The following is a 115343-nucleotide window of genomic DNA, read 5'->3' as shown; positions in this document are numbered from 1 at the left end:
CCCTGCCGGGCAATTAATTTATCGAAATCTGCATCAGGATCGCCAAAAGCTTCGTTAATCTCATCGAACTCTTTCAGTAAATTGACCACTTCCTGAACGCCTTCCTCTACAACTTCCCGAACGGTTTTTCCCGCTGTAAACTGAGGTTCCTGTTCAAGCAGACCAACCGAATAGCCAGGGGAAAAAACCACTTCGCCGGTGAAGTTCTTATCGATACCGGCAATGATGCGCAACAAGGTCGATTTACCGGAACCGTTCAGGCCTAAAACACCAATTTTGGCACCATAAAAAAAGGAAAGGTAGATGTTCTTTAGGATTTGTCGGTTAGGCGGAATATTTTTACTCACGCCCGCCATCGAGAAAATTATGGTTTCCTGACTCATTAATTTCTAATAGATTTGTGTTGGCAATAGTCCTCAAAATTAACCCACAGCGCAGCCTTAACCAAGTATAGGAATGGAAAACGCTTCACTGGTAGATGAATACGGTTACGTCAAAGACGGAAAGGTATTTTTGAAAGGCTACCTGAATTATGAAGATCGCCAGATCGGCGAAGTCAAACGCACCGAGCAGGAAGCGCTCGATTATTTTAAAAATCGCTTCATCATCGCTGAAAACAAAGTCAGCCAGTTAGAGAAAGATATTGAAGAAGCCCAGAACAAAGGCTCTTATCTGACCAAGCTGGTTCAACTTCGTAAAAAGCTCATCAATTTCGACGCTCTGGGCGATTTTCCGCCCCTGCTGGATCGGCTGGATGCCGAAGAAAAGCGTCTGTCAGAGTTGATTACGGTCAATCAGCTTAAGAATCTTGACATCAAGCGGGCCCTCATTGCCGAAGCGGAAGCCATTGTACACAGCACCGACTGGCGGCCAACAGCCGATGCGTTGCAGGAAATCAAGACGAAATGGATTAAGACCGGCCCCGTCGACAAAGCCACCGACGCTGAGATCGAGGATCGGTTTCAGGCATTGCTGGATGGGTTCTTTCAGCGCCGACGCGAGTTTTTTAACGAGCAGAACAAGGTTATTCAGGAACGGCTGGATAAATACGATGAACTGATCCGACTGGCTTTCCGGGCGAACCGGCTGGGCGATCTGGATGCGGCTTTTCAGGAGGTCCGACGGCTCAATAATGCCTGGAAACAGGTAGGCGAGGTACCCATTAAGAAGAGTGGTAAGCTGTATAAGCAGTTTAAAAAAGCCACCACCATGTTCTACGCTAAGTATAACGAAGCGAAGGGCATCGTGATCGAGAAAAAAGTGGACCCGCGTATTGAAGCGCAAATGAAAATGGCCGACGAAGCCGAACGGCTTGCTAAACAATCGGACATTTTTGCCGCAGCCGAACGGGCCAAGGTGTTGCTCAATAGCTGGAAGGAGATCCGGGTTCCGTTCAAGATGCAGGATAAAGTGATCAACGAACGTTTCCGGGCTGCCTGCGACAAGATATTTGAATTGAGTTACCTGGGCCGTGTTCTGTCGCGGAAATATCCGGCTTTTGAACTTAAAAGCAAGCCAGAGCAGATTCGTACGAAGATCCGGGAGATGGAATATCTGGTGAAACGGGAAAAGAATGATCTGCAGTTTGCGCTACAGGATGCCGACGGGCTCGATCCCAACAACGATGCCGACAAACAGGTACTGAACAAGATCAATACGCAGAAGCGTAAAATTGCCATGAAAGAAACCATCCTGAAGGAATTGCAGAAGCAGTTGGAAACGGTAGGTTATTAAGGGTTATAAACAGTAAAGTGAAACGTGCCCTGGCTACAAGCCAGGGCACGTTTCACTTTTAGACGTTGTTACGAAGGTATGGAAACGAAACTGAGTCAACCCGATTTTTTTGTATCCGACACGGCTTTTCGAGCAGCCATTGTTCCTGGTAAATTTGTTCGGCTCGAGTACCTGACGGATTTAAACGAGTTTATCAAAACCGACGTGACGATCCGGCAACTTGTCCATGAAAATGGTGCAGAGCGGCTCGAACTAGCCAACGGTGATGTTATTCCGCTCGATCGTGTCATTAGCGTTTCTGGCAGGTTATCGCCCCGCTATCCTGGCTACGGCAATTACTCCTGCGACTGTTAGTCGATTATATCGAACCCGCAGTAAGGTACCAGGACCTTTGGAATCCGGATGCCTTCCGGCGTTTGATTATTTTCCAGAATAGAAGCCAGAATCCTCGGAAGCGCTAGCGCAGACCCGTTCAGGGTATGCAGCAGCTGCATTTTTGCCGGTCCGTCGCCCCGGTCGAGTTTCGCACGTAGTTTGAGCCGGTTTGCCTGATAAGTTTCGAAATTCGACACCGAGCTTACTTCCAGCCAGCGCTGCTGAGCCGCCGACCACACTTCCATATCGTAGGTCAGGGCCGACGTAAAGCCCATATCCCCTCCCGACAGACGTAGTACCCGGTAGGGAAGTTCCAGCTTTTGCAGAAGCCCTTGCACGTGCTGGCTCATTTCTTCCAGTGCTGCATACGAGTTTTCCGGCTTCTCGATTCGGACAATCTCGACTTTATCGAATTGGTGCAACCGGTTCAGACCCCGTACGTGAGCGCCCCAGGAACCCGCTTCCCTACGAAAACAGGGAGTATATCCCACATTTTTTACAGGCAACTGGTTCTCCGAAAGAATAACATCGCGGTAAAGATTCGTGATTGGTACTTCGGCCGTGGGAATCAGATATAGCTTGTCTTCCGTCACGTAATACATCTGCCCTTCTTTGTCCGGCAGTTGGCCCGTTCCGAAACCCGAATCTTCATTCACAACGATCGGCGGTTGAACTTCGAGATAACCTGCTTTCAGTGCTTCGTCGAGGAAGAAGTTGATCATTGCCCGCTGGATCCGGGCTCCTTTCCCTTTGTACACCGGAAATCCCGCCCCCGAAATCTTAACGCCCAGTTCAAAATCGATGATGTCGTATTTTTTGATCAGCTCCCAGTGGGGTTGCGCTTTATCATGAAGCGTCGGTTTTTCGCCTTGTTCGAGCACCACTTCGTTATCCTCCGCCGTACGACCTTCCGGAACGCTGCTGTGAGGAATGTTCGGAATGGTTACTAAAACCGCCTGCAAATCGCTGTCGAGTTGCCGGAACGTATCGGCTAATTCTTTTGATCGTGCTTTCAGAACCGCTGTTTCGGCTTTAGCCGCTTCGGCCGCTGCCTTATCACCCGCTTTCATCAGCGCACCGATCTGGCCCGCTTTAGCGTTGGATTGGGCCAACGTATCATCCAGTTCGCGTTGTGTATCCCGCCGTTGCTGATCGAGCGTGAGCGCCTGCTCTATAATGGTTTCAGCATCAGGGAAATGCCGCTTACGCAGACCGGCTAGTGTGATTTCTTTGTTATCGCGGATAAATGGAATCTGAAGCATCAGTTTGTATCGATTAGACGTTTAGTAACGTCAATAAATTCTTCGGTTAGTGGCAAAAGAGGAACGACATCTTCTTCAGTGAATATCGCGAAATCTTCATAGTCGCTTTGAAGTAACGATTTACTTCTAGATCCGTCAGCCCAAAAAATCCCAGTCAGAATCCTCGCGGGCATCTCCCCGCGCCCGTGACCCAAACAGCCATACCTCAGCGTTCGGATCAATCGCCATGACGCTCCGTTTTACTTCCTGTAAGAACTGTTCGTTTGTCATGGCTGAGACGTTAGTGATCAGACAACTACAAAGTTATAGTGAAAACAACCCGTCGTTCAGTGCATTTAGCGCTTCTGCCTTGTATCGACCATGTATCAGCAGCGACAGATTGCTCTCAGTGCCACCATAGGACACCATACGGATCGGAATATTCTTCATGGCGTTGAACACCCGAACAGCAACGCCTTCGTTATCAGCGCTGAAATTACCGACGATACAAATAATCGTCTGCTCATAATCGGGTTCTTCCAGCGTGCAGAATGCGCTTAGTTCGGCTTTGATATCGTCGATACGCTCAGTATTGTCGATTGTCACCGAAACCGAAACCTCCGACGTGGCAATCATGTCGACCGGAGTTTTATACTTTTCAAAAATCTCGAAAATACGGCGCAGAAAACCGTAGGCATTCAGCATCCGGGTCGAATGAATGTACAGGGCTGTAATGCCATCTTTAGCTGCAATGGCTTTAAAGACCTCACTTGACGTGCGGTCGGCAATCAGCGTTCCGGGAGCACTGGGCTCCATCGTGTTTTTCAAGCGCACGGGTACCCCAAACATACGTGCCGGTGTGATGGTCGATGGGTGCAGAATTTTCGCACCGAAATACGCCAGCTCGGCCGCTTCATCGAACGTTAGTTCGCGAACGGGAAACGTGTTTTTAACAATCCGGGGATCGTTGTTGTGCATCCCGTCGATATCGGTCCAGATCTGAATTTCCTCGGCTCGGATGGCACCTCCAATCAGCGACGCGGTATAATCGGAGCCACCCCGTTTGAGGTTGTCTACTTCGCCACGCGGATTCCGGCAAATAAAGCCCTGCGTAACAATAATCTGCTTTTCATCGTGCCGGGGCAGCATTTCAGCCAGTTTCTGTTCCGTAAACTTGATTTCAGGTTCATTATCCGCATCAATCCGCATGAATTCCAGTGCGGGCAACAAGGTCGATGCCACGCCTTCTTCTTCCAGATAGGCCTGAAACAACTGCGTACTTAATAACTCACCTTCGGCTACCAGTTCTTTTTCCTGCTTCAGGGTGAAGGGCTTTATACCCATCAGGGAGCTAATAAAAGAAAACTCTTTGTTTACGATGGTCTGTCCGGCGGCTCTACCATCCGATGTTTTGTAGAGTTCGGCAATAAACGCATCATAATGCGTTTTCAGCCCATCAATTTTAGCTGCGGCATCCGCGTCGTTATTGGCTTTCAGCGATTCGCCGATGGCCAACAGGGCATTGGTAGTGCCAGACAAAGCCGATAAAACGACGACCTTACGGGTATCGTCGGCAGTGATTAAGGTACGGATCGACTGCATACGTTCGGGTTTACCGACCGACGTGCCGCCAAATTTCCAGACGTGCATAGTTATTTGTGAATGAGCGAATGAGTGAATGTGTGAATAGCGTAACAGAAATTATTTGCTCATTCTATCATTCACTCATTCAGAATTAGAACTTACTATAAACCTGTTGTTGCAAGCCAATCATCTTAATTGCAGTAATAGCCGCTTCGTCGCCTTTATTGCCATGTATCCCGCCTGCCCGGTCGAGCGCCTGTTGCTGATCATTTGGGGTTAGCACTCCGAAAATAATCGGCTTTCCGGTTTTCAGCCCCACGTTGGTCAATCCCTGAGCGACGGCGTGGTTAATGTAGTCGTTGTGTTTGGTTTCGCCCTGAATGACACATCCCAGGGCAATAACGGCATCGATATCGTCGCGCTGGGCAAACCACTGAGCGCCTAAGGTTAACTCGTAGCTACCTGGTACATTACCCCGGATGATATTTTCGGCTACGGCCCCATGCTGAAGCAGGGTCTGATAGGCACCCATGAAGAGGGCCTCGGTCACTTCCGCATTCCATTCCGAGACAAGAATGGCAAATCGGCGATGGCTTACATCGGGTAGAGCGTCTGTCGAGAAGACACTGAGATTTTTTAAATCAGATGCCATTGGTCTGAACTGTACCGGTAGCCCGGTAGGTTTATGTGGTTTGACTTATTTCTGGCGGGCTAGTCAATAAAAAAGGACAAAACTTGGTCGGTTTTGTCCTTTGTGTGTTCGAGTGCTATACACTTATGACTGACCGACCATCGTTTCGAGTACGGATTTGTACTTCTTGGCGTTGACAGCCTCAGCCGATTGTGGGTATTTTTCGATCAGTGAACCGTAGGTTTCGATAGCCTTATCATTTTGCTTGGCCTGCTCCTGCGCAATAGCCAGTTTCAGCAAATAACCGGGCGTGAAGAATTTGTTCGGCTTGTAATCGGCCGCTTTCTGGTAGTATTCGCTGGCTTCGTCGAAGCTCTTTTTTTCCATGTAGGCATCGCCGATGAGCGCATAGGCACGACCCTGCACCAGCAGATCCGAGGAACTGAAGCTCTTCAAATGCTCGATCGCTTCGTCGAATTTGCCTTCCTTCAGCAAGCCCGCTCCAGCATAATATTCAGCCAAATTTCCTGCAGGTGTCGAACCGTAATTATCCGCAATCGACAATAAACCGGCACTTCTGCCATCGCCATTGAGTGCTTTTTTTACCGAATCGGCTTCCATTTTATAGACCGACGGAAACATTTCCGACTGTGCCGTTTCATCCTGAGTGCCTACGTAATACCGGTAGCCGACATAGCCAACCACCAGCAAAAGGATTCCACCCAGCACACCTAAAACAATGTTTCGGTTCTGCTCGAAAAAATCTTCAGCCCGCTCAAACTGACCAGCCAGCGCGTCCGGGTCTTCTAAAAACTCCATTCCGGTGTTCTTCTTACTCATGCTTTTGCAATTTGGACTGCAAAATTAGGAATATTTAGCATAGCGGAAAAGCGTAAGCCTCAAAAGTTTACGAATCATTTAATTCCTGCACGGCAGTATCGCGCACAGACAGAACCTCGGATGGGCGCACCGGGCGAATCTGGTGCGGAAGCAAGATTTCAACGGCAAGAGCTTCGCCCGTCAAGGTAACAAACTCAACCTCGAATGCTTTCCCTTCAGGATATACGGTTAGAATGGTGCCCAAGTCGCCTGCTTTCAGGCGTCCGTCGGCAACGTCTTCCTGCAACACAACTAAATCAAACTCATTCATACGTGACTACATGGGTTTTAAAGAAGAAACGTATGACGGAAACTCTTGTTTTGTTAAATTTAAATTAACTTTGCGCCCGCTAATCTTAAATAAGGGGTGCCCTAATACAACGGGCTGAGATTATACCCATTGAACCTGCGCAGGTAATGCTACGAAGGGAACTGGATTTCTTTACTTTATACACTAACTAACAAAAGGTAGGATTGGCCCCTTGCCTATCGTCACGCTTTTTCGTCATGAAAAAACCGACGACCTATCTTCTTACCCTGATAGTGCTGTTTGCATTGTCAGGCCTGCCCGCCTGGGCACAATTTACCATCTCCGGGACCATCAACGATGCCGATGGAGGGCCATTACCGGGTGCCGCTGTTGTTCTGGACGGCACTTATAAGGGCACATTTACCGATGCTGGCGGCAACTTTCGGCTGACAAATGTAAAGCCGGGGCCAGTAATCCTGCGGACTTCATTGCTGGGTTTTCAGACGCAGACGAAAACACTCGATCTGACGCAGAACGCGACGGTTACGTTTATACTGGAAAAAGCGGCTATTGCTGTGGACGAAGTGGTGGTCAGTGCTACGCGCGCCAATCAGAAATCGGCGATCGCTTACACCGACGTAACACGCCGGGACCTAGACAAGCTGAATCTGGGTCAGGACATTCCGCAACTGCTCAATTTTACCCCATCCATCGTTACCACCTCAGATGCGGGTGCTGGCGTAGGGTATACGGGTATTCGCATTCGGGGCTCTGATGCGACACGGGTCAACATAACTCTGAATGGAATTCCTTACAACGACGCCGAGTCGCAGGGTACGTACTTTGTCGACATGCCCGACTTTGCTTCGTCGGTCAGCACCATTCAGATTCAGCGGGGCGTTGGTACGTCGACCAACGGGGCGGGCGCATTTGGGGCGTCGGTCAATATTCAGACAAACAAGCTGGAGGAAAAGCCTTATGCCGAAGTCAATCTTTCGGGTGGCTCTTTTGGCACGCGTAAGGTAACGGTACTGGCCGGAACGGGGTTGCTGAACAAGCATTTCGTATTGGATGCCCGGCTCTCTAAAATTCATTCGGATGGCTATGTCGACCGGGCTTTTTCCAATCTGGGATCGTTCTACATCTCCGGCGGTTATTATACCAAAAAAAGTTTCTTTCGGCTAAATGTCTTTTCGGGTCAGGAACAAACGTATCAGTCGTGGGGCGGAGTACCGGAAGACCTCCTGAAGACAGACCGGACCTACAATGTGTATACGTACGACAATGAAACGGACAATTACCAGCAGGATAACTATCAGCTTATTACGTCGCACGAACTAAGCCGGAACTGGCGGCTGAACGTATCCGGATTTTATACCCGCGGGAAAGGGTATTATGAACAATACCGGCCGAACGACTCATTCAGCAGTTACGGCTTACCCAACGTCTTGATTGGTGATTCGACCATCAGCCGAACCGACATCATCCGTCGGCGCTGGCTAGCCAACAATTTCTATGGTACCGTCTTTTCACTGGATTACAATAGCTTCGGCAAGTTGACGGCTAACATTGGCGGGGGCTGGAACAAATACGATGGCGGCCACTACGGTGAGATTATCTGGGCACGCGTGGCTGGCAATACCGACATCCGGCACCGGTATTATAACGACGATGCCACTAAAACCGATTTTAACCTGTACTCAAAAGCGTTCTATCAACTGAGCAAATCCCTGAATGGGTTTGTCGATGTGCAAATCCGGCGGGTAGATTATTCATTTCTGGGCTTCAACAGCCAGCTACAGAATGTACAGCAGGAGGCCAGTCTTACCTTTTTTAACCCCAAAGCGGGGTTAACGTATTCCATCAACGACCGCAGTACAGCATACGCATCGGTCGGCGTCGGTCAGCGCGAACCCAACCGCGACGATTATACCCAATCGACTCCGCAAAGCCGCCCGAAATCCGAGAAGTTGATCGATTATGAAGTGGGGTATAAAATTCAGAATACGCACCTGGCCTTTACCCTCAATGGTTACTACATGAATTACCGCAACCAACTGGTGCTGTCGGGCCAGTTGAACGACGTAGGTGCCTACAACCGGGTTAATATCCCGGCTAGTTACCGGGCCGGGATAGAACTGGAACTCGGTGCTCAGCTAATGAAACAGCTTCGCTGGAATGCGAATGCAACCTTTAGCCATAACAAGATCAAAAACTTTACGGAATACCTCGATAATTTCGATAATGGTCAACAGGACGCCCGTCGATACAGCGAGACCGATATTTCTTTTTCGCCGAATGTAATTGCCGGATCGCAGCTGATGTTTACAGCCGCAAAAGGGCTGGAGTTGAGCTTACTGTCGAAATATGTCGGGAAGCAATACCTGGACAATACGTCAAACGATAGCCGTAAACTAAATTCCTACTTTACGAACGACGTCCGGCTGATTTACACCTTGAAACCTAAATTTGCTCAGGAAATTGCCTTTACGCTATTGCTGAACAATGTTCTGAATGAACTGTATGAGTCGAACGGCTACACCTACGCTTATGTTTCGGAAGGCCAGGTAAGGGCGGATAACGGTTACTATCCGCAGGCCGGTCGCAATTTTCTGGCCGGAGTACGGGTCCGCTTCTAAACCGAGATTTGTATGATTTAGGTGACCGTATTTTATGGAGAATCAAAGTCGGTCACCTAAATCATACAAATCCTGCCGGGCCGCCGATGCGGTTCTGACTAGCCAATCGCCTGTTCCAGGTCCTGAATCAGGTCTTCGACGTCCTCGATACCGACGCTGAGCCGAATGAGTGTGTCTTTCAGGCCGTTTCTGATGCGCTCTTCTCGGGGAATACTGGCGTGCGTCATGCTGGCCGGATGGGTACACAATGACTCCACCCCACCCAATGATTCGCCAAGCGAAAATACCTCGAAACTCTCCATAACACGAACCGCTTCGGGCATCGAATCGCCTTTCAACTCAAAAGATACCATACCCCCAAAGCCACGCATTTGCTGCTTTGCCAGTTCGTGTCCCACGTGTGAAGTCAAACCAGGATAATACACCTGACCCACTTTCGGATGCCGCTGCAGGTATTCGGCTACTTTCATCGCATTCTCGCAATGCCGCTGCATGCGGACGTGCAGGGTTTTGATTCCCCGCAATACCAGAAAACAATCCTGCGGTCCCGGAACTGCCCCGCAGGCATTTTGAATAAACGCCAGTCGCTGGGCGGTTTCATCATCGTTCAGGATAATAGCGCCCATGACCGTATCGGAATGTCCTCCCAGGTATTTGGTTACCGAGTGCATGACGATATCGGCACCCAGATCGAGCGGGTTTTGCAGATAGGGTGAGGCAAATGTGTTATCGACCACCAGTTGAATGTTACGCGATTTGGTAATGGAGGCAATAGCCGCAATATCGACCAGGCGCAACAGCGGATTCGTTGGGGTTTCAATCCAGACCATTCGGGTTTCGGGCGTAATGGCCGCTTCCAGATTGGCCGGGTTATCCAAACCGACAAATTTGAACCGCAGGCCAAACTCCTGAAACACGCGAACCATAATCCGGTATGTTCCTCCATACAGGTCATTGCTGGCAATAATTTCATCGCCGGGTTTGAAAAGTTTCAGGATGGCATCTGTAGCGCCTAAACCTGACGAATAGCAAATTCCGTGTTTACCGTTTTCGAGCGCAGCCAGATTATTTTGCAGGACTGTTCGCGTTGGGTTTTGCGTACGGGCATATTCGTATCCTTTGTGCTTTCCCGGCGACTCCTGCACATAGGTAGAGGTTTGGTAGATAGGCGTCATGATGGCGCCTGTCGTTGGGTCCGGCGCAATACCGGCATGGATGGCTTTGGTTCCAAATTTCATGCTCAAATGTAAGGAAAGTAGACTGGAGATATGCTTTGTCGGCCAGCGTCTTAAGAGTAAGCAGCCCAGGCGGAGCGTAAAGTTTATGTTGTCTAAAACCACGGCCTCGGTTTGCCGGTTTGGTAATCGTGAAGAAAACCTTTCTTAAAAATATCACTGGCCCTGCCATCGCAGGCATCATATTATCCGCCACGCCGATCGTTTTTACGTCTTTACTAACGTATTACGCCATCGTTTATGAGCGTATAATTGCGGGCTTTACAAGCTGGCAATGGGTACTCATTACGCTTATCTGCACGCTCACCTCGGCGGGTCTGACTCCACCTACCATGCTGGCGCTGATCTTTGGATATTTTCTGGGCTGGCAGGCCGTTCTGCCTCTTTTCGTAATTAATTTGGGAGGGATTCTTTTCATCAACCTACTGGTTCGCTGGTTCGATCATGATCGGTTTCTGGCCTTTATTCAGCAAAACCCCAAGGCTCAGTCGGTACTGGGTCGTATCCTGAACAACGAACTGGAAGTGATTTTTTACGCCAAGCTCTCCCCTATTCTACCGTTTGGCCTGACAAATCTGGTCTTTGCTTTATCGGGAGCAAAACTCCGGAATATTTTACTGGGCGGTTTTCTGGGTATGACTCCGCGCACGTTGCTGGCGATCTGGTCGGGCCACGAAGCCCATGCCATCAAAACGCTGCTAGAAAACCCAAACCAGAGTGCCTGGACGCAAATCATTGTGATCGGCTTGGTGGTCGTTTCTATCGTGGGGTTATGGCATGTTATCCAGAAATCCTTGAAGTAGGTCAGACGATCAAAACTCATTTACGCTAGCTGTTGGGCGGTCAACTCAATCAGCCGATTATGGCCTGTCTGCAGAATCGTCAGTTTATATCGCTTAAGCCGATTCACTAAGGGAAGAACATAAGCCCCCGGTACGATCCGATCAAAAGCACCGGTGAAAAGATGTACGGTTAGCCCGCTGTTATTTAAGACCCGGCTGATATGGTTCAGATCAGGCCGGATGCATCGGAACTGGGTCCAGCTCTGGTACACTCGTTGGCGCTGGTCGGGCGTACTGAGCGAAACGTCGATGAAACGCAGGATCGTCCGATTCAGTAAACCGAGACGAGCCAGAAAATAGCCGAGCGCATACAGGATCGGTAAATGCCGTAAGACGTATCGGAATAACTGCCGCCCTAAAGCCGACCCGGTTGCTAACTCATACCATACGTTTCGGGTAATGCCATCTGGGGCAATCAACCAAAGCTGATCAAGCCGGTCGGCAAATCCTTCTGCTGTCGCCAGGGCAAATCGCCCGCCCAAACTAAAGCCTACGAGTGCGAACCGGTCGACATGCTGCGTTTCTAAAAAAGTACGTATCAGCCGCTCCCAGTCCATTTTAGCCAGTGGCCTTACGCCAGCATACTGGCTGTTTCCATGAAAGAATAAATCGATGGCAAAAACGGTAAACCGCTCACCGAGGTACTTTTCCAGACAGGAATAAGCCTGACCAGTTTGCCCAAATCCATGAAACGCCAACAGCACAGCCGAACCTTGTCCAAACTTTCGGTAAGCGATTGAATTACCTTCGTAATGAAACTGATAAACGTCGGTTGCAGTCATACCCTTAAAGTTGCATAAACCCTGATAACGATGCTAACGTTTACGAACCTTACCGAATTCGCGGCCTATTCAGGTCAATCGCTCGGCGAAACAGCGTATTTACCCATCACCCAGGAAATGGTCGATCAGTTTGCTCTGGCCACCGGCGATTATCAGTGGATTCACACCGACCCGGAGCGCGCTTCGCGCGAATCGCCGTATAGAACCACCATTGCACATGGCTTTCTGACGCTATCGCTGGCCCCAAAACTTCTGGCCGAATTATATAAAGTTGATTCGGTAAAGATGGGCATCAATTATGGCGCTAACAAAATACGATTCACAAACGCCGTGTCTGTCGGCAGTCAGTTGCGGCTGAAGGCCTTTTTACAGGAGGTAGAGCCGCAGGGAAACGGGATCAGAACTATTATCAACTGTATTTTCGAGATCGAAGGGCAGTCGAAACCAGCCTGTGTTGCCGAATTGATTACCCTAATGTTCGAATAGAGTTATTTTCAACTGCTGGCCTAACCGTATGCATGCATACGGTTAGGTAACTTTTTCTTAATTTTACTTACCCGCGAAATTTTACTCAAGGCCAGTTATAAATTTTGACGTCCAATGGCAACGGTAACACAGGAATTACAGGGATTGAATTTTAATTTATCGGAAGAACACCTCGCCGTGCAGGAAGCCGCTCGCGATTTTGCCCGGAATGAGCTATTGCCAGGCATTGTCGAACGGGATAATGAAGCCCGGTTTCCGGCGGAGCAAGTTAAACGCATGAGCGAACTTGGCTTTATGGGCATGATGGTTTCAGCTGAATATGGTGGCGGAGGCATGGATACCGTCTCTTACGTACTTGCGATGGAGGAGCTTTCCAAAATCGATGCCTCGGCTTCAGTAGTGATGTCGGTGAATAACTCGCTGGTCTGTTACGGGCTGGAAGCTTATGGAACCGAGGAGCAAAAACAGAAATACCTCACCAGACTCGCAACCGGACAAATTATTGGTGCCTTTTGTCTTTCGGAGCCCGAAGCTGGTTCGGATGCCACTTCGCAAACAACGACTGCAGAAGACAAAGGCGATTATTACTTGCTGAACGGCACCAAAAACTGGATTACAAACGGTAATTCGTCGAGCGTTTGTCTGGTCATTGCGCAAACTGACCGCGAAAAAAAACACCGGGGCATCAATTGCCTGATTGTTGAAAAAGGAACACCCGGCTTTGTGGTGGGTAAAAAAGAAGACAAAATGGGAATCCGGGCCTCTGACACACATTCGCTACTTTTCACCGACGTTAAAGTACCCAAGGAAAACCGAATTGGACCCGATGGGTTTGGCTTTAAATTCGCCATGTCGACGCTCAACGGTGGTCGGATCGGTATTGCCGCTCAGGCATTAGGCATCGCGGCTGGAGCTTACGAGCTGGCGTTGAAATACAGTCAGGAACGAAAAACATTCGGAAAACAAATCTTTGAACATCAGGCAATTCAATTTAAGCTGGCCGAAATGGCGACTAAGATCGAAGCCGCGCGGTTACTGGTATACAAAGCGGCCAGGCTTAAAGATGAGCAGAAAGATTATGTTCAGGCAGCTGCCATGGCTAAATTATTTGCTTCAGAAGTAGCCATGTGGGCCACTACGGAAGCCGTGCAGATCCACGGAGGCTACGGTTACGTGAAAGAATTCCATGTAGAGCGGCTAATGCGGGATGCGAAAATCACTCAGATTTACGAGGGTACGTCGGAAATCCAAAAATTGGTTATTGCCCGCGAGCTCATCCACTGAGTATTTTCCTGGCAAAATAGAATTTTTCTGCAACGATAGTGCGTATGCAATGTGTATACGCACTATTTTTTTTATTTTTTGGAAACTTTTATACTTTTATTAGTTTTGTACAAATTATTAGTTTTGTGCAACTTTGCCCGAGGGCAGGCTTCTAGAAATTTCCCTTTCAGCTATGGAAGATTACAATAAAATAATCGAATCGTTGGGCGTAAAGTTTATCAAGGCCCGCAATATTCGGATTTTACAGCCGATCACCATCAAAAATTTCTATGACGTTGAGAATACGTTACTGATTTTATACAATGGCGAAGTATCGATCGGTGATGAAAAAATAAAAGTTGATGTAGGTGATATGCTGTTTATTCCGGGAGGTAAGCATGTTACCGTTACCTACGGCGACCCATCCAATCCGAAAACCGTCTCGAATGAAGAATTCATGACGCACCGCGAATCGTACTGGGAAGGAAATCACGATCCTAAATTAATCGGTCATTTGCCTAATTCCTTTGGGTACGTGTCGTTCGAAGCTAAAGTATTCGATTCGGTTAATTTCTTCAATTCGCTGGACGTCCCCCCGTTCATCATCAAGCGGGAAGAGCATCTGGCCACCACCATCGACCAGATTCTGGCCGAAGATATGACCGATCTGGCGGGTAAAGGCCGAATCATCAAGATCAAAACTGAGGAGATCGTCATTGAGGTCGTTCGTTATATCCTTAAAAATCACCTGTTTGTCGAGCAATTAGTTACAAACAGCACATACTTTAAAGATCCACGTCTGATCGACATTTTCGCCTATATTAAAGAAAATCTGGGCGGAGATCTGTCGAACAAGGTGCTGGCGAACGTGGCCAACGTTTCCGAAGATTACGTTGGGCAGTATTTCAAGATGTTGACCGGCATCAATCCGCAGGATTACATTGAATATCAACGCATGGAAGCGGCTGTAGGGTTGTTGCGTACGAGTAAGAAGAGCATCCGCGCCATTGGTGCGGAGGTGGGTTACAAGGATACTGCTTATTTCTGCCGTCGCTTTAAGATGATGTTCGGAATACCGGCCGGTAAGATGCGCCGGCGTGAATCGCTGATGAATGTATAGAACCCATAAAATAAAAAAACGGCAGAAGTGACAACTACACTTCTGCCGTTTTTTTATTGCCTGACTCAGTATCAATAAGGCATGTGTACTTCAATAGGAAGCGTATAAAAAACCGATACGGGCTTACCACCCACTTCACCCGGCCGCCAGCGGGGCATTTTCTCGACGGCCGAAATAATCGATGTCATGTATTTGTGCATGCCTTTTTCCAGGCTTTTCTCAATGGGTTTTGTCACTACCCGCGCATCATGCACATACCCTAACTCGTCAACGATAAACTTGGCCGATACAGCGCCGATGGAAGGCCCATTCCGTACTAGTGCACTTGGGACTTTTATCGTTTCAGCCAGATATACACCCAACGCTTTGCCTCCCCCCGGAAACTCAGGCTGGCGCTCAGCAACCGTATAAACTTTTGAACCAGTGGATTGCCCTATAGCTTTTGCGCAGAAAACGAGATTGCCGCAGACCAGGCTGATTCCACACCATAAAATGAAAACTAGGCGATTCATAACTTAAGCTTGGAAAACCGATTGATTAAACTCCCGAACAATAGTCGATAATTCCGGTAGTAGCTCTGGGTTCTGCTCGATACCGTTGCCCACTACGACCACATCGGCCCCGGCTTTCAGCGCTTCGTAGGCTCTTTCGCCCGAATTGATTCCTCCACCCACAATGACAGGCAAGTCGACAACCGCGCATACGGCCTCGATCATAGCGGGCGATACGGGTCGTCGTGCTCCGCTACCCGCATCCAGATACATGAGTTTTAAGCCAAGCATTTCACCCGCCATAGCTGTGCAGGCAGCTACACTCGGTTTATCGTGTGGCAAAGGCATGGTTCCGCTAACATACGATACCGTCGTTTGCGTGCCGCTGTCGACGAGCATATATCCCGTTGGTAGAATCTCTAAACCGCTTTTTTTAAGCAAGGGAGCTGCTATGACGTGCTGACCGATTAAAAATTCTGGGTTTCGGCCGGAAATAAGGGAGAGAAAAAGAATAGCGTCGGCCGACGGCTCAATATGGAGTGGGTTAGCCGGAAATAAAATAATGGGCGTCTGACAGTGCCGACGAATAGCAGCAACTACTTCTTTATGAACGTAATCAGTTACCAGGCTACCGCCCACGAAAAAAAAGTCGACAGGAAAAGTGCTGGTTCTGCGTAGCAGGTCAGAAAGCGCGTCTTGCTCGATCTTATCCGGATCGAGCAAGACGGCAAGGGCCTTGCGGCCGGAAAGTTTATACTCACGAAGTATAGTCAACAGGTTCGGTCGAGGCCTGTTGATGGTAGTCTGTTGGTTCGGCAGTTGGATTGATGGCATTATTAGAACGGATGCGGGCTAAAAATCCGGTAAGCTGCTCGCGGGCAATATTGGTTAAAACAGAGGTTAATATACCACCAATTAACCCACTTGCGGCTGCCGACTTTTGTACTTTATTCGCATTCTGCTTTACTGCTTTATACTTTGACGGCAAACCATCAGCTTCGTCATCGTCGGTTTCGTCCTCATCATAGTCAACGTCGTCGGGCTCACCGTATTTTTCGGCATACCGATACTCGTCTGACTTAGGCAGAATGGCATTAACGACCAAATATACGGCGAAAGCGGCACCTGCAACAAACGCAGCCGTCTTACCAACGTCGACAGCATCCTCTTTAATCGACTCAACGCCATCATTAATTGAGGTTTTGAACCGTTCCGTGGCAGCCATCAATTGAGCCCGTCGGGCTGTAGTATCCGCAAATGGCACTTTTGGATCTTCCATTGTACTTGTTTTGAATTCGTGTAAAGTGAATACGTAAAATATGTTTAGGCCGCTGTTTATCAACAACAAATGTACGGTTTACCCGTAGCCTAACGCCCGGTATTACTCATGGAAGCTCGTGTCTGAGCCATCAGTTCTTCAACAGCTTCCGACTTTTCTTCCTGTTTCTTTTCCTGACTCTTCTTGATAGCGCTATAGGCCATTACCCGGATTTTCGATTTAAAGAAATCTTTAGCGCCCATCCATAAAATACTTAACAACAGAAAAAAAGCAGCTACTATTAAAAAACCCATATACCGGCTCTCCGTTACCTCGTTTAAATAAGCAGCCAGCAGAATAAATAAAAATATGATTGTCATCGTGCCCAGCAGCGCCAATACAATGCCATGAATACCAACCACGACACCTTCTTCGAGCTTCGCCCGGCTTTCGAGGGTGAAAAGTTCAATGCGGGCTTCCAGGTAACGGAATATATTCTCACGAACTTCTTCCAGACGTTCCAGCATAATTGTAAACAGTTAAATTTCTCTCTAGGCTATCTACAAAAAAAGTACTGATTTGTTTTAAGAAACCCGTAAAAATAAGAATAGCTTCACAGCCTAATGCTATGAAGCTATTCTTCAGATATTGAGTGTATAATCTATCGAGCCTGACGTAGTTTGGCCTCAATAGTCTGTTGTGTGTGCGGAACGGCGCGCAGGCGCTCTTTAGGAATCAGCTTACCAGTATCTTTGCAGATGCCATAGGTTCCGTTTTTAATGCGCACCATGGCTGCGTCCAGTTGCTGAATAAATTTCTGAAGGCGAGCCGCCAGTTGGCTCAAATTTTCCCGTTCGCTGGTGTCGGCACCATCTTCCAGCAGTTTGGAGTTGCCGGATGTATTATCAGTGCCGCTATCGTTTCGTTTGCTAAGCGTTTCTTTGATGTAGTTCAGCTCACTACGAGTGGCATCGAGCTTCTGACTGATCAGTTCCTCAAATTCCTTTAAGTCTTCTTCCGAATAACGCTTTTTCTCTTCCTGAACCATACCAAGTACGTACGTTAGATGGGGTACTTTGTTTAAGCCACAAAATTAATAGTTTATAATCGTTATTTCAATGCATTTCTTAAGCAGAAGTACTTTTTTCTAAATCTTATCGAATTGTTCATTACCCATTTCACGAATGATTATTCGGAGCAGAGTATACTTTATAAAAAACTGTTTGGTAATCATAATCAGAATAGACAAATCATATGGTTTGTTAATTTTATATTAATCTTAGAAAAAATATACCTTTCATAATATTATGATCGATTTAGTAAGTTTGCGCGACACTTCACAGCAAAATTTGTTTTAATAACGAAGTTAAAGTAAGATCATGGCCTATATTGAACCTGCTCCAATAAACGATAAAGAAAATCCTTTGGAGTCTATGATGTCGCGTTTCGATGCGGCTGCCAAACTGTTAGGCATTTCAGACGAAATGTACGATATCCTGAAAGTACCCGCCCGACAGGTTATCGTTGGCTTACCGGTTACCATGGATAACGGCACCATCAAAGTATTTGAAGGATACCGGGTCATTCATTCCAATATTCTTGGTCCGGCTAAAGGAGGCATTCGACTCGATCCGGCCGTCAACCTCGACGAAGTTCGGGCCTTGGCGGCCTGGATGACCTGGAAATGTGCCGTTGTCGATATTCCGTACGGCGGAGCCAAAGGCGGAATTGCCTGTAATCCAAGAGAAATGTCGGCCGGAGAAATCGAACGACTCATTCGACAGTATACGGTTGCTATGCTTGATGTAATTGGCCCCGACCGCGATATACCGGCTCCCGATATGGGTACTGGGCCACGCGAAATGGCCTGGATCGTAGACGAATATTCCAAATCGAAAGGGATAACGGTAAATGGCGTAGTGACGGGTAAACCGCTCGTGTTGGGTGGCTCGCTGGGTCGTACGGAAGCAACTGGCCGTGGGGTAACCGTAGCTGCCCTGGCTGCCATGGATAAGCTGCGCATGAATCCCTACCGCACAACGGCGGCTGTCCAGGGATTTGGCAACGTTGGCTCGTTTGCGGCTGAACTTCTTCATGAACGCGGGGTTACGGTTGTGGCCGTCAGTGACATTTCGGGCGGTTATTACAACAAAAACGGTATCGATATAACGGCGGCCGTTGCTTACCGAAATTCAAACAAAGGCACGCTGGCCGGGTTTACTGGTGCAGAACCCATATCGAATGACGAACTGCTGGCGCTGGCGGTAGACGTGTTGGTGCCTGCTGCCAAAGAAGACGTCATTACAGAAGACAATGCCGCTTCGATTCAGGCTAAAATGATTGTAGAAGGAGCCAACGGTCCTACATCGGCCAGTGCCGACGAAATCATCAATAGCAAAGGCATACTGGTTGTACCCGATATTCTGGCCAATGCAGGCGGGGTCACAGTTTCTTACTTCGAATGGGTTCAGAACCGGATTGGGTATAAGTGGACACTGGATCGGGTCAACCGACGCGCCGACCGGGTAATGAAAGATGCCTTCGACCGGGTCTTCGAAACATCGCAACGCTACCAGGTTCCTCTGCGATTAGCCGCTTACATTGTTGCGATCGATAAGGTGGCCAGTACTTATAAATACCGGGGAGGTTATTAGAGCTTAAGTTTGTAGTTTGTAGTTTGTGGTTGTTCTTTTGCGGCTAGACTACAAACTATAAACTACAAACTGCGTATTGAAATGCGTTTACACCGAGAGGGAACTACCATAATGATTACGACAGGGCTGGTACTGCTGGCTCTGAATTTACTTGCTTACTATTATCTATTTTCCGATAATTCAACGGCCATTATCCTGCTGGCCATTGTCAGTCTGATTCTGTTTATCCTGATCGTTCAGTTCTTCCGCATTCCTACCCGGCAACTGACAACCGGCGACTTACAGGTTATTGCTCCTGCTGATGGCAAAGTAGTGGTCATCGAAGAAACGACCGAAAGCGAGTACTTTCAGGACCGGCGCCGACAAGTGTCTATTTTTATGTCTCCGCTAAACGTACACGTCAACCGCAATCCGGTGTCGGGTATTGTGCGGTATTTCAAATACTTCCCGGGTAAATACCTGGTTGCGTGGCATCCTAAATCAAGCACGGAGAACGAACGTACCACAGTAGTCATTCAGATGGCCAACGGTGCCGAGGTGCTGCTGCGGCAAATAGCCGGCGCAGTGGCCCGGCGCATTATCTGGTACGTAAAAGAAGGACAGCCGGTGAAACAGGGCGACGAATTCGGTTTTATTAAATTCGGTTCGCGCGTCGACGTGTTCCTACCACTCGACGCCGAAATTAATGTAAAGATCGGTGACGTAACCAGAGGGGGTGTCACCGTTCTGGCGCATTTGAAAGGCTAGCTGCTGACGGGCTTTAATGGGGCTGATGGTCGTTCGAACGGATCAGATCGGGATGCTTAGCAGTTCGCCACGTTCGGTTTCCGTTACGATCAGCCCTAATTCGCCCGACGGATCGAACGTACAATTGGAAGGGTTTTGCCCCGGCAGCCGAATATCACGTACAAACTCACCCTCGGCCGAAAATACCCGAACGAGACCGGCTCCGTATACAGCCACGTACAGATTTCCATCTGGCCCAACCGCCATGCCATCCGGACCGGGTACAGGGCCAGCCGTTGGGTTTTCGATCACATTTGTCCAAACCCGAATGGCTTCCCAACTGAGCCCCTCGGCATCCCAATAACCGCTCCAGATTCGCTGCTGATGGGTTTCCGCAATTAACAGCGTCTGTCGATCAGGAAATAACGCCAGGCCATTCGGGTATTGCAATCCATCGGCGATCACTTCGACGGAGCCCGCCGGGGAATAAACCACTACATAGCCGTGTTCACTGCCATCGGGCGGACCGGGGCAAGTTACGATCAGGTTGTTATCGTCGTCAAAAAGTAGATCGTTTGGACAGTTGAGCGGCTGCCCACTGACTTGACTGATTACGGTTTCTATGGATTCGGTTTTAATGTCCATACGCCGAATCGAGTTGTACCCCGAGTCGCAGAACCAGATAAAACCCTGATGGCAAATCAAACCGTTTGGCTTTCCGCCGGTATAAACCTTTTTAGTAGTGCCATCAGCTTTTCGACAAAATATGCCTTCGCCTTCCTGCTCTACGCACCACAGATTTCCGAAGGCATCAAATTCGGGGCCTTCCGGGAAACGAAGGCCCTTTACCAGTATACGTACTTCATCCATGACTCTTAAGCGTTGAGTTGCTAACCATTACCACAAAATATACCATACAGCATAACTGACTTACGGTATAAAATCGACCATTCACGGCAACCACCATCAATAAAAGAAAAGCTACATATTTTTGTTTATAAAATTTAATTTTTTCGCCACAAAAGACTCAAAATCAAATGCTTAACATTACCTCATAAATTAATTTATTAGTTAGCATATAGGCATGCCAAACTGGTAAACAAGGTATCAATCCGCCGGTGACAAGACTGGTCATGAAGACTTGCAAAGCAGGTTAGAACGTTGCCAGCCTATCAATATTCCGCTCTACCACCTCGATAACGACAATGTCCGGCCGTTCGGCCTGCAGCAGAGCAGTATCCATTTTACTGTCGCGAATAAAAAATGACTCCCGAAAATAACTGGGCAGAAACTGCATCATACTGTGGCTAAAGGAATCGCCGATGAATAACAGGCGATCAGACCCCGAGCCGGAAAAGCGCGTGGATGGAAAGTCGAATTTAGGGTCTTTGATTATTGCCGTCTGTTTGGCGGTCCGCTCGGTAGATGGCGTAATCAGGTAATATACAGGGTCTTTCATTTCCTGTTGCAGGGTAAGCATCGTTGTCAGATCTCCACCCAGGCCGCGCTGCTTTTCGATATGGTAATCTGCGATGCGAACGGGGGGCAGTTCGGGTCGATCGCGTCGGATACGATTCAGCAATGCTGCGCAGCCGATCAGGGTTCCGTAATCGTTCCAGTGTGTATCCGTCTGATAATAGACAATGTGATCGCGTTTGGCAGTCCAGAGCGTATCCCGAATGTCGACGAAGGGCACTTTAGTTTTCCGCATCGCCTGCTGAAGCACATCCAGACGGGAAGGTTCGGGGCTCACGGATAAATGATCAGGTAAGTTCTCGGGATAGATTGTCTGAGAGTCGGGCGCAATAAATACATACAGCCGGATACCCCGTCGTGCTAATTCCTGCTGACGGAGGGCAAGATGATTCGCGATCAGCCGAGCCGAATCAGCCGATAGCGGCACTAACCCCCGGTGCTGGTTCATAATGTTGTTGTAGCTGTTACCAAGGTAAAACCAGCCTTTTTTACCAACGATCACTTTTTCGGGTAAGGGCGACTCCCCCAGAATGTTAAACTTCCAGCGGCTGTAGGCATAAAATAGCGCATTTCGCCAACCGAAGTTTTCTTTATAGTAACGGTCAAACTGGCGAGCAAAACTCCGGACATGTGGAAAATTGACCGGCGGCATTTCGCTTAGCTGTCGGTTTTCGGTACTACTGAACCGCGATGAAAGCCCCAACAGTTGATCGAGCGTTGGTAATAACAGCAGTACAGCGAAAACAAAAGCCAGTATACGGGTATGGAATTGCATAGTTTATTCGGTCCGGTCAACCTGATTCATCGATCAAGTTAAAACCGAAAATAAATAAATGGATTATAGGTATCGGCAGCCAGGTAGGCCACCGCCATGACAAATAAACCCACCAGCCCTAACACGTACGCGGTATCAAGCGTCAGCCGGGCGGGCGTGGTTACGACGCGGGCCAATAGGCGGTGCCAGAAGGTCTGAAACCGGTGGTAAACTGGAGTGGCTAACACGAAACCAACGGCCAACGACACCAGCACTTCGGTATTCATAAAATAAGAAACCGGAAAAGCCGCCCGACCAACCGTACCGAAACCTGCCATTTTCTGCAGGTAACCAACAGCCGATGCCAGATCGACAGCCCGAAAAAATACCCAGCCGATCAGTACGACAATCAGGGTATACCCATGCGCGATGGGAGGCCATATACGCTCCAGCCGTTTACCCAGACCCGCCCGCTCGATCAGCAGAAACAGACCGTGGTATAACCCCCAAAGGATGAAATTCCAGCTGGCGCCGTGCCAGAGCCCCGTCACAAAAAACACGATCAGCAGGTTCCGATAGGTTCGTATTTTACTTCCCCGGTTCCCCCCCAGTGGGATGTACACATAATCGCGAAACCAGCTCGATAGGGAGATGTGCCAGCGTCGCCAGAAGTCCTGTATTGACCGAGCAATGTAGGGATAGTTGAAATTTTCTTTAAAATCGAAGCCTACCATCTTACCCAGCCCGATAGCCATGTCTGAATAGCCCGAAAAATCGAAGTAAATCTGGAGCGAGTAAGCCACAATGCCCAACCAGGCCGTAGCCGCCGGATAGCTGCTGGGAGGAGCATTGAAAATAGTATCGGCAACCCCGGCGAATGTGTTGGCCAGTAGTACTTTCTTGGCCAGGCCAATGATAAACCGTTCGGCCCCGATGCCGAATTTTTCGATGGTCACCGTTCTGTCGGCAAGCTCCGGCGCGATGTCGGCATACCGCACGATAGGTCCCGCAATCTGGTGCGGAAACATAGCTACGTAGGTGCCATAATCCAGAAAGCTCCGGTTGGCTTTAATACGTCCCCAGTAAATATCGAGCGTATAAGAAATCCCCTGGAACGTGTAAAAGCTAATACCGATCGGTAGCGCAATCTGCGAAATGACCAGATTATCGGCAACCGGAAGCATAAAAGCTTCGGCAAATCCGCGTACCGAATCGACCAGGAAATTGGTATATTTATAATAAAACAGCAGAGATAAACTTCCGACTAATGACAGCCAAAGTCCGGCCTGTCGCCGGCCGGACTCAACCAGCCGTCCCGCCATAAAGTTGATCAACGCCGACAGCAACAGAACCAGTACGACCGGTCCTTCGCCCCAGGCATAAAACAACAAACTGGCCCCGAACAGAAAGGCATTATGCCACCGCCGGGGCAGTAAGTAATAGAGAATCAGGAAAAAAGGTAAGTACAGAAATAAAAAAATGGCCGAACTAAACAGCATATCGACAAGCAATAGGTCGGGCCAAAGTTACTACAAAACGTAAACTCATTGCACCACCCGCAACTTTGCGAAGCTCAGCAGCAGGACTTTCTCGCCCGCCTGCTCAAACTGAATGGTCGCCTTTCGCTCGGTACCGTTCACGTCGACCTGCTTTACGGTGCCAAAACCAAATTTGGCATGCTCGACCCGCTGACCAGCGGCCAGATTGGCTGTACTGGTCGGAGCAAAATCGCTGGATGGCGTATGCGCGACGGTCGGCTGAGGAGCCTGCGAACGTGCGGTTCGTTGCGCCAGCGACCGGACAAAAGCCATGGACCCCGTCGAGGTGCTCTCACTTCGGTCGCGTTCGGGTCGGTCGAAATCCAGCCGGCTCGGCGCCGACCGCAACTTCGACAGCTTCATGTATTTCTGATCGATTTCCATCAGGAACCGGCTGGGTTCACACATTTTCAGGCGGCCATAGTGATAGCGTGTCTCGGCATACGACACCGACAGCCGCTTTTCGGCCCGGGTAATGGCAACGTAGAACAGGCGACGCTCTTCCTCCAGATCGTTCCGGCTTTCGAGCATCATCTGACTCGGAAACAGGTCTTCTTCCAGCCCAACGATATGTACGTTCTTAAACTCCAGTCCTTTAGCCGCGTGAATGGTCATCAGCGTCACTTTATCGTTGTCGCCGTCATCTTCTTTTTCGTCGGCCGTGGTCAGCAGGGAAACCGACTGAAGAAATGCGCCCAGGCTTTTATCGTCGTTATCCGGATTATCGACGAATTCCTTGATGGCGTTTAGCAATTCCTGCACGTTTTCGTAGCGTGCCAGCCCTTCGACAGTCTTGTCGTCGTAAAGCTCCTTGAGCAACCCCGACGCTTTGGCAATATGTGAAGCTACCTCAAACGCATCTTTTTTGTCGAGCAGGAGTTTAAAGCTTTTGATCAGATCGGCAAATCCTTCAATGGCAATCCCGGCCCGGCCAGCCACGTGCTTGCTGATTTCGGATACAATCTCCCAGACGGAATCCTGTTTCTCAGCCGCTATCACACTGATCTTCGCCACGGTCGTGTCGCCGATCCCCCGCTTGGGCAGATTGATGATCCGCTTGAAGGCTTCTTCGTCCTGCTGATTGACTGTATAGCGCAGATACGCAATCAGGTCTTTAATTTCTTTCCGCTGGTAGAAGGACAAACCACCGATGATCCGGTATTTAATACTGACTTTGCGCAACGCTTCTTCAAACGCCCGCGACTGCGCGTTAGTCCGGTACAAAATTGCGAAGTCGTTGTTTGTCAGCGATTCGTTCATCTTGGCCTCGAAAATAGCCGAAGCGACCAGACGTCCTTCTTCGTTATCCGACGATGCTTTGATGACGTCGATCAACGGCCCTTCTTCATTATCGGTAAAGACGTGTTTTTCCAGCTGGTGCTTGTTTCGGGCAATAATGGAATTGGCAGCCTCGACGATGGTTTTTGTCGAGCGGTAATTCTGCTCCAGCTTCACGATCTTGACGTTTTCTTTGCCATAGTCGCGCTGGAAATTCAGAATATTTTCGATGTTGGCCCCCCGGAAGGCATAAATGCTCTGCGCATCGTCGCCTACAACGCAGATATTCTCGTGCACAGCCGCTAGTTTACGGGTAATGAGGTACTGAGATACGTTGGTATCCTGAAACTCATCGACCATCACGTGCTGAAACTTATGCTGGTATTTGTTCAGGATGTCCAGATGATCGCGGAACAGCACGTTCGTATTGAACAGCAGATCATCGAAGTCCATCGCATTGGCCTGAAAACAGCGCAGGGCGTACTGCTTATAAATCCGGCCGATGTGCGGCATCCGGGCCGATTCGTCGTCGGCCTGAATGACGGAGTTGTTCAGGTAATCGTCCGGGCCGATAAGCCGGTTTTTAGCGCCCGAGATCCGCCCGAAAACGCTGTTGACACGGTACACCTTATCATCCAGCCCCATTTCCTTGACGATGCTCCGCAGCAGTGACTTCGAATCGTCGGTGTCGTAGATGGAGAAGTTACTGGTATAGCCAATGGCTTTGGCTTCGATACGCAGAATTTTCGCAAAGACGGAGTGGAACGTGCCCATCCAGATATTACGGGCTTCCGTACCGACTACCTTTTCGATCCGGTTGCGCATTTCGCCGGCAGCTTTGTTGGTAAACGTCAGCGACAGGATTCGGAACGGATCGACGCCGTTTTCGATCAGGTAAGCAATGCGGTAAGTCAGTACGCGCGTCTTACCCGAACCAGCCCCCGCTATAATCATCAGCGGACCGTTGCCGTGCATGACAGCCTCCCGCTGGGGTTCATTTAAACCAGAAATATAATCAACCATTTAGCTCGTCTCTATCCCTCTACAACAATCAAAACTACGAAATAATTTGGTTGAGGACATCCCCCAAAGCGGTAACTTTGACCAGGAACCGACTTGTGTAGCGCCGGACTTACAACGCCATCTTTAGTATTTCCAACTCACCCAAAAACTGTCGATACGCTTCCGGTGAAGTCCATGTGTAAAGGAATCGATTCCGTTTCAACCGCACTGGCTATATCCGACTTTCAATTTTGTAGTGATGGATCTGTTTGCCCAAACTAGCCGCTCTCCTATTCACCAAAACGTCTTTTTTATTTGACTATAACGAAGATAGAACCTCGTTTACGTATCCTTACTCATTCGCGGACAACCTCAGGAACCCTACAAATCAGGCATTTAAGACCCGTATAGACAGGGGTTAAGAAAAAACCCCAAAGAAACGCGCACTTTTTCTGAATTATTGTGCAACATTCTCAATTTTCCCGCATCTTTCTCTCGATAACAACCTAGACATTACCGAATCTGAACCTGTTGGAACCGAAACAGTACCCAGACCGCCATGCAGACTTGGTCAAACGCTGCCAACAGGGTGAGCGACGGGCTCAATATGACCTTTATCAGCAATACGTAAAGGCAATGTATAACGTCTGCCTGCGGATTGTGAACCACGAAGCCGAAGCCGAAGATGTATTGCAGGAAGCGTTTATCGATGCGTTTAGCCATATCAATTCGTTTCGCGGACAAAGTACGTTTGGGGCCTGGCTGAAGCAGATTGTGGTCAATCGGGCAATCAACCATTTGCGCAGCCGACGGTTGGAACTGGTAGATATGGAATCGCACCGATTTGGCGAAGACGATGGTCCAGATTATGCCGACTCGGAGCCCTACGATGAAGACGGGGTTCAGCTGGAAGTAGAACGAGTTCGGCGCGCCATGCAGTTGTTGCCGGAAGGCTACCGGGTTGTGTTATCGCTGTATTTGTTCGAAGGATACGACCACGAAGAGATCGGCAACGTTTTGAATATCAGTGAAACAACATCAAGAACACAATATTTACGGGGAAAAAAACGTCTACTTGAGTTATTAAATTAATGATGAATGGCCAACCAGATGACCGCGTACAATACGGTCTTCAGGGTTTCACCCGCCTGGTCGCTTTTGGCTCGTTCGCTCATCCGATATGAAAAAGAACAATCTTGAACGCTTCATCCGCGACAACCGCGAGGATTTTGACGACAAAGAACCGTCGGCAAGCCTGTGGCAACGAATAGAAGCCGGGCTTGATGGACAGGAACTGGGTAAAGATACGTCCAACGTGAGCCCGCTGACCGGCCCACAACTGGATCCATCTGCCCCGTTCCGCCAGATTCACCGGAACCAGGCGCAGGCGGGTAGCCGACAGATTGGCTGGCCACGGCTGGACTGGCGCGTAGCCGCTTCTGTAGCGCTGCTTTTGCTGGCGGGTAGCTTTCTGTACATGAATCGGAAATACGACGTTGCCCGACAACCCGAAGTTGTGGCCGCCAGTCCGACTTATGCCAAAGAAGTAGCCCAGTACACCCGGCTGATCGATACCAAACGAGCGGAACTGAAGCAAATGACGGAAGATAACCCCGCTCTATACCAGGAGTTTGCTACAGATCTCGACCGCCTGGAGAAATCGTACCAGTCGTTGAAATCAGATTTGCCCCAGAACCCGAATCAGGAAGTCCTGATTCAGGCAATGATTCAGAATCTGCAATTGCAGATAAACCTGCTTAATGAACAGTTGCGCGTCATCCAGCGCATTAAACAACAAACACATGAAAGTACTCCTGTATAGCGCCCTGCTTTGTCTTTGTCCGTTGCTCATGCGGGCCGAGGATCCGGTTGCCCTCGGGGCAATTGAGAAAAAGAAAACCATTATTAAACTATTCGATGTTGATGCCAGCGATAACCTGGTCGTGGACAACCAGTTCGGGCAGGTGTCCGTCGGCCTATGGGAAAAAAAGGAAATTCGTGTTCAGATTACGATCGTTGCGAACTCCGATTCCGACGAACGGGTACAGAAGTATTTAGACGCAGTAACGATCGAAGAGAAGCGTTCGGGAAATCAGATTCTGGTTCGTACAAATTTTAGTCAGAATAACCTTTCGAACTGGAGCTTCGGCAAATGGAAAGACGGGGGTGAGCGGAACTTCGTCAAGATTAACTATGAAGTGATGATGCCCCGGCAGAATGCGCTCACGGTCCGCAACAAGTTTGGCAATACCAGCATTCCGGCTTTCCAGGCTCCGCTTACGGTACATAACCGCTACGGAAATTTTAGTACAGAAGAGCTGACAGGGCGGCAGAACGACATCGATGTCGCGTACGGCAAAGCGAACATCGGTACGATTGGTCAGGGAAAACTGGATATCGCTTACGGCAACCTGGAATTGTCTAAGGCAAACGTACTGGTTCTGACTAACAAGTTTGGCAAAATGACGATCGGTGACGTGGGCAAGTTAGACGCCGACATCAGTTACTCCGGCGCTAAGATCGGAACCTTACGTGAATCCGGGAAAATCAAGCTCGACTTTTCGGGTGGTTTTCAGATCGATCAATTGCCCAAAACGGTGGATAATGTCGAGATTCAGGCGTCGTATTCATCGGTGGCCCTTCCGATGGACAGCGATAACGATTGTGATTTCGACGTAACGGTCAGCTACGGGAATTTCAATTACGGTTCAGGCTCTACCATGCACTTTAAGTCCCAGCCCAGCGACGACAATAATCGGGGGCCGCGCTTAACCAAACAGTACATCGGTAAAGTAGGTAATGGCTCGGGGACCAAGCTCCGGGTAGTGTCGAAATTCGGCAATGTGAACTTTAAGTAGTTAGCCTGTCGATTACAGCGCGATGCTGCGGAAACTGGCTCAGTACTGTGTCCCGGTCTGCCAGCTCAAAATCGGCGAAGTCGAAACCAGGTGCCACCGTACAGCCCACCAGCGAAAAAGCTGATCCGCTGGCCGGTGTCGAGCCAAACCAGCAACCTGCCGGAACAACCGCCTGAAATACCTCGCCCCGCTCCGGATTATTTCCTAACCGGATTACGCTTAGTTCGCCGGCTGGCCGGATGACAAACACCTCCAGCGCTCCTCCCGCATAGAAATGCCAGATCTCATCTGCCTGAATTCGGTGCAGGGCAGAAACCTGTTGCTGTTCGAGCAGAAAGTAAATGGCGGTGCAGAAGGCACGGTTGCCCACAAAACGCTGGGGCAGAGCCGATTGAGCGATCGACTCCGCCGAGCGGTACGTCTCTGCAAAGTAACCTCCTTCGGGGTGAGGCTGCAGCTTGAAAGCGTGAACGTAATCGGTAGCTGTCATGACTGTTGAACCGTTCCCCGTTGGGCTGGCGTGAAAAATAAAACTTACATTGATCACGCTAACCCAACGGGGGCCGGTTCCAGGATTATTGAGCGGCTTTGACAACAGTCATGAAATCACGGGATTTGAGCGAGGCCCCGCCGATCAGCCCGCCGTCGACGTCTGGCTGAGCGAACAGTTCGGCTGCGTTCTGAGCGTTGGCACTCCCCCCGTATAGAATCGTGGTATCCATAGCTACCGAATCGCCGTATTGATCGGCAATGTGCCGACGCAACTCAAAATGCATATCCTGTGCCTGCGCCGACGAAGCAGTCAAACCCGTGCCGATGGCCCAGATGGGCTCATAGGCAATTACGACGTTGGCAAACGATTCGGCCGCCAGGTGAAACAGACTTTCCGTAATCTGATCTTTGACGAACCCAATGTAATCGCCGTTTTCACGCAGATCGCGCGATTCACCACAGCAGAAAATAGGCTTTAGGCCGTTGGCGAGTGCACTATCCACTTTTTCGGCTAACTGCCCGTTGGTTTCGCCGAAATACTGGCGCCGTTCGCTATGCCCCAGAATTACATAATCGACACCAATCGACTGTAACATAGGGGCCGAAATTTCGCCCGTATAAGCGCCGGACGCTTTCTCATGGCAGTTTTGTGCACCCAGCGAGATTTTACCGCCGGACGTGATGTACTGGCGCGCGGTGGACAGATACAAGGCGGGTGGGCAGACAACCACCTCTACGTCGCCTGTCACTTCGTCTTTAACCATATTGACCACCTCCGACAGCAGGCTAATCGCTTCCTCGGCAGTCTTGTTCATTTTCCAGTTACCAGCCACAATTTTTTTGCGCATAATATTCGATAATCTAATGAAAATCAGATTTTTTAGAAAAAAGTAAAAGTCGATTTGTTCGCTTTTTCGGGGCGAAATTAGAACTTTTAGCCAGAACGGTTCGGTGGCAACGTACTAAATTTTGCAGAAATGACCAGCAGCAGGTAAACCCGCTTACTCAGTAAAAAACCATTCATTAAATTTTTGTGTTATTCGGATAAAAAATAAGTAATTTCAATGTCTTATATAGAAACAACATTTACAGCACATGAAAACGTTGGTAGTATTGATCGGGCTGATCGGTGTATGCCTGGCTGCACGTGGAGATGACAACCAGCGAACCCCCGATAAAGACCATTACGGCTTTTTTATCGCCGGCAACCGCTCCTGGGCACGTATCCCTTTCCAGCTCCATTCCAACCTGATCATCGTACCGGTCAGAGTCAACGACTCCGATACGTTGCACTTCATTCTGGATACCGGTGTCAGCAATACGATCATTACCGACCCGGATGCGTTCCACAAAAAACCGCTGCTGCTGAGCCGTAAGGTCAAACTGAATGGTGCGGGTGAAGGCAATAACCTGACCGCTTCAATTGCTATCAACAATACGCTCAACCTGGGCGGTTTACGGGCGGCTCACCATAATCTGGTCATTCTGGATGAAGACATTCTAAAGCTGTCCGAGTATGTAGGTACGCCCGTTCATGGTATTTTCGGCTATGAGATCTTTGCCAATTTTGTTGTAAACGTCGATTTCCAGCGCCATGAAATTATGATTACCAAGCCGGATAAATACCACTATCGCAAGCGGCATGGAGATCGGTACCCCATCACGATTCAGGATACGAAAGCGTACACGGATGCGCTGTCCGTTTTCGACGGTGAGAAAACCACGCCATTGCGGGTCGTTCTGGATACGGGCGCTGGTCATGCTCTTTTACTCGATCGCTCGCGCAGCACGCCGTCAATGCGCATTCCGGAGAAAAACATTCGGGCACAGTTGGGTCGGGGCCTGAATGGGGTTATCAATGGGTCGCTGGGCCGCATTCAGAAAATTCGCTTTGGCCGTTATGAACTCGACAATATACTGGCTTCCTTTCCAGACAGTATGGCGTATGGAATGAAATTGGTGAACATGCCCGAACGGCAGGGAAATGTGGGTTGTGAGATCCTGCGCCGATTCAACGTCACGTTCAACTACCCGGATCAATACATTGTCATGAAGCCGGTCAAACGACTCATCCGCGAAACTTTCGAGCATGACATGAGTGGGCTGGAGCTTCGGGCGCGGGGAGCTAGTTTTCGTAATTATTACGTCGATAAAATTGTCGAAGGCTCACCGGCCGCAATGGCGGGCCTGGCCGAGGGCGACGAAGTTATGTTTGTCAATAGTAGCTCCGTTCAGGATTTGACCATCAGCGATATCTACAAAATACTACAGAAAGGCGAAGGCAAGGAAGTGTCGATGCTGGTTCGGCGCAATGGACAGATCATCATCACCCATTTTGCGCTGAAACGGCTGATTTGATAGCGGATAAATTAACCTATACATCCATCCGCTCGAGTTTGAACCGGAAGGTAGTGCCTTTCTCGACTTTGCTCATCACGGTTACTTTCGTTTTGTGCGCACTCAGGATGTGCTTCACAATGGCCAGCCCTAAACCCGTTCCGCCCCGATCTTTCGAACGACTTTTCTCAACCCGGTAAAATCGCTCGAAGATCCGGCTCAGGTGTTCAGGCGGAATGCCCGGCCCATTGTCGCGGACAGACACGAGAATGTGTTTTTTGTCTTCTTCCAGCAAGACAGACACTCGTCCATGTTCATTCCCGTACTTGACTGCGTTCTCGATCAGATTGGTCATGACCTGAGTAATCCGTTGTGGGTCAGCTTTTACCCAAATCGGCCCCGACTGGGGCGTATTCAGCGTCAATGACGTTCCTTTGGCTTGTGTGACTTTTTCTAACTGCTCGAAAACCTCCTGAACAATCTCGGCGAAATCGACCCGTTCAAAGCTCATTTTTACTTCGCCGGTTTCTAACTGAGAGAGCACGACCAAATCTTTCACCAGTGCATCCAGCCCATCCAGACTTTTGGCCGCTTTCGACAGGAATTTATCCCGCACATTTTCATCGTCAACCGCCCCATCGATCAGGGTATGAATAAAGCCCTGAGCCGCAAAAATGGGCGTTTTCAACTCATGTGATACGTCGGCCAGAAATTCGCGCCGAAACGCTTCCAGACGCTTTAGTTCATCGATCTCCTTTTGCTTTTTGGCGACGTAAACGAAAATCTCATCATTCAGCTTCTTAAAGGGGTTCGAGTTCTGAATGATAGACTTGCGGGAAATGCTGAAGTCCCGAATTTTCAGCTGGTGAATGGTTTTGTACATCTTGTTGACCTCCCGGAACACCAGAAGCTCAATAGCGTAGTAGACCAGAAAAAACGAAATGATGAATGAGGAAATACCCACGACGAACAGCATCGCGCTGGTGACTCCCTCCACAAAGGCCAGAAATGTAAGCGTCAGGGCCGAGATCAGCGAGGCCAGCAACAGCGCAATGACACGGGGACTAAGAGACATACAGTAAAGTTAACTAGTTTACAGTTCGTAGTTTACGACTGACCGCGGCCACACAGCTACGAATTAGCAGACGATAAACTCTACACTGCAAGCTCTAAACTTTATACGGGCTGATCGGTAAACATATACCCAACTCCTTTCAGGGTGCGGATGTGGGTATCGCCAATTTTTTCGCGGAGTTTCCGAATATGAACGTCTACTGTCCGTTCGAGGACATAAATGTCGGCCCCCCATATTTTCTGAAGCAACTCTTCCCGACTGCACACTTTATTCGGATGCTGCGCCAGGAAAAAAAGCAGTTCAAACTCTTTTTTGGGCAGGATAATCGATTTGTCGTTCTGGCTCACCGAATAATTTTTTCGATTGATCAGCAAATCGGCAATCGTAATCTGTTCACCCGGATCTGATTTCTGCGCTTCACGCCGGAACAGCGCGTGGATACGACTCATCAGCGCGCGCGGCTTTATGGGCTTGGTGATGTAGTCGTCGGCACCGATGTCAAAAGCGGCTACCTCCGAATATTCTTCCGAGCGGGCCGTAAGGTAGATGATGTAGGTCTGGCGCAGTTCGGCCGTATCACGCAGTTGGCGGCCCGTTTCGATGCCATCCATGTGTGGCATCATGATATCCAGGAGAACCAGTTCGGGTAAGTACGTCTTCGCTACTTCGATGGCTTTTCGACCATCGGTTGCCGTGCGTACATCGTATCCCTCTTTGGTAAGATTGTATTCGAGCATCTCAACGATGTCGGCGTCGTCGTCTACGACTAAAACGCGGTGTATGGGTTGAGCAGCTTTAGCAGCACTCATACAGAGTTATGTTGTTAAAATGACCCACGCTTATCTGTAGGCTGGCGGAATTTGATGCCCCGAAGTTACGGGGCTTATCCTTAACGTTACCAATCAGAAACGCATCCTTAACAAAAACTTAACACCTTAGGAATGAGTTCCTTCAGGTTTACCGCTTGAGGCTGAGTTTCTTATTTCAGGATTAAGATTCATATTGGCTGAACAAAGCCTATAACAGATAGTTGGTTAGTTAGAAAATTTCTGTCGAACGCTAAAAACAAGACAAAAAGGCCCTTGAGCCCGCACTATTATGGATACCCGTTCGCCAGAGGTGGAATTGCCTTCATATGCTAAGATTACGTTCGTATTAATCTCACTGGTCATTATTGTCTACGGCCTGGAAGCATTGAAAGGCGTGCTGATCCCGCTGGTGTTCGCCATTCTTTTTTCGGTACTGCTCTTTCCATTAGTCCAACGGCTCGAAAAATGGCGTGTACCCCGGGTGGCAGCCATCCTGGTCTGTCTGATACTGGCCCTGGCAATTATCAGCGGTTTATTTTATGCCATTTCGGTGCAACTCAGCAGTTTTGCCGAGGTCATTCCCCAGTTTGTCAAGCGGGGCAACGAATATATCAACAGCATCCGGACCTTCGCTGATGAGCAATTGAACATTGATCGACAACGGCAGGTTGCCGAAATTCGTAAATACCTGAATCAGGCTCTGGCCGAAATGGGTACGATCGTTACAACGACCCTGTTGACCACCACCAACATCATTACGACCCTGTTTCTGGTACTACTATTCGCCTTTTTCTTCCTGCTTTACCGCGATTTTTTTCGGTCATTTTTCTACAAAGTTTTCAAAAACACCCACCGTTCCAAGATCGATAGCGTCATGGCGGGTATTTATGAAGTTGTAAAAGATTACCTCGCCGGACTGGTGCTGGTCATTCTGGTGATCGGTACGCTCATGACGGTCGGACTGATCATTCTTGGTGTCGATTATGCAGTATTCTTTGGCTTTTTCGGGGCCTGTCTGGTCCTGATTCCGTACTTCGGGATTTCATTAGGATCGCTGCTGCCAGCCGCCTACACGCTTTTTACGCAGGATAACCCGGTGAAAGCCTTGGGTGTAATCGGTGTTTTTCTGTTCGTCCAGGCCCTGGAGGGCAACTTCATCACGCCTTATATCGTCGGTTCTAAGGTAAGTATCAACCCCCTGGCCGCCATTATCGTGCTGATTCTCTGGGAAAGCATTTGGGGCCTGCCCGGTCTGGTGCTGGCCCTGCCCCTCACGGCCATTTTGAAAGTTATTTTCGACGCGGTCGATGCGCTGAAGCCGTACGGTTTCCTGATCGGTGAAGCCGAAAAGCCCCGCCCGCCCATAAAGAATTTTCAGGAGCTGGCGGATCAACTCCCCAAACGAGCCAAAAAAATCGGGAAAGTCGAAGAAAAAGAGTAAGTTCAACTGGGCCAAGTTAACCAGGGTATCTCACTCCGGTAGGCATCAGAAATTCAGCGGATCTAGGTTTTTAAAGTGGCCGTTCATGCGGATTCGCTGCTTGGTGCGCTCCAGATCCAACACAACCGGCAATACATTGTTCAGGTGCTGAATCAGAAAGAGCTGCCGCTCAGCTTCGGTTTCCAGAGTCAGCAGGTCGTATTCCTGCTCGGCTGACAGGCCAACTTTATGCGCCACTTTGTACGAAAGGTTTTCCATTGTCGATGCGTAGTCCGTTTCGATCTGCATAAGGCTATATAGCTGTTCAAGACGCTCGGTCAGGGCGGATGCGTGCGCACTGAATTTGTCGCCCGGCTCAATCAGTTCGACCTCACCACCCGCGTAGAGCTTTCCTGGCACCGGATTTTCGAAATTGACCAGCCGAAACACGCCCAGCCCTTTCGATTTAATATCCATTCGCCCGTCCGGGTATCGCTTATGCAGGGTCGTCACATGCATCTCTGTTCCATAGCCCGGCAACTTATTATTGATGAATACCGGAATACCGAAGGTTTTTTCTTCTTCCAGGCATTCGCTGATAAGCTGTCGATACCGAGGCTCGAAGATATGCAGATTCAGATCTTCGCCGGGATAAACAATTAGGTTGAGCGGAAACAGAGACAGCGTCTTTTGCATAACATTGAAAATCTACGGTTTTTTACCGGAAAATAGCGTCCGATTCTATAAAACGGACGTTTCGTTCACTTGCCAGCGCATAAATTGGATCAGCAAGATAACCCAAGCCCGTTACATCGGACATACAATCGGTAACGACAACAAGTTTTGGCACCAGCGTCGGAGCGTAGTCCAGAATTTGCTTCAAACTGTTGGCTACACAATGCGATTTTGCTTCACCCATCAGATAGACCGTCTCATAACGCGCCAAATCTGCAATCAGAGTGGTATTGAGCTGGGTCTCGGGTATCGCCGGATCGGGAACCTGAGCCCGAAAAATACCGAAATGTTCTGATAATGGGTACAATCCCTTCTGCACGGCCACGTAATCGAGGTCCCGTATGCGCGACCACTCTTTAAGAGCATCGAGTAATGTATCGTGCAGAGCCGCCCCCCGCGAACCGATCAGGCAGTGTTCGGGCCAGATAAAATGAGTAAACTGGCCGTCTGCTTCCAGATCGTGAATGTATTGGCGGGCTTTCTCAGCGGAAAAACGCGGAATCCAGGTTCCGGTGTCGACGTCTTCAGCCGTGATGCGTGTAAAAGGCGCGGGATGGTTTCCGGCAGCATCGTTCCAGAAAAGTGGATGGGCAATATCCAGCACCTGGTGGGTGTCGAGCGTAACAACGATATGGTCGATCCGGTCTGCATGTCTACGAATCAGACCAGACATGCGGCTAATGTCCTGCTCAGCGCCGGGTACGAACAGCGACCCTTCCGGATGGCAGAAATCGAACTGAGCGTCGATAATCAAAAAGGCATTTTCCATATAAATAAAACGAATGAACGCTGATAAGTGGGTAAAGCGCTTGGTCAGAAACAGCTAAAACCGGCGATAAGTAATAATAGCTGGAAAATAAGCGCTTATCCTGAAGCTGAAACCCTATTGATTTGGCTCTAGCATTTTTCTAATTTTCCCGACCATTCCCGAATTGACAACGTATGAAATCGATCCGTTTCCTATCCTGCTTCCTGCCTTTCTTTATAACAGGTTTCCTACACGCGCAAGGTATTGTTTTTGAGCAAGGCACCTGGGCCGACGCGGTAAAAAAAGCCAAAAAACAGAAGAAATTGCTGTTCCTCCACTTCGACACGCCAAAGTGCGGAGGGTGCGCAGCTGTTGCATCGGTAGCTTTCAACAGTCCGCTCATGCATGATAAATTCTCGTTAAACTTTATCAGTTGGCGAGTGGATGGGAGTACCGGTATGGGCAAACAACTGGCCGACCAACTGGAAGTCGAATGCATGCCGTCCTCCATCTATCTAGACACCGATGAGAACCCGCTGGCCCGCTACTGTGGCACTACCAGCTTTGACCGCGCTTACCTGGAAAAAGCGGAAGAAGCCATTGTTAGAAATCGGGAGCGTCCCCTGAAAGTTATGACAGAAGCGTATACAAAAGGCGACCGGTCGTCGGCATTCATGCGTAGTTACATTGAAAGACGTCGGGAAATGGGCTTGTCGGTTGGTGAGTTGCTGGATGAATACGTCGGGCATTTACCGACCGATTCGTTGCAATCGGCGAACCTGTTACGGTTTATTTTCGAGCAGGGACCAGTGGTGAGCAGCAAAGCCGACTTGGTGTTTCGGTCGAACTATTCCCTCGTAGACAGCCTGTACAAAGCGGTTGGCTGGAACAAAGCGGTCGAACTCAATAACCGAATCGTCAACAACTCGTTACGGAAGGCCATCAAGGAAAAGAACATGCCGTTGGCAAGACTTACGGCCATTTTCCGGCAACGCACGTATCAAAATGATTACAAAGCAGGAATGGCGGCCAGTGAATGGGTACTTATGCGCTATTATCGGGGTATCGAAGATACGCTTCAGTACCTACGATCGGCATCCCATTACTACGATACTCAGTTTATGGCAGCACGGGTCGACTCGATTCAGAAGCTGGACGAACTGGACAACCAGCGCCGGATGCGGGGTGAGATGCCCGTTCCTACCGGTACCCATAACGGAAAGCCGAATCTGCGATCGGGAACGTTCACGTTCGTACCGAATCCTAATACACAACGGTATGTCTCTGCCCTGAACCAGGCCGCCTGGGATTTTCAGGATATGACCCGCGATTCGGTTTACCTTAACAAAGCCCTAAGCTGGTCGAAGCGGTCGCTCGAATACCGGAAAGATGGCAGTTTGCTGGATACGTATGCGCATATTCTGTATAGGCTGGGGCGTAAACAGGAAGCCCTCGAATGGCAGGAAAAAGCCGTCAGGAAAGAGAAGGAACGCAATACACCTTTGGTTACTTCGCTCGAAGAGTCGCTCAAAAAAATGCGAAACGGGACACTTTAAATAAGCCACAATAATTACTTTCTGCTATGGGTAAGCCTATTGGCTTACCCTTTTTCGTTACTTTGAGGTATGAATTATATTGAGTTACAACTGCGCCTGTCGCCCGATTACACCGATATTCTTACCGCCGAACTAGCCGAAGTAGGCTTCGACTCCTTTATTGAAACTGACGAGGGATTGAATGCCTACATAGTCGAGTCAGATTTCAATGAAGAAACCCTGCAACAAATCATTGCTAAATACGCCGACCAGACCGCAATAGCCTACGAAGTCAGTTCGTTAGAAAAACGGAACTGGAACGCCGAGTGGGAGCGGAATTATGAGCCGATTGAAGTGGCAAACCAGGTCCGGGTCCGGGCGTCCTTCCATACAATGGACCGCCCGGGCGACCCGGGCCCGTTTCGTTACGACATCGTCATCGATCCTAAAATGTCGTTTGGAACCGGCCACCACGAAACCACGGCCATGATGCTGGAGCAGCAGCTCGGTCTTGATTTCGCCGGAAAAAATGTACTCGATGTGGGCAGTGGAACGGGTATCCTGGCCATACTGGCAGCCAAAATGGGAGCAAAAGCGGTGCTGGCGTTCGATATTGAGGAGTGGGCTGTTGAGAATGCCCGCGAAAACGCCGAACTGAACAATTGCCCGCAGATTACACTGTTTCAGGGAACCATCGACGATCTGAATCCACCAACTGCAACGTTCGATTGGACACCTGCCATTTTCGACATCGTGCTGGCGAATATCAACCGCAACGTACTCATGCGGGAAATCCCGATTTATACGGATTTGCTGAGTACAGACGGTTACCTGGTCGTTAGCGGTTTCTATCAACAGGACGCGCCGGATATTCAACAGAAAGCGGTCGACGCGGGGCTCACGCCCATACAAGGCATGTCTGTTCACGAGTGGACATCGCTCGTGTTCCAGAAATCAGCCGATGGCACAACGCCAACCGCGCTGACAACACTTTTCGCAACAAATACGTAATGAAACGCATCTACAATACCCTCTTACTCTGTTTGCTGACCCTTCCAGCAACGTTTGGGCAGGCAGTCCGGATTTCCGATAAACCGGATCAGTTCATGGCTGACGTGCAGAAATTAATGGCAACGGGCGGGCCGGGGGCTATTCGGGCCGGTACGAATCTGCAAACGGTCTGGTCTGAAAACCGGCTGTCGGCTCAGCAACAAGAGCGGGTAATGTCGATTAGCCGGAAGATGAACCAAAAGCGACTTCAGGCGGCTACCTATTTTGCGCCTTTCTATGAAGCGCTTTACAATACCACGCAGCAACAGCCGGCTGCTCCGGCCAACATCGACGGGCTGTTGACCATTGCCGAAAAACTCTTCGAGGCCAATGACCCGAAAGGGCTGGCCCGGAGTATGGAGATTGCCCGTCGGTTTACGGAACGACACGAACTATACGCCAGCAATTATAACAAGCTGTATGCGGCAGGGGGCACTTTTCAGTTTCGATACGTAGAAGGAACACAGCCCATGAGCCAGTCTGGCACTGCGCAATCGACGGCCGACTCCGTGGCGTCGGCGAAGGCATCGGCCGAACGCTCCCGTTTCGATGGCTGGGATACACCCGCGGCCGATTCGACCCAGGCCCGCCCGCTCGGAGTTCAGTATGTCCCGCAGCGTCGGCCGCTCCCATCGGTCGCTGGTGCCGTTATTACCCTGAAAGATGCGTCGCTAGCGATCGTTGCCAACGGCGATTCGGCGATTCTGGAGAATACCAGCGGGGATTTAATGCTAAAAGACGGGTTTTTTGTGGGGAACGGAGGCAAGTTTACCTGGGCAACGGCCGGGCGGCCCGATATTTTCGTGACCCTGAGCGAGTACGCCCTAACAACCATGAGTCCACGGCTACAGGCCGATGACGTAATCCTGACCTACACCAACCCGACAGGAGCGGCTGCAAAACCCATCAAAGGCGTATTCGAATATGTCAGCAAGAAAAAAGGTGGCCCCATTACGTATCCACGCTTTATGTCGTGGCAAAACGACGTGAAGCTACCCGATCTGGGGCCAGACGTTGAGTACCGGGGCGGCCTGGCGCTGTCAGGAACGCAAATGGTCGGCGCTTCGGCCAGCGGACAACCGGCGCAATTGATCGTTAAATACAACGGCAAGCCCGCTTTCAAAGCCAGCAGCCGCCGATTCGATTTCAGTAATGGCAACATCGCTACGGACTCGACGGGCTTACAGCAAACCGGCGGTTTCAATTCCGGGAATTCGGCCAAGTCGGTTATTTCTGCCAGTTCAGCCGCGTTTGTGGGGTATGTCGACACCGATTCGGTAACTCACCCATCCGTCAAGTTCCGGTATGACAAGAATCAGCACGTTGCCTGGCTCGATCGCGAGCTGCGAACCGATTACGCCCGAGTGCCCTACGCCGATTCGTACCATAAATTTTATATTCTTCCTGAAGTTGTTCGCTGGGACCTTCCACGCCGAAAGGTCGATTTTTATCAGGTGGGTGCCAAGCAGGAAGTACCGGTTCGCTTCGAGTCGTTCGATTATTTCCACCCGCAACGGTACACCGACCTAACCGTCGATTACGGCTTTCACCCGCTGCAGATTGTGGCCAATTACGTAGCTACGAAAAAGCAGCCGACTTTTCTCGACGACGACATCATCGACTTTGCCAAAGTCAATAAAGTAAGCCCAGTGGCGTTGCGTGGGGCCCTGAACCGAATGGTGCTGGAAGGTTATCTCGATCGGGACCAGAATACGAAAATGCTGCGCCTGAGCCGCAAAGGGACGCTCTACGTGCTGGCTAACGTGCAGAAGCGCGACTACGACAATTTCCAGGTGCAATCGATTTTCCCCTCGACAGACAGCGTAAAGAACGCAACCATCAACCTGGAGGATAAACTGTTGACGATTCGGGGCGTCGAGCGATTTACGCTTTCCGATTCGCTGAAGATTTTTGCCATTCCGTCCGACAAAACCCTGCGTGTTGGCAAAGGACGGGCTTTTACACTGAATGGCCAGCTCAAAGCCGGTACGCTTCGGTACGCGGGCCGCGACCTCAAATTCGATTACGACAAGTTCGCGATGAGCCTCAACAAGATCGACTCGATTACGTTCTCGTCGCAGAAACTGGCCGCTCAGGGACAAGAGGCTGAAATGGGGGGCGACATCAAGTACGAAAATCCGGGGACGGTCTACCTCAGCAGTTCGGATAACAAATCGGGGCGAATCGCGGGTAAGAAATCGACCCAGCGCCTGGTTATGCCGGAGGGGATGACGGTTTATTTCAACCAGCCCAGCCGGGGTGATAAAATTTACAACCAGAAAGTGTACTTCAAAATCCCAGCTGTCGATAACGATAGCCTGGGGAAAGGCGATATCGCGTTTGTGGGCACCTTCCATTCCGACGGTATTTTCCCGCCGTTCAAAGCCGAACTCAAAACCATGCCCGACAATACCCTGGGCTTTGTTCATAAGGCTCCGGCAACGGGTTATCCGATCTATGGCAATCAGAAAGGGGCATCGCCCTCCAACGTTAAATTCGTCGGCGATCTGGTCATGGACAAGAGCGGTCTGCACGCCGATGGGGTACTGAACCACCTGACGGCGAGCCTGAATGCAAAAGGCATGCTGTTCATGACCGATTCACTCGTTGCAACGGGCGAGAAAGGCGAAATCAGAGAGGGATTGACGGGCAAGCCGGGCGCTTCGCAGGTGTATTTCCCGCAGGTTCAGTTGAACAATTATGCGCTGAAATGGTGGCCTAAAGCCGATAGCATGCTCATTACCACCCAAAAGAAGACGTTCAATTTTTACGGAGCCACAACTAACCTCGATGGCGATTTGGTCCTGCGGTCGTCGGGTCTGTTCGGGAATGGTACGTTACGCCGGAAAGACGCCGAGGTTATTTCAGCCAGCATTAAATTCAACAAAGAGGGTTTTATGGCCGACAATGCTCAGTTTAAGGTATTGTCCGACAAAGTGGTAAACGGAACCGCTGCAGTTGCAAAGCCTATGCTGCTGGGAACGGCCATCGACGTCGATTTCAACCAGGTCAAAGGACTCGTTGGTTTGTCGATCAATAAAAATACCAGCCTTACCGACACGGTTCAGTCGAGTCTGGAGTTTCCTTCGGCGGCCTACAAAACCAGCATCAGCAAGGCACAGTGGAATATCAACGCTAAAACCATCGCGATGAAGGGCGACGTAAAAACGTCTACGTTCACCGCCACGGCCGAAGAGCAGGAAGGGCTGACTTTCAATGGTTCTGGAGCCTTATACGACGTCGAGAAAATGACGCTCAACATCAGCGGTGTTCCTTACGTGACCTCGGCCGATGCCCGGATTTATCCGGATAAGGGTCTGGTGAGCATCAAGCGAAACGGCGAAATGATGGCGCTGAAAAACGCAAAGCTGGAACTGGACACGATCAGTCTGTTTCACCGGCTTAAAAACGGAAACATTCAGGTGCTGTCGAGAACACGGTTTACCGGCGACGCTACCTACCAGTTTGCAACAGCCAAAGGCGACACCGCCAGCATCAAAATGGGTAGCTTCGAGCTGAAAGAAGCGCCAGCACCGGCATCCAGTGTCCTGACGGCCGACACGAAAAAACCGGGCCGCAGTCGGAAGAGCGCTTCGCAACCCGCAATGACCTATTTTACGGTGGCCCGCGCGGAGGTCGACGAAAACGACAACCTTCAGCTGGCTCCAAAAATGCTGTATAAGGGTACGGTTACCATGCAGGCGCCCCAGCCCGATCTGGCGATGGATGGCTTCATAAAACCCGCTCTGAAAAAACGACCAGATCTGGTAGGCGGCTGGATTCCATTTAAAGAAAAAGTAGCCGAGCGGCTGGAGATTAAAGTCGATAAAAACCTGAAGAACGAAGGTGGGCAACCGCTGGTAGCCGGTATTCATTTCCGACTAGGCAACGCTGGGCTCTACCCGACCTTTCTGTCGCCTAAAGAAGATCCGAAAGACGACGACCTGTTTACGGCAACAGGCATTATGCGCTACGACGAAAAAGACAAGGTGTATCGCATTGCCTCATCGGCTAGTGATCTGGCTTCCAGCCAGTCGGAAGAAACGCCTGCCACTCCAGCCACTACGGCTACCGACAGCGTTAAGGCAACCAGTGTAGCCAAAATAGACAGTACGGCTGGAGTAACCAGCGTGGCCAGCACCGACAGCGTGGCCAAAGTAGACAGCGCGGCCCGGATCGCTGCGGTGGCCAATGCGGCTATCGTCGAAGAGGTCGAAAATGCATTTACCTTCAACGATGCCCGCGGGCTGATGACTTTCAAAGGGAAAATGAATCTGATGCGGGCCGCTCCGAACGAGTACCTGTTGTCGGCCGGATCGGCGCGGATCAACATCGACAGCACGCAGTACCGATTCAATACCCTGCTGGCGTTCGCCTTCCCGGTACCCGAGCCGATCGTCAAAAGCATCGGCGACAAAGTTGTGAAGGCAAACCAGGAGGAGAAAAACGACGAACCGGCCGATGATGACCTGAACCGGCTATCGGATAAGCTGACACCGCTGATCGGCGCGCAGGCCGTAGACGCTTACCGGCTGAAAGCGCAGAATCAGCACGTATCGTTAAGTCAGGCTTCACCAAAGCTCAATGCCATGCTGGTGCTGTCCAATGCCAACCTGCGCTGGTCTACGAAGTTCAATACCTTCTACAGCACTGGCCAGTTGGGCGTGTCGAACATGACTGGTACCGATATCAATGCCCAGATGGACGGCTTTGTGGAAATTCGGAAGACCGACAACGGCGATGAGGTCAGCATTTATCTGGAATCGTCACCCGAGATGTGGGTATTTTATGATTATAAGCCGGGCAGTACACCAACCTCAACCGGTCAGCTGGCGATTATCAGTTCCGAGCAGGATATCAACGATCAGTTAGTGGCGGTCAAGAATTCGGGGAAAGCCACCATTGATATCGTACCGGCTACCGTTGACGAAAAAACGTTGTTTGTCGACCGATACCTGGATCAGTACAAAACCAAAGCGAAACCGGCACCCAAGCCCAAATTACAACCGGGGCAGAAGGTTGTCAAAGAAGAGAAAAAGAAAGAGGAGAAGAAAAAAGACAAGGAAGCGGAGAAAGAAGGGTTCTGATTTCTGTTTATTTTGTCATAACAAATGCACAATCAGATGGATATTTTGGTAAGAGTACCAGATAATAAAGTTGATTTCTTTCTGGAACTGGTACATAATCTGAAATTTAAAGCTGAGCCATCCGACAGGCCAAATAAGAGCCCGTTCACGCTTGAGCAACAGGAATGGATAGACGACTTAAAACAATCGTTAGAACAGGTCGAACTTCATCAGGAAGGCAAAATAAAGTTGAAATCCTTCGACCAGTTACTGGATGAGTTACAAGATTGAGGTTACTGATAAATTTGAGCGAGATGTTCGTAAACTAGCCAAGAAACATAAATCATTATTGGCCGACTTAATCCTGTTCAGAGATCAATTAAAAAGTAATCCGACTCAGGGTACACCATTAGGCAAAGACTGTTACAAAATTCGCTTGGCTATTTCGTCAAAGGGAAAAGGCAAGCGAGGTGGTGGACGGGTAATTACGTGCGTCAAAATTATAAATCAGACAATTTACTTGTTGGCGCTTTATGACAAAGCCCAACGTGATACCATTTCTGATAACGAATTAGACGACATGCTGAATGAAGCAGGAATTGGACAGTAAGCTTTTCTCTCACACTAGCACATATTTTTAGTGAAAGCCTTCTGGCACGACCTGCGCGCCCATTTCCGTACCGATTTCCGCCTGGACCTTTACCTCGCGACTGCGCTTTGGGCCGCTTTTCTGCTTGCTATCAACTTCTCGCTCGACCTCGAAGATGCGTACATCGATGCCTTTCGGCAACAGCCGGTCTGGGCCGTACTTTATTTCGGTTTATACGCTACCGCTTACTATGTGAGCGTCTGGCTCTGGACTTATTTTCACCACCGGTCAGACATCTGGCGAAGTCGTGAATTCTGGCTGCGAAGTGGCCTGGCCCTGGTTTGTTACTCGCTTTACGCCGGGTTCTATGCAGACTACGAATGGAGTCTAAACCTTTTTGATGGTCAGATTTATGCCTTTGTGTATTACTGTCTGCACAATCTGCAATCAGTGCTGACCATTGTAGTCCCGCTGTATCTTTTCTATAAATTCATCGACCCGTATCCGAGTCATTTTTACGGCATGGCTCCCAAACGCAAAGGCCTCGCTCTTTATGCTCTGCTGCTGGCGCTTATGATACCGCTGATTACGCTGGCCTCCTTTCAGCCCGATTTTCTCGCATCGTACCCAACCTATCGGGATACCAACGCAAATGAGTTCTTCGGCGTACCCGAGTGGATAACGGCCTTGGTTTATGAACTCTGTTATGGCTGGGATTTCGTACCAACGGAGTTATTGTTTCGGGGCTTTCTGGTAATCGGAATGAGTCGTGTACTGGGTCCGGGCGCGGTATTGCCTATGGTTGTCTGGTACTGCTCGATTCATTTCGGCCGGCCGCTGGGCGAAGCCGTTTCGTCGCTGGCCGGAGGCTATCTGCTGGGTGTACTTGCTTTAAGTACGCGGAGTATCTGGGGCGGTTTGCTCATTCACATCGGCATTGCCTGGGGCATGGAAATTGCTGCTTTTCTGCAAAGTGCGAGCCGATGAAGTATCGTTTTCGTTCTGCGCATTATAGACAGAATTCGATGCAGACCAGCTCAATATCATCAGTTTTAAGCCCGCTTCAAAATTGACTCAAAACGGGTCGAAACCATAATACCTTTCGTGAGTAAGAGTTTGACGAAGCACTCTTTTGATGTTAGCTAAACTCTTGTTTATGAAACGTCAATTCTGGCTACCGGGACTCCTTGCCTTCTCTGCGCTGGTTGTTACCTGTAAAGTCGTTCCAACGCCTAGCTCGACATCCGACCGTACTGCTACCCGACAGATGGGTAGTGATACGGTTCCTGCATTTACTGACAACCCATCCCCTGCCCAACTGACGCCCGAACAGAGCCTGCGTTCGTTCAGAGTACCTAAGGGGTATCATATGGAGCTGGTCGCCAGCGATCCAATGATCAAAGAGCCTGTAGCGATTGCCTGGGACGGTAATGCAAAAATGTACGTCGCCGAAATGGACACCTATATGCAGGATGTCGATGGCTCGCACGAACACGATCCCGTGAGCCGAATCATGCTGCTTGAAGACACCGACAACGACGGTCGGATGGACAAGAGCTCGGTGTTTATCGACAAGCTGCTTTTGCCCCGGATGATCCTCTGCGTCGATCATGAGCTATTGGTTAATGAAACCGATACGTACGACATCTGGAGCTATAAGGATACCAATGGCGATGGAGTGGCCGACGCTAAAAAGCCACTTTATCAACTCGGCAAGAAAGCACCCGGCAATCTGGAACACCAGCGGAGCGGACTGGACTGGAACCTCGACAACTGGATTTACGTAACGGTCGACCCGGTCCGGTTTCGGTACAGCAAAGGCACGCTGAAAGTGGATTCATTGACCAGCGGCTCGAACGGCCAGTGGGGACTGACCCACGACAACTACGGACGACTATTTTTTTCAAGAGCCGGTGGCGAAATACCGGCGTCGGGCTTCCAGATCAATCCCGTATACGGAGCCCTGGAATTTCCGGATCAGTACAGTGAAGAGTTTAGCGCGGTCTGGCCTATTATCCGGACGCCTGATATTCAGGGTGGTTTACGCCGGCTGCGGCTTCCCGACAGCACACTCAATCATTTCACGGCCAGCAACGGTCAGTCTATTTTTCGGGGCGATAAACTCCCGGCCGATCTGGTCGGTGATTATCTCATCGGTGAGCCCGTGGCCCGGATCATCCGCCGGGCTAAGGTGATCAATACGAACGGCAAGCTTACCCTCGAAAACGCTTATAAACAGCAGGAATTCATTGCCTCGACGGACATGAATTTTCGGCCGGTCAATACCTACACCGGGCCCGACGGCTGCCTTTACATTGTCGACATGAACCGAGGCATCATTCAGGAGTCGCAGTGGACACCGAAGGATAGCTACCTCCGTCCACAAATTCAGCGGTTGGGTCTGGACAAAAACATTCAGCATGGCCGCATCTACCGGTTGGTCTACGATGGCATGAAACCCGGCCCGAAGCCGCACCTGTTAGACGAACCCGGCAGTAAACTGGTTTCGTATCTGGACCATCCTAACGGCTGGTGGCGCGACAATGCGCAGAAACAACTGGTCATTCTGGGCGATCAGTCGGTTGTGCCGTCGTTAAAAGCTATGGCGCTGGGCCAAAAGCCTAAAACATCGGCCCTGGGACGTCTGCACGCTTTATGGACGCTGGAAGGACTGGACGCCATCGATAAGGATTTGCTGGCTTCGGTTATGAAAGACAACGACCCGCAACTTCGGCGAGCGGCTGTCTGGATCGGCGAGCGGTACCTGAAACAGGACGACAACTCAATGATCGATCAGCTACGAACTCTGAAAGATGATCCGAATTATGATGTTCGGACCCAATTGGTTCTGTCGCTGCACCAGAGTAAGTCAGCTAAAGCCAAAGCGTTGGCCGATGAGATTCTCGCTCAGAATGCAGGCATCGAAATGCTGGCAAGTACTCAGAAAAGCCTGCTCAAAAACGATGATGTAAAAACGTACGGGTTGCGTTTGGGCCGGCTCGAAGCGGCCGACCGGACTAAGGTTCTGGCGGGGGCCAATACGTTTAAAACACTTTGTGCCAGCTGTCATGGGCCCGACGGAAAAGGCCTGGCCATCGGTGGAACCAGCATGGTAGCTCCTCCCCTGTTCGGTTCCAAACGCATCGTCGGCGATCAGGATGTGCTCATTAAAATACTGCTGAACGGCTTATCAGGCCCCGTCGATGAAAAAACATACCCAGACGTTATGCCGTCCATGAGTGCCAACAACGACGAATGGATTGCGTCGGTACTCAGTTACATCCGCTACGAATTCGGATATACCGGCAATTTTCCACCCAGTCCGCCTTCCAGTGCACCCCGGCCAGCGAGTGGTGGAATCCCGCCGGAAGTGCTGAAACGGCGAAATTTCAAACCGTTTGTGCAACCGGACGACGTCAGAAAAATACGCGAGCAAACCAACAGCCGGACAAAAGCCTGGACACTGCCCGAACTCGAAAAAACCTCCGAATAATAGCCACATCGAAACGACAGTCTATAACTCATGAGTCTCCGAAACACTTTGTTGATCAGTTGTGTGTTAGGCACGGCCGCTGTTTTTGCGCAGCCGAATCCCGACCGGCCCGATTTATGCCAGGGTGCCTATTTCACAGAAGCCCAGGGAGCCGAAGCCCTGCGCACCTTTGCCGGAACCTATCATGACAAAGTGACCTGGGAAACCCGGGCGGCTATGATCCGAAAAGGTATCCGCGATGGCATGAAGCTGCCCGAAAAGCCTGCCTTTGCGCCGTTAAAACCGATCCGGCATAGTCTGAAGAAGATGAGCGGGTATACCGTTGAGAATGTAGCGTTTGAAAGTCTACCGGGTATTTTTGTGACGGGTAACCTGTACCGCCCATTGAATCCGGCGGGAAAAACAGCGGGCATTTTATGCACACACGGCCACGGCGCTAAGCAGGATAACCGCCTGATGGAATATACGCAACAGCGGTGTGCAACCCTGGCACGCCTGGGCGCTACCGTATTCGCCTACGACATGATCGGCTACGGCGACTCGCAGCAAAGCACCCACAAATTACCCGAAGCCTTAAAACTACAGACGCTGAACAGCATCCGGGCGCTGGATTTCCTAACCAGTCTGCCCGATATCGACGCCAACCGAATTGGAGTTTCGGGCGAATCGGGTGGCGGCACACAAACGTTTCTGCTGACAGCGCTGGACACCCGCGTGAAGGTGTCGGTGCCGGTCGTCATGGTGTCCGCTCATTTCTTTGGCGGCTGCACCTGCGAAAGCGGTATGCCCATCCACAAGCGCCCGACGCACCAGACCAGCAACGTAGAAATTGCTGCGCTGGCCGCTCCCCGGCCTATGCTGCTCGTATCCGACGGAAAAGACTGGACGAAAAACACGCCCGACGTTGAATTCCCTTACATTCGGAACATCTACAACTATTACGGCGCAACGGATCGTCTCGAAAATGTGCATCTGCCTACGGAAGGCCACGATTATGGCCCCAGCAAGCGTATGGCAGCTTACCGCTTTCTGGCGAAGTACCTGAAGCTCGACCTGAACCGCGTTCTCAAAGACGGGCAGATCGACGAAAGTCCCAATACGGTACTCCCTTCGACGGACTTGCAGGTTTTCAATGCCGAACATCCACGACCGACCTATGCCGTTACGGGTGATGATGCGGTGATGGCGGTGCTGAAGTAAATACCTTAAGTGTTCTGATACCCATCAGCAGCGTGTAAATTGGGTGAGTTTATTCAGCGAATTATCGATAATTCGCTGAATAAACTCACCCAATTTAGATTTTTACCCGAGCGCTACCAGTTCCTTCAGCTCCGCGTCGCTAAGATCCCCGATCCAGGTCTCGCCGGTCTTTACACTGAGGTCGGCCAGTTCTTTCTTGTTACGGATCATGGCATCGATTTTTTCTTCCAGCGTTCCCTGGTTCATCAGCCGATAAACCAGCACGTTTTTCGTTTGACCGATCCGAAACGCCCGGTCCGTGGCCTGAGCCTCAACGGCCGGATTCCACCACAGGTCGTAATGAATGACGTGGTTCGCCTGGGTCAGGTTTAGGCCGGTGCCACCCGCTTTGAGCGACAGAATAAACGTGTGATCGCTGCGATTTTTCTGGAATTGCTCTACCATCTGGTCACGATCGGCCCGTGAAGTACCACCGTGCAGAAATAAGGGCTGTTCCCCAAACGCCTGCTGAATGAACCTGGTCAGCAACTCCCCCATTTCGCGGTACTGGGTGAAAATCAACACCTTTTCGTGGCTGGCATAAATATTTTCGAGCAAATTCATCAGCAACGTTGCCTTGCCAGACAGCGCAGCGGTGTCGTTCCCACGCTTCAGATATTGGTGTGGGTGATTCCCGATCTGCTTGAGAGCCGTCATCAGTTTCAGGACCAACCCCCGTCGGGCAATGCCGTCTTTTTCTTCGATCGCCCGGATACTTTCCTGCACCACACTTTCATATAGCGCCGTTTGTTCGGGCGTAAGCGAACAAAACTGGTTATTCTCGATCTTATCCGGCAAGTCGCTGATGATAGTCCGGTCGGTTTTGACCCGCCGAAGCAGAAACGGACTGGTAATCAACCGAAACTGCTCTAGTTTCTGATGGTCGCGCTCCTGCTGAATGGGTTTACCAAACTCTTCGTTGAACTTGCTCAAACCACCCAGATACCCTTTGTTCACAAAATCCATGATGCTCCAGAACTCCGACAGCCGGTTTTCGACGGGGGTACCACTGAGCGCAATCCGGATGGGGGATTTCAGCGCTTTAACCGCTTTCGTCTGTTCAGTATCGGCATTCTTAATGTTCTGCGCTTCGTCGATGATCACAACGGCCCAGGTCAATTTTTTCAGCTTATCCAGATCCGACCGGACAACTCCGTAGGTCGTCAGCAGAATGTCGTACTCATCAGCACGATCGGTCGGGAGTTTGCGGCTGGGACCATGATAGATCGTCGCTCTCAAATCGGGCGCAAACCGGGCGATTTCTTTCTGCCAGTTAGTAAGCAGGGTCGTCGGCAATATAACGAGCCCTTTTTGCTTTTTAAACCGCCCTTCCTGCCTAAATCTGAGCAACAGACTAATGACCTGAAGCGTTTTTCCCAGCCCCATATCGTCGGCCAGCAAACTGCCCATGCCGAGGGCCGTGTTCTTGACAAGCCAGTCATAACCCCGATGCTGATATGGCCGTAACGTCGCATTCAGGGCCTCGGGCAGCGGTTGAGCGGCAATTTCAGTAAATTGTTTGATCAGCGTCCGCACTTCCGGCGACAACCCCAACCGTGCTCCCCGGTATTCTTCCGATAAAGCGGCTTTAAGCAGATCGGAGCCGGTTAGCTCCGGTGGATTTTCGAGTTGTTTGTACAGTTTTTTGAGTTCCTCGGGGTCGACCAGCACATACTGATCTTTGATTTTGACCAACCCGGTCGTGCGCCCTACTAATTTTTGAAATTCCCTAACGCTCATCATCTCGTCGCCCAAAGCCACCTGCCAGTCGAAGGTAAGCATGTCGTCGAGCCGCATGAAAGCATTATCCGCCGTAACTTTTGCCTTTAGGCGGCCGCCTACCTGCGGCCGTACCCAATGCTGAAGCGACTTCGGCAACCAAAGTGCAATACCCAGCAACTGCATCCGCGGTAAGGTTTCCAGCAGTACTTCCACAAATAAACTGGGCGAATAAGCGAGGTACTCCGGCCCACCCATTCGCGTTAGCTTCGATAAATCCGGAAAGTGGCGGGATAGCACCAGTAGATCCTGCAATACGGCCATCCGGATGGGTTCATGCTTCTTTTTCCGCAGTAGATCGGGCAATGGAATCGGCGGCTCGGGAGCACCGTTGGCCGTTGGAGCCTCGCGGTCGCGAATCAGCAGGCGCAGGTGAAACTCGTCGGTAAACGAAGCGTCTCCCCGGTCATTGTCTTCAACCGCCAGAATTGGCACGAACCGCTTGTGAGTGAGAAAAAAATCATTGACCCACAGCTGCATCGCCAGCGGCATTTCTTTCCGGCCAAAGCCTTCGAACCGGATCGTTTCGAGGCCAAAAAATAGCCGGTCGGCGTCTTCCAGCGGCCAGCGCTCCCACAATTCGATGGTGGCGGGTTTGATAACCCGGCGCATGAACAGCGAGCAGAGGGTCAGAACCAGTTGCTCGTTGGGCAGGGCCAGCCACTCTTTCTGCCAGCGCACAGTCAGCAGGGCTGGCGGTATCTGCGTGTTCAGCAGGTTCGTAAGTTCCCGAACGGTTTCGTTCAGCGTTGCCGGCAGCCAGCGCACCCGGTAATGTTCTTCGGCGGGCCCCACTCGCAACAACTGCGGCACCACCGCCCCCCGTCGGAGCAGCACTGCCGAAAACTGCTGGGTTAAGTACAACGCCCGGACAGAATCGCTCATTTCGGGCCAGTTGTCTTCCGTAAGCGTACTGATCCAGCCGACCAGATCGCTCATCTCGAATCCACTGATAGACCGGGTTTCGCCGTGTTCGCTGAAGATTCCGATTTTCTTTACCGACATCACCTCATCCAGTTGAAGTTCAATACTGTCGCTAAAAGCAGGCCTGTCAGCTCCTTCAGCTATTTTTTCTTCCGTTTGAGGTTTGCAGAATAGCTTATACGCCCGGCTCAGCGACTTATGGAAATCTCCTTTGGCAAACGTGACATCCGGAGAAAGTAATCCCAGCAACTGGTCGGCCAGTGACGGAATAGTGGCAAAGTCCAGCCGAGCCCGTGCTTTTTCGTCGGCCTGCCACTCTTCGTCGTCAGGCAGTTCATCGGTGCATATATCTTTGAAAGATAATACGTTGCTCGCACTCGAACCGGTTGCCGCCAGCAAATCGGTCTGAAGTTCTTCTAAAATGTTCAGTCCCTTTACCTGAAAAACCAAAAACGGGTTCCGGTCGATTTCGTTGGCGATGATGTAAATGACAGCGGCCAGGTGTTTACAGGGTTCGGCCTGATCGGGGCAGGAACAGCCCATCGATAAATCCTGAAATGAGTTCGGAAAGAGCCGGATACCCCGGCGTTGGGTAAACTCAATGAGTTCGGGGGGGAGCTGCCGGTTCAGGAGCTGGGCCAGCGTGGCCGGGTTTTCGCGGATTTCGGTTATGATCCACTTTTTTTCCTGCTCTGTCAGCAGCGGTACCGAGAGCTTGGCTTTGTAGGGTCGGGGCGCAGTTCCTTTGACCGAGGCACTGATCAGGTTGTTGGCGATAGACAGCCCCATCACCGCTCCCTGGTTGGCGTAGGTCCGACCGCGGGGCAGTCGGTTGGCCAGGTCAATATTCGTCAGGGCATTGAGCCACTGCTGGCCCCACCAGGTTTTTCCATAACTAATGCGTTCCGCCATGCTGCCGAAAACAATTGAGTACGGTGCAAAAATAGCGGATTAAGCGTTTATGCACCGTACTCAATTGTTTTCGGACTTACCCGACTGGATTGACCGGATAAACAGAATTCGATTCTTCTTTTTAATCCTGTTTATCCGGTCAATCCAGTCGGAAACATGGCTATGAAATCCGAACGATCGTCGACAAAAAACGACAATTGCCGAACGCTTCTCTGAATCCCGTAAGGACCGGTAAGGCAGACGGGCTCCCGAAACGTCAACAGCACATTCGGCGCTGTCAGAAACGCACCGTTAACCCGATCGACCTGCCTGGGTAACTTCTCATCAATAGGTAAAATCTGCGTGATGACTGAATGGGCAATCTGAGCTCGCCAACGGATGCCTAATCGTAAGATCAACTGGTCATTGATTACGTAAGAAGGCCGTTTGACTGTTGCCAGAGTATCGGCAACGAAAAAAAGTAACCCGTAGCCACTCAGGGCCGTAACCCAGAAGGCGACCGTCGAACTCCAGCGCTGAAGCAGTAAATGAACCGCCACCCCCTCAATAATTCCCACCAGGAGCAGGCCGACGGTCAAAGCAATCTGGCCTGACTGCCGATGCGTTGTCACCATCCGTGCCTCCCGTGGAAGATTGGACCGAAGGTTCCAACCAAACAGAATGTAGTAAACTGTAAGCCCTTCACCGAAAATAAATCCGGCGACCCGCTTGCTCATTACTACGGCCATGCTTTGCCGCAAAGCTGTTTCTGTATCGGTTTCCGCTCGTAGCTGTCGATACGTTTTTAAAAGGCTACGGATACGTATTACACCGATAGCCAGGACGACACTTTCAGCCAGCATTAGAAAAGCAGGCCATATGCTGTCAGATGGAAACGCGGTTTGGGGTAAAATGAACAGCGCGATCCGCAACATCAGTACGGCCATCAACAGCAACCGACTGTTGGCTAAGTGAAGTGGCCGGACAACGAGCCAGTAAAATAAGCTCGTCGTTACGAAAACAAGATCGACGAGTACGGCTATCGAAAGGCCAACCGGATGGTGGCGAAAGGCGGGGGTATGAGTGACGACTATTTCCACACCGATCAGCAGAAAAGCCAGCAACAGAAAAAGCATCATTCGGGATGCTTCCGGAGAGCGTAAAGAAACCATCGAGTGAATGCTTAAAAAGAGATTAAGTCTTGGTGGACAATAGTATTTTTCCGAAAGTAAGTGATTTTGACTGTGCCCGACAACTACTGGCTCCGGCCTAAACTTCAAATTTTGGATCGTATGAGGACAGGGCATAAATGAGCCAAGAAAAAGCCTCAAAATCTGTACTTTAGGTGTATTTCCGCTATCGCCGACAGGACTTTTTTGTTTACTTTTACCTAACTCCCTGTGTTCCGTTAAATCAACTGCGTCTATGGTTCTGGATACGCCTGCTACAGAAACGCCACTTGGCCGAGGCATCAAGCACATTGGAATTGGTAAATATGGTAGTAAACCACTGACGCCGGAGTTACTAGCCGAATGCCGGACAGCACTGACCGACCCAAGCAGCCATCCGCTTCAGCGAGGAGCCTTTCTGGGTGCTCTACTGGCCAAAGGTCCAACACCGGAAGAGCGAACTCTGGAAGAGGTCGTTGGCAAAGGCGCCTTCGCACATCCAACATTTTTCATCAACAAACTCTGCCCTGATCTATCGACCGGCATGCTGCCCATTGCCACGAAGCTGGTTCGGGGAGCCAATCTGCAGGTTAGCGAGGCCCAGCAACTGGGTGACTACCTGTACGGCGACGGCCCCTGCGAAACCTTCCGCGGACTGGCGGCTAGTATCATGCGCGTGCGGCACGAGACGAACGAAGAATATCAGGGGTTGATGCGGGCCGCCGAAGCCACGTTTCTGCCTGGTTTCGGGCCCATTAGCTGCGCCGACCGCCCACTGATCCAACTGGCGGAACCGTTCGATGGTGTCGAACACAGCTATCTGATTACACCCTTACTGGCAAAATTTTTTCAGAAGCGCGGCTACGGTGCCATATCGATGGTCGGACGGTCGGGCGGACCAAAGTTTACGCTCAACGCGCTGGACCTGTACATGCACCTGGGCTGTCAGTTTCTGCAAAGCAATCACGAGCTCGATACGCCCCTCGATTCGTACGGCTGGGTTCTGGACCAGAAAGCGCTGTCGCCCGCGCTCAATCGCTGGGTAGATCGGCGTCAGGTCATTATCAAACGTCCTTTTCTGGCTACACTCGAAAAAGTACTCAACCCGTGCCATGCCCAGATTCTGGTCACGTCGGTTTTTCACATTACGTATCAGATGAAAATGGCCGAACTGGCTCTGCTGGCTGGCTTCGACGGGGTTGTCGTGCTGAAAAGGGGGCTGGAAGGAAGTCTGGCTCCCTCGACCAGCCGGGCCAGCGGTGTTCTGTGCGCCGTTCGGACCCCGCGCGGACATCTGTTTTTTCAGCATTTCGAGGGCGACTCCCCCGCCTTCGCTTCGTTTCGGACGACCAGCGAAGGCGAGTATGAGCAACCGCAGGCCATCGACAACGCCCGGCTCGTACGTCAATTTATGAACGAAGGTCATACCGCCGATGCCGAGTTCGATAACCGGATTCGGTTTGCTCATGCCCTGTACGGACGCGGTCTGGACTGGATCGAAGGTCAATTACGCTGAACAGGCTACCTGAGAATTCCAACAGCGACGTACCTTTGTCAGTAATTGGCCAGATTCTTATTGGCTGATCACTTACAGCTTACATACACGGCATGACAGATGTAGTCATCATTGGCGGTGGCATCGTAGGATTAGCCACGGCTTTGCAACTGAAACAGCAGCGACCCACCTTGACGGTCGTTTTGCTGGAAAAAGAACCAGGGCTGGCTCGTCACCAGACTGGCCACAACAGCGGAGTGATTCACTCGGGGCTCTACTATAAACCGGGTAGCCTCAAAGCAACGAACTGCATCCGGGGTTACCACATGCTCATCGACTTCTGCCAGGCCGAAGGGATTCCGTATGACCTATGTGGCAAGATCGTCGTAGCGACCAAACCGGAAGAACTTCCCCAGCTAGAAACACTTTACCAGCGCGGACAGCAGAACGGCCTGGGTGGTTTAAAAAAACTGACCGTCAGTGAAATGCGGGAGATCGAACCACACGTAACGGGCGTTGCCGGCATGTTCGTGCCACAAACCGGTATTGTCGACTACAAACAGGTTTCGGAGAAATACGCCGAAAAGTTTCAGGCACTCGGTGGCGAAATCAGGTTAGCCGAGCGGGTCGAGCAAATAACACCGGGAACCAGTCTGAGTATTGTCGTCACCGATAAGGGCCGTTACGAAACCAAACTCGTCGTCAATTGCGCCGGACTGTATTCCGACAAAATTGCCCAACTGACACAGCGGCAAGCCGTGGATGTGCGCATTATTCCGTTCCGGGGCGAATATTTTAAGATCAAGCCCGAAAAACAGTATCTGGTCAAAAATCTGATTTACCCTGTCCCCGACCCGAACTTCCCTTTTTTGGGGGTGCATTACACACGCATGATTCACGGGGGTGTAGAAGCGGGCCCGAATGCCGTTCTGGCTTTCCAACGGGAAGGGTATACAAAGTCGGATATCAATGCAAAGGAGCTATTCGAAACCTTATCCTGGCCCGGCTTTCAGAAAGTGGCCGCCAAGTACTGGGAAACCGGATTGGGCGAGATGTACCGGTCATTCTCCAAGGCCGCCTTTACCAAAGCCTTACAGGCACTGATTCCGGCTATTCAGGAAGCCGATCTGGAAAGTGGCGGAGCGGGTGTTCGGGCGCAGGCCTGCGATCGGACAGGTGGGTTGCTGGACGATTTTGCGATTCTGGAAACCGACAAAGCCATCAACGTCGTCAATGCACCCTCGCCGGCGGCTACTTCGTCGTTATCGATCGGGAAGACCGTTTCTGAGAAAGTAATGGCACGATTTTAAGGATTGTTTAACAAACAATAATCGTTGGGCGGGGTTTCTTCAGAAGTTGACAACAGAGCATCAAACAGAAGAAATCATGAAAGCGATTAATCAGGTTGACGTTTTAGATACACCCAACGATCTGGAAGAAAAAGGCCGCGAAAAAGTGGCTGAGTCTTTGAATCGACTCGTTGCAGACGCTTTTGCGTTATACATCAAAACCAAAAATTACCACTGGCACATGTCGGGTCGCCATTTCCGCGACTATCACCTGCTGCTCGACGAACAGGCAGATCAAATCTTCGCAACCATCGATCCGCTGGCCGAGCGCGTCCGGAAAATTGGCGGCAACACCATCCGGTCGGTCGCTCATATTGCGCAGTTACAACGGGTGAAAGACAACGACGAGGATTTTGTGGCTCCGCTCGACATGCTGAAAGATTTGGAAACGGAGAACCGAAAGATGGCTAAAAATATGCGGGATGCTCATAAAATCGCCGATGACGCTGAAGATGTAGCCACCGCCAGCCTCCTCGAAGTATACATCGATGAAACCGAACGCCGGACCTGGTTCCTGTTCGAAACCTCGCGGGACCTGAGCTAACCCGGACATTACCGATACTAGCTGCCTGGTTTGCAACCTGTTTATCAGGTTATGAACCAGGCAGTCTTTTTTCCAATATACCGATAAATTTGTTTGGAGTCAGACAAGATCAACTTCGTATCGACTGATCATAACAACCTGGCTAGACCGGCGGTTATCCGGTAAACGAATATGCTCAATGCCCGAACTTCCCGAGGTCGAAATCAGACGGCAGTATCTCGAAACGTCTTCGCTGTACCAACCCATAAATCATATTGAGGTTGAAGATCGTAAGCTTCTGACAACCGATTATTCGACCCTGCAGCACGCACTCGTCGGGCGGCAGTTTACAGGTACGCAGCGCGTCGGCAAAAATCTGTTTGTCCTGACCGATGATTCGGACACCATCGTTCACATGCATTTCGGCATGACGGGCGATCTGGACTATTATCATTCATCGCTCGACCGACCTCGTTTCGCCCGGATCGTCTTTGAATTTACCAATGGGTTTAATCTGGGCTTCCTGTGCCCGCGCAAGTTTGAGCGCGTCGGCCTAATCGACGATATTGATGCGTTTCTCAAACGAAAAAAAATCGGCCCCGATGGGCTGGCTGTTTCACTGGCTGAGTTAACCGATCGCATTCGGCGGAAAAAAGCCCTCATAAAACCCGTTTTGCTGGATCAGAGTGTAGTAGCCGGACTGGGAAACTGGATTGTCGACGAAGTGCTGTTTCAGGCGTACATTCATCCCGAGCAGCGCGCGGATACGCTGACAGACGAGCAAATGCGCCAATTGCATCAGGCGATCTACCTGGTCCTCGAAACGGCTATCCGTTACGAAGCTACCTACCGGGACTTTCCGAGCAGCTTCCTGATTCACGTTCGTGAGTGGGACGATTCACCGTACGATGATGTCGAAGCGCACAAGTTCTGTCCACGCTGCAAAACCCGAATCGAGCGCTCGGTCGTGGGCGGACGGACCACTTTCTTCTGCCCCAAAGAGCAGGTTCTTAGATGATTAAAAGCGGTCAGTTGCTTCGCGTCATTTAGTAGTTATTGTTGTCATTTGTTGATGGTTCCAGGCAAACACGAAGCAACTGACTACTAATGGCTAATCTCACAAATCCTTGATATTCCCGAAGCCGATCACATCCCGGTAGACGGGGTTATCACGTAGTTCGGTAGCCCGGAGCAGCTTATCGGAGCCAAACTTCGTTTTCAGATCGTAGAGCGTTTGCCGGAGCTTGTTTCTCCGAACGTCATTATCGAATAACCGGAGCGGCACCGACTCGGTGGGTATGAACCGGAAAACAACGACCGACATGGTCCGCAGATGATGATTCAATACCGGTTCACAACGATGAGCAGCCTGAAACTTTTCTAAGCGCTCCCGAATGATCTTGTACAGTTCTGGTCCATCCTGTTTAGGCTCCGGAAAATGGGCTTCGTAATTATAGGTCTTACCGTTGTGATACCGGCACGAAAACGACATCTCCTGGCAAAATAGGCCTTTGCGAACCATCCGCCGTTCGAGCGTCAGGCAAAGTGACAGAAGTAATTCGTCTAGTTGGGCAGGCGAATTCCGTTGCTCGGTCGAGATCGTGCGCATGGCCGACATGCTTTTGAGCGAATCGTTCGTGTCTAAATCGACTTCCCCACCGAAATTCAGGCGTAGGTGCCAATGCCAGCCAACGATACTTTTGCAGACTGCCCGCAGATGGTCTGGCGAAGCATAGCGAAGATCCAGTGGCGTATGCACCCCACCCGCTTCAAGCCGGGTCGCCATCCGCTGACCAATACCGGGCAGGTCGGTTAGTCGCAGGGAGCGCAGAGCCTCATCGATGGTATCGGGAGTCAGTACGATGAGCCCATCGGGCTTCTGCATATCCGAAGCCAGTTTGGCCAGAAAAACATTTGGGGCAATGCCAATGGAACAGCGCAACCAGTCGCCGACTTTTTGCCTGATGGCCTGTTTGATCGCTACGGCCGTTTGGCGCATGTCTTTATACACAAGCTGATAGTTGGTCAGATCGACCACCGCTTCGTCGATGCTTTTAGGGACCACATCGTCCGAAAACGATCGCAGTACATCGATGATCTTAACGTGATATTCGCGGTATCGACTGGGGTGGGTTTCGACGGGCACCAGATCCGGACATAAAACTATCGCTTCGTCGAGTCGCATTCCCGTTTTAACGCCCTTGAGTTTAGCCTCGATCGATGGCGCAATCACACACCCCTGCCGCCCGGTGTAGACACATACCCCTACTGGCCTGCCCCGCAACCAGTAATTGTCCTGTTGCTCGCAAGAAGCAAAGAAGCTGTTCATGTCTACGAACAATAAGGTCGGTAGCGTGTGCGTAGCGATTCGGTTCCGGTTCATCAATTTTTAGCTAAGAACGTGGCTTTCGGTACTATCAATCGTCTGTATTTATTGTATATTTGCTCTAATACAAGCGCAATATATTTTACTTGTATTATATCTGCTACTTATTTATCTGACAATGGCAGAAATTTGTTCAAAAAAAATTGACAGTATCGTGACGATCCAGGACCGACTCAAGCAGGTTTTCGACGCCTTAGGTATCACTATTTATCAGATAGCGAAAGAGTTAGGCGAGAATCCATCAAAGTTTTACAATATTTTGAATGGGCGGGCCAAGCCATCGTACGATACCATTATGAGTCTACTGGCCTGCTATCCGCAGATCAGCGCCGACTACCTGATTCGGGGTATTATGCCGGTGTTAAAGTCGCCGGAAGCCAACGCCCGGCTACTCAACTCCGAAGACGATACGATTGAGGTTCCGTTCGTTCCGGTCAAATTCTACGCCAGTTTTGTCGAGAGTTATGCCGACGGGATCAGTACCGCCGATACCGAATTCTTTCGGATACGGAAGTCTATCGCTAAAGGGCACAAACAGGCGGTCATCCTGGAAATTTCAGGGAATAGCATGAGTCCACAGCTGGCACACGGCGCCAAAGTACTAGCCGTACCGGTCAGCGAAAACAACTGGGAATATCAGTCGGGCGGGGTTTATGCGGTTATGTACCGGGATTATTTTGTCGTAAAGCGGATTCGGGACAATGAGCTCCTGACCCGCAAATACCTTACGCTTCACTCCGACAATCCGAACGGTGGTAATGTTACAGTACCATTGCAGGACATTCGTGGACTCTGGAAAATCGTGTCCATTGTTGAAGCGCCGGTCGAATAGATCGATTCATTGAAAAAGCCGGGTCTGTTTACCGTAAATGGCTAAACAGACCCGGCTTTTTTGCTTCCAGACGGTAACTGATCAGGTCAGGGCCTGCTGCTCCAGCACGTCTTTCTGATGCGCCCACATTTCCTGGAAAACAGCACTACGCTGCTGAAGTTCGGCGAACGTTCCTTCGTCAATCAGCTTACCCGATTCCATAACGTAGACGTAGTCAAATAACGGCAGCAAATGAAGGCGGTGCAGGGTCGATACAACCGCTTTATTGGAAAACTCCCGCAACAACTGCCGGTAAACGGCCAGTTCAGTTCGGGGATCGACGCTACTGGTTGGTTCGTCCATCAGCACAATATCGCTGGTACGAGCTGCCAGCACCCCCCGCGCCAGCGCTAACCGCTGGCGCTGCCCACCCGACAGATTTACGCCTTTTTCCTGAATATTGGTTTCCAGTCCGTTAGGCAGTTGCTTAACTACATCATCGAAACGAGCGATCCGGCAAACCTCGGCGATGGCTTCCTCATCGAATGGTAGGCCAAGAGTAATGTTATACGCAATTGTATTCTCAAAAATCTCGGGCTCCTGCGGAAACAATGTTACCGTATTGGCGACAGCGTTCAGATCAGCGAATGATCTACCGTCTACTCGCACCGATACGCCCGGTTCAGGCAGATACAACCCGCGCAATAACGTAAGCAACGTACTTTTCCCGGAACCGCTTTCGCCGATTACCGCAATACGCTTACCCTTGCTCAGCCGCATTCGAATATCGTTCAGATTCGTCACTTTACGCGCCGAGCTCAGCATGCGCCCGTGGGAGAAGGTAAGATTGGCAATGTCGATGTTTTTCCAGTTGTCGGGAAGTGTTTCCTGCTCGGGTCGTTCGTACTGCGCATAAGCGTCTCCGATGCTGCGGGCCGTCTGCACGTCAGTATTGTATTTAACGATTTCCGTATACTGCCAGGCCACATCGTGAAAAACACTCGTAAACTGATTGACATAGCCCAACAGCGTTACCAGCCCGCCGATCAGAAAAACCTGGCCGGGAACGTAGTGCTGGTACACATACCCAGCCGCCATAACCATGTAAATCACACTAACCAGCATGCTGGCCGCGAACCACTTCCACTCGTTGATCCGTACCTGACGCATAAACGGCGGGAAAACCTGGGCAATTTTATCGCCCAGACTAGCCTGCATGCGTTCTTCAAGCCGCAGTGTGATGACGGTGATGATGTTAGACAGGCTATCGAACAAAGTCGCCGATACGACATGTTCCTGCTCGTTTGTTTCATCGAGCGCTTTGATGAACGGGCGATCAAACCGCAGAATGACCCAAATCGTCAGAGCGCCCAACACGACCCCGACAAGCCCGAAAGCAGGCGAGAAATACAGCATTGCTCCGAACGAAAAGACAAATTTCGATAACGCCTGCAAGTAGATGAACCCGTCCTGAAAAAACGTTTTGAGCGCATCGTACGCTTTACGAATTCGGTTGATCGTGGATCCGCTGTGGTGGTCCTTATGCCAGCCGACGGGCAGATGTAGGGTTTGATGAAACAGCTCATCCAGGAAATTACGGCTTAGGTTAAACGCCAGCCGCCGTTCCATCACCCGGGCTGGTCCGTGGAAAGCCCATTCGGCTAGTTCCAGCCCTACGTAAGCGGCAATGTACCACCAGACCAGCTGAACGATAGCTGTATCCTGTTTCTGAAGCTGGCCCACAAACCAGCCGAACAATAGAGGGCGGAGAGCCGCCACCAGATTGGCCAGAATGAATAGCGTATAGATGAATACATAGTGCTTCCTCTCGCGCCGGGCATAGGTCCAGGCCGTTCGGAGCATATTGATATACGGATTTTGCATGATTCCAAGTTACGGCTTCGTTTGCAGAAACGACTACTGTTGACAGAATGGGCAAAAGAGGAGAATAGTTTCGCTGATATTCTTAGGCTGAAGGTTGCTTTTGTGATTGACTTTCAGTAATTTTGCGACCTGATTTGAGCAGGGTCGCTTATTGCTCACCGCAACGGCCCTTTCCTTCGAGTTTAGAAAAACATAACTTTTAGTATACAAACTAATGGCTCGCGATTTAAATTTCACGAGGAACATCGGTATCGCTGCCCACATTGATGCGGGTAAGACGACCACAACCGAACGCATTCTCTATTATGCCGGGGTAAGCCACAAAATCGGGGAGGTGCACGATGGTGCCGCCACGATGGACTGGATGGAGCAGGAACAGGAACGGGGTATTACGATTACATCGGCTGCTACGACCGTTGACTGGACCTACCGCGATCAAAAGTACCATATCAACATTATCGATACTCCAGGCCACGTCGACTTTACGGTTGAAGTAAACCGTTCGCTGCGCGTACTCGACGGGCTGGTTTTCCTGTTCAGTGCCGTCGATGGCGTTGAGCCTCAGTCAGAAACCAACTGGCGTCTGGCCAACAACTATAACGTAGCCCGGTTAGGGTTCGTCAATAAAATGGACCGTTCAGGGGCCGATTTCCTGAACGTATGCCGCCAGGTAAAAGAAATGCTCGGTAGCTATGCGGTTCCGCTTCAGTTGCCGATTGGTGAAGAGGAAAATTTCAAAGGCGTTGTCGACCTGGTCAACTTCCGGGGTCTTGTCTGGAACGAAGCCGACAAAGGGATGACCTTCGAGGTGGTTCCTATCCCAGACGACATGCTGGAGGAAGCAACCGAATGGCGAGAAAAGCTGCTGGAAGCGGTAGCTGAGTTCGATGATTCGCTGATGGAAAAATATTTCGATGATCCGGATTCAATTTCGGAAGACGAAATTCTGGCGGCTCTTCGCAAAGCGACCATCGCTATGAAAATCGTGCCGATGCTCTGCGGCTCGTCGTTCAAAAACAAAGGAGTACAAACCATGCTCGACTACGTGATGGCACTGCTGCCCTCACCGTTGGACAAAGAGAGCATCAAAGGAACGAATCCGAACACGGGCGAGGAGATTTCCCGGAAACCATCGTCTTCGGAGCCGTTCTCAGCACTGGCGTTCAAAATTGCTACGGACCCTTACGTAGGTCGTCTGTGCTTTGTTCGCTCGTACTCGGGTGTGCTCGAATCAGGCTCTTACATCCTGAATAACCGTTCGGGTAATAAAGAGCGGATTTCGCGGATTTTCCAGATGCACGCCAACAAGCAAAACCAGATCGATCGTCTGGAAGCAGGTGACATCGGTGCGGTAGTTGGTTTTAAAGACATCAAAACCGGCGATACGCTGTCGGATGAGAAAAACCCAATCGTTCTGGAATCGATGGTATTCCCCGATCCGGTTATTGGGTACGCTATCGAGCCGAAGAAAACGGCCGATCAGGACAACTTCTCGAAAGCCATCGGTAAACTGATCGAAGAAGATCCGACCCTCAAAGTCGAGTCGAACGAAGAAACCGGTCAGACCATTATCCGGGGTATGGGTGAGCTTCACCTCGAAATCATCATCGACCGGATGCGTCGTGAGTTTAAGGTAGAAGTAAACCAGGGTGCACCGCAGGTCGCTTACAAAGAGAAGCTGACCAAAAACGTGGAACACCGTGAGGTTTACAAGAAACAAACGGGTGGCCGCGGTAAATTTGCTGATATCGTGTTCGAACTCGGACCACGGGATCAGGAAGAAGACGGCAGCATCAAGCCAGGTCTGCAGTTTGAGAACGGTATTGTAGGTGGGGTAATTCCTCGCGAATTTATCCAGCCGGTTCAGAAAGGATTCGAAGAATCGCTGAAAAACGGTCCGTTGGCTGGCTTCCCGCTGGAAAGTATGAAAGTTCGGTTGTTCCACGGCTCGTACCACGATGTCGACTCCGATTCGCTGTCGTTCGAGATGGCTGCTCGGCTGGGCTTCCGCGAAGCGGCCCGCCAGGCTGGTCCGAAACTGCTCGAACCGATCATGGCGGTCGAAGTACTGACCCCAGAAGAATACACGGGTCCGATTACGGGTGACCTGAACCGTCGCCGGGGTGTGATGAAAGGCATGGACACGAAAGCTGGCTCGCAGGTGATCAAAGCCGACGTGCCTCTTTCGGAGCTGTTCGGTTACGTTACCGACCTGCGGACGATGTCGTCGGGTCGGGCTACGGCAAACCTTACGTTCTCGCACTATGAAGTAGTACCGCAGAACATTTCAGACAGCGTCGTTGCGAAAGAAAAAGGAACCGTGAGGGCGTAAGCCTTGATTAGATATTGGGCAGTTGTTCTTACCGATCAACTGCCCATTTTTTGTGCCGCCGGAGTAAATGGTTCTTTCGACGGTCACTTTCACTAAACGAACCACAATAGCAATGAGCCAGAAAATTCGCATTAAGCTGAAGTCGTTCGACCACATGCTGGTTGACAAATCAGCAGAGAAAATCGTAAAGGCCGTCAAATCGACGGGCGCTATCGTAAGCGGACCGATTCCTCTGCCAACTAACAAAGAAATTTACACCGTACTGCGGTCGCCCCACGTCAACAAAAAGGCTCGGGAACAATTCCAGCTTTGCACTTACAAGCGGCTGGTCGACATTTACAGCAGCAGTGCTAAAACGGTCGACGCCCTGATGAAACTCGAACTACCGAGTGGCGTCGATGTAGAAATCAAAGTCTAAGTTTTTTCAGCTTCCGGCTTGGAATGCCGCCCATGCGAAACGGATAACGTTTCGTAGGGCGGCATTCAATGTTTCTGCAAATTCCCCTGATTTGGTTGAATTATCCATACAACCTATGGGTTATTTTTGTATATTGTTACGTTACGCAAGCCGCCGTAACAGGAGATTTTATCCGTTATGTTAAACGTCATTCAGCTACTGCCCGACTCCATCGCCAATCAGATTGCGGCTGGAGAGGTCGTGCAGCGGCCAGCGTCGGTCGTGAAAGAGCTGCTCGAAAACTCGGTCGATGCGAAAGCCAAATCCGTACAGGTTATCATCCGGGAAGCGGGTCGCAATCTGATTCAGATCGTAGACGATGGCGTTGGCATGACCGAAACCGATGCGCGCATGAGCTTCGAGCGGCACGCAACATCTAAAATCCGTTCGTCGGACGATCTTTTCCGAATCCGTACGATGGGCTTTCGGGGCGAAGCGCTGGCGTCTATCGCTGCCGTTGCCCAGATTGAGATGCGTACACGCCGGGCCGCCGATGAACTCGGCACCCTGATCCGCATCGAAGGTTCTGACCTTAAAGCGCAGGAAGCCATTTCCTGCCTGCCTGGTACGAATCTGCTGATTAAAAACCTGTTTTTCAATGTGCCCGCTCGCCGTAACTTCCTGAAGTCGAATTCGGTGGAGATGCGCCACATCATCGATGAGTTTCAGCGCGTTGCGCTGGCCAATCCGGAAGTAGCTTTTTCTCTGTTTCATAATGACCAGGAAATCTACAACCTACCCGCTGGTAAGCTAAGCCGCCGGATCATCGATATGTTTGGCAAAAGCTACCGTGAGCAGTTGAATCAATGCGAAGAAACAACGCCTTATGTAACCGTTCGGGGGTACATCGGCAAACCCGAATCGGCTAAAAAAGCGCGGAATGAACAGTTTTTCTTCGTCAATAACCGCTTCATCAAGCATAACTACCTTCATCACGCAGTCATAGGCGCTTATGAAGGTACGTTGCCCGAAGGTAGCCATCCGTTTTACGTGCTGTTTATTGACATCGATCCGTCGCATATCGACATCAATATTCATCCTACCAAAACAGAAATAAAGTTCGATGACGAGCGCTCGGTCTATGCTATTATGATGGCTGCGGTCCGTAAAGCCGTAGGTATTTATAATCTTGCGCCTTCCCTCGATTTCGATTCGGATGTCAACTTCCTGGCGGGTGTGCGTCCTGGTGCTGTTCAATCGGCTTCACCGACCAGTTCAGAACGTGTTACGGCCCGGCCGATTACTCCGTCCTGGACGAGCCCCGAAAAAACAGTAGCCCCATCAGTGGCCAAAGAGCGGGGCTCATTGCGTGATGATGCCTTGAATCAGGCAGCGGGCGGTAGTTTCGATATACCTAAAAAAGCGGATCGCACAAACGGATCGACTGTTGGAAAGCCAGAGCCCCGTCCATCGGTCAACAATTGGCAGACGCTCTCCGAAGACCGGGGTGGAAACGGTACGGCAGTGCCGCTGACCGATACGACCAAAGAAGCGGGCGATTGGCTGGGGCCTGCAAAGCCAGAGGCTGAAGCATCTACTACCAACCAGCCGTCCGAGAACGAACCCATTACGCTAGGAAGCCGGGCCAATCAATTACAGATGGGTCTGGAGCCCCCGGAAGACGTTCCTGTGTTGGTTGAAGACGATAACATTGTGCAGTTGCATAACCGTTACCTTTTAGCGCCGATCAAGTCAGGAATGATGCTTATCGATCAGCGCAGGGCTTATGAGCGAATCCTATATGACCAGTTTCATACGGCACTGACAAAGCGGAACGGGGCTTCGCAACAGTTGCTGTTCCCCAAAACCATCACGCTAATGCCGGTGGATTTTCAGCTCGCTCTCGACTTGCGTGATGATCTGAGTAATCTTGGATTTGAATTCGATGAACTAGGTACGAACACGTTTGTGATTCGGGGCATACCGACCCTGACCATGGGCGAGAATGAAGAAGAGCTCTTCGCCAATTTATTGGCCCAACTACGGTCGGATACAGGACGGTTGAAATTAGATAAACTAGAATCTATGGCGCGCTCACTGGCGCGTCGATCCGCCATGCGTCACACAAACCGATTGAGCGCTACGGAGCGTCGGGCGCTGGTCGATCAGTTATTTGCTTCGACAAATCCAAGTTACACTCCCGTCGGTGAACCCGTGATGGTTGTCTTGACGTTGGATAAAATTGCAGGACTTTTTCGCTGATTATTGAGTTAATCAGCATAAATTGTTGATAGTAGCATGTTTAACCTTACACCGGTAGTTCGTAGTCTGTTAATAATCAATGTAATTGTCTTTATAGCGACGAATGAGTCCGTCATCGATCAGTTTGGGCTCCACTCGTTTCTGTCAGACAAGTTTAATCCCATTCAGTTAGTAACACACATGTTTCTGCATGCCAATTTTGGCCATATTTTCAGCAACATGCTGTGGTTAATATTTTTCGGACCGATGCTCGAGCTGTTTTGGGGTCCTCGTCGGTTTACTTTTTTTTACTTTTTCTGTGGATTTGGAGCGGCCTTGCTGTTCTCGGGCGTAAACTATTTTGAGACACGCGACGTATATGAGTCAGTTCAAACTTATCGGGTAAACCCGGGCTATGAAAGTTTTTCGGCTTTCGTTGACCAGCACGCCGGTTCGTTATATGATCGGCTGATGCCTTTTCTCGATCAGTTTAAGGCCTATCCAAATGACAGTAAGAACTTACAGGACAGCGTAACGATTGTAAATCGAATACTTTCCAGTCAGATCGACGAACCTATGGTCGGCGCATCTGGCGCAGTTTTTGGTGTATTAATGGGCGTAGGTTTATTATTTCCGAACACTCAGGTGTTTTTATTGTTTCCACCTATACCACTTAAGGTTAAGTATATCGTTTTATTTTCCGGGGCAATGGAGCTATATTCAGGTATTTATCAGACACAGACTGATAATGTTGCTCACTTCGCCCATATTGGGGGTATGTTATTTGCATTTATACTGGTGAAATACTGGGGGTCCCAGCGAAAAACATTTTATTAGGCATGAGCGGCTTATTCGAGGATTTTCGGAGCGAATTCAATAAGCCCAACAATACGTTGGTGCAATTGATCCTGGTCAATGTGGTTGTTTTTCTGGTGTTGTTACTGGCCAGAGTGACACTGACAATGGCGCAGAATTTAGGCCTTTATGATTTGGCTGTACAGCAACTCATGATGCCGGGTGATATCAATGCATTTTTGCATAAACCCTGGACGTTATTCACTTACTTTTTTACCCACCAGGACATTATCCATGTTTTGTATAACATGCTGTTTCTGTACTGGTTCGGGCGGCTCATCGATGAATACCTGGGAAATCGGCGGCTGATCGGTTTATACATAATGGGCGGTTTAGCTGGTGGGCTGCTGTTTCTGGCCATGTATAACCTGGTTCCTTATTTTCAGAACCGCGAGGACACGCGTCCTATGCTGGGTGCATCGGCAGCGGCCTTTTCAGTAGCCGTCGGTGCGGCTACCTTATTGCCTAACTACACGTTTCATCTGCTCTTCTTCGGGCCTGTTCGTATAAAGTATATCGTTTTCTTCTTTGTCGTGCTGTCTATCGCGCAATCGGCGGGCGAAAATGCCGGAGGAAACCTAGCCCATTTGGGCGGTACACTCATGGGATTCTCCTATGTCAAGCTGCTTCAGAATGGAACCGATCTGGGACGGCCAATCTACTGGATAGCTGATGGCTGGAGTAATTTGCTGAAACCAAAGCCGGCCGTCAAAGTATCATATCGGCAGCGGAGTAACGCCAGTACACAAGCCAGCACGTATGTGTCAGCACCAGGATCTTCTTCTATTTCGACCCCTGATCAGGACGAAGTAGATACCATTCTCGATAAAATTTCACGCTCGGGCTATGAGAGCCTAACCCGTGAGGAAAAGCAAAAACTGTTCAGAGCCAGCCAGCGTAATTAACAGGATCTGAATAACCATTCTTATAAAAATCTAAGCCTCTGACCGCTACGTACATAAGTAGCAAGCAGAGGCTTAGATTTTTTATAAATGTCGATAAAATATAGTAGCTTCGTTCTCCGAAGGCGATAAACGAACACGCCACAGAACATTGTACTGAGTACGTGTGTTGTTGTAAGACAGACGTTTAGCTGTTACCACCATGCTAATTACCCCTGGCAGTCTATTGGCCGCTATCAATACCCCCGACGATCTTCGTAAACTCGATAAATCCCGCTTGCCTCAGCTCGCCGACGAACTTCGCCAATTCATTATCGACGATGTATCGGTTTACGGCGGTCATTTTGGTGCCAGCCTGGGTGTGGTCGAACTGACCGTTGCTTTGCATTATGTCTTCAATACGCCCGACGATCAGTTGATATGGGACGTAGGCCATCAGGCTTATGGGCATAAAATCCTTACGGGTCGCCGGGAAAAATTTCATACAAATCGGTTTTATAAGGGTCTTTCAGGATTTCCGAAACGCAAAGAAAGCCCGTACGATTCGTTTGGGGTCGGTCACTCATCTACGTCTATTTCGGCGGCTTTGGGCATGGCCGTAGCCTCACAACTACAGGGTAACTTACAACGTCATCACATCGCGGTTATCGGCGATGGTGCACTGACAGCGGGTGAAGCCTTCGAAGGTATGAATCATGCCGGTGCAACAGACAGCAACCTGCTCATCGTGCTGAACGACAACTGTATGAGCATCGACCCTAATGTGGGCGCGTTGCGCGAGTACCTGACCGACATTACAACCTCGCATACCTATAACCGGGTAAAAGACGAGATCTGGAACCTGCTGGGGAAGATGGATAAACTGGGCAAAACGGCTCAGGAACTGGTATCGCAAATCCAATCGGGGATCAAGAGTTCACTGCTCGAACAAAGTAATCTGTTCGAATCCTTACACCTGCGCTACTTTGGGCCGATCGATGGCCACGACATCGATCACCTGGTGAGTGTGCTGGACGATCTGAAGCACATTCCTGGCCCGAAATTATTACACGTCCTGACCGTTAAAGGCAAAGGGTATGGACCGGCGGAAAAAGATCAGACGAAGTGGCATGCACCGGGTCTGTTCGACAAAGTAACGGGGGTCATCCATAAGAAAGTCTTCGAGGCTCCTCAGCCACCTAAATATCAGGACGTTTTTGGCAATACACTCGTGGAACTGGCCGAACAGAACCCGCGCATTGTTGGGGTAACTCCGGCCATGCCCTCGGGTTCGTCCATGAACATTATGATGAAGGCCATGCCCAAGCGAGCCTTCGACGTAGGCATTGCCGAGCAACATGCGGTTACCTTTTCGGCCGGTATGGCCACGCAGGGAGAGGTCGTCTTCTGCAATATCTACTCAACTTTCATGCAGCGGGCCTACGATCAGGTGATCCACGATGTCTGCATTCAGGAGCTTCCGGTTATTTTTTGCCTGGATCGGGCCGGTTTTGCTGGTGAAGACGGACCAACTCACCACGGTGCCTACGATCTGGCCTACATGCGCTGCATTCCAAATATGATTGTTGCCGCACCGATGAATGAGCAGGAACTTCGCAACATGATGTTTACGGCTCAATCGGCGGAGGTCCAGCAGGGTAAACAAGCGTTTACCATTCGCTACCCCCGGGGTGAGGGTGTTATGCCCTACTGGCGCACACCGCTTGAAAAACAGACTATCGGCAAGGGAAGAATGATTGCCGATGGCGAAAATGTGGCCATTCTAACCATCGGGCACATTGGGAACTACGCTGTTCAGGCAGCAGACCTGCTCGCTAAAGAAGGAATTCGTCCCGCTCATTTCGACATGCGCTATGTCAAACCGCTGGATGAAACCCTGCTTCACCAGATTTTCAGCCGTTTCGATCGGGTAGTAACCGTCGAAGATGGGTGCATTATGGGGGGCTTTGGGAGCGCTGTGCTGGAGTTCATGGCTAACCACGGATATATGGCGCGTGTCAAACGGCTGGGTATTCCGGATGCCGTCATTGAACATGGCAAGCAAATCGAACTACAGCATGAATGTGGTTTCGATCCACAGGGTATCGCTAAGGCCGTCCGGGAGCTGCTGTTTACCGAGCGTAGCATAGCCGTTTAACGCATTCGTTTTTCAACAGGATTACAGGATTGTGGAAACTTCTTCATCCTGTAATCCTGTCTGTTTATAAGGGATATGAAGGTTTTCAAATTTGGAGGAGCCTCCGTAAAAGATGCCGCCGGGGTTAAAAACCTGGCCGAAATCCTGAAATCACAGGGTCAGAACGCGCTAGTCATCATATCGGCGATGGGTAAAACGACCAACGCCCTGGAAGAAATAGTCCGTGCATACACCCAAAACCGGGTTACCGACCTACGGCGGCAGCTTAGTTTAGTCCGGGAGTATCATCATTCGATTCTGGCCGAATTAACCGGCGATGTCACCCCCGTTGCAAAGGTTTTCGCTCAGTTGGAAGCTTATGTATTCCAGCCACCAACCAGCGCCTATGATGAAACGTATGATCAGATCGTTTCGCTGGGAGAGATCCTTTCGACACAAATTGTAGTCGCCTACCTGACACAAATTGGCTTGTCTGCACGCTGGTTCGATGCACGCCAGCTGATCCGGACGGACGCCAATTTTCGGGAAGGCCGGGTAGACTGGGAAGAAACCAGTCGGCGTATAAACCAAAACGTCAGAAGTAAGGGAATCAAGATTACCCAGGGATTTATTGGTCAAACGCCCGATCAGCGCACAACGACGCTCGGACGCGAAGGGTCCGACTATACGGCGGCTATTTTTGCTTACTGCCTGAACGCCGAAAGCGTGACGATCTGGAAAGACGTGCCCGGCGTATTGAATGCCGATCCGAAGTGGTTCGACGATACGGTGCTGCTGGACAAGATTACTTATCAGGATGCGATCGAGCTTGCTTACTACGGAGCAACCGTCATTCACCCCAAAACCATCAAACCGCTACAAAACAGGCGTATTCCTCTGTACGTCCGATCTTTTTTAAAGCCCGATGCACTTGGTACTGTCATTGGCAATTACGAACGGCACCTGCTGACCCCTTCGTTTATTTTCAAGATTAATCAGGTGCTGATCTCGCTTCACCCCAACGACTTTTCGTTTATTGCGGAAGATAACCTGAGCCGGATTTTTGGCCGCTTTGCACAAGCCGGGGTAAAAATCAACCTCATGCAGAATACGGCCATCAGTTTTTCGGTGGTTATCGATAATAACCCCGATCGTGTGCCGGGACTGCTGACACAATTAAAGCAGGATTTTCGGGTGACCTACAACGACGGGCTGGAGTTGATCACCATCCGCTATTATGATCAGAGCACCATCGACCGGGTGCTGGTGAACAAAAAGCTGTTACTGGAGCAGAAAAGCCGTTATACCGTCCAATTAGTAGTCAAGGATTTGGGTTAGTGCTGTCCACCAAATCACGTTTTTTGACTTTAGCGCAGGAGTTAACTTAAAAACATTCTCTCTGCCGTACATTTGTTTCAAGTAAAAATACGGCTTTTTATGCATTACGGGTATTTCAACGGCACCATTGCCCCAACCGATCAGCTCGCTGTTGGCATAACAGACCTGAGCTTATTACGCGGTTACGGCCTCTTCGATTATTTCCTGACCTACAACGGCCGGCCATTTCAGTGGGACTGGTATTGGGAGCGGTTCCAGAATTCGGCGTCACGGTTGCACCTGCCGTTGCCCGTAAACAAAACCGAGACGTACACCATTCTGATGAATCTGATGGAGCGTAGCGTCGAAGCGGGGGCACCCGCCGATATGGCATTTCGGTTTGTAATGACCGGCGGCTACTCGCCCGACAGTATCAGCATCGATCGCCCGAACTTGCTCATTCTGACCGAACCGATTCATCCGGTACCTGCGGTTCAGTATGAGCAGGGAATCAGCGTTATTCTGGATGAGTATGTCCGGGAAATGGCCGAAGTAAAGACGACGGATTACAAGCGGGTCATCCTGATGGCTGAAGCCATTAAATCGGCGGGCGTGTCGGATCTGCTGTATCAGAAAGGTGGAGAAATCAGCGAGTTAAGCCGAAGCAATTTTTTTATTGTCAAAGGCGACCGACTCATTACACCCAACCGGAATATTCTGCACGGGATCACCCGAAAAACTATTATCCAGCTGGCACAGAGCGATTTTAAGGTTGAAGAACGGCCGGTGATGCTCTCCGAACTTTACGACGCCGACGAAGCGTTCACCACCAGTTCGACGAAAAAAGTGCTACCCATCACCCAAATAGGCGATCTGACGATCGGTGACGGGTATGTCGGACCCAAATCGAGATTTCTCCTGGATATTTTTAACGAACTGATAGAAAACTGGTAGTTGTTCGGCGGGGGTTTACAGCTCAATTACCGAAGCGTATTTTTGAATTACTGCCGGCGTCACGGACTCTTCCTGTCGGACGCGCGCAATACAGGGCAAACCGGTGTAGGCCAGGATAAACTCTTCCGTTGCGGGGTTGGTAGGTCCGTTGAAAATTATTCCCAAAAGAGAAATATTCCGGCTGCGACAGGCTTCGACCGAGAGTAGCGTATGGTTGATGCTACCCAGATAATTGCGGGATACCAATACAACTGGCAAACCTAATTTCTGTACCAGATCGATGTTCAGATAATGGCGATTAAGTGGCACCATCAGCCCACCTGCCAGCTCGATCACCAAGGCATTGTCTGTCTGTGGGTGTGTAATTGCATCCGGATCGATCGTGATTCCATCCAGTTCCGCGGCAGCATGGGGCGATAACGGCTGCCTCAGCCGATAGCTTTCCGGATGAAAGCGCGAGACTGAATTGCTGATCAGCCCGCGAACCGTATTCGTATCCGAATCTTCCAGCGCGCCCGACTGGACCGGTTTCCAGTAATCTGCTTTCAGCGCTTCGACCAGTATGGCTGAGACGATCGTTTTGCCGATTTCAGTACCGATACCAGCAACGATCAGTTGAGTAGATGATGAAGACAAACTCATAGTTTGGGGGCTCCAATTAATGTAAGTTGAAGACTATTGATCAGTTGATCAATCTCTTCGGTTGTATTGAAAGCATGAATACACAACCGCAGCCGTTCCTGGCCGGCAGGCACGGTTGGGCTCAGAATAGCCCGAACATCCAGACCGATGCGTTGCGCTTCTGCAGCTACGGCGCGCGCCTGTTCGTTGTCCGGGATAATCAGGCACTGAATGGGCGATTGGCTCTTTGTCCAAACCGTACCCGATAATGTATCGCCAACTCGCTGGCAAAAGTAATCCAGCCGTTCCCGAAGCATCAGTCGCGCTTCCGGGTACGCTTTTAGATATTGATGCGCACCACGGATCGCCAGCAGACTGTGGGGTGGCAGAGCGGTTGTGTAAATGAACGGGCGGGCAAAATTGATCAGATAGTCACGTAGTACCGCCGGCCCGACGATAGCTGCCCCATGCACACCCAGCGCCTTCCCGAACGTATGCACACGCGCCAACACGCGCTCTGTCAGGCCAAACTCCGCGACTAATCCCTCGCCATTGGGTCCATAAATCCCTGTTGCATGCGCTTCATCGACCAGCAGAGCAGCCCCGTACTGCTCACACAGATCCGCCATCTGGACCAGGGGGGCGGTATCTCCATCCATTGAGTAAACCGACTCGACAGCCACAAATACTTGACCATCGGGCTGCGCCAGAGCTGCCTGACGAAGTCTCGACTCCAGGTCGTTCAGATCATTGTGACGGAACCGATAACGGGTAGCGTAACTAAGGCGTGCGCCGTCGATCATGCTGGCATGGATGAGTTCATCCGTCAGCAGTGTATCTCCGGCTTTTGGCAGACAGGACAATAAACCCAGATTAGCATCGTAGCCGGAGTTAAAGATGAGTGCGGCTTCGGTCTGGTAGAAGTGTGCCAACTCCTGCTCTACTTCATCCGCCAGTTGGGTCTGGCCCGCCAGCAAGCGAGAGCCAGTCGCACCGTTCCGACCGGGCAAATCGGCGATGTCGGCCTGCAGAATCGCCTGCTTCAAACTGGGAGAACGGGCAAAGCCAAGGTAATCGTTCGAACAAAAATCAACGAAGCCATCGGCCGTCCGGAGCTGGCGTAGCAGGCCGCTCTGCTGGTATATTGCCAGTCGTTGCGATAGGGTACGAGTAACCAAATTATAATTTATCAACCTACCGCAAAGGTAAAGGCTCCGCTATGATGATGAATCAGAAAGAATTTTTTAATTCTCAAATGTGCGTAAGTGCCTAGTTATCCACAGTTGCATTGTGGATAACTAGGCACTTACGCACATTTGAGAACACGGCCAATTAAATGAACCCATTGTCGGTTAACTAACTGAACGAACTATTTAATATAGCGCATTATCAGTAACTTACATCTATAACAATTTTGCCAAACTGCTTACCATCGTCAAGTTTATCCATCGCCTGCTGTGTTTCAGCCAATGGAAACACAGCATCGATTACGGGTACAATTCGTTTGGTCGTGACAAAAGCAATCATATCGGCAAACTCCTGTTGCGTACCCATCGTCGAACCGAAAATAGATAGCTGTTTGAAAAATAGTTTGGCTGGCACCACATCGGTAATCTTACCGGTCGTCCCTCCGAACACAACAACACGAGCTCCGGCAGCAGCCAGGTCGATTAACTTCGCAAAATCCGGCCCGCCCGCGCTATCGATGATGATGTTGAAATACCCGCCCTTTACCGAGTCCGCTCCCGTCTGAATTAAAAGCGTTTTATGCCAGTCAGCCCGCCGGTAATCCACTCCACCGGCGGCACCCAGCGCTCCTGCCTTTTTCAGCTTTTCGTCGGATCCCGAGGTTACCCAAACCTCGGCCCCGGCGGCTACGGCAACTTGCAGCGCAATCAAAGCCGCTCCTCCCCCAATTCCCGTGATCAATACTTTTTCGGGCGGTTGGCTTTCGCCCGTACGTAAACCAGCGCGCGTCATCAGCGCCCGCCAGGCTGTCAGGCCCGTCAATGGGAGGGCCGCGGCTTGTTCGAACGAAAGATGATCAGGTTTAGGATGAATGTAGTTAGCGTCGATGACTACATACTCGGCAAACGTACCATTGTCAGGCATTCCAAGTATCTGAAAATCAGCGCCATAAAAAGCCGGGTTATTCCCCCAGTGTAAGGCTGGGTTAATCAAAACAGCCTGGCCGATCCAGACCGGATCGACGCCCGCACCTACCTGCTCGACAACACCAGCCCCATCGGAGCCCAGAATTACCGGCAGCCGAATACCGGGATACAATCCCTGTTGAATGAACACATCGCGGTGATTCAGGGCTGCGGCCTGAATGTTTACAAGAACTTCCCCCGGCCCAACAACGGGCAGCGGAGCGTCGATGAGTCGAACGGGTTGATGGGTTCCGGACAGTAAAATTGCTTTCATGGATCGGTCTGGAAAACGTGATGACTTGGTAACACCATTTTAGGCGTTTAGATTTGTCCAGATGAATTCTGTTCAGGCTATGATTACGTACCGGGAAGCCACCGCCGAAGATGCCGAGTCAATCGCTCAGTTGCACAGCCTCAGTTGGCAACAAAATTACCGGGGCGCTCTCAGGGATGCATTTCTGGATGGGCCTGTGCTCGAAAACCGACGAATGGTCTGGCAAACCCGCCTGACACAGCCCGCGAGCAATCAGTACGTTATCGTGGCGGCATCGGCAGGTAAACTCGTCGGGTTTGCCTGTGCTTACGCGGATAACGATCCGGTTTGGGGAACCCTCCTCGATAATCTGCACGTTCATAGCGACTGGAAAAGCCAGGGCATCGGCAGCGCACTACTTCGGGCAGCAGCTCGCTGGGCATACCGCCAAAAATATGCTGCCGGATTCTATCTATGGGTTCTGGAACAAAATATCGGTGCCCGTAAATTCTATGAACAACTAGGGGCTATAAACCAGGAACAGGTGGCGCTGGAAAATCCGGACGGTAGTTTTTCGGATTGTTACCGATGCGTATGGACCGACATAAAGAAATTGCTATGATTCGATTTTTCAACGAAGACGTTCCGTATAAACTTGCCCAGAAACAGGTAATCCGTCAGTGGCTCAAACAACAGGCCCAACGAGAAGGGTATGCTGTGGGCGAGTTGAATTACATCTTATGTTCCGACGACTATGTGCTGCAAGTCAACCGGGATTATCTGGAGCATGATTATTATACCGATATCATCACCTTCGACCAAAGTGAGGAAGCTGGTAAACTTGCCGGCGATATTTTCATCAGTGTCGAGCGGGTAGCCGACAATGCCGCTCAGTTGGGTATTCCGGTCGATCAGGAAATGCAGCGGGTGCTGGCCCATGGGTTGCTTCATCTTTGCGGGTACGGCGACAAGACGGCGGAAGAAGAAGCTAAAATGCGCGCCAAAGAAGAAGAATGGCTGAGTCTTTATCCCGCCGTCATTCCGCCATCCAACTGAAGAGCCTGCCCCGTAATAAACGCATTTTCGTCGGAGCAAAGCCACAGAATGGCCTGCGCAATCTCTTCGGGCTCGCCTAAGCGGCCAATAGGAATCCGCCGACGCATTTTCTCTTCCATGTCAGGTACTTCCCGCACCAGTTCGTCTACCATGGCCGAGTGTGTATAAACCGGGCATACCGCGTTGATGCGGATGTGCCGACGGACGTATTCGAGTGCAGCTGTTCGGGTCAGGCCGATGACTGCATGTTTGGAAGCACTATACGGAGCGCCCATGGGCATACCGCGCACGCCGGCAATACTCGATACGTTTACAATTTTCCCACCGGTTTTCTGGGTAAGCATCTGCTGAATCTGGGCCTGCATGCCATAAAATACCCCCCCCACATTGATAGCCATTATCTGGTCGAAATCGGCCTGGGTCTGTTCGGTCAGCCGGGCATATTTTCCGCCGATGCCGGCATTGTTAATGCCAATGTCTAAGTGACCGTAGGTATCGACCGTCGTCTGAACAGCCGCAAAAATTTGGTTAGGAATCCCCACATCGCACGGAATAAATAAGCTTTTGCTACCCTGCTCGTGAAGTTGGTGAACGATTTTCTGACCGGCGGTTTCGTTGATCTCAGCTACAACAACGGTAGCACCCGCTTTCGCAAAAGCCAGCGCTGTTGCCCGGCCGATCCCAGATCCAGCTCCGGTGATGAAAACTATTTGATTCATGAAGTCCGCCATAGGGTATCACAGTATGCACCGAAAATAATGCTATTTTGTCGCTCATATGATGAGGTACGTCGAAAAATATTATCGTATTCTCACCCTGGTAATCATCCTGAGCTGGATGGCTTACCTGGCCTGGATCAGTTGGCTCGGCGGTGATACGACTATTCCAATTAAATCTTCGGAAGCCAGCCAGACGATTCAGCATATCGAACAGATCGGACATCGGTCAGAACGCGGTAATTTACTGGGTATTCAGCCCTGGATGGAGCCGGCCGATTACCGAAATGGGCTGACATTTCGCCAAAAAATACAGGCTTATCTGCAAACGGCCAAAGACAGCGGATTAATCGTTCAGGGAAAGACTATCGTGATTTTACCGGAGTACCTCGGTACCTGGCTGGTTACTATGCACGAAGCGGATCGTATCTATAAGGCTAAAACGCTTCAGGAAGGGCTAACAGGAATGGTCGTAAGCAACCCAATCAGGTTCTGGCGATCGTACCGGACGGTTCCGGATAGCGTTGCCGATAAAACGAAATACGCTGTTTTCGCCATGAAGGCTCAGCAAATGGCGTATGAATACCAGCTTACGTTCGACCTGCTGGCCGCTCAGTTCGGGGTAACGATCGTGGCCGGCTCTATTCTCTTACCCAATCCGTCTGTCAAACAAGGAAAGCTGATTCCGCAGGCAGGGCCACTTTATAATATTTCGGCCATTTTTCACCCAGACGGTAAGCTCGATCCTCAGTTAGTCAGGAAAGTGTTTCCAATTTCGGACGAGCTCCCCTTCGTCTGCCCCACAGACCCAGCTAAGGTACCGGTTTTCGACACGCCGATCGGTAGATTAGGCGTGTTGGTATGCGCCGACTCCTGGAATTCGCCGGTCTATAAAACCCTGAAAAAGAAAGGCGCCACGCTGTTGGCAGTGCCTTCGTTCTCGGCCGGCAATCGGGCTTGGAGCGCAAACTGGAAAGGCTATAGCGGTACCGAAACGCCTGCCGATGCCCGTGCCGACGTTGGCAAAATGACGGAAGGGCAAGCGTGGCTGACCCATGCCATGGCGGGTCGTGCTACGCCCGAAGCCGGTATTACCAGAGGCCTGAACGTTTTTCTACGGGGCAACCTTTGGGATTTGGGCTCCGACGGCACGACCATTATTCTCAGCGATCAGCCAAATACAGCAAAAACGGCTCCACGTGTCGATGGAGCCGCACTGACCTGCTTGTGGTTATAATTTGTTTCAACCGCAACGTCGCTGAAAATGCTTTTTGTTGCACTCCCGGCGACCTTCCCGGCGATTTTAGGACCAAAACGACGTTATTCCAATCCGAATGCCGATAACGTTACAAACTCATTTACCCGGGTCTTGATTTCCTCTTGTGTCAGATTCATAATCCGCTCGGCACCGAATTTCTCGACGCAGAACGACGCCATCGCTGAGCCATAAATAATGGCTCGTTTCATATTTTCGAACGAAGTATCGTCTGTTTTCGCGAGGTAACCAATGAACCCACCTGCAAACGTATCGCCCGCACCAGTCGGATCGAAAACCACTTCGAGTGGTAGGGCAGGGGCAAAGAAAATCCGCCCTTCGCTGAACATCAGCGCACCATGTTCACCTTTTTTGATAATGACCGTCTGGGGCCCCATCGATTGAATCCTGGCAGCCGCTTTTACGAGCGAATACTCATGGGTCAGCATCCGGGCTTCCTCGTCGTTCAGCACCAACACGTCGACCCGCTTAAGCAGGCCCATCAGGTCGGCATTGGCAATTTCGATCCAGAGGTTCATCGTGTCCAGTACGATCAGCTTCGGCCGGTTATGCAATCGCTCGATGACCATTTGCTGAATAGCCGGTGCTGTATTCCCCAGCATCAGGTACTGGCAATTCTGGTACGAATCAGGAACGATCGGATCGAAGTTTTCCATCACGTTCAGTTCCGTGATCAGCGTATCGCGCGTGTTCATGTCGTTGTGGTACTTTCCCGACCAGAAAAACGTCTTCTCCCCTTGCCGAATCTGCAGCCCTTCGGTATCGATGCCGTGCTGGGTCAGGTCATCGATCATAGTTTGCGGAAAATCATCGCCCACTACGGCAACCAGGTTATTTTCTTTGGTGAAGTACGATGCCGAAAGGGTAATGTAGGTAGCAGCACCACCAATAATTTTATCGGTCTTGCCGAATGGGGTTTCCAGCGCGTCGAAGGCTACGGAACCAACGGTTAATAAGCTCATTTTTATACGTTTACAGGTTTCAATCAGCAGTTTCCCGTTTGTGCTTACCACCTGGCAGCCGGCAGTAAACTGAAAAACTTATTTTTTTCGCCCGATCACCGGGCATCGTTTGAATGGTTTCGTTTCATCGAATAATTTTCGGTATGTAATGTGAGTCTTGACGATCTTCGACCCTAGCTGGCTTACAAAGCGCACCATAATCGGGTTGAAATCGCCGACCCAGTTCATCTCCAGTTCGGTGTATTGAAAATCGGGGTTGTGGTCGGCCTCGTGCGGCATTCGCAACGCAATAGCCGCTTCGACTCCTTTTCCCTGATGCTCAGGTGCTACGCCAAACACGACACCGAACGCTTTGTGGTTGGTTTTTAGGAGCATGTGCCACAAAAATTTCAGCTTACCAACCAGATCGAGCTTGCCGTTGACGTGCTTAAACACCTGGTTCAGTTCGGGTAGGCAGACAAAAAAAGCGACCGGTTCACCCAGATAATAAGCAAAATAGATGATTTTTTCGTCGATTACCGGCTTCAACTTCTTCATCAGCAGCTGCGCCTGCCCGGCCGACATTTCTTTCACCCCGCTATGGCCGCCCCAGGCCGCATTGTAAATATGCCTGAACTGCTCTGCTGCAGCCGGAAGATGCTTTTTGTCGATAGTCCGAAAAGTATAGTCTGGATTATTGTAAATCCGTTGCGCCCGGTCTTTTACCGCCTGCGACATGTCCACCAGCTTCGACCAGGTCGTCGGGATACCGAACGTAAACTGCCTGAAATAATCTTTAAAGCCGTAGTTCTCAAAAAACGGGATGTAATACGGCTTGGTATAGGGCATACAATAGTTCGGTTCCCGCTCGAAGCCGTCTACCAACAGGCCCCACCAGCGGTCGCGGTCACCAAAGTTGATGGGCCCATCCATGGCTTCCATACCCCGGTCCTGGAGCCAGACTTTAGCCGCGTCGAACAGGGTGAAAGCCGCCTGCTGGTCGTCGATGCACTCAAAAAAGCCGACTCCACCAGTAGGTTGGTCATTATCGAGGTTAGCAATTTCGTAATCGACAAAAGCCGCGATTCGACCGATGGTCTCACGGGTATCGGTTTGCAGAAGGTACCGGATGCATTCGCCATGCTCGAATCGCTTGTTGCGGGCCGGATCGAACACTTCTTCGACATCGACGTCCAACGGGCGAATCCAGCAGGAGTCGGTGCGGTAAAGGCGAACCGGAAACTGGATAAAGTCTTTTTGATAGGTGGCGTTGTTGCCTACTTCAACTAGCTGCATTACAGAACCTGTACGGGTCAATTCGTAAAACAAAACGCGAATATAGCCAAAAGTGACGGGGCAGCTTTGTGCAGCCTACCGTTTTCCGACGAACAATCCGTAACTTCGCCCTACCAAACCGTATCGTTTCGATCATGCCGACGAAGGACGTTTATCGCTTACAGACACACTGTTGTTGCTAAACCACTGACCTTACTGCGTCAGACTTACCGCGTATTTCCTTTGTCAATCTTCAGAAATAGTACTGCAACCAATGCAACCGCTTCACTTATACAATACCCTTTCTCGTAAGAAAGAACTGTTTGAACCGATCAACGCACCATATGTAGGCATGTACGTCTGCGGGCCGACCGTGTATAACTACGTACACCTGGGTAACGTTCGTACCTTTCTTACCTTCGATACACTATACCGATACTTAACCTTTATCGGTTACAAAGTACGCTATGTGCGTAATCTTACCGACGTAGGTCATTTGGTTGGCGATGGCGACGAGGGTGAGGATAAAATCGGGCGGATGGCCAAGCTGGAAAAGGTTGAGCCTATGGAGATCGTTCAACGTTTTACGAACGATTTTCACAATGTCATGGCGCAGTTTAACGCCATATCACCTAGTATCGAACCCACGGCAACCGGGCATATGGTTGAGCAGATCGAAGCGGTTCAGGTATTGCTGGCAAATGGGCTGGCGTATGAATCAAACGGTTCGGTTTATTTCGACATTGAAACCTACAATCAGCGGGGCGGCAATTATGGTAAACTGTCGGGCCGAATTCTGGATGATCTGCTCAACGAAACCCGCGAACTAGACGGCCAGTCGGAGAAGCGGAGTCCGCTCGATTTCGCCATCTGGAAACGGGCTGCTCCCGAGCACCTGATGCGCTGGAATTCGCCCTGGGGCGAAGGCTTTCCGGGTTGGCATCTGGAATGCACCTGCATGAGTACCAAATATTTAGGTAAACAATTCGATATCCATGGCGGTGGTATGGACCTGAAATTTCCGCACCACGAATGCGAAATTGCGCAGGGTGACGGTCTGACGGGTATCGATCCGGTTCGGTACTGGATGCACTCGAATATGCTGACCGTAAATGGCCAGAAAATGTCGAAATCGCTGGGTAATTCTTTTTTGCCCGCCGAGCTATTTTCCGGAAATCATGCACTTCTGGACCAGGCTTATAGCCCGATGACGGTTCGATTTTTCATGCTTCAGTCACACTACCGCAGTACGCTCGACTTTTCAAATGATGCGCTCAAGGCCGCTCAGAAAGGCTACCGACGACTGGCCAACGGGCTTCGGATCATCAAATTAATGACGTATCAGGGCGGAGAAGGCCCTATCGACGAGGCCAAACAGCAGGATATTCGGCAGGCGGTTCAGCAGTTTTACGAAGCGATGAATGATGATCTGAATACGGCCGTCGGCATTGCTCAGCTATTTACCCTGTTGAAATACATCAATATGCTGTATCTGAACCAGCTCCAGGCATCGGTTCTTGGCGAAGACGTATTTGACCTGCTCAAGGAATCGTTTATTTCGTTTATGCAGGATGTGCTGGGTCTGAAAGAAGAAGGAACGGCTAACCAGCCCGTGCTGGAAGGCTTGCTGACGTTATACCGTGAGTACAAAGAGCAGCGGCAATACGACAAAGTAGACCAGATTCGTTCTTACTTCAAAGCGCAGGGCCTGGCAATCAAGGACATGAAACATCAGATCGACTGGGCGTATGAAGAGTAAGAAATGTCATTAATTGTCATTGGTGGTTATTCATCGTTTTAGAGTTCCTTGAGTGGAACACATAATTGATATCAGTGACGACATAGTGACGACCAATGACAATCAATGAACCTAAAATGACAAAATCCATTCTCAGCTATTCTATAGCGCTTTTGCTGGTCATGACCAGCGCCTGTAAAACCAAGAAAAACGAGAGCGAGAACACGCAGACTACCAACCAGCCAGCGATGGTCTCTGCTCCCGCGTTCAATGCCGACTCGGCTTATGCTTATATTGACAGGCAGGTAAAATTTGGTCCGAGGGTTCCTAATACGCCCGCCCATGTCCAGACCGGGAACTACCTGGCGGCTAAACTGAAGCAGTTCGGTTGCGAAGTCACTGAGCAAACGTTCGTAGCCAACACCTGGGATGGTAAGAAACTAAACGCCCGTAACATTATTGGCAGTATCAACCCTAAAGCGACCAAGCGGATTGTGCTCGCTTCGCACTGGGATTCGCGCCCGCACGCCGACCATGATCCGGATAAAGCAGATCAGACAAAACCCGTTACGGCGGCCAATGATGGAGCCAGCGGGGTTGGGGTGCTGCTTGAGCTGGCCCGTACGATTCAGCAGAGTTCGACAAAGCCCACCGTTGGCATCGACATTGTTTTCTTTGATGCCGAAGACTGGGGCGATGGCGATAAAGCGGGTAACGATTTCGAGAAAGAGTCTGGAAACCAATATGATTATATCGGCTTCTGTTTGGGATCCCGCTACTGGGCTAAACATCCGCACAAACCCGGCTATTCGGCTTACTACGGTATTTTACTGGATATGGTTGGGGCGAAAGGTGCAACGTTTGCTAAAGAAGGACTATCGATGCAGTTTGCGCCAACCGTCGTCAACAATGTCTGGCAAACGGCCAGCCGGGCAGGATACAGCCAATATTTCGTCGATACCCCTGGTGGGCAAATTACCGATGACCACGTGGCACCGAACACCATCGCCAAGATTCCAATGATCGATATTATTCACACGAACATTGGCACGGGTAGCTTCTTTCCGGGCTGGCACACGGCCGAAGACGACATGAGTAACATTGACCGCACGACGCTCAAAGCCGTCGGGCAAACGCTGCTACAAGTGCTATACAATGAACAATAAAGCGTTAAACACAGGCCCATGGAGAACATAGAGTCTAGTTATTATTTTCTGTGCTCTCCGTGGCTCTGTGTTTAAACAACAGACTATGAAGTTTCTAATCACGTCGTTAATTGTATTCTCCCTGCTCAGTTGTAGCTCAGTCCCCGATCAGTTTGGTAAGCTCGATTTGAAAAAATGGCGCTCCGACCGGGGCGGCTGTAATGGTGTCCGGTCCGCACTTATACCTGACCTGAAGGCTGAAATTCAAAACCTTAAAGGAAAAACGACCAATACGATCGGTGAACTGCTGGGCCGGCCCGATGTCAATCAGTTAGCCGATCGGAATCAAAAGTTTTACGTTTATTTTCTGGAAAAAGGGTCGCATTGCGACCAGCCTGGTGCAAAATCGAGCAGTCGATCCGTGGCACTCCGAATGAGCGCTATTGGGCTGGTTACCGAAGTTACCTTTCAGAATGGGATTCCGTGAGTGACAGGCATTTCTGCCGCATTGCTTATACGTAAAACTTCTTTCGTTCGATCATTTCTTCCACTACTTCCGGCACCATATAGCGAATCGACCGGTTAGCACGGATACTCTCGCGGATAAACGTAGCGGAAATATCCAGCAATGGAGCATTAACGACCAAAACGTTCGCGTGCGTTTTGAACGGACTTTCTACCGTACGTGGTCGCTCGTACACGTATAAGCCATAATATTCCAAAATCTTATCGTAGTTCTTCCAGTTGGCAAATTGCTCCAGATTGTCTTCGCCCATAATCAGTCGGAAGGTATGCTGGGGGTATTTCTCGCTTAGTCGCGCCAGCGTATCGATGGTATAACTGGGCTTTGGCATCGAAAACTCGATGTTTGTTGCTTTCAGGCGGCTATTATCCGCAATGGCCCGTTCGACCATATCGAGCCGGTCGAATTCATGCAGCAGGCTTTTGGTTTTTTTAAAAGGATTCTGGGGCGATACGACAAACCACACCTGGTCTAAATCAGTGGTCGTAGCCATCGTATTGGCAATAATGAGATGGCCAACATGAATAGGATTGAACGAACCGAAAAATAAACCGATTTTCATAAGGGTGTAGAGCATAGGTGCAAGACAAGAGGTATTCTTCACCCCATGCCCTCTGCCCTTAACTAAATGACTGTTCCTTTCGCTGGTACTTTGTTTTCCTGAATAAAATCATCGACCAGGTTCTGGGCTTTTCGGAGCGAGGTTTCCAGGTCATCGTTCATCAAAATGACATCAAAACGACCCTGAAAACTCATTTCGAAATGCACTTTAAATAACCGTCGCGACAGGCTTTCTTCGGTCTCGGAACCACGTCCAATTAACCGTTGCTGCAGCGTAGCTTCATCCGGTACTTTTACGAAGACAGCCAGTGCTTTATCTCCATAAAAATCTTTCAATTTTAAGCCGCCCTGCACGTCGACATCGAACAGAACGTGTTTACCGCTCGCCCATAATCGCTCGATTTCTGACTTCAGCGTACCGTAGAAAGCACCTGTATATACTTCTTCCCATTCCACAAACTCATTGTTATCTATTCTCTGCTTAAAATCTTCAGGAGTCAGGAAGTAATAATCTTTCCCATTTTCTTCCGATCGGCCCCGCCGGTCGCGGGTACAGGCTGAAATGGAAAAGCCGAGATTTTCATTCTCGGCCAGCAGGTGCTTGACAATGGTCGTTTTTCCCGAGCCGGAAGGGGCTGAAAAAATTATAAGTTTACCGTCCACGGTGGGTAATGATTTATTGAAAAATTAATTGGGGTAATTAAGGTTGCTTCTGGAAGCCTGCCCTAATTACCCCAATAGTCAGCTAGTGTACTTAGCTAAAACTCAGAATTCGCGATTTGATCGTTGCCACTAACTGTTCGGGGCAGCATCTTTTCTCCATGCGTTTTGTTAATAACTCCTTTATTTCCTTTTCGAGATGGTACATCTCAATACAGGGTTTACAGGATTCAAGATTAGCTTCCAGTTTAGCGAGCTGTTGTTGAGTAGCTTCTCCATCCAGAATCAACTGAATCATCTTCAGGCAATCGGCCCGATGGCTACAGTTATGTTTCATCTCAGGCTTGTCAGTCTTGACTTCGGGCGAAGATGAGGACGGCAACGACGTTTGCATTGGAAAAGTTTTATTTATTCCAAGAATAATAATACCAATAAGTTACAAGCAGAACCAATTTAGCCTAAGAAAAAGTTCGTTTATTCTTCACTTTCTTCTTTGTATCCCATCGAAGAGGCATAATCACGTAACTTTTCTTTTAACAGGTTGCGGGCGCGGTGCAAACGGGAACGAACAGTACCGATCGGGATGTCCAGAATCTTCGCCATTTCCTCATACGTAAATCCTTCGATGTCGCAGAGAATAATAACCGTTCGGAAATCTACGGGCAATGCATTTAGTGCGTTTGCGACTTCATCGCCGATTAAGTCAGAAACTGATTCGGCCCGCAGGTCGACAGTATGTTCGGATTCGGCATCTTCGGAATTATAGGTAGTTTCAACATCCTGATAATCGACCTTAGCCGGTTCCTTACTTTTTTTCCGATAATCGTTGATGAAGCTATTCTTCAGTATCCGAAACAGCCATGCTTTGGCGTTAGTTCCTTGTTCAAATGAGGAAATAAACCGAAAAGCTTTCAAATATGTATCCTGAACGAGATCGTTGGCATCGTCTTCGTCCATTGTCAATCGGAAAGCAAAATTGTACATGGAGTCAATATGGGGCATAAACTCCTTATTGAATACCTGGTATTTCTGCTCGTCGGTATATCGGCGCGCAGGGGTATCTTCCGATGGCTGATCGATAGGATCGCCGTCGGGTACTAGTGGGTCCGATCCGGCCGGTCCGCCGATGCGGTCCCGGTCGTCGCGAGTTGGCGTATCTGACATAACCTGTTGTATAGTCGCCATAAAAGTAACAGTTAATTGCCGATTGGAAACGGCAACGCCCAACGAAATCGTTAATTAGACATATTCTATTCGCTGAGCTTTTAATGAATTGACTGCAAAAATCACTCCTTTGTTTTAAATGAGGGTCAAAATCAGCTGGATATGACGATTTGTCAGTGAACGTTTCTTACTCCAGCAATGTTAAAACCGGTCAATCCTTATCCATAGATAGTGATTGACCGGCTGCTACCGGGTTTCCGTAAACTGAATTTCTTAGTTAGCCGTAGCCGTTACAGGTTTGAAATAACGCTTCAGCCAGGAGTCTGCAGCCCGAATATGCCAGCTTTCGGCAAACTCAGTTTTCGTTTTCACCAGTGTATTGAAAACGGTGGTTTCTGGAGTCAGGGCATTAGTTGCTACGGCCGCTTTAAGACCTGTCAGGGCAATTGCCTCTAGGGTTCCATCGGGCAATAGGATCACCGCCGATCGATCAAAAAAATCAACTGGCCCACTGCTCAATTGCCGACCCATATCCTGCATTATTCGCACGAATGAATCGATGGAGCAGCCGCTGGGTAGCGAATATTCTTCATCGACGCCAATAATTACAAACCGGTTTTCGACGACCTGCGCCGAAGCCAGCAACGGCTGTCCATGAGCAGCCCATTGGTTCAGAGCCGGTTGTAAGGCGGCTTCAATCGTGTTTACGTCTCCGTCCGTAAGCGGGCGATTCGCCTGATACACCCAGATGCGGGCTTGGTCAGACAGTTTGTCAAAATCGATATACATAGCAGTTGACAGTCTTCGGTGGATAGTTGTCAGTTATTATGAGCTGGTAACGAACGACTATCGACTCTGTTTACAACCCCTCTCCCTGCGCGATGAGTTCCGAAATGTCGAACACACGAACGGAATCTTCGCGGTTCTTATTCTTGACACCATCGGCCATCATCGTCATACAAAACGGGCAGGCAACCGCAATGGTATCGGCACCCGTGCTAAGGGCCTCCTCTACCCGCTCTACATTTACGTCTTTCCGACCAGGCTCGGGTTCTTTAAAGTACTGTCCTCCTCCGGCTCCGCAACAAAGACCGTTGGCCCGCACACGCTTCATTTCGACCAGATCGGCATCTAAAGCAGCTAATACCTCGCGGGGTGCTTCATATATTTTATTGGCCCGGCCCAGATAGCAGGAGTCATGAAATGTAATCCGTCGTCCTTTAAACGGTTGCCCATCTTTCACCTTTATCCGCCCTTCGTTAATAAGCCCCTGCAGAAACTGTGAATGATGAACCACTTCATACGTACCACCCAATGCGGGGTACTCGTTTTTAATCGTATTGAAGCAGTGGGGGCAGGCTGTTACGATTTTTTTTACATTATAGCCATTCAGCACCTGAATATTCGCTATGGCCTGCATCTGAAACAAAAACTCGTTCCCTGCCCGGCGTGCCGGATCACCAGTGCAGGTTTCTTCGGGCCCCAGTACAGCAAACTTTATACCGACGTGGTTGAGGATGCGAACGAAGGCAATGGTTACGCGCTTGTATCGGTCATCGAATGAACCCGCGCAACCAACCCAGAACAGAATTTCTGGCTCCTCGCCCGTAACGGCCATATCGGCCATGGTGGGCACTTTATAGGTTCTTACTTCCTGTGTCATGGCTTTGCTTTTGTAGTTCGTAAGCCGTCGAAAGCCGACCTGCCTGCGCCACGAACTTATTTAACTTCGTTTACCTGATCGGCCCAATTAAATCGATCACTGGGTGAAAATTTCCATGGAGCCATGTTATTTTCAATGTTACTGAACATGGCGTTCCAGGAAGCCGGTGCCTGCGACTCTTCCATAACCCTATACCGACGTAGCTGCAGAATAATATCAAGCGGATTGATATTGACCGGACAAGCATTTACGCAGGCCTGACAGGTCGTGCAGGCGTTCAGTTCTTCGGCGGTTATGTAATCGTTCAGCAGTGATTTATCGTCCCGGTAGTCAGGACCGTTGGTTTGCCACCCTCGCTGGATTTCTTCGAGCCGGTCGCGGGTGTCCATCATTATTTTGCGGGGCGACAGTTTCTTGCCTGTAATGTTCGCCGGACATGCAGCCGTACAACGACCGCATTCGGTACAGCTATAGGCGTTCATCAGGTTAATCCATTTCAGATCCTGAACGTCTTTGGCACCAAACCGACCGACCTCGGCGGGTTGTTCGCCATTCTCATTCGCCTGTGATCCGTCGGTTTCTGTCGTTACCGGTAAGCCAAGCGAGAGTTGAACTTCCTTAGTAATTTCCGGCATGTTCTGCATCTCACCTTTCGGCTGCAGATCTGAGAAATAAACATTGGGAAAGCCCAGCGCAATGTGTAGATGCTTGGAGTAGGTTACATAAACAGCGAAGGCCAGAATACCCAGAATATGCGCCCACCAGGCAAACCGTTCATAGGCAACCAGCCCTGTATCGTTAAAGCCCGCAAAGAGGGGTTTGAGAAACCGACTGATTAAAAAATCAGGAACGACAGCCTGCAACTCGCCGTAATGACCGACGCCCCGGTCGCGCAGCACACTATCCGACGCATTCCAGGTCAGAAAGGCAATCATCAACAGGATTTCCGCTGTCAGAATAATTGCGGCATCGGTTCGGGGCCAGCGCGTCATTTCGCGGTGTCGTTCGAGTTGAAAGCGGTCTACTTTTACAACAAATCGACGGCACAAGAATACCACGCAAACGACCAGTACCCCAAAAGCCAGCACTTCAAACACATCGATTAGAATCGGGTAGACAGGCGTAATATAAGGCGCAAACAAGCGGTGCGTTCCTAATATACCATCGAGAATGATTTCAAGAATTTCGAGATTAATGATCAGGAACCCAGCGTAGATAACAAAGTGCATCACGCCCACCAACGGATTCGTGAACATTTTTTTCTGACCGAACGCCACCAGCAGCATCGTTCTCAAACGCTCACCCGAGTTACCCGAACGGTTTTCTGGCCGACCCAGTTTAATAGCCCGGGTAATGAGCTGAATCCGTTTCGTTATAAACCAGATTGTTGCGGCCAGTGCAGCTACGAACAAAATTTGCTGAATAATTTCCATTCATTTACTTTCATTTATATCCGCTGATAATCAGTGCAGTTAACCAGAAGATGCGTTTTTTCTGAAAAATATTCTGAACAATGTCTTGCAAAAAGGTACGCAATACGTACTTTTGCACCCACGTTTTGACGGCTTCGCCGTTGCGGTGATGTAGCTCAGTTGGTAGAGCAAAGGACTGAAAATCCTTGTGTCGGCGGTTCGATTCCGTCCATCACCACCTTCATAATCTGGCAGTTACGACCAAAACTCGTAACTGCTTTTTTATTGGCTCTACGTTTCAGCCGGGTTGACAAATCCATAATCCATTGATTATTAACAGTAATGTATAGCTTCTCTTAAGCTTAGCTACTGTCTGTAAAGTTGAGTTTCTATCATTCTTAACCTATCTCGGTGGGTAGTTTGTTAAGAATGATTTCTCCAGTCCGATATTGATAAACAGCCTTAGCCGATGCGAATATAGGAATTCCGCCCCAATTAGTATGCATGCATACTAATTGATTTTTCGCTTGATCAGCGCTCGATGCACATAATCAGGAAAGCTAAATAAATCCATAACGACTGGTTATCCAGGTTTCGGCTACAACAAGAATAGATACGGCTACAGGCGGCTGTGCCTTGAGGCAGACCTTTACGACAAAAAAGAGAGAACATGAAAATTGTCGTCACAGGGTCATTAGGTCACATTAGTCAGCCATTGGCAACCGCATTGATACGCAAAGGACACACGGTTACGATTATCAGCAGCAAGCCGGAGAAACGAAAAGACATCGAAGCCATAGGCGCCCAAGCCGCCATCGGCTCACTGGAGGATCTGGACTTTCTTACAGCTACGTTTACTGGAGCCGATGCTGCGTATTGTATGGTTCCCCCCAACTATGCCGAACTCGACCAACGAGCGTACTACCGTCGACTGGGTAGCCATTATGCACAGGCCATTCAGCAGTCGGGGGTGAAGCGGATAGTACATTTGAGTAGTTATGGCGCTGATTTAGACAAAGGTACCGGAGTTATCCTTGGCTCCCACGATATCGAAGCCAAGCTGAATGAACTGGCGGGGGTGGCTCTTACGCATCTGCGGGCCGGATACATTTACTATAATTTGTACAACTTCGTCGGTATGATAAAAAGGGCTGGCTTTATCGGCACTAACTACGGTGGCGCCGACAAACTGATTCTGGTTGCCCCAGTCGATATTGCTACTGCCGCTGCAGAAGAGCTGCAAACGTCCACCTCTGGTAGCAATGTGCGTTATGTGGTAAGCGACGAACGCACGTGTGATGACGTTGCTCAGGCTTTAGGAGCTGCGGTTGGCATACCGGATTTAACCTGGATAACCTTTACGGATGCGCAAACGCAACAGGGTCTGGAGCAGAACGGAACTCCTGCGTCTATAGCTGCCAGTCTGGTAGAATTAGGCGCTGCTATTCACAGTGGTGTCTTACAGAGCGATTATCAGCAGCAGAAATCGACCGAAATGGGTAAGGTAAAACTGGCCGATTTTGCCCGGGAATTTGCAACCGTTTTCAACAAGTAGCAGACCGACGCTCGTGGCAAGTAGTCCGATTTCGATTATTTTCCAATAATCGTTTTGCGATGGGCCGACCCCCAGTCATGCAGTTCGTCCATTACTTTTTCGAGCGATTTTCCGTGGTCTGTAATCGAGTACTCAACCGTCGGAGGGAAGGTATCATGTACTTCCCGCTTCACTAGTTGATTCCCTTCCAGACGCTTTAGCTCTAATGACAGGGTTTTGTCGGTTATTCCGGTTACTTCTCTGGCCAGTTGCTTAAATCGTTTGGGACCCGTCGATAACGAAAACAGAATCAGCAGTTTCCAGCGGCCCTCCAGCGCTTCTAAAGCGTCTCTGATCGACAGGAAATTCTTTGGGCATCCTTTTGCATTCAGCATTACCAGACTCGTTAATGGTTTCTGATATACGTTGCTTCCAGGTCGGATAGCGCTATCCGACCTGGAAGCATTATCTCGTGGAAAACAAATGTACATAGTTTTGCCGGGGTCTTAAAAAAGCGTCGGGCATGACTAGTCAACAACAATCATCGAAGGTATTGGATCGCATCCTGTGGATCGTACAACTCATTTTAGCAGTCAGTTTACTCTGGGCGGCCGCGATGAAGTGGTTTCAGCCGATCGATAAACTATCTGCCATGTGGCCCTGGGTGGGGCAGGTTCCCAGTGCACTGGTTAAGTTTACAGGACTTGTCGATTTTCTGGGGGCTTTCGGCTTAGTCCTGCCAGCGTGGCTCCGGATAAAACCGCAACTGACACCCCTGGCCGCTGTGGGCATCATCGCCCTGATGATCATCGCCAGTATTTTTCATAGTTTACGGGGCGAAGCGTCGGTTATCGGCGTGAATATCGTTTTTGCATTAATGGCTGCCTTTGTAGCCTGGGGTAGATTCAGAAAGGTACCCATTTCGTCAAAGTGAATGCGCTATTATGAAAAATCAACAACCTTTTACGATAAAAACCATCCATGAATATCATCAGGCTATGGGTCTTCCAAAACCAGAGCATCCCCTGATCAGCGTGGTTAACTTCAAAGACATTAAGCGACGATCGGACGATGGCCCGAAAAGCATGGTGTATCAGTTTTACTCCATTGCTCTAAAGCGGAATTTCCATGGTAAGCTGAAGTATGGACAGCAGGAATACGATTTCGATGAGGGGATCATGGTCTTTATTGCTCCTGGTCAGGTTTTTTCTATCGAGGCCGATGAAGAGCTCAAACACTCGGGGTGGCTGTTGCTCGTTCATCCCGATTTTCTTTGGAATACGCCCCTGGCAAAAACCATCCGCCACTACGACTATTTTAGCTATACGGTGCACGAAGCCCTGCACTTGTCGGAGAAAGAAGAAACTATCCTTACAAACCTCATCGAAAACATCGGTCAGGAATACCGCTCCCCCATCGATCGGTTCAGTCAGAACGTCATGATTGCCCAGCTCGACCTGTTGCTGACATATGCCGAACGCTTTTATCAACGACAGTTCATTACCCGGAAAATCACCAACCATTCTATCCTGAACCGGCTAGAAGCGCTATTAACTGAATATTTCAGCAGCGATACCTTACCAGAAAAAGGACTCCCGACGGTTCAATACATTGCCGACGCCTTACACGTATCTCCTAACTACCTAAGTGGCTTGCTGAAAATCCTGACGGGGCAAAGCACTCAACAACACATACACGACAAGTTAATCGAAAAGGCAAAAGAGAAATTATCGACTACCGATCTATCCATCAGTGAAATCGCTTATGAGCTAGGCTTTGAGCATTCGCAGTCGTTTAGCAAACTATTCAGGAACAAGACCAATTATTCACCCCTGGAATTCAGACAGTCGTTCAATTGATGAACCGATGATACAGAGTAAGATTAAGGCCGCAGGACGGCCTTTTTTCTTGACCAAAAAAGCGGATTCGTTTGCTTTTATTCCTGCTATAGTTCTTTACAAGCTTGTTATCGATTGATGCTCATTATCATTCTGGATTGGCCACACTTGGTTATGCCACGACGCAAATACGGGTTCGATTCGGATCAGCAATGAAGAAATTTTCATTGGGCGCGTTTATAAAGCTAAGCTGAAGGAAGTGCTTCGGCAAGATTAATGCAATTTTGCAGGCTGGTGCCTGGTTTATGAACAAACCGCTCCAAATTGACAGTAACCAGATAATCTTATAAGAACAATAAAATATGTGCAACAGAATCATCATTGCCCTAACGGGCGCTACACTGGCATTAACAGCCTGCGGCCAAAGTACATCGACGAATACCCAGGCATCGGTAGAAACTAAGGAACCGAATTCGACGTATAAGCCCGCTTTTGCAGGTCAGACCCGGATAGCTGGCGTGAAAACAGCGACTGGTTACGAGGGCAAGGTATTAACCGAAGCGCTGAAAAGCCCCTGGGGTATTACGAGTCTACCCGATGGCCGACTGCTGATAACTGAGAAAGAAGGCACCATGCGCATCGCGACATCAGCCGGTAAATTGAGTGAACCGATTACGGGTATTCCGAAGGTGAACCCATCCGGACAGGGTGGACTGCTGGGCGTTCGGGTCGATCCCGACTTTGCGACTAACCGGATGGTATACTGGGTATTTTCTAACCCACGACCCGACGGAAACTTAACAGCAGTGGCTAAGGGAAAACTGTCATCGGATGAGAAAAAGATCGAGGGAGCTACGGTGATCTACCAGGCCACCCCCGCTTATAACGGTAATCTGCATTACGGAGGACGGCTTCTTATTGACAAGACCGGCAATCTAATCATCAGCACCGGCGAACGGTCGGATAAAATAACCCGGCCCCAGGCTCAATCGATCAACTCAGGTCTGGGTAAGGTCATCCGCATCACGAAAGAAGGAAAACCGGCGGCTGGCAATCCATTTGCAGGGCAGACATATGCCCGCCCCGAACTGTATTCGTACGGGCATCGGAACGTACAGGGGCTTGCGTTTCACCCCGTTACGGGCGACCTGTGGGAAACCGAATTCGGACCAAGAGGAGGGGATGAACTCAACCATATCGAGCCGGGCAAAAATTATGGCTGGCCAACCATCACGTATGGCATCGAATACAGCGGTGAAAAAGTTGGTGAGGGCATCCAGCAGAAAGACGGACTCGAACAACCGGTTTATTACTGGGATCCATCGGTTTCGCCAAGCGGTATGACGTTCTACAGTGGCGATGCGATTCCAGAGTGGAAGAACAACCTCTTTATTGGTACGCTAAGTGGAATGCATGTGCTGAGGCTCGTTATCGAGAACAACAAAGTGGTGGGTGAAGAGCGGCTACTGGCGAGTGATCTACAGCGTTTTAGGGATATAACTCAAGGCAAAGACGGTGCCTTATACGCTATTACGGACCAGGGGCGGCTGTACCGCATCTATAAGAAATAATTATTCTTTTACAGCGAATTTTTAGGTGGCCGTATAAACAAGTCTTTGGTTATCAGTTGTGTGCCGGTTCATCTGAGAGTTGTTCAGAACTTAAGCTCAACTGCCAGCGAAATACTTGTTTATACGGTCTTTTAAATAACGTACCGCTTAATCGATTAAATAGGCTATTTGGGCGATACAAAAGGCTTATCTGTCGATTTGTATCACCCGGCTTAGTTAAGTCGACTTATTTTTAACTGGTTTTTAAATTGGTAATACAGAAAGCAAACTGATTCTATTGGTTTGCTTTTTCTAAGCACGCTAAATACATTCGGGTAATTCACCATAGGGAAGTGCAATAAATGTTCCATAATTAACTTCTTAGTAGAAAATTCACTGGGTGCGAGTGGGTTGCCCATTGAAGCATTTGTAACCTATCATAAGATATAAAGTCCTATGTGGCATGGACTTACATCTTATTCTCCTGTTCCAATGCTTGACCGGTAACCCGGTTGCGGATTCGTTACCACTCCGAGCCGACAGCGTCACGAATCAAAAAACTTCAACTTTACCGACTCCTCGTACTGATCGATTGTGGGCCATTGGTGCTACCTCTCTTCTTACGTTGGGATCGACTTATGGCTATCTGAAGCATACCTGGTGGAACGGTAAAGGAGTTCCTTTCCATTTCGATGAAGGGCGGGACCTAACCTATGCCAGCGGCTTAGATAAGGTCGCGCATTTGGAAGGCGGAATTTTCACGTCAGAAGCTTACTACAGTGCTTTTCGCTGGGCTGGTATCTCCGAACGAAAAGCGGAGTGGCTGGCCTTGGGCTCGGCTGTTTTTGTGGAGCTGGGCATCGAATTAAAAGACGCTTATTCGCCAACCTATGGGTTTAGCTGGCGGGATGTAGCCGCCGGTACTTTGGGCGGTTTTTGGCCAATGGTTCAGCATCGGTCAGGTTTTTTGCGGGATGTGCAGTGGAAAGTGAGCTATTGGCAACAGACGCCAAAATATTTTAAAGCGCGTGGCATTCCAGTACAACGTTTTTCAATCGACGATTACATCAACCAAACGTACTGGTTTTCTTTCTCACCCGAACACTTCGGCGGACGGGTCTGGCAGAATCGCTGGCCCGACTGGCTTCAGTTGTCGGTCGGTATAGGGCTGGAGGCCGAAACCTGGAGCCGCAACAACGACGGTTTGGGCGGCCGACATGAGTGGTACATTGCGCCGGACATCAACCTGGTCAAACTCTTAAGACCCCGCAGTGGCTTTATAAAAGTGGTTTTGGGCGTTTTAAAGTACATCAAAATTCCGGCACCTACCCTGCAGATTGGTCCGAAGCTGCGCTGGTATTGGCTCTATTTCTGAAGAGCCGCCATGTCAATGCCAATCGCCTGCATGAGCTGGCTGGCATTGAAACTCTCGCAGATGCCGATGCGGAGCTTATAATCAAACACAAGCTGACCATCAAGCAGATCCGACTGAAAATGGTAATTCCGCACGAATCCATCCGCGTCGGTGAGTTGCCCCAGTTCAAGGTCGTGGGTCGATACAAACCCGGATGCGGTAGTGTGATGCAGTTGACGGATCAGCGCTTCGGCGCCCCGATGCCGATCTGCCGAGTTCGTTCCTTTCAGGATCTCATCCAGGAAATACAATACGGGCCATGGTTCGTTTCCGGAACCTTCACCGATTGCATCAGTCGATGGCTTCGATAAAGTAATGAGCGTTTGTAGCCGTTTTAATTCCGCGTAAAATGACGATGTACTTTCTTCCAGAGAATCCTGTGTACGCATACTGGTGAATACACGGACGGGCGAACACCAGAATCGCTCTGCACTAACAACTGCCCCAGCCAGCGCCAACACGACATTGGCTCCAACGGTCCGTAGAAAAGTGCTTTTCCCCGACATATTCGACCCCGTGATGAGTACAGTCTGTCCTGAACCCGTCAGGTTCAGCGAATTAGCTATACTGCGGTTTGGTGGCAGGAGCGGATGAGCTGCCTGGGTAAAATCCAAAGTCAGTTGGTCCTCCACGATGTCGGGGGTAATGTAGGCTGGATGAGCGTATGCGAAACCAGCCAGGCTATTTAAGGCTTCCAGTTCTCCCAGCGCATCGAACCAGCGCTGAAGGTCTGGCCCATACGTTTGCCGCCAGCCTTCTAACCGAATCAGGTAGTGTACATCCCAAAGCGATGCGATGCCGAACAGGAGAAAAAAGTACGGATTGCGCCGGTAATTGAGCCCTTCGGTTAGCCGGGAAAGCTGCCCGATCGCTTCGGCCGCCGAACGGTCGCTGGAGGTTAGTGCCTGCTGAATAGCGCGCAGCCGAATCGCTTCGCCTTTGAGGCCGCGGGCCTGCTGAAATAAGGACTGAAAAGCGCGTAGAGCCGTCGACATTTCGAACGTCTGCTCACTTACTTCCTGGGCTCGCGCAGCTAATCGACTAAGTACGAATCCATTAATTGCCAGCCCAAGCAAGACTACCACACCGGGCACATAACCCATCAGCCAGCTCGCAAACAAACTCAGAAAAATAGCCGGCAACAAAAAACGAACAATATTTAGGTAGGCAGGCAAGAGTAAGACCTGAGCGGTAGCCCATTGAACCAGCTTATCCGGTGACCGCCCTACAGTTTCTTCAAGGTAAGCCAGCGCTTCAAACTGCTGTCGCCAGTCGATTTGTGGTGTCAATTCGGCTACAGCCTGGTGGCGCAATCGGATCGGGTCGGGAGCCGACGGCATTTTAAGCCACTTGGCCAGCCGATTCTGCCCTTCATACGTATGGGTACGGTTTAGCAGCCGAAAGAGAGAGTGCTTCCCAAACACATCCAGATCACCGGCGTAATGGTGGGTCGCGTTCATAAATTGTTCACCCATTTCAGGCCGCAGATACTGTCGGTTCATCCGGGCGGCTTCGTCCGTATTGATAAAGACGAGCTGGTGGTTCAAATCGCGCTTTCGCCGAACGACCTGGTGCTTTTTCAACAAGATCAAAAAGCCGGCGATACCCCCTACCAAAGCGCCTACCGCAGCAAGCTGGTAATCCAATCGGCTGAAAAGCCAAACCAGGATAACGATGGCAACAAACCAGGCTAGCCGCCAGAAAGCCAATTGGTTGTACTGACGTTGCGCTGTCTGTTCGAACTGGGTGAATTGTTGCTGACGTTCCTGAAAAATCGTTTCGGTGGGCATAGAGTAATGGGCTTAGGAACCCTCGCTTTTCACTAAAATAGCTGGTGGATTCCTACTGCAGTGGCGGCTGAGCGGCTTACTTATTACAATCCAGGCAAACTCCCTGAATAAGCAGATTCATTTCTTTCCGGTTGAATCCGGCGGGTAACGAAACGTCTGGTATACTGACCTGTTCCAAACAAGTCGTTTGTCCGCAGGCTTCGCATTTAAAGTGCACGTGATCATGATGATGATGCCCATCGGCACAGGTAGCACGACAGAGCGCGTATTTCGTTCCGCCTTCGTCGTCCAGAACCTTATGAATCAGCCCTTTATCCAGAAATGTTCGCAGCGTCCGGTAGATCGTTACCCGATCGTGGTCGGGGCCGAGTCCGTTTTCGATGTCGTGGTGCGCCAGTGCATGACCGGCGTTCAGAAACAAATCGAGTACCTCTTCACGGCCACTCGTGTGGCGAAGATTAAAGTCTTTCAGGGTTTTAGACGCAGTTGTCATGGTTCATGGGTGGTCATTGGCCAATTTTGGCTGATTGCCAGTTCTTATGAGTGGCGATCTATATTGACTAACGACTCTTCTTATTCGATCGTTTCAAACTGCAATTTAACCAGGTTCGCATAGATGCCATCTTCCTGGCTGGCCAGTTCATCATGGGTGCCCGATTCGGCAATCTGGCCTTCCCGCAGCACATAAATCATATCGACCTTACGGATCGTAGCCAGGCGGTGGGCAATGATGATGGTCGTACGATTCTGCATCAGTTCGTCCAGCGCTTCCTGAACCAGCCGCTCCGACTCGGCATCGAGCGAACTGGTCGCTTCGTCGAGAATCAAAATAGCCGGGTCTTTCAGAATGGCCCGCGCAATGGCAATTCGTTGCCGCTGTCCACCCGACAGCTTGATGCCGCGTTCGCCAACAACCGTTTGAAAGCCTTCCGGAAATAGTTCGATGAACTGCAGGGCATTGGCTTTTCGGGCGGCTTCCCGAACTTCGGCTTCCGTAGCACCGGGTTTACCGTACTGGATGTTTTCCAGAATCGTTCCGCCAAAGAGTATCACCTCCTGCGGCACAATGGCAATGTTTTTCCGAAGTTCAGTGATGTTGAAGCTGGTCAGATCGCGGTCGTCGATGCTAATGTACCCGCCACCAATCGGGTAATTGTGCATCAGTAATTGAACGATCGTCGATTTTCCGGCTCCGCTCTGCCCGACCAGTGCGATCTTACGACCAGCCGCCACATCGAATGAAATACCCTTCAATACCTGAACATCAGCCCGTGAAGGATATGAAAACCGAACATCGTGCAGTTGAACATGCCCCTGTACCGGCACAAAAAGCGGCAGAGAGTCGTCGGCATTTACTTCTGAAGGCTCCTGCAAAATCTCCAGAATCCGCTCCGAAGCGCCGATCGTTTGCGCTAACTGCGAATACACATCGCCCATACCGGCTACCGAACCTCCGATAAAAGTGGTGTAAACCAGGAAAGTAAGCAAATCTGCAAAGGGCATTTCGTTGGACAACACCAGGGATCCGCCGTACCAGACGACGCTGATGATACCGCCGAACAGGGTAAAAATGACAAACGAAACAAAAATTCCACGGTATTTCGCGGCCCGCAACGCCATGTCGACCACACGCTGTAAGGCACTACCGTAGCGGTTTATTTCCAGATTTTCGTTCGTAAACGCCTTGACAACCTGTACCGATTGCAGCGTCTCTTCAACTACCACATTGGCCTGAGCCAACAAATCCTGAACCTGCTTGGACAGTTTACGGATGAACCGGCCGAAGAATAAAGCAGCTATGATCATGACAGGAAACGTCGCCAGCATGAACAGCGTAAGTTTCCAGGAAACGTAAAGAATAATACCGGTACCGATCACCAGCGTAGCGAGTTGGCGGAACAACTCGGCCAAGGTTAGGGTAAACACGCTCTGTAGCTGCGAAACGTCCGCCGAAATGCGGCTTGTCAGCTCACCTACGCGCCGTTGTTCAAAGAATGATACGGGTAGTGTGATAATCTTCGCGTAGGCAGCCCGGCGCACATCAGCCATAGCCCGTTCGCTCACCTGTGAAAAAAAGTAGATCCGGCAGAAGGAAAAGATCGCCTGCGCAATCAATACGCCCACAAAAAATACGATAACCTGGTTGAGCGTAAAGGAGGATTTCCCCTGAATAACGCTGGTGATCTGCCCAATCAGGAGCCCGAAGCTCATGGTCGTGCCGGTCGACAGGATTAGAAAAATAAACCCGATGATGTACATGCCCCGGTAGGGCTTTACAAACCGGAAAATGCTCAGTGCTTTCCGGATGCCCTCCCGGCTAAAGGCTGTTCTCTTCTCTTTGGTGGCCTCTTCGCCAATACTCGCTCCTCGTTTTGCCATACTTAGTAGTTGATAGTAGGTTGTAGATAGTTGTCAGTGCTTTAGCGTTTTCCAGCTACTGTCAATTATCGACTGGCCACTATTCTTTTTGTCCTTTATACCCCGACTGCTCAAAAATTTGCCGGGCATCTGCGTTTCGCATCAGGTCGGCAATGCTAACACTGGTATGCTTGTCGTGGTACATACCGACTATACGCCACCCCACCCAACGACCAATCGCACCGGGGCAGGCCTGACCGATTTCGGCCGTAAAGGGCCGTTCGTTCAAATATCGCTGTTTTATGGCAGGATTTGTCTGGTATAACAGTTGATTATCAATAAAATGCGCCCAGACAATGTCTTGTGCGTTAAACGTTTGCGTCAGTTGTTTGTCTGAGTATCCGATGACTAAACTGTCCGCTGTTTCGGGCAGCATGGTCTTTGTAAAAACGTATCCTTTGCCATAATAAACCATGTCAGCCAGCATGGTCTGATCTTGTCGATTTGTGGCGTTATATTTATCAGAAATAGCAAAGACAATGGCCGGAACGATATAAGCCTTATCATACCGTCTTAGAATGTACTGCGGATATTCCGGTCCATTCGGACGATATTTTGCCGTTGGGCCGGCAAAGTAGTCGAGACCGATCACAATCAGACTGTCGGAAACGACCAGATCCGGGCCCATAAAACCGGTTACGACAGTAGCGATTTTGGGGACGCGAAAATCGGGAAACTCTTTTTTGATGGTTGTAAAAGCCTCGGACAGCTCTTTTTTCAGATCGGCCAGATCACCGAATTTATCCTGAACCTGACGGTTAAACTCATTCAGAGCCGGATTATTGATCCGGTTGGTCAATTCCCGAACAACGGCTGTATCATTTCCGGCCCCGTTCGCGTTAAAGTACAATTGAGCAATAGCCCGGTTCCGGTTCAGTATAGCCCGAACACTATCGGGCGATTTGCTGGAAAAAAGCTGCTGATCGAGCCGAACGAACGTAACATCTTCGTTTTTTGTACACGAAGCCAGCAGAAACAAGCAAAAAAGCCCCGCAAGGGCCGTACGTAGGTGCATGAAAATCATTAGTTTTCAATATAGAAAACGTGCAAAAATATGAAAAAAGTTGCAGGGTTAGGACTGATTTTGGTCTTGCTGGCGGTTGTGTGTAGTCATGCGCAGTCCTCATCCACGGCGTTGTACCGTTTGCGCACAAAGGAATCCAGTGTGACCGAAAAGCGGTTCCGAAAAATTCTGGGCGATAACTACGATGGGCAGGATCAGAACCGCCGGGAGTATGACGATGATCGCAAGCGCCGAAAGCGGAAGCAAACCAACGAATCGACCGAAAACAACGGTTACGGCTCTGGACCGGATTATGCCTGGCCGACGCACCTCATCGAAATGGGCATCCGGTTCGCGCCCTCACTCGATATGAATACGGCCGAAGGTAGCGGATCATACGCTGGTTTCCGTACCAACGGAGCAGGCGTCCGGATGAGCATCGGCCCAACCTTGGATTACTTCTTTTTTAAAAACCGCTATGCCTTCAGTACGGGGCTGTGGTACACGATTAAGCGGTCTGCTTTTCAAATGCCAGGAACGTACGGGCAAAGTGTCTGGAATCCGGGCTTACCCGAAAAAGAATCGGTCTATAATCTGCAATACGTACAGCTGCCGGTAACGGTGAAACTGTTTGCCAACAACATCGGGCCAAACATGCGTCTGTATCTCCAGACTGGGGGGTTGATCAGTATAAAAGTAGCCGAAAAAGCGCTGGACCAGGCTCGCAATGGATTGTATACGGCCGAGAGCGGTGGCAGTCGGCGGCAGTACGGTTTCGGAGACATTGACTTATTGCTCGGAACTGGCGTTCAGTACAAAATCAATCAGAACAACGCGTTTAACCTCGGCGTGAGCTACCAGCGCGGACTGATAAATATTGCGCGGGGCAGCGAGCTTGTCTCGAAAAGCCGGATTGTTTCGCTGGACCTGGGCTTCAAATTCTAGACCGGTCTGCCGAGTTCGTGTCAATCGGTAATTCTCATTTCAATGCCTTTCTCCCGCAGATAGCCTTTTAGAGCTGGAATCTCGATTTCCTTGAAATGGAAGATACTAGCGGCCAACCCGGCATCGGCTTTACCGGTCGTAAATACATCGACGAAATGATGCATAGTGCCGGCGCCACCTGAGGCAATGACGGGAATGTTGGCCGAACCCGAAATCTGCGCGGTTAAGTCCAGCGCAAAACCTGCTTTGGTTCCGTCGGTATCCATCGAGGTTAGCAAGATTTCGCCCGCACCCCGCTCTTCTACTTCTTTCGCCCAGGCAATGGTACGCAGTTCTGTAGGCTTACGACCACCGTGCGTATGAACAATGTGGGCGAAGGGCGCGGGGGAAAGGGCAGAGGACAATGGCTCATGTTCTGATACCCCTACGCCCACGGCCCTTTCCCCGATCCGAATCCAACGTGTATCAATAGCCACTACCACGCACTGGCTGCCAAACTCCAGGGCCAGTTCATTTATCAGATTCGGGTTTCGTACGGCCGAAGAATTAATCGAAATCTTGTCCGCTCCCGCATTCAGCAGAGCCGATACATCGGCCACAGACGAGATACCCCCACCTACCGTAAAAGGAATGTTGATGGTATGCGCTACATTCCGAACCAGATCGATCAGGGTTTTACGCTCATCGACCGTGGCTGTAATATCCAGAAACACCAGTTCGTCGGCTCCCTGTTCGGCGTAGATGGCGGCCAGAGCAACCGGATCGCCAGCATCCCGCAGGTTGACGAAGTTGGTTCCTTTTACGGTGCGTCCATCTTTGATATCGAGGCAGGGAATAATTCGTTTTGTTAGCATCAGTAGGCTGTGAAGGCTTTAATGGACATTGTATTTTCGGGACTATCGATTGGTTTGAAGCCAAATTGTTCGTAGAGCCCATGCGCATCGCGCGTTACCAGTAGCATACGCCGTAACCCCTGCAATGGCGGATAAGCCATAATAAAGGTCATAAGTTGTTTCGATAAGCCTTTCCCGCGGTGAGTTGGTAGAATAAACACATCGGCCAGATAACCGAACGTAGCCTGATCGGTAATGACGCGGGCAAAACCAACCTGATCCGTTCCCTGATAAACACCGAAGCAAATCGAATGCTCGATCGATCGCCGAACGATATCGATGGGAATGTTTAAGCTCCAGTATGATTCCTGACTCAGATAGTGGTGAATAACCTCCAGATTGAGCCTGGATTTGTCGGTACTGATGGTGTATTCGCGGGTCATGGCGAATTAATTAGCCGTAAACTGGGTGAGTTCTTTTAAGGTCACGCGTCCTTCATAAATCGCTTTTCCTACGATAACGCCGAAGATATTCATATCGGCCAGCGTCTCCAGATCAGCCAGCTTACTGACGCCCCCGCTGGCGATGATGTTCAGCTCTGGAAAACGGTCCTGTAGGTTCCGGTATAGTTCGAAGGAAGGTCCCTGCAATAGACCATCTTTGGCAACGTCGGTGCTGATGACGTATTTGATGCTATTTTCTACCCATCTCTCTACGAAATCGTATACCCAGACTTCCGTCGATTCTTCCCAGCCACTGACCGCAATCTTTTCATTTTTCGCATCGGCTCCCAGAATAATCTTATCGGCACCATACTGCGACAGCCAGCGTTCCATCAGGTCGGGCTGTTTGACGGCGACACTCCCCCCCGTTACCTGCCTGGCTCCGCATTCAAACACAATCCGCAGATCGTCGTCGGATTGAACACCACCGCCGAAATCAACGTGCAGACTGGTTTTTGAAGCAATCAGGTCCAGCACTTTCCAGTTGATCACCCGCTTTTCTTTCGCTCCATCGAGATCAACGAGGTGCAGGCGGGTCAGACCGGCGTCTTCAAATTGCTGGGCTACTTCCAGCGGTCGGGCGTTGTATTCTTTTTTCTGACGGTAGTCGCCCTGGGTTAGCCGAACAGCCTTCCCTTCGATCAGGTCAATGGCGGGAATGATGAGCATATGCATCGCGGGTGAGAACCCGCTTTTAGTAGAAATTTATAGCTGGATTTCCTCCGCAACGGCGGATCGTCCGTATTATAATGTTAGAAAATTTTCCAGAATCCGCTGACCGATGTTTCCACTGATTTCGGCATGAAACTGAGCCGCGTAGAAATTGTTCCGGTGGAGCATGGCGCTAAACGGGCGAACATAGTCGCAGACGGCTGTCGTTGCGGCACACACATCGGCGGCATAGCTGTGCACAAAATACACGTAGGCGTTTTCGGGTAAACCATCCGTCAATGGTCCATTCAAGCTGTGTATACTATTCCAACCCGTATGCGGTACCTTGAAGCCTGGTTGAGTCGGAAACCGCCGGACATCGATATCGAATATACCCATACAGGTCGTATCATTTTCTTCGGAGTACCGACACATCAGTTGCATTCCGACGCAGGTTCCCAACACGGGTTGTTTCAGCGACGGGATCAGCTTGTCCAGCCCACGCTCCCGCAGATAAGCCATGGCCGTACTGGCTTCGCCTACACCGGGAAAAATAACCTTGTCAGCCGATCTTATCTCGGCTTCGTCATCCGTAAGCAGGTAACTAGCTCCCAGACGCTCCAGCGCGTACATAACTGACTGGACATTTCCGGCGTTGTATTTAATAATAACGGTCTTCATGGTTGAATGGATGATGTACAATGAATCCTGTAGAGCCTCTCGGCCTGCCGTTATTCATTTTACATTAAAAAAGCCCGATTCCTTAGCAGAACCGGGCTTTGTATATTGTGGTAGTCAGGATTATCTCACTGAAGTCACAAACACGTGCGTCTTGTTCTGCTGCGTTACCGCTCAGAATGAGGATGCCGGTGATGTGTTGACTGTAAAATCATGCGGCAAAGGTACAGGCTCAAGCGGGGAAATCAAAACAAACTTCCCTGCACCACTTTGGGTTGAAGTACCGGTTCACGCAGATTCAGACCACAATGCCTGTTGAGTTCACGAACCCAGTATAGTATAAGTTCAGGAGCGGTATCATTTTCGGCTCCGCCGTGTATGAACAGATAGGCCGTTTGCAAGCCCTTTTCAAACCATGTTTTCAGCCGTTGAACCCAGGCGTCGGTGCGGATATAGTCGGTCGGATGGCCTTCGTTGGCAATAAACCGAAGGGTCAGAACCGGGCTGCTCAGACCCATGTGCAGCACATCGCGCCGGCCCGCTACGTCGGTAATGACCACATGCCGACGCAGCAAATAAAGCCGCTCCAAGGTTTGCTGCCATACTGTGGTTTTACTGAACCAGTCAGGATGCCGGAACTCAACCGCTACATCCAGTTCGTCGGGCAGGCTTTTAAGGTACGTTTCCAGAACGGGCCATTTATCGGGCCCAAAGGTGGGCGGCAACTGCAGAAACGTCATGCCCAGAAATTCTTCCAGGTTCAGCACAGCATTGATAAACTCTTCCGTCAAAGCCTCAGTAGCTATCAACTGTCGTTCATGGCTGATGATCTGCGGAAATTTAGGGCAATAGGTAAAGCCAAACCGACCGGGCGACCCGGCGGCTTCCGCTTTCCACTTCTCGATCATACCCGCTGTTGGAATCTGGTAATGGGTCAGGTTCAACTCGATCGTGTTGAACTGCCGGGTATAGTAGTGCAAAAAATCGCGTTCCTTCGCAGTGGATGGATAGACTTTTCCCACATAATCTTTGTTGGCCCAGATAGGACCGCCAATGAATACTGTAGGCCGTTGTGTGGGTTCGACACCCGCCCAGATGCGGGCGTTAAAAGCTGCGCCAGGTGGAAGGTCAAAATTAACAGCTTCCAGGTTCTGTATTTTTCCGAATTCCATAGCTATCGAAGAAGTGTTGCTGTAAAACTGTCAAAGGCAAGGTTTCGTTTTTTCGCCCTATCCAATTTAACTAATTTTGCTGTTCATCTATACCCCAGCGCTGGTTTTCTTACCGTATCTCGGTCTGGCCAGCGCGATTGGATTTTATCTGAGTTATGATTTCAAAGACATACACCCCCCAGGATATTGAAGAAAAATGGTATCAATACTGGCTTGATAACCAATTTTTTAAATCTACACCGGACGACCGTGAGCCCTATACCATTGTCATTCCTCCGCCGAACGTGACGGGTGTATTGCACATGGGGCACATGCTCAACAACACCATTCAGGACGTGCTGGTCCGGAAGGCACGTATGGAAGGTAAAAACGCCTGTTGGGTGCCGGGTACCGACCATGCCAGTATTGCAACCGAAGCAAAAGTGGTAGCGATGCTGAAGGAGCGCGGTATCAGCAAACAGGACCTTACCCGCGAAGAGTTTCTGGAATACGCCTGGGAGTGGACGCATAAATACGGCGGTATTATCCTCAAGCAACTCCGTAAGCTAGGTGCTTCGTGCGATTGGGACCGCACGCGGTTTACGATGGAGCCTGCTCTTTATGAGTCAGTTATCAATGTCTTTGTGGACCTCTACAACAAAGGCCAGATTTATCGGGGAGTTCGTATGGTGAACTGGGACCCACAGGGCCGTACTGCGGTTTCTGACGAGGAAGTCATCACTAAAGAGATTCAGCAGAAACTGGTTTATATCCGGTATGAGATAGCAGGGGAGAAAGGACAGGGGGCCGAAGGAGATACCACTTCTGACTACATCACCATTGCCACGGTTCGGCCGGAGACGATAATGGCAGATGCCGCTATTGCTGTTAACCCTCACGACGAGCGTTATAAACACTTGCACGGTAAGAAAGCACTAATTCCCCTGATCAACCGCGAAATTCCCATCATTACGGACGAATACGTAACCATGGACTTTGGAACGGGCGGTTTGAAAGTAACACCCGCTCACGACCCAAACGACTATACACTGGGCCTTACGCACAACCTGCCGGTTCTGGATATTCTCAACGACGACGGTACGTTGAACGAAAAAGCCCAGATTCTGGTCGGCGTGGATCGATTCGCGGCTCGGAAAGCGATTGTCAAGCTCCTGGAGGAATCCGGCAATCTGGTCAAGACGGAAGAGTACAAATCGAACGTCGGGACCTCCGAACGGACAGGTGCCGTCATTGAGCCAAAACTATCGTTGCAGTGGTTCCTGAAAATGGATGAGCTGTCGAAGCCGGCACTCAAAAACGTCATGGATGATACCATCCAGCTGGTGCCGCCCAAATTCAAAAATATGTATCGGTCCTGGATGGAGAATGTTCATGACTGGTGCATTAGCCGACAGCTTTGGTGGGGACAACGTATTCCAGCGTTCTACATGCAGGACGGAACCGTCATTGTGGCGAGAAATAAACACGAAGCCCTTGAAAAAGTGCAGCACGAAAAACTGCTCTTTGCCATGACCGAAGCCGATCTGACGCAGGATGAAGACGTGCTGGATACCTGGTTTTCGTCGTGGCTCTGGCCTATGTCAGTATTCAATGGGCTGAAAGACCCTAATAATGCCGATATCAACTATTACTATCCTACCAACGATCTGATCACAGCGCCCGAAATTCTGTTCTTCTGGGTGGCTCGTATGATCATCGCCGGTTATGAGTACCGCGGGGAAGCGCCTTTTAAAAATGTGTATCTCACGGGCATCGTCCGCGATAAGTTGGGGCGTAAAATGTCCAAGCAATTAGGTAACTCGCCCGACCCCCTGGATTTGATTGAACAATACGGTGCCGATGGCGTACGTACCGGTATGCTGTTCAGTTCGGCTGCCGGGAATGACCTGATGTTCGACGAAAAGCTTGTTGAACAGGGGCGTAATTTCAGCAACAAAATATGGAACGCGTTCCGGCTGGTAAAAGGCTGGACGATCGTGGAGACGCAATCCGTGGCGTCTCAAGACCAGAAGATTTCAGTTGCTGGCGCTAACGAGACGCTACCGTTGGGGTCTTTACCTGTGCAGTGGTTCGAATCCAAACTAAATGCTACGTTGCTGGAGATTGAGGACGATTTCAGCAAATTTCGCATTTCGGATGCCCTGCAGACAATTTACAAACTGATCTGGGACGATTTCTGCTCGCAGTATCTTGAATTAATCAAACCCGGATTTGAACAGCCAATTGATCGTAATACGTACGACTGGACGATTAGTTTCTTCGAGCGACTGATGTGTCTGGCTCACCCGTTCATGCCTTTCATTACGGAGGAAATCTGGCAGGATATTCGTGAGCGACAGCCGGGCGATAGCATCTGCGTGGCTTCTTTCCCGAAGGCTGGCCCAATCAACGATCAAACATTAGCAGACTTTGACCTGCTTTTTGAGATCATTACAAATGTTCGGAATATTCGGAATACAAAACAGATTTCGCCCAAAGTCGCCCTACCACTGACGATCAAGACAACTACACCGGAGCGGCTTCAGCCAATCGAATCGTTGATCGGCAAAATGGCCAATGTTTCGGCGGTTAATTATACAGCTGAAACTGCCGAAGGGGTTTCCTTTTTGATTAAAAGTGATGAGTTCTTTGTCAACATCAGCGGTGAAATTGACGTTGAACAAGAGCTTATAAACACACGTAAAGAGCTGGACTACAACACCGGCTTCCGCGACTCAATTCTTAAGAAGCTCTCGAACGAAAAATTTGTGGCCAATGCCAAACCCGAAGTTGTTGATCGAGAGCGTCAGAAACTTGCCGATGCTGAAGCTAAGATTCAGGCGCTTCACCAACGTCTGCGTGACTTGGGCGCATGATTAACCTCATTTCTTAATCAACTAGTAGGCAAGCCTGAATCGAGAATGTTCCTTTTGGTAAATTTTATAACTAATTACAAAGCAATAATGCAATTATTTGGTCAAATAATTGCATTATTGCTTTGTAATTAGACCTCAACCCCCATGAACAAGTGCATCTTCCTGGACCGCGACGGTGTTTTAAATGAAGACCGAACGGATTACGTTTACCGGATTGAGGATTTTATTATTCCCGACGGCGTACCGGAAGCATTACGTTTGCTGAAAGAAGCGGGTTATTTGTTAATTGTCATTACAAACCAGGCAGGTATCGCCAAAGGGCTTTATACCCGCGACGACGTAATGGCTTGTTATAACTATCTGCAGGAACAATGCGGCCAGGTTATCGATGACATCTACTATTGCCCGCATCATCCGCAGTACGATACGGAGTCGCTTACCCGAAAGCCCGGTTCATTACTTCTTGAAAAGGCCATCGCTAAATATGATATCGAACCAGACGAATCCTGGATGATCGGTGATGCTTCACGCGACATGCAGGCAGGCCGTCGGGTTGGCGTACGAACCGTACGCATTTCTCAGGAAGAACTGGAAATCTCCGTAGACGAGTGCGATGGCTGCGTATCCAGTTTACTGGAAGCTTCGCGATTTGTGCTTCAGTATGCCTAACGCCTTCACCTGTTAAACGCGAACCTGCGTTGGTGTAGTTTTTTGTACGCTGCCATAAGCGGGGCAGGTTGCTCTGCGCGAGCAGGCACTGAGCGATAGAGTAGCTAAAACAGTAGTTAAGATCAATAGCTTTTTCATGAAGTCAGTATTCTTTTAGAAATATCTTTCAGATTATAAAACGAATATACTCGTAAAAACTGTACAATGTAAACCTTCATCTTCCAGCACAATTAAATTACCATGCTGGAAGATGAAATCCATTAGTCTTCTTCTTTTACCAGTTCTGCTTCTTCACGTTCTTCGGCCGCTTCCGTCGCTTCGAGTTCAGTCATACCTGGCTCGGCTCCACCATAACCCAGAATTTTAAGCATTACTTCGCTATTCTGCTCGGGAGCAAACAAGCGCGTACGCAGGTTGCCCTCTTCGTCTTTATCGACAATAACGTGCTGAGGAGCCGGAATCAGACAATGCTGAATACCGCCATAACCACCCAATGACTCCTGATAAGCGCCTGTATGGAATAAACCGATGTACTGGTCTTCGGTATCCTGATCAAAAATTGGTAGGTACAAATCCGCGCTGTGGGCCTCTGTATTGTAAAAGTCGTGCGAGTCGCAGGTTAGTCCACCAAGGTTTACTTTCTGGTAAGGATTGTCCCAGTTGTTGACCGACAGCATGATGTATTTCTGCCCCAGGCCCCATGAATCCGGCAATTGAGTAATAAACGAACCGTCGATCATGTACCACAATTCCTTATCGTTCTGCAGCTTCTGATCGATTACTTTATAAATGACTGCTCCGCTTTCGCCTACCGTGTATGAGCCGAACTCGGTAAAGATGTGCGGCACAGGTACATTATTCTTGTTACAGATCCACTGGATACTTTCCACAATCTGATCGATCATGGCCTGGTAATCGTACGTAAACTGGAACGATGTCTGAATAGGCATTCCTCCCCCGATATCGATCGAGTCGAGATCAGGACACATTTTTCTTAGTTCGCAGTATTTGTACATAAACCGGCTCAGTTCGCTCCAATAATAAGCGCTGTCCTTGATACCGGTATTGATGAAAAAATGCAGCATCTTGAGCTTGAATCGCTCATTTGGCTGTATTTTACTGCGGTACAACTCATTCACGTCGCTATAGCGAATTCCCAGACGTGACGTATAGAAGGCAAAATTAGGTTCTTCGTCGGTAGCGATCCGAATGCCGAAATTGACTGTATCCGCCGTTATTGAGTTTTCGTAGGCTTCAATCTCTTTAAGGTTGTCGAGAACGGGAATGCAGTTCGTAAACCCGTCGTTAATGAGTTCACTAATGTATTGAGTATACAACGGTCGCTTATATCCGTTGCAGACAATGTACGTATTTTTGGTAATCTTGCCCATCTTCACCAACTCCCGAATAATAGGTATATCGTAGGCCGATGAGGTTTCAAGATGGATATTGTTTTTAAGTGCCTCTTCAAGCACAAACCGAAAATGGGATGACTTAGTACAATAACAGTAAGTGTAGTTCCCCTTATAATTATACCGCTTCATAGCATTCTTAAACAGCAGCTTCGCATGTTCAATATGCTCTGTGATTTTTGGTAAGTAAGTTAATTTCAGGGGCGTACCATATTGTTTGACAATGTCCATTAGAGGGACATTATTGAACATCAGTTCGTTTTTTTCGACGTTAAATTCCCGTGTTGGAAATTCAAATGTCTGATCAATCAGGTCATAGTAAGTCTTCATCCCTTCGTTCTGCGCATAAATTGAATGGTTCGGCAATCGGACATATCGTCGTTGCAGTCTTTGGTTCAAAAAAACAGGCGCGAATTTGGCACTGAAAATTGTGCTTTCCAAGTATAATCAATTCGCAATCATATCAACCAAAATAGGGCAGGTTTGATTCGGGATAATATAAAATTAATAATCCGTTTAAGCCGTGCCATAACCTCAGCACCGACTTCGGCCGGCGAACCAAAAGAAACTGTACTTTTGCCCCCAACATAGAAATTCTTTACCAATGCCTCAGGCTATTCATATTATCTCTATAGGCGGTAGCGCTATGCACAATTTCGCTATAGCACTCCACCAACAAGGCTACCTGGTTACAGGCTCCGACGATAAAATCTACGAACCTTCGCAATCGCGCTTGCAGCAGCAGGGGCTCCTGCCCGCCCAGGTAGGGTGGTTCCCCGATAAGATCCATGCCGGGCTGGGAGCCGTTATAGTTGGCATGCATGCCCAAAAAGATAATCCGGAACTGATCAAAGCGCTGGAATTAGGATTACCTGTTTATTCGTATCCTGAGTTCATTTATCAACAAAGTCAGCAGAAACAGCGTGTCGTTATAGCTGGCAGCCATGGTAAGACAACAATCACGGCTATCATTCTGCACACGTTGAAGCACCATAATCGAATCTTTGATTATTGGATTGGTGATCCAATTGAAGGATTCACAACAACCGTGAAGCTAACCTCGGGCCTGACTGGGTCATCGGCACCGATTATCATCATTGAAGGTGACGAGTATGCATCCTCACCGATTGACTCGCGCCCGAAATTCCTCCATTACCAACCCCATATTGCGCTTATTAGCGGTATTGCCTGGGACCATGTTAACACGTATCCTGTCTGGGACGAATATGTGGACCAGTTTGAATCTCTGGCAGAATCGATGCCTAAAGCCGGTATTTTGATCTTCGACGAATCTGATGATATGCTCGATATAATTGGTCAGAAAGAGCGTGAGGATATTACGAAACTTCCTTATGTAGCTCATGCCAGCCAGATCGTTGACGGACAAACACTGTTAATTACTAAGAAAGGTCAAAAAATACCCGTTCAGATTTTCGGCCAGCATAATATGAAAAATATTGCTGGTGCCATGACCGTTTGTGACCGCATCGGCATCACAGAAGATCAATTCTACGAAGCTATACCTACTTTCAACGGTGTGCCTCAACGCTTAGAAAAAGTTGCCGAGAGTGATTCTAAGGTCGTTTATCGAGACTTTGCTCATTCGCCGGCTAAAGTCGAAGCTACGATTGAAGCGGTAAAACACCAGCAGCCCGAACGGAAATTGCTGGCGATTCTTGAGCTACATACCTTCAGTAGCCTGAACAAAAGCTTTCTGGAGCAGTATAAAGGAACCCTAAACGAAGCCGATCAGGCCATTATTTATATCGATCGCTATACAGCCGAACCACAAACCGATTCGACCTCATTAGAAGAGATAAAAACGGCTTTTGATAAAGCTGCTTTAGAGATTTTTACGAATTCTGCCGATTTGGCAACGTATCTTATTCAGCAACGGGAAACAGCGCAATCTTTTTTGCTGATGAGTTCAGGATCATTTGGCGATCTGGATATTTCACTGGTTGCCAATCAATTAATTTAAGGCTACTAGTCTCATCTTTTCACTTATGCAAAGCGTTGTAGTTTATTGCGCATCAAGCCAGGGTGTCGATCCAATCTATAAACAGGTTGCAACCGAACTTGGCCAAAAGCTAGCGATCCGTGGCATCCGGCTTATTTATGGTGGTGGCGGTTTTGGCTTAATGGGAAACGTTGCCGATGCAGTTTTACAAAATGGTGGAGCAGTAATAGGAGTTATACCAAGTTTCCTATCTGATCTGGAAGTGGCTCATACTAGCCTAACAGAGCTACATTTTGTGGAGACGATGCATGAAAGAAAGTTAAAGATGGTGCAGTTGGCCAAGGGCGTTATTGCCCTACCGGGAGGATTTGGTACGTTGGATGAACTGTTTGAAATCCTTACCTGGCGACAATTGGGCCTATATGATGGGCCTGTAGCGATTATAAATACGAATGGCTATTATGACCTAATGCTGCTGCAACTAGATCGAATGGTGGCTGAAGGTTTTCTCAGAGCCAATAATCGCAATTTATTATTGACAGCTACTTCTGTAGATGAAGCGCTTAACATGATAAATAACTACTGGATTACTGTTTGAACCAAGGATCAATAAAAAGGCCGGCGATCGAATGATCGCCGGCCTTGGTTTCATCAGGTGGCACCTTCCTACTCTCCCGCTTGTGACAGCAGTACCATCGGCAGTACGGGGCTTAACGGCTCTGTGCGAAATGGAGAGAGGTGTCCACCCGCCTTACCAGCACCAACCTGTTGACTCGTCTGAGAAGCTAACCTCTCAATATCTCTAATAGCTCGTGAGTCTTTTTTCCCACAGAGAGAAACCGGGTACCACCCGACTATCCGTCCGGCCAATCATCGATCTATCGTAAACAAAACAACAACTCACTCTCGGGGTCATTAGTACGGCTCAGCTCTATGCATCTCTGCACCTCCA

The 115343-nt window shown here is 49.9% G+C and carries 102 protein-coding genes, 1 tRNA gene and 1 rRNA gene (1 of these 104 running past the window's edge); 52 read left to right on the top strand and 52 right to left on the bottom strand.

The window, feature by feature from the left end; genetic code table 11:
* Window positions 1-383, bottom strand: partial view of an energy-dependent translational throttle protein EttA gene (gene ettA / locus ACYVC2_RS11445; protein ID WP_461102559.1) — the start only. The gene continues 1285 nt to the left of window position 1, outside the view; the window shows 383 of its 1668 coding nt (coding positions 1-383); it begins with the start codon at window positions 381-383; its stop codon lies beyond the left edge, outside the window.
* Between the two features lie 73 nt (window positions 384-456).
* Here ettA and ACYVC2_RS11440 point away from each other — a divergent pair, with 73 nt between their 5' ends.
* The gene (locus ACYVC2_RS11440; RefSeq protein WP_461102558.1) at window positions 457-1734 is read left to right on the top strand and encodes a DUF349 domain-containing protein; all 1278 of its coding nucleotides are present in this window, start codon (window positions 457-459) and stop codon (window positions 1732-1734) included.
* 78 nt (window positions 1735-1812) lie between these two features.
* The gene (locus ACYVC2_RS11435) at window positions 1813-2088 is read left to right on the top strand and encodes a hypothetical protein (protein WP_461102557.1); all 276 of its coding nucleotides are present in this window, start codon (window positions 1813-1815) and stop codon (window positions 2086-2088) included.
* On the opposite strand, the gene serS is transcribed toward ACYVC2_RS11435, so the two are convergent.
* The 6 genes from serS to ACYVC2_RS11405 all read right to left on the bottom strand — a co-directional run bounded on the left by serS (window position 2085) and on the right by ACYVC2_RS11405 (window position 6715).
* Window positions 2085-3371: a serine--tRNA ligase gene (serS, locus tag ACYVC2_RS11430; RefSeq protein ID WP_461102556.1), complete on the bottom strand. Its 1287-nt coding sequence runs from the start codon at window positions 3369-3371 to the stop codon at window positions 2085-2087. The two genes, ACYVC2_RS11435 and serS, sit on opposite strands and share 4 nt — an antisense overlap.
* A gap of 135 nt (window positions 3372-3506) precedes the next feature.
* Window positions 3507-3641: a nucleotidyltransferase domain-containing protein gene (locus ACYVC2_RS11425; RefSeq protein WP_461102555.1), complete on the bottom strand. Its 135-nt coding sequence runs from the start codon at window positions 3639-3641 to the stop codon at window positions 3507-3509.
* A 33-nt stretch (window positions 3642-3674) separates the two neighbouring features.
* Window positions 3675-5000 carry an aspartate kinase gene (locus ACYVC2_RS11420; RefSeq protein WP_461102554.1) on the bottom strand — a complete coding sequence of 442 codons (1326 nt, stop codon included), beginning with the start codon at window positions 4998-5000 and terminating at the stop codon, window positions 3675-3677.
* An 85-nt stretch (window positions 5001-5085) separates the two neighbouring features.
* The gene (gene ribH, locus ACYVC2_RS11415) at window positions 5086-5586 is read right to left on the bottom strand and encodes a 6,7-dimethyl-8-ribityllumazine synthase (RefSeq protein ID WP_461102553.1); all 501 of its coding nucleotides are present in this window, start codon (window positions 5584-5586) and stop codon (window positions 5086-5088) included.
* Between the two features lie 123 nt (window positions 5587-5709).
* The gene (locus tag ACYVC2_RS11410; protein ID WP_461102552.1) at window positions 5710-6405 is read right to left on the bottom strand and encodes a tetratricopeptide repeat protein; all 696 of its coding nucleotides are present in this window, start codon (window positions 6403-6405) and stop codon (window positions 5710-5712) included.
* 67 nt (window positions 6406-6472) lie between these two features.
* On the bottom strand, window positions 6473-6715 hold the full coding sequence (locus ACYVC2_RS11405; protein ID WP_461102551.1) for a DUF4926 domain-containing protein: 243 nt from the start codon (window positions 6713-6715) through the stop codon (window positions 6473-6475).
* Window positions 6716-6951: 236 nt separating this feature from the next.
* Between ACYVC2_RS11405 and ACYVC2_RS11400 the strand changes: the two genes are divergently transcribed.
* Complete coding sequence (locus ACYVC2_RS11400) at window positions 6952-9333, top strand: TonB-dependent receptor (RefSeq protein ID WP_461102550.1); 2382 nt, start codon at window positions 6952-6954, stop codon at window positions 9331-9333.
* Window positions 9334-9431: 98 nt separating this feature from the next.
* Here the strand turns inward: ACYVC2_RS11400 and ACYVC2_RS11395 are convergent, their stop codons facing one another.
* A complete protein-coding gene (locus ACYVC2_RS11395; protein ID WP_461102549.1) occupies window positions 9432-10571 on the bottom strand; it encodes a cystathionine gamma-synthase in 1140 nt (379 codons plus the stop codon).
* A 128-nt stretch (window positions 10572-10699) separates the two neighbouring features.
* Here ACYVC2_RS11395 and ACYVC2_RS11390 point away from each other — a divergent pair, with 128 nt between their 5' ends.
* A complete protein-coding gene (locus ACYVC2_RS11390; RefSeq protein ID WP_461102548.1) occupies window positions 10700-11371 on the top strand; it encodes a TVP38/TMEM64 family protein in 672 nt (223 codons plus the stop codon).
* A gap of 20 nt (window positions 11372-11391) precedes the next feature.
* Here ACYVC2_RS11390 and ACYVC2_RS11385 read toward each other — a convergent pair whose 3' ends face one another.
* Complete coding sequence (locus tag ACYVC2_RS11385; RefSeq protein WP_461102547.1) at window positions 11392-12192, bottom strand: alpha/beta fold hydrolase; 801 nt, start codon at window positions 12190-12192, stop codon at window positions 11392-11394.
* 30 nt (window positions 12193-12222) lie between these two features.
* On the opposite strand from ACYVC2_RS11385, the gene ACYVC2_RS11380 reads away from it, so the two are divergent.
* The 3 genes from ACYVC2_RS11380 (at window position 12223) to ACYVC2_RS11370 (ending at window position 15061) form a co-directional block, all read left to right on the top strand.
* Window positions 12223-12678, top strand: coding sequence for a MaoC family dehydratase (locus tag ACYVC2_RS11380; RefSeq protein ID WP_461102546.1), 456 nt, complete (start codon window positions 12223-12225; stop codon window positions 12676-12678).
* Between the two features lie 114 nt (window positions 12679-12792).
* Window positions 12793-13962 carry an acyl-CoA dehydrogenase gene (locus ACYVC2_RS11375; protein WP_461102545.1) on the top strand — a complete coding sequence of 390 codons (1170 nt, stop codon included), beginning with the start codon at window positions 12793-12795 and terminating at the stop codon, window positions 13960-13962.
* A gap of 172 nt (window positions 13963-14134) precedes the next feature.
* Window positions 14135-15061, top strand: a complete 927-nt coding sequence (locus ACYVC2_RS11370; protein WP_461102544.1) for an AraC family transcriptional regulator — start codon at window positions 14135-14137, stop codon at window positions 15059-15061.
* Between the two features lie 71 nt (window positions 15062-15132).
* On the opposite strand, the gene ACYVC2_RS11365 is transcribed toward ACYVC2_RS11370, so the two are convergent.
* The 5 genes from ACYVC2_RS11365 to ACYVC2_RS11345 all read right to left on the bottom strand — a co-directional run bounded on the left by ACYVC2_RS11365 (window position 15133) and on the right by ACYVC2_RS11345 (window position 17858).
* Complete coding sequence (locus ACYVC2_RS11365; RefSeq protein WP_461102543.1) at window positions 15133-15573, bottom strand: energy transducer TonB; 441 nt, start codon at window positions 15571-15573, stop codon at window positions 15133-15135.
* A gap of 3 nt (window positions 15574-15576) precedes the next feature.
* Window positions 15577-16326, bottom strand: a complete 750-nt coding sequence (locus ACYVC2_RS11360; protein WP_461102542.1) for a phosphoglycerol geranylgeranyltransferase — start codon at window positions 16324-16326, stop codon at window positions 15577-15579.
* Entirely contained in the window at window positions 16310-16831 is a 522-nt protein-coding gene (locus tag ACYVC2_RS11355; RefSeq protein ID WP_461102541.1) for a hypothetical protein, read from the bottom strand. The genes ACYVC2_RS11360 and ACYVC2_RS11355 overlap by 17 nt, the downstream gene beginning before the upstream one ends.
* 89 nt (window positions 16832-16920) lie before the next feature.
* Window positions 16921-17337 carry a phage holin family protein gene (locus tag ACYVC2_RS11350; RefSeq protein ID WP_461102540.1) on the bottom strand — a complete coding sequence of 139 codons (417 nt, stop codon included), beginning with the start codon at window positions 17335-17337 and terminating at the stop codon, window positions 16921-16923.
* A 134-nt stretch (window positions 17338-17471) separates the two neighbouring features.
* Window positions 17472-17858: a TraR/DksA family transcriptional regulator gene (locus tag ACYVC2_RS11345; protein WP_461102539.1), complete on the bottom strand. Its 387-nt coding sequence runs from the start codon at window positions 17856-17858 to the stop codon at window positions 17472-17474.
* A 331-nt stretch (window positions 17859-18189) separates the two neighbouring features.
* Between ACYVC2_RS11345 and ACYVC2_RS11340 the strand changes: the two genes are divergently transcribed.
* Window positions 18190-19464 (top strand): Glu/Leu/Phe/Val family dehydrogenase, encoded by a 1275-nt coding sequence (locus ACYVC2_RS11340; protein WP_461102538.1) that lies wholly within the window; start codon window positions 18190-18192, stop codon window positions 19462-19464.
* 81 nt (window positions 19465-19545) lie between these two features.
* Window positions 19546-20211: a phosphatidylserine decarboxylase family protein gene (locus tag ACYVC2_RS11335; RefSeq protein WP_461102537.1), complete on the top strand. Its 666-nt coding sequence runs from the start codon at window positions 19546-19548 to the stop codon at window positions 20209-20211.
* Between the two features lie 42 nt (window positions 20212-20253).
* On the opposite strand, the gene ACYVC2_RS11330 is transcribed toward ACYVC2_RS11335, so the two are convergent.
* The 4 genes from ACYVC2_RS11330 to ACYVC2_RS11315 form a co-directional block, all read right to left on the bottom strand.
* Window positions 20254-21060, bottom strand: a complete 807-nt coding sequence (locus tag ACYVC2_RS11330; RefSeq protein WP_461102536.1) for an SMP-30/gluconolactonase/LRE family protein — start codon at window positions 21058-21060, stop codon at window positions 20254-20256.
* A 283-nt stretch (window positions 21061-21343) separates the two neighbouring features.
* The gene (locus ACYVC2_RS11325; RefSeq protein ID WP_461102535.1) at window positions 21344-22441 is read right to left on the bottom strand and encodes an alginate O-acetyltransferase AlgX-related protein; all 1098 of its coding nucleotides are present in this window, start codon (window positions 22439-22441) and stop codon (window positions 21344-21346) included.
* Between the two features lie 38 nt (window positions 22442-22479).
* A complete protein-coding gene (locus tag ACYVC2_RS11320; protein WP_461102534.1) occupies window positions 22480-23919 on the bottom strand; it encodes an MBOAT family O-acyltransferase in 1440 nt (479 codons plus the stop codon).
* Window positions 23920-23964: 45 nt separating this feature from the next.
* Window positions 23965-26259, bottom strand: a complete 2295-nt coding sequence (locus ACYVC2_RS11315; protein WP_461102533.1) for an ATP-dependent helicase — start codon at window positions 26257-26259, stop codon at window positions 23965-23967.
* Window positions 26260-26769: 510 nt separating this feature from the next.
* Between ACYVC2_RS11315 and ACYVC2_RS11310 the strand changes: the two genes are divergently transcribed.
* The 3 genes from ACYVC2_RS11310 (at window position 26770) to ACYVC2_RS11300 (ending at window position 29096) form a co-directional block, all read left to right on the top strand.
* Window positions 26770-27330, top strand: coding sequence for an RNA polymerase sigma factor (locus ACYVC2_RS11310; RefSeq protein ID WP_461102532.1), 561 nt, complete (start codon window positions 26770-26772; stop codon window positions 27328-27330).
* 88 nt (window positions 27331-27418) lie between these two features.
* Window positions 27419-28060: a hypothetical protein gene (locus tag ACYVC2_RS11305; protein WP_461102531.1), complete on the top strand. Its 642-nt coding sequence runs from the start codon at window positions 27419-27421 to the stop codon at window positions 28058-28060.
* Window positions 28041-29096, top strand: coding sequence for a hypothetical protein (locus ACYVC2_RS11300; protein WP_461102530.1), 1056 nt, complete (start codon window positions 28041-28043; stop codon window positions 29094-29096). Before ACYVC2_RS11305 ends, ACYVC2_RS11300 begins: the two co-directional genes overlap by 20 nt.
* On the opposite strand, the gene ACYVC2_RS11295 is transcribed toward ACYVC2_RS11300, so the two are convergent.
* Window positions 29089-29586 (bottom strand): cupin domain-containing protein, encoded by a 498-nt coding sequence (locus tag ACYVC2_RS11295; protein WP_461102529.1) that lies wholly within the window; start codon window positions 29584-29586, stop codon window positions 29089-29091. The genes ACYVC2_RS11300 and ACYVC2_RS11295 overlap by 8 nt on opposite strands.
* Window positions 29587-29671: 85 nt before the next feature.
* Window positions 29672-30436 carry a triose-phosphate isomerase gene (gene tpiA / locus ACYVC2_RS11290; protein ID WP_461102528.1) on the bottom strand — a complete coding sequence of 255 codons (765 nt, stop codon included), beginning with the start codon at window positions 30434-30436 and terminating at the stop codon, window positions 29672-29674.
* Window positions 30437-30683: 247 nt separating this feature from the next.
* Here tpiA and ACYVC2_RS11285 point away from each other — a divergent pair, with 247 nt between their 5' ends.
* Entirely contained in the window at window positions 30684-31946 is a 1263-nt protein-coding gene (locus ACYVC2_RS11285; RefSeq protein WP_461102527.1) for an aspartyl protease family protein, read from the top strand.
* A 16-nt stretch (window positions 31947-31962) separates the two neighbouring features.
* Here the strand turns inward: ACYVC2_RS11285 and ACYVC2_RS11280 are convergent, their stop codons facing one another.
* Together ACYVC2_RS11280 and ACYVC2_RS11275 are read right to left on the bottom strand one after the other, a co-directional pair.
* Complete coding sequence (locus ACYVC2_RS11280; RefSeq protein ID WP_461102526.1) at window positions 31963-33000, bottom strand: sensor histidine kinase; 1038 nt, start codon at window positions 32998-33000, stop codon at window positions 31963-31965.
* Between the two features lie 101 nt (window positions 33001-33101).
* Complete coding sequence (locus ACYVC2_RS11275) at window positions 33102-33809, bottom strand: response regulator transcription factor (protein ID WP_461102525.1); 708 nt, start codon at window positions 33807-33809, stop codon at window positions 33102-33104.
* A 289-nt stretch (window positions 33810-34098) separates the two neighbouring features.
* Here ACYVC2_RS11275 and ACYVC2_RS11270 point away from each other — a divergent pair, with 289 nt between their 5' ends.
* Window positions 34099-35250: an AI-2E family transporter gene (locus ACYVC2_RS11270; protein WP_461102524.1), complete on the top strand. Its 1152-nt coding sequence runs from the start codon at window positions 34099-34101 to the stop codon at window positions 35248-35250.
* Window positions 35251-35295: 45 nt separating this feature from the next.
* Here ACYVC2_RS11270 and ACYVC2_RS11265 read toward each other — a convergent pair whose 3' ends face one another.
* Both ACYVC2_RS11265 and ACYVC2_RS11260 read right to left on the bottom strand, forming a co-directional pair.
* On the bottom strand, window positions 35296-35925 hold the full coding sequence (locus ACYVC2_RS11265; protein ID WP_461102523.1) for an LON peptidase substrate-binding domain-containing protein: 630 nt from the start codon (window positions 35923-35925) through the stop codon (window positions 35296-35298).
* A gap of 22 nt (window positions 35926-35947) precedes the next feature.
* Window positions 35948-36733 carry a cysteine hydrolase family protein gene (locus tag ACYVC2_RS11260; protein WP_461102522.1) on the bottom strand — a complete coding sequence of 262 codons (786 nt, stop codon included), beginning with the start codon at window positions 36731-36733 and terminating at the stop codon, window positions 35948-35950.
* Between the two features lie 173 nt (window positions 36734-36906).
* Between ACYVC2_RS11260 and ACYVC2_RS11255 the strand changes: the two genes are divergently transcribed.
* From ACYVC2_RS11255 to ACYVC2_RS11220, 8 genes are all read left to right on the top strand, one after another.
* Entirely contained in the window at window positions 36907-38268 is a 1362-nt protein-coding gene (locus ACYVC2_RS11255; protein WP_461102521.1) for a thioredoxin family protein, read from the top strand.
* Window positions 38269-38337: 69 nt separating this feature from the next.
* The gene (gene prmA, locus ACYVC2_RS11250) at window positions 38338-39258 is read left to right on the top strand and encodes a 50S ribosomal protein L11 methyltransferase (RefSeq protein WP_461102520.1); all 921 of its coding nucleotides are present in this window, start codon (window positions 38338-38340) and stop codon (window positions 39256-39258) included.
* Window positions 39258-44384, top strand: a complete 5127-nt coding sequence (locus tag ACYVC2_RS11245) for a hypothetical protein (RefSeq protein WP_461102519.1) — start codon at window positions 39258-39260, stop codon at window positions 44382-44384. The genes prmA and ACYVC2_RS11245 overlap by 1 nt, the downstream gene beginning before the upstream one ends.
* Window positions 44385-44420: 36 nt before the next feature.
* Window positions 44421-44654, top strand: coding sequence for a hypothetical protein (locus ACYVC2_RS11240; protein WP_461102518.1), 234 nt, complete (start codon window positions 44421-44423; stop codon window positions 44652-44654).
* The gene (locus ACYVC2_RS11235; RefSeq protein ID WP_461102517.1) at window positions 44638-44973 is read left to right on the top strand and encodes a type II toxin-antitoxin system RelE family toxin; all 336 of its coding nucleotides are present in this window, start codon (window positions 44638-44640) and stop codon (window positions 44971-44973) included. The genes ACYVC2_RS11240 and ACYVC2_RS11235 overlap by 17 nt, the downstream gene beginning before the upstream one ends.
* 30 nt (window positions 44974-45003) lie before the next feature.
* Window positions 45004-45939 carry a CPBP family intramembrane glutamic endopeptidase gene (locus tag ACYVC2_RS11230; RefSeq protein WP_461102516.1) on the top strand — a complete coding sequence of 312 codons (936 nt, stop codon included), beginning with the start codon at window positions 45004-45006 and terminating at the stop codon, window positions 45937-45939.
* A 169-nt stretch (window positions 45940-46108) separates the two neighbouring features.
* Window positions 46109-48445 carry a DUF7133 domain-containing protein gene (locus ACYVC2_RS11225; protein WP_461102515.1) on the top strand — a complete coding sequence of 779 codons (2337 nt, stop codon included), beginning with the start codon at window positions 46109-46111 and terminating at the stop codon, window positions 48443-48445.
* Window positions 48446-48475: 30 nt separating this feature from the next.
* Complete coding sequence (locus tag ACYVC2_RS11220; protein WP_461102514.1) at window positions 48476-49645, top strand: alpha/beta hydrolase; 1170 nt, start codon at window positions 48476-48478, stop codon at window positions 49643-49645.
* Window positions 49646-49747: 102 nt separating this feature from the next.
* Here the strand turns inward: ACYVC2_RS11220 and ACYVC2_RS11215 are convergent, their stop codons facing one another.
* Entirely contained in the window at window positions 49748-53299 is a 3552-nt protein-coding gene (locus ACYVC2_RS11215) for an SNF2-related protein (protein ID WP_461102513.1), read from the bottom strand.
* 131 nt (window positions 53300-53430) lie between these two features.
* Window positions 53431-54450: a hypothetical protein gene (locus ACYVC2_RS11210; protein ID WP_461102512.1), complete on the bottom strand. Its 1020-nt coding sequence runs from the start codon at window positions 54448-54450 to the stop codon at window positions 53431-53433.
* A 253-nt stretch (window positions 54451-54703) separates the two neighbouring features.
* Between ACYVC2_RS11210 and ACYVC2_RS11205 the strand changes: the two genes are divergently transcribed.
* The 4 genes from ACYVC2_RS11205 to ACYVC2_RS11190 all read left to right on the top strand — a co-directional run bounded on the left by ACYVC2_RS11205 (window position 54704) and on the right by ACYVC2_RS11190 (window position 58832).
* Window positions 54704-55963 carry an anthranilate phosphoribosyltransferase gene (locus ACYVC2_RS11205; protein WP_461102511.1) on the top strand — a complete coding sequence of 420 codons (1260 nt, stop codon included), beginning with the start codon at window positions 54704-54706 and terminating at the stop codon, window positions 55961-55963.
* Between the two features lie 92 nt (window positions 55964-56055).
* Window positions 56056-57252, top strand: coding sequence for an L-2-hydroxyglutarate oxidase (gene lhgO / locus ACYVC2_RS11200; RefSeq protein WP_461102510.1), 1197 nt, complete (start codon window positions 56056-56058; stop codon window positions 57250-57252).
* Between the two features lie 76 nt (window positions 57253-57328).
* Window positions 57329-57835, top strand: a complete 507-nt coding sequence (locus ACYVC2_RS11195) for a Dps family protein (protein WP_461102509.1) — start codon at window positions 57329-57331, stop codon at window positions 57833-57835.
* Window positions 57836-58013: 178 nt separating this feature from the next.
* Window positions 58014-58832 carry an Fpg/Nei family DNA glycosylase gene (locus ACYVC2_RS11190; protein ID WP_461102508.1) on the top strand — a complete coding sequence of 273 codons (819 nt, stop codon included), beginning with the start codon at window positions 58014-58016 and terminating at the stop codon, window positions 58830-58832.
* Window positions 58833-58931: 99 nt separating this feature from the next.
* Here the strand turns inward: ACYVC2_RS11190 and ACYVC2_RS11185 are convergent, their stop codons facing one another.
* The gene (locus ACYVC2_RS11185; protein ID WP_461102507.1) at window positions 58932-60197 is read right to left on the bottom strand and encodes a DNA polymerase Y family protein; all 1266 of its coding nucleotides are present in this window, start codon (window positions 60195-60197) and stop codon (window positions 58932-58934) included.
* Between the two features lie 121 nt (window positions 60198-60318).
* On the opposite strand from ACYVC2_RS11185, the gene ACYVC2_RS11180 reads away from it, so the two are divergent.
* Window positions 60319-61032: a LexA family transcriptional regulator gene (locus ACYVC2_RS11180; RefSeq protein WP_461102506.1), complete on the top strand. Its 714-nt coding sequence runs from the start codon at window positions 60319-60321 to the stop codon at window positions 61030-61032.
* Between the two features lie 81 nt (window positions 61033-61113).
* On the opposite strand, the gene ACYVC2_RS11175 is transcribed toward ACYVC2_RS11180, so the two are convergent.
* Entirely contained in the window at window positions 61114-62895 is a 1782-nt protein-coding gene (locus ACYVC2_RS11175) for an ABC transporter ATP-binding protein (RefSeq protein WP_461102505.1), read from the bottom strand.
* A 214-nt stretch (window positions 62896-63109) separates the two neighbouring features.
* On the opposite strand from ACYVC2_RS11175, the gene fusA reads away from it, so the two are divergent.
* The 8 genes from fusA (at window position 63110) to ACYVC2_RS11135 (ending at window position 74009) form a co-directional block, all read left to right on the top strand.
* On the top strand, window positions 63110-65227 hold the full coding sequence (fusA, locus tag ACYVC2_RS11170) for an elongation factor G (protein WP_461102504.1): 2118 nt from the start codon (window positions 63110-63112) through the stop codon (window positions 65225-65227).
* Between the two features lie 112 nt (window positions 65228-65339).
* Complete coding sequence (gene rpsJ / locus ACYVC2_RS11165; RefSeq protein WP_012930032.1) at window positions 65340-65645, top strand: 30S ribosomal protein S10; 306 nt, start codon at window positions 65340-65342, stop codon at window positions 65643-65645.
* 177 nt (window positions 65646-65822) lie between these two features.
* Window positions 65823-67886 carry a DNA mismatch repair endonuclease MutL gene (gene mutL / locus ACYVC2_RS11160; RefSeq protein ID WP_461102503.1) on the top strand — a complete coding sequence of 688 codons (2064 nt, stop codon included), beginning with the start codon at window positions 65823-65825 and terminating at the stop codon, window positions 67884-67886.
* A 36-nt stretch (window positions 67887-67922) separates the two neighbouring features.
* Window positions 67923-68702: a rhomboid family intramembrane serine protease gene (locus ACYVC2_RS11155; RefSeq protein WP_461102502.1), complete on the top strand. Its 780-nt coding sequence runs from the start codon at window positions 67923-67925 to the stop codon at window positions 68700-68702.
* A gap of 2 nt (window positions 68703-68704) precedes the next feature.
* Complete coding sequence (locus ACYVC2_RS11150; protein WP_461102501.1) at window positions 68705-69625, top strand: rhomboid family intramembrane serine protease; 921 nt, start codon at window positions 68705-68707, stop codon at window positions 69623-69625.
* A 199-nt stretch (window positions 69626-69824) separates the two neighbouring features.
* A complete protein-coding gene (dxs, locus tag ACYVC2_RS11145; RefSeq protein ID WP_461102500.1) occupies window positions 69825-71759 on the top strand; it encodes a 1-deoxy-D-xylulose-5-phosphate synthase in 1935 nt (644 codons plus the stop codon).
* A 75-nt stretch (window positions 71760-71834) separates the two neighbouring features.
* Entirely contained in the window at window positions 71835-73076 is a 1242-nt protein-coding gene (locus tag ACYVC2_RS11140; protein WP_461102499.1) for an aspartate kinase, read from the top strand.
* 99 nt (window positions 73077-73175) lie between these two features.
* Complete coding sequence (locus tag ACYVC2_RS11135) at window positions 73176-74009, top strand: aminotransferase class IV (RefSeq protein ID WP_461102498.1); 834 nt, start codon at window positions 73176-73178, stop codon at window positions 74007-74009.
* A 15-nt stretch (window positions 74010-74024) separates the two neighbouring features.
* Here ACYVC2_RS11135 and bioD read toward each other — a convergent pair whose 3' ends face one another.
* From bioD to ACYVC2_RS11120, 3 genes are all read right to left on the bottom strand, one after another.
* On the bottom strand, window positions 74025-74651 hold the full coding sequence (gene bioD / locus ACYVC2_RS11130; RefSeq protein ID WP_461102497.1) for a dethiobiotin synthase: 627 nt from the start codon (window positions 74649-74651) through the stop codon (window positions 74025-74027).
* Window positions 74648-75808: an aminotransferase class I/II-fold pyridoxal phosphate-dependent enzyme gene (locus ACYVC2_RS11125; RefSeq protein WP_461102496.1), complete on the bottom strand. Its 1161-nt coding sequence runs from the start codon at window positions 75806-75808 to the stop codon at window positions 74648-74650. Before ACYVC2_RS11125 ends, bioD begins: the two co-directional genes overlap by 4 nt.
* A 211-nt stretch (window positions 75809-76019) precedes the next feature.
* Window positions 76020-77057 carry a zinc-binding dehydrogenase gene (locus tag ACYVC2_RS11120; protein WP_461102495.1) on the bottom strand — a complete coding sequence of 346 codons (1038 nt, stop codon included), beginning with the start codon at window positions 77055-77057 and terminating at the stop codon, window positions 76020-76022.
* Window positions 77058-77118: 61 nt separating this feature from the next.
* Here ACYVC2_RS11120 and ACYVC2_RS11115 point away from each other — a divergent pair, with 61 nt between their 5' ends.
* Together ACYVC2_RS11115 and ybeY are read left to right on the top strand one after the other, a co-directional pair.
* Entirely contained in the window at window positions 77119-77658 is a 540-nt protein-coding gene (locus ACYVC2_RS11115) for a GNAT family N-acetyltransferase (protein WP_461102494.1), read from the top strand.
* Window positions 77655-78092, top strand: coding sequence for an rRNA maturation RNase YbeY (gene ybeY, locus ACYVC2_RS11110; RefSeq protein WP_461102493.1), 438 nt, complete (start codon window positions 77655-77657; stop codon window positions 78090-78092). Before ACYVC2_RS11115 ends, ybeY begins: the two co-directional genes overlap by 4 nt.
* Here ybeY and ACYVC2_RS11105 read toward each other — a convergent pair.
* Window positions 78062-78823, bottom strand: coding sequence for an SDR family NAD(P)-dependent oxidoreductase (locus ACYVC2_RS11105; protein ID WP_461102492.1), 762 nt, complete (start codon window positions 78821-78823; stop codon window positions 78062-78064). The two genes, ybeY and ACYVC2_RS11105, sit on opposite strands and share 31 nt — an antisense overlap.
* Window positions 78824-78869: 46 nt before the next feature.
* Here ACYVC2_RS11105 and ACYVC2_RS11100 point away from each other — a divergent pair, with 46 nt between their 5' ends.
* Window positions 78870-80045, top strand: coding sequence for a nitrilase-related carbon-nitrogen hydrolase (locus ACYVC2_RS11100; RefSeq protein WP_461102491.1), 1176 nt, complete (start codon window positions 78870-78872; stop codon window positions 80043-80045).
* Window positions 80046-80128: 83 nt separating this feature from the next.
* Here the strand turns inward: ACYVC2_RS11100 and ACYVC2_RS11095 are convergent, their stop codons facing one another.
* A complete protein-coding gene (locus tag ACYVC2_RS11095; RefSeq protein ID WP_461102490.1) occupies window positions 80129-81046 on the bottom strand; it encodes a PfkB family carbohydrate kinase in 918 nt (305 codons plus the stop codon).
* A 78-nt stretch (window positions 81047-81124) separates the two neighbouring features.
* Complete coding sequence (locus tag ACYVC2_RS11090; protein ID WP_461102489.1) at window positions 81125-82321, bottom strand: hypothetical protein; 1197 nt, start codon at window positions 82319-82321, stop codon at window positions 81125-81127.
* A 253-nt stretch (window positions 82322-82574) separates the two neighbouring features.
* Here ACYVC2_RS11090 and cysS point away from each other — a divergent pair, with 253 nt between their 5' ends.
* The 3 genes from cysS to ACYVC2_RS11075 all read left to right on the top strand — a co-directional run bounded on the left by cysS (window position 82575) and on the right by ACYVC2_RS11075 (window position 85670).
* Window positions 82575-84059 (top strand): cysteine--tRNA ligase, encoded by a 1485-nt coding sequence (gene cysS / locus ACYVC2_RS11085; protein ID WP_461102488.1) that lies wholly within the window; start codon window positions 82575-82577, stop codon window positions 84057-84059.
* Between the two features lie 116 nt (window positions 84060-84175).
* On the top strand, window positions 84176-85204 hold the full coding sequence (locus ACYVC2_RS11080) for a M28 family peptidase (RefSeq protein ID WP_461102487.1): 1029 nt from the start codon (window positions 84176-84178) through the stop codon (window positions 85202-85204).
* 85 nt (window positions 85205-85289) lie between these two features.
* Window positions 85290-85670: a hypothetical protein gene (locus ACYVC2_RS11075; RefSeq protein ID WP_461102486.1), complete on the top strand. Its 381-nt coding sequence runs from the start codon at window positions 85290-85292 to the stop codon at window positions 85668-85670.
* A 25-nt stretch (window positions 85671-85695) separates the two neighbouring features.
* Here the strand turns inward: ACYVC2_RS11075 and nadD are convergent, their stop codons facing one another.
* From nadD to ACYVC2_RS11045, 6 genes are all read right to left on the bottom strand, one after another.
* Window positions 85696-86268 (bottom strand): nicotinate (nicotinamide) nucleotide adenylyltransferase, encoded by a 573-nt coding sequence (gene nadD, locus ACYVC2_RS11070; RefSeq protein WP_461102485.1) that lies wholly within the window; start codon window positions 86266-86268, stop codon window positions 85696-85698.
* Window positions 86269-86330: 62 nt separating this feature from the next.
* On the bottom strand, window positions 86331-86930 hold the full coding sequence (gmk, locus tag ACYVC2_RS11065; protein ID WP_461102484.1) for a guanylate kinase: 600 nt from the start codon (window positions 86928-86930) through the stop codon (window positions 86331-86333).
* Window positions 86931-87401: 471 nt separating this feature from the next.
* Window positions 87402-88091: a sigma-70 family RNA polymerase sigma factor gene (locus ACYVC2_RS11060; RefSeq protein ID WP_461102576.1), complete on the bottom strand. Its 690-nt coding sequence runs from the start codon at window positions 88089-88091 to the stop codon at window positions 87402-87404.
* Between the two features lie 273 nt (window positions 88092-88364).
* Window positions 88365-88880 carry a hypothetical protein gene (locus tag ACYVC2_RS11055; RefSeq protein WP_461102483.1) on the bottom strand — a complete coding sequence of 172 codons (516 nt, stop codon included), beginning with the start codon at window positions 88878-88880 and terminating at the stop codon, window positions 88365-88367.
* A gap of 70 nt (window positions 88881-88950) precedes the next feature.
* The gene (locus ACYVC2_RS11050) at window positions 88951-89754 is read right to left on the bottom strand and encodes a (Fe-S)-binding protein (RefSeq protein WP_461102482.1); all 804 of its coding nucleotides are present in this window, start codon (window positions 89752-89754) and stop codon (window positions 88951-88953) included.
* 56 nt (window positions 89755-89810) lie between these two features.
* Window positions 89811-91187, bottom strand: coding sequence for a 4Fe-4S dicluster domain-containing protein (locus tag ACYVC2_RS11045; protein ID WP_461102481.1), 1377 nt, complete (start codon window positions 91185-91187; stop codon window positions 89811-89813).
* 144 nt (window positions 91188-91331) lie between these two features.
* Between ACYVC2_RS11045 and ACYVC2_RS11040 the strand changes: the two genes are divergently transcribed.
* A tRNA-Phe gene (locus tag ACYVC2_RS11040) sits at window positions 91332-91404 on the top strand.
* 432 nt (window positions 91405-91836) lie between these two features.
* A complete protein-coding gene (locus ACYVC2_RS11035) occupies window positions 91837-92721 on the top strand; it encodes an NAD(P)H-binding protein (RefSeq protein ID WP_461102480.1) in 885 nt (294 codons plus the stop codon).
* Between the two features lie 35 nt (window positions 92722-92756).
* Here ACYVC2_RS11035 and ACYVC2_RS11030 read toward each other — a convergent pair whose 3' ends face one another.
* Window positions 92757-93095: a winged helix-turn-helix transcriptional regulator gene (locus ACYVC2_RS11030; protein WP_461102479.1), complete on the bottom strand. Its 339-nt coding sequence runs from the start codon at window positions 93093-93095 to the stop codon at window positions 92757-92759.
* Window positions 93096-93223: 128 nt separating this feature from the next.
* On the opposite strand from ACYVC2_RS11030, the gene ACYVC2_RS11025 reads away from it, so the two are divergent.
* From ACYVC2_RS11025 to ACYVC2_RS11010, 4 genes are all read left to right on the top strand, one after another.
* Window positions 93224-93634: a DoxX family protein gene (locus ACYVC2_RS11025; RefSeq protein WP_461102478.1), complete on the top strand. Its 411-nt coding sequence runs from the start codon at window positions 93224-93226 to the stop codon at window positions 93632-93634.
* Between the two features lie 10 nt (window positions 93635-93644).
* The gene (locus ACYVC2_RS11020; protein ID WP_461102477.1) at window positions 93645-94559 is read left to right on the top strand and encodes a helix-turn-helix domain-containing protein; all 915 of its coding nucleotides are present in this window, start codon (window positions 93645-93647) and stop codon (window positions 94557-94559) included.
* A gap of 341 nt (window positions 94560-94900) precedes the next feature.
* Window positions 94901-96109 carry a PQQ-dependent sugar dehydrogenase gene (locus ACYVC2_RS11015; RefSeq protein WP_461102476.1) on the top strand — a complete coding sequence of 403 codons (1209 nt, stop codon included), beginning with the start codon at window positions 94901-94903 and terminating at the stop codon, window positions 96107-96109.
* 442 nt (window positions 96110-96551) lie between these two features.
* Complete coding sequence (locus ACYVC2_RS11010) at window positions 96552-97463, top strand: DUF2279 domain-containing protein (RefSeq protein ID WP_461102475.1); 912 nt, start codon at window positions 96552-96554, stop codon at window positions 97461-97463.
* Here ACYVC2_RS11010 and ACYVC2_RS11005 read toward each other — a convergent pair.
* The 4 genes from ACYVC2_RS11005 to gldB form a co-directional block, all read right to left on the bottom strand.
* Complete coding sequence (locus tag ACYVC2_RS11005; RefSeq protein WP_461102474.1) at window positions 97454-99292, bottom strand: MutS-related protein; 1839 nt, start codon at window positions 99290-99292, stop codon at window positions 97454-97456. The two genes, ACYVC2_RS11010 and ACYVC2_RS11005, sit on opposite strands and share 10 nt — an antisense overlap.
* Window positions 99293-99368: 76 nt before the next feature.
* The gene (locus tag ACYVC2_RS11000) at window positions 99369-99785 is read right to left on the bottom strand and encodes a Fur family transcriptional regulator (RefSeq protein WP_461102473.1); all 417 of its coding nucleotides are present in this window, start codon (window positions 99783-99785) and stop codon (window positions 99369-99371) included.
* Window positions 99786-99865: 80 nt separating this feature from the next.
* Window positions 99866-101671: an ABC transporter ATP-binding protein gene (locus tag ACYVC2_RS10995; RefSeq protein WP_461102472.1), complete on the bottom strand. Its 1806-nt coding sequence runs from the start codon at window positions 101669-101671 to the stop codon at window positions 99866-99868.
* 79 nt (window positions 101672-101750) lie between these two features.
* On the bottom strand, window positions 101751-102725 hold the full coding sequence (gldB, locus tag ACYVC2_RS10990) for a gliding motility lipoprotein GldB (RefSeq protein ID WP_461102471.1): 975 nt from the start codon (window positions 102723-102725) through the stop codon (window positions 101751-101753).
* 39 nt (window positions 102726-102764) lie between these two features.
* Between gldB and ACYVC2_RS10985 the strand changes: the two genes are divergently transcribed.
* Complete coding sequence (locus tag ACYVC2_RS10985; protein ID WP_461102470.1) at window positions 102765-103658, top strand: porin family protein; 894 nt, start codon at window positions 102765-102767, stop codon at window positions 103656-103658.
* Between the two features lie 20 nt (window positions 103659-103678).
* Here the strand turns inward: ACYVC2_RS10985 and hisF are convergent, their stop codons facing one another.
* The 5 genes from hisF to ACYVC2_RS10960 form a co-directional block, all read right to left on the bottom strand.
* Complete coding sequence (gene hisF, locus ACYVC2_RS10980) at window positions 103679-104512, bottom strand: imidazole glycerol phosphate synthase subunit HisF (protein ID WP_461102469.1); 834 nt, start codon at window positions 104510-104512, stop codon at window positions 103679-103681.
* On the bottom strand, window positions 104512-104934 hold the full coding sequence (locus ACYVC2_RS10975; protein ID WP_461102468.1) for a GNAT family N-acetyltransferase: 423 nt from the start codon (window positions 104932-104934) through the stop codon (window positions 104512-104514). The genes hisF and ACYVC2_RS10975 overlap by 1 nt, the downstream gene beginning before the upstream one ends.
* A gap of 6 nt (window positions 104935-104940) precedes the next feature.
* Entirely contained in the window at window positions 104941-105663 is a 723-nt protein-coding gene (gene hisA, locus ACYVC2_RS10970) for a 1-(5-phosphoribosyl)-5-[(5-phosphoribosylamino)methylideneamino]imidazole-4-carboxamide isomerase (protein WP_461102467.1), read from the bottom strand.
* A gap of 75 nt (window positions 105664-105738) precedes the next feature.
* The gene (gene hisH / locus ACYVC2_RS10965; protein WP_461102466.1) at window positions 105739-106326 is read right to left on the bottom strand and encodes an imidazole glycerol phosphate synthase subunit HisH; all 588 of its coding nucleotides are present in this window, start codon (window positions 106324-106326) and stop codon (window positions 105739-105741) included.
* Window positions 106327-106568: 242 nt separating this feature from the next.
* Window positions 106569-107495, bottom strand: a complete 927-nt coding sequence (locus ACYVC2_RS10960) for a DUF72 domain-containing protein (protein WP_461102465.1) — start codon at window positions 107493-107495, stop codon at window positions 106569-106571.
* A gap of 155 nt (window positions 107496-107650) precedes the next feature.
* On the opposite strand from ACYVC2_RS10960, the gene ACYVC2_RS10955 reads away from it, so the two are divergent.
* Both ACYVC2_RS10955 and ACYVC2_RS10950 read left to right on the top strand, forming a co-directional pair.
* Window positions 107651-110350: a valine--tRNA ligase gene (locus ACYVC2_RS10955; RefSeq protein WP_461102464.1), complete on the top strand. Its 2700-nt coding sequence runs from the start codon at window positions 107651-107653 to the stop codon at window positions 110348-110350.
* Window positions 110351-110494: 144 nt separating this feature from the next.
* A complete protein-coding gene (locus ACYVC2_RS10950; RefSeq protein WP_461102463.1) occupies window positions 110495-111019 on the top strand; it encodes a D-glycero-alpha-D-manno-heptose-1,7-bisphosphate 7-phosphatase in 525 nt (174 codons plus the stop codon).
* 260 nt (window positions 111020-111279) lie between these two features.
* On the opposite strand, the gene ACYVC2_RS10945 is transcribed toward ACYVC2_RS10950, so the two are convergent.
* The gene (locus ACYVC2_RS10945; RefSeq protein ID WP_461102462.1) at window positions 111280-112761 is read right to left on the bottom strand and encodes a type III PLP-dependent enzyme domain-containing protein; all 1482 of its coding nucleotides are present in this window, start codon (window positions 112759-112761) and stop codon (window positions 111280-111282) included.
* Window positions 112762-113035: 274 nt separating this feature from the next.
* Here ACYVC2_RS10945 and ACYVC2_RS10940 point away from each other — a divergent pair, with 274 nt between their 5' ends.
* Both ACYVC2_RS10940 and ACYVC2_RS10935 read left to right on the top strand, forming a co-directional pair.
* On the top strand, window positions 113036-114412 hold the full coding sequence (locus tag ACYVC2_RS10940) for a UDP-N-acetylmuramate--L-alanine ligase (RefSeq protein ID WP_461102461.1): 1377 nt from the start codon (window positions 113036-113038) through the stop codon (window positions 114410-114412).
* Window positions 114413-114437: 25 nt separating this feature from the next.
* On the top strand, window positions 114438-114989 hold the full coding sequence (locus ACYVC2_RS10935) for an LOG family protein (RefSeq protein WP_461102460.1): 552 nt from the start codon (window positions 114438-114440) through the stop codon (window positions 114987-114989).
* A gap of 55 nt (window positions 114990-115044) precedes the next feature.
* On the opposite strand, the gene rrf is transcribed toward ACYVC2_RS10935, so the two are convergent.
* Window positions 115045-115156 (bottom strand): 5S ribosomal RNA (gene rrf, locus ACYVC2_RS10930).
* Window positions 115157-115343 lie beyond the last annotated feature (187 nt).

It is taken from the genome of Spirosoma koreense, from assembly GCF_054777875.1.
The sequence above is the reverse complement of the archived record's forward strand: the minus strand, read 5'-3'. Positions and strand labels throughout refer to the sequence as shown.

Bases quoted from the DNA above. Each gene is read 5' to 3' on its own strand.
- ACYVC2_RS11190 (WP_461102508.1), top strand. From the start codon at position 58,014: ATGCCCGAACTTCCCGAGGTCGAAATCAGACGGCAGTATCTCGAAACG.
- ACYVC2_RS11410 (WP_461102552.1), bottom strand. From the start codon at position 6,405: ATGAGTAAGAAGAACACCGGAATGGAGTTTTTAGAAGACCCGGACGCG.
- ACYVC2_RS11005 (WP_461102474.1), bottom strand. From the start codon at position 99,292: ATGCCCACCGAAACGATTTTTCAGGAACGTCAGCAACAATTCACCCAG.
- ACYVC2_RS11055 (WP_461102483.1), bottom strand. From the start codon at position 88,880: ATGTATATCGATTTTGACAAACTGTCTGACCAAGCCCGCATCTGGGTG.
- ACYVC2_RS11380 (WP_461102546.1), top strand. From the start codon at position 12,223: ATGCTAACGTTTACGAACCTTACCGAATTCGCGGCCTATTCAGGTCAA.
- ACYVC2_RS11180 (WP_461102506.1), top strand. From the start codon at position 60,319: ATGGCAGAAATTTGTTCAAAAAAAATTGACAGTATCGTGACGATCCAG.
- ACYVC2_RS11080 (WP_461102487.1), top strand. From the start codon at position 84,176: ATGACAAAATCCATTCTCAGCTATTCTATAGCGCTTTTGCTGGTCATG.
- ACYVC2_RS11435 (WP_461102557.1), top strand. From the start codon at position 1,813: ATGGAAACGAAACTGAGTCAACCCGATTTTTTTGTATCCGACACGGCT.
- ACYVC2_RS11305 (WP_461102531.1), top strand. From the start codon at position 27,419: ATGAAAAAGAACAATCTTGAACGCTTCATCCGCGACAACCGCGAGGAT.
- hisA (WP_461102467.1), bottom strand. From the start codon at position 105,663: ATGCTCATCATTCCCGCCATTGACCTGATCGAAGGGAAGGCTGTTCGG.
- ACYVC2_RS11195 (WP_461102509.1), top strand. From the start codon at position 57,329: ATGAAAGCGATTAATCAGGTTGACGTTTTAGATACACCCAACGATCTG.
- bioD (WP_461102497.1), bottom strand. From the start codon at position 74,651: ATGAGTTTGTCTTCATCATCTACTCAACTGATCGTTGCTGGTATCGGT.
- ACYVC2_RS11385 (WP_461102547.1), bottom strand. From the start codon at position 12,192: ATGACTGCAACCGACGTTTATCAGTTTCATTACGAAGGTAATTCAATC.
- ACYVC2_RS11405 (WP_461102551.1), bottom strand. From the start codon at position 6,715: ATGAATGAGTTTGATTTAGTTGTGTTGCAGGAAGACGTTGCCGACGGA.
- ACYVC2_RS11120 (WP_461102495.1), bottom strand. From the start codon at position 77,057: ATGAAAGCAATTTTACTGTCCGGAACCCATCAACCCGTTCGACTCATC.
- ACYVC2_RS11205 (WP_461102511.1), top strand. From the start codon at position 54,704: ATGGTTCTGGATACGCCTGCTACAGAAACGCCACTTGGCCGAGGCATC.
- ACYVC2_RS11095 (WP_461102490.1), bottom strand. From the start codon at position 81,046: ATGAGCTTATTAACCGTTGGTTCCGTAGCCTTCGACGCGCTGGAAACC.
- lhgO (WP_461102510.1), top strand. From the start codon at position 56,056: ATGACAGATGTAGTCATCATTGGCGGTGGCATCGTAGGATTAGCCACG.
- ACYVC2_RS11105 (WP_461102492.1), bottom strand. From the start codon at position 78,823: ATGGCGGACTTCATGAATCAAATAGTTTTCATCACCGGAGCTGGATCT.
- ACYVC2_RS11440 (WP_461102558.1), top strand. From the start codon at position 457: ATGGAAAACGCTTCACTGGTAGATGAATACGGTTACGTCAAAGACGGA.
- ACYVC2_RS11115 (WP_461102494.1), top strand. From the start codon at position 77,119: ATGAATTCTGTTCAGGCTATGATTACGTACCGGGAAGCCACCGCCGAA.
- hisF (WP_461102469.1), bottom strand. From the start codon at position 104,512: ATGCTAACAAAACGAATTATTCCCTGCCTCGATATCAAAGATGGACGC.
- ACYVC2_RS11345 (WP_461102539.1), bottom strand. From the start codon at position 17,858: ATGGTTCAGGAAGAGAAAAAGCGTTATTCGGAAGAAGACTTAAAGGAA.
- ACYVC2_RS11300 (WP_461102530.1), top strand. From the start codon at position 28,041: ATGAAAGTACTCCTGTATAGCGCCCTGCTTTGTCTTTGTCCGTTGCTC.
- ACYVC2_RS11045 (WP_461102481.1), bottom strand. From the start codon at position 91,187: ATGGAAATTATTCAGCAAATTTTGTTCGTAGCTGCACTGGCCGCAACA.
- ACYVC2_RS11295 (WP_461102529.1), bottom strand. From the start codon at position 29,586: ATGACAGCTACCGATTACGTTCACGCTTTCAAGCTGCAGCCTCACCCC.
- ACYVC2_RS11140 (WP_461102499.1), top strand. From the start codon at position 71,835: ATGAAGGTTTTCAAATTTGGAGGAGCCTCCGTAAAAGATGCCGCCGGG.
- ACYVC2_RS11375 (WP_461102545.1), top strand. From the start codon at position 12,793: ATGGCAACGGTAACACAGGAATTACAGGGATTGAATTTTAATTTATCG.
- ACYVC2_RS11425 (WP_461102555.1), bottom strand. From the start codon at position 3,641: ATGACAAACGAACAGTTCTTACAGGAAGTAAAACGGAGCGTCATGGCG.
- ACYVC2_RS11255 (WP_461102521.1), top strand. From the start codon at position 36,907: ATGAAATCGATCCGTTTCCTATCCTGCTTCCTGCCTTTCTTTATAACA.
- ACYVC2_RS10995 (WP_461102472.1), bottom strand. From the start codon at position 101,671: ATGGCAAAACGAGGAGCGAGTATTGGCGAAGAGGCCACCAAAGAGAAG.
- ACYVC2_RS11245 (WP_461102519.1), top strand. From the start codon at position 39,258: ATGAAACGCATCTACAATACCCTCTTACTCTGTTTGCTGACCCTTCCA.
- ACYVC2_RS11060 (WP_461102576.1), bottom strand. From the start codon at position 88,091: ATGTCAGATACGCCAACTCGCGACGACCGGGACCGCATCGGCGGACCG.
- ACYVC2_RS10975 (WP_461102468.1), bottom strand. From the start codon at position 104,934: ATGACCCGCGAATACACCATCAGTACCGACAAATCCAGGCTCAATCTG.
- ACYVC2_RS11000 (WP_461102473.1), bottom strand. From the start codon at position 99,785: ATGACAACTGCGTCTAAAACCCTGAAAGACTTTAATCTTCGCCACACG.
- ACYVC2_RS11215 (WP_461102513.1), bottom strand. From the start codon at position 53,299: ATGGCGGAACGCATTAGTTATGGAAAAACCTGGTGGGGCCAGCAGTGG.
- rpsJ (WP_012930032.1), top strand. From the start codon at position 65,340: ATGAGCCAGAAAATTCGCATTAAGCTGAAGTCGTTCGACCACATGCTG.
- gldB (WP_461102471.1), bottom strand. From the start codon at position 102,725: ATGCACCTACGTACGGCCCTTGCGGGGCTTTTTTGCTTGTTTCTGCTG.
- ACYVC2_RS11330 (WP_461102536.1), bottom strand. From the start codon at position 21,060: ATGGATGAAGTACGTATACTGGTAAAGGGCCTTCGTTTCCCGGAAGGC.
- ACYVC2_RS11420 (WP_461102554.1), bottom strand. From the start codon at position 5,000: ATGCACGTCTGGAAATTTGGCGGCACGTCGGTCGGTAAACCCGAACGT.
- ACYVC2_RS11240 (WP_461102518.1), top strand. From the start codon at position 44,421: ATGGATATTTTGGTAAGAGTACCAGATAATAAAGTTGATTTCTTTCTG.
- ACYVC2_RS11280 (WP_461102526.1), bottom strand. From the start codon at position 33,000: ATGTCTCTTAGTCCCCGTGTCATTGCGCTGTTGCTGGCCTCGCTGATC.
- ACYVC2_RS11265 (WP_461102523.1), bottom strand. From the start codon at position 35,925: ATGCAAAAGACGCTGTCTCTGTTTCCGCTCAACCTAATTGTTTATCCC.
- ACYVC2_RS11090 (WP_461102489.1), bottom strand. From the start codon at position 82,321: ATGCAGCTAGTTGAAGTAGGCAACAACGCCACCTATCAAAAAGACTTT.
- ACYVC2_RS11185 (WP_461102507.1), bottom strand. From the start codon at position 60,197: ATGAACCGGAACCGAATCGCTACGCACACGCTACCGACCTTATTGTTC.
- ACYVC2_RS11075 (WP_461102486.1), top strand. From the start codon at position 85,290: ATGAAGTTTCTAATCACGTCGTTAATTGTATTCTCCCTGCTCAGTTGT.
- serS (WP_461102556.1), bottom strand. From the start codon at position 3,371: ATGCTTCAGATTCCATTTATCCGCGATAACAAAGAAATCACACTAGCC.
- ACYVC2_RS11050 (WP_461102482.1), bottom strand. From the start codon at position 89,754: ATGACACAGGAAGTAAGAACCTATAAAGTGCCCACCATGGCCGATATG.
- ACYVC2_RS11175 (WP_461102505.1), bottom strand. From the start codon at position 62,895: ATGCAAAATCCGTATATCAATATGCTCCGAACGGCCTGGACCTATGCC.
- ACYVC2_RS11275 (WP_461102525.1), bottom strand. From the start codon at position 33,809: ATGAGTGCTGCTAAAGCTGCTCAACCCATACACCGCGTTTTAGTCGTA.
- ACYVC2_RS11270 (WP_461102524.1), top strand. From the start codon at position 34,099: ATGGATACCCGTTCGCCAGAGGTGGAATTGCCTTCATATGCTAAGATT.
- dxs (WP_461102500.1), top strand. From the start codon at position 69,825: ATGCTAATTACCCCTGGCAGTCTATTGGCCGCTATCAATACCCCCGAC.
- ACYVC2_RS11020 (WP_461102477.1), top strand. From the start codon at position 93,645: ATGAAAAATCAACAACCTTTTACGATAAAAACCATCCATGAATATCAT.
- tpiA (WP_461102528.1), bottom strand. From the start codon at position 30,436: ATGCGCAAAAAAATTGTGGCTGGTAACTGGAAAATGAACAAGACTGCC.
- ACYVC2_RS11335 (WP_461102537.1), top strand. From the start codon at position 19,546: ATGCGTTTACACCGAGAGGGAACTACCATAATGATTACGACAGGGCTG.
- ACYVC2_RS11325 (WP_461102535.1), bottom strand. From the start codon at position 22,441: ATGCAATTCCATACCCGTATACTGGCTTTTGTTTTCGCTGTACTGCTG.
- fusA (WP_461102504.1), top strand. From the start codon at position 63,110: ATGGCTCGCGATTTAAATTTCACGAGGAACATCGGTATCGCTGCCCAC.
- ACYVC2_RS10955 (WP_461102464.1), top strand. From the start codon at position 107,651: ATGATTTCAAAGACATACACCCCCCAGGATATTGAAGAAAAATGGTAT.
- ACYVC2_RS11225 (WP_461102515.1), top strand. From the start codon at position 46,109: ATGAAACGTCAATTCTGGCTACCGGGACTCCTTGCCTTCTCTGCGCTG.
- cysS (WP_461102488.1), top strand. From the start codon at position 82,575: ATGCAACCGCTTCACTTATACAATACCCTTTCTCGTAAGAAAGAACTG.
- ACYVC2_RS11365 (WP_461102543.1), bottom strand. From the start codon at position 15,573: ATGAATCGCCTAGTTTTCATTTTATGGTGTGGAATCAGCCTGGTCTGC.
- mutL (WP_461102503.1), top strand. From the start codon at position 65,823: ATGTTAAACGTCATTCAGCTACTGCCCGACTCCATCGCCAATCAGATT.
- hisH (WP_461102466.1), bottom strand. From the start codon at position 106,326: ATGAAGACCGTTATTATTAAATACAACGCCGGAAATGTCCAGTCAGTT.
- ACYVC2_RS10950 (WP_461102463.1), top strand. From the start codon at position 110,495: ATGAACAAGTGCATCTTCCTGGACCGCGACGGTGTTTTAAATGAAGAC.
- ACYVC2_RS11010 (WP_461102475.1), top strand. From the start codon at position 96,552: ATGGACTTACATCTTATTCTCCTGTTCCAATGCTTGACCGGTAACCCG.
- ACYVC2_RS11025 (WP_461102478.1), top strand. From the start codon at position 93,224: ATGACTAGTCAACAACAATCATCGAAGGTATTGGATCGCATCCTGTGG.
- ACYVC2_RS11150 (WP_461102501.1), top strand. From the start codon at position 68,705: ATGAGCGGCTTATTCGAGGATTTTCGGAGCGAATTCAATAAGCCCAAC.
- ACYVC2_RS10960 (WP_461102465.1), bottom strand. From the start codon at position 107,495: ATGGAATTCGGAAAAATACAGAACCTGGAAGCTGTTAATTTTGACCTT.
- ACYVC2_RS11155 (WP_461102502.1), top strand. From the start codon at position 67,923: ATGTTTAACCTTACACCGGTAGTTCGTAGTCTGTTAATAATCAATGTA.
- ACYVC2_RS11370 (WP_461102544.1), top strand. From the start codon at position 14,135: ATGGAAGATTACAATAAAATAATCGAATCGTTGGGCGTAAAGTTTATC.
- ACYVC2_RS11035 (WP_461102480.1), top strand. From the start codon at position 91,837: ATGAAAATTGTCGTCACAGGGTCATTAGGTCACATTAGTCAGCCATTG.
- ACYVC2_RS11260 (WP_461102522.1), bottom strand. From the start codon at position 36,733: ATGGAAAATGCCTTTTTGATTATCGACGCTCAGTTCGATTTCTGCCAT.
- nadD (WP_461102485.1), bottom strand. From the start codon at position 86,268: ATGAAAATCGGTTTATTTTTCGGTTCGTTCAATCCTATTCATGTTGGC.
- ACYVC2_RS11340 (WP_461102538.1), top strand. From the start codon at position 18,190: ATGGCCTATATTGAACCTGCTCCAATAAACGATAAAGAAAATCCTTTG.
- ACYVC2_RS11015 (WP_461102476.1), top strand. From the start codon at position 94,901: ATGTGCAACAGAATCATCATTGCCCTAACGGGCGCTACACTGGCATTA.
- ACYVC2_RS11135 (WP_461102498.1), top strand. From the start codon at position 73,176: ATGCATTACGGGTATTTCAACGGCACCATTGCCCCAACCGATCAGCTC.
- ACYVC2_RS11355 (WP_461102541.1), bottom strand. From the start codon at position 16,831: ATGGAAGATCCAAAAGTGCCATTTGCGGATACTACAGCCCGACGGGCT.
- ACYVC2_RS11395 (WP_461102549.1), bottom strand. From the start codon at position 10,571: ATGAAATTTGGAACCAAAGCCATCCATGCCGGTATTGCGCCGGACCCA.
- ribH (WP_461102553.1), bottom strand. From the start codon at position 5,586: ATGGCATCTGATTTAAAAAATCTCAGTGTCTTCTCGACAGACGCTCTA.
- ybeY (WP_461102493.1), top strand. From the start codon at position 77,655: ATGATTCGATTTTTCAACGAAGACGTTCCGTATAAACTTGCCCAGAAA.
- ACYVC2_RS11030 (WP_461102479.1), bottom strand. From the start codon at position 93,095: ATGCTGAATGCAAAAGGATGCCCAAAGAATTTCCTGTCGATCAGAGAC.
- ACYVC2_RS10935 (WP_461102460.1), top strand. From the start codon at position 114,438: ATGCAAAGCGTTGTAGTTTATTGCGCATCAAGCCAGGGTGTCGATCCA.
- ACYVC2_RS10985 (WP_461102470.1), top strand. From the start codon at position 102,765: ATGAAAAAAGTTGCAGGGTTAGGACTGATTTTGGTCTTGCTGGCGGTT.
- ACYVC2_RS10945 (WP_461102462.1), bottom strand. From the start codon at position 112,761: ATGAAGACTTACTATGACCTGATTGATCAGACATTTGAATTTCCAACA.
- ACYVC2_RS11320 (WP_461102534.1), bottom strand. From the start codon at position 23,919: ATGCTGTTTAGTTCGGCCATTTTTTTATTTCTGTACTTACCTTTTTTC.
- ACYVC2_RS10940 (WP_461102461.1), top strand. From the start codon at position 113,036: ATGCCTCAGGCTATTCATATTATCTCTATAGGCGGTAGCGCTATGCAC.
- ACYVC2_RS11220 (WP_461102514.1), top strand. From the start codon at position 48,476: ATGAGTCTCCGAAACACTTTGTTGATCAGTTGTGTGTTAGGCACGGCC.
- ACYVC2_RS11285 (WP_461102527.1), top strand. From the start codon at position 30,684: ATGAAAACGTTGGTAGTATTGATCGGGCTGATCGGTGTATGCCTGGCT.
- ACYVC2_RS11400 (WP_461102550.1), top strand. From the start codon at position 6,952: ATGAAAAAACCGACGACCTATCTTCTTACCCTGATAGTGCTGTTTGCA.
- ACYVC2_RS11235 (WP_461102517.1), top strand. From the start codon at position 44,638: ATGAGTTACAAGATTGAGGTTACTGATAAATTTGAGCGAGATGTTCGT.
- ACYVC2_RS11315 (WP_461102533.1), bottom strand. From the start codon at position 26,259: ATGGTTGATTATATTTCTGGTTTAAATGAACCCCAGCGGGAGGCTGTC.
- ACYVC2_RS11210 (WP_461102512.1), bottom strand. From the start codon at position 54,450: ATGGTTTCTTTACGCTCTCCGGAAGCATCCCGAATGATGCTTTTTCTG.
- prmA (WP_461102520.1), top strand. From the start codon at position 38,338: ATGAATTATATTGAGTTACAACTGCGCCTGTCGCCCGATTACACCGAT.
- ACYVC2_RS11350 (WP_461102540.1), bottom strand. From the start codon at position 17,337: ATGCTGGAACGTCTGGAAGAAGTTCGTGAGAATATATTCCGTTACCTG.
- ACYVC2_RS11100 (WP_461102491.1), top strand. From the start codon at position 78,870: ATGATGAGGTACGTCGAAAAATATTATCGTATTCTCACCCTGGTAATC.